86 protein-coding genes and 3 pseudogenes are annotated in these 88,434 nt (G+C 38.6%); 44 read left to right on the top strand and 45 right to left on the bottom strand.

Features of this window, described 5'->3' with window-relative positions:
* The 3 genes and pseudogenes from IMO47_RS00445 to rimI form a co-directional block, all read left to right on the top strand.
* Positions 1-93, top strand: a pseudogene (locus IMO47_RS00445) (elongation factor Tu); the annotation flags it as partial.
* 218 nt (positions 94-311) lie between these two features.
* Complete coding sequence (locus tag IMO47_RS00440) at positions 312-1,193, top strand: metal-dependent hydrolase (protein ID WP_196075003.1); 882 nt, start codon at positions 312-314, stop codon at positions 1,191-1,193.
* A 109-nt stretch (positions 1,194-1,302) separates the two neighbouring features.
* The gene (rimI, locus tag IMO47_RS00435; RefSeq protein WP_196075002.1) at positions 1,303-1,761 is read left to right on the top strand and encodes a ribosomal protein S18-alanine N-acetyltransferase; all 459 of its coding nucleotides are present in this window, start codon (positions 1,303-1,305) and stop codon (positions 1,759-1,761) included.
* A 29-nt stretch (positions 1,762-1,790) separates the two neighbouring features.
* Here rimI and IMO47_RS00430 read toward each other — a convergent pair whose 3' ends face one another.
* From IMO47_RS00430 to trxB, 4 genes are all read right to left on the bottom strand, one after another.
* Positions 1,791-2,606, bottom strand: coding sequence for an arginyltransferase (locus IMO47_RS00430; RefSeq protein WP_196075001.1), 816 nt, complete (start codon positions 2,604-2,606; stop codon positions 1,791-1,793).
* Between the two features lie 22 nt (positions 2,607-2,628).
* Positions 2,629-3,360 (bottom strand): leucyl/phenylalanyl-tRNA--protein transferase, encoded by a 732-nt coding sequence (gene aat / locus IMO47_RS00425; protein WP_196075000.1) that lies wholly within the window; start codon positions 3,358-3,360, stop codon positions 2,629-2,631.
* 68 nt (positions 3,361-3,428) lie between these two features.
* Complete coding sequence (locus tag IMO47_RS00420; RefSeq protein ID WP_196074999.1) at positions 3,429-4,979, bottom strand: class I SAM-dependent methyltransferase; 1,551 nt, start codon at positions 4,977-4,979, stop codon at positions 3,429-3,431.
* A gap of 109 nt (positions 4,980-5,088) precedes the next feature.
* A complete protein-coding gene (trxB, locus tag IMO47_RS00415) occupies positions 5,089-6,042 on the bottom strand; it encodes a thioredoxin-disulfide reductase (RefSeq protein WP_196074998.1) in 954 nt (317 codons plus the stop codon).
* A gap of 311 nt (positions 6,043-6,353) precedes the next feature.
* On the opposite strand from trxB, the gene IMO47_RS00410 reads away from it, so the two are divergent.
* Both IMO47_RS00410 and rhtC read left to right on the top strand, forming a co-directional pair.
* On the top strand, positions 6,354-9,482 hold the full coding sequence (locus IMO47_RS00410; protein ID WP_196074997.1) for a DNA translocase FtsK: 3,129 nt from the start codon (positions 6,354-6,356) through the stop codon (positions 9,480-9,482).
* 152 nt (positions 9,483-9,634) lie between these two features.
* Positions 9,635-10,255 (top strand): threonine export protein RhtC, encoded by a 621-nt coding sequence (gene rhtC / locus IMO47_RS00405; protein ID WP_196074996.1) that lies wholly within the window; start codon positions 9,635-9,637, stop codon positions 10,253-10,255.
* 92 nt (positions 10,256-10,347) lie between these two features.
* On the opposite strand, the gene IMO47_RS00400 is transcribed toward rhtC, so the two are convergent.
* Positions 10,348-10,839: a copper resistance protein NlpE gene (locus IMO47_RS00400; RefSeq protein ID WP_196074995.1), complete on the bottom strand. Its 492-nt coding sequence runs from the start codon at positions 10,837-10,839 to the stop codon at positions 10,348-10,350.
* 141 nt (positions 10,840-10,980) lie between these two features.
* Between IMO47_RS00400 and IMO47_RS00395 the strand changes: the two genes are divergently transcribed.
* Together IMO47_RS00395 and IMO47_RS00390 are read left to right on the top strand one after the other, a co-directional pair.
* Entirely contained in the window at positions 10,981-11,409 is a 429-nt protein-coding gene (locus IMO47_RS00395; RefSeq protein ID WP_227552309.1) for a hypothetical protein, read from the top strand.
* A 174-nt stretch (positions 11,410-11,583) separates the two neighbouring features.
* Positions 11,584-12,177, top strand: a complete 594-nt coding sequence (locus IMO47_RS00390) for a 1-acyl-sn-glycerol-3-phosphate acyltransferase (RefSeq protein WP_242052575.1) — start codon at positions 11,584-11,586, stop codon at positions 12,175-12,177.
* Between the two features lie 94 nt (positions 12,178-12,271).
* Here the strand turns inward: IMO47_RS00390 and IMO47_RS00385 are convergent, their stop codons facing one another.
* Positions 12,272-12,601 (bottom strand): hypothetical protein, encoded by a 330-nt coding sequence (locus IMO47_RS00385; protein WP_196074993.1) that lies wholly within the window; start codon positions 12,599-12,601, stop codon positions 12,272-12,274.
* A 260-nt stretch (positions 12,602-12,861) separates the two neighbouring features.
* Complete coding sequence (gene polA / locus IMO47_RS00380) at positions 12,862-15,624, bottom strand: DNA polymerase I (protein WP_196074992.1); 2,763 nt, start codon at positions 15,622-15,624, stop codon at positions 12,862-12,864.
* 162 nt (positions 15,625-15,786) lie between these two features.
* Here polA and IMO47_RS00375 point away from each other — a divergent pair, with 162 nt between their 5' ends.
* A complete protein-coding gene (locus IMO47_RS00375) occupies positions 15,787-18,492 on the top strand; it encodes a DUF2339 domain-containing protein (protein ID WP_196075004.1) in 2,706 nt (901 codons plus the stop codon).
* A 213-nt stretch (positions 18,493-18,705) separates the two neighbouring features.
* On the opposite strand, the gene IMO47_RS00370 is transcribed toward IMO47_RS00375, so the two are convergent.
* Complete coding sequence (locus IMO47_RS00370; RefSeq protein ID WP_196074991.1) at positions 18,706-19,881, bottom strand: thiolase family protein; 1,176 nt, start codon at positions 19,879-19,881, stop codon at positions 18,706-18,708.
* Positions 19,882-19,997: 116 nt separating this feature from the next.
* Positions 19,998-20,528 carry a GspH/FimT family pseudopilin gene (locus tag IMO47_RS00365; protein WP_196074990.1) on the bottom strand — a complete coding sequence of 177 codons (531 nt, stop codon included), beginning with the start codon at positions 20,526-20,528 and terminating at the stop codon, positions 19,998-20,000.
* Positions 20,529-20,904: 376 nt separating this feature from the next.
* Between IMO47_RS00365 and omp38 the strand changes: the two genes are divergently transcribed.
* From omp38 to IMO47_RS00350, 3 genes are all read left to right on the top strand, one after another.
* Positions 20,905-21,936, top strand: a complete 1,032-nt coding sequence (omp38, locus tag IMO47_RS00360; protein ID WP_196074989.1) for an outer membrane protein Omp38 — start codon at positions 20,905-20,907, stop codon at positions 21,934-21,936.
* A gap of 117 nt (positions 21,937-22,053) precedes the next feature.
* Positions 22,054-22,509 carry an OmpA family protein gene (locus IMO47_RS00355; protein ID WP_196074988.1) on the top strand — a complete coding sequence of 152 codons (456 nt, stop codon included), beginning with the start codon at positions 22,054-22,056 and terminating at the stop codon, positions 22,507-22,509.
* 75 nt (positions 22,510-22,584) lie between these two features.
* Positions 22,585-23,115 (top strand): peptidase C39, encoded by a 531-nt coding sequence (locus IMO47_RS00350; protein ID WP_196074987.1) that lies wholly within the window; start codon positions 22,585-22,587, stop codon positions 23,113-23,115.
* Between the two features lie 462 nt (positions 23,116-23,577).
* Here IMO47_RS00350 and IMO47_RS00345 read toward each other — a convergent pair whose 3' ends face one another.
* The 4 genes from IMO47_RS00345 to IMO47_RS00330 form a co-directional block, all read right to left on the bottom strand.
* Positions 23,578-24,783: an RtcB family protein gene (locus tag IMO47_RS00345; protein ID WP_196074986.1), complete on the bottom strand. Its 1,206-nt coding sequence runs from the start codon at positions 24,781-24,783 to the stop codon at positions 23,578-23,580.
* Positions 24,784-25,176: 393 nt separating this feature from the next.
* Positions 25,177-26,640, bottom strand: a complete 1,464-nt coding sequence (locus IMO47_RS00340; protein ID WP_196074985.1) for an amino acid permease — start codon at positions 26,638-26,640, stop codon at positions 25,177-25,179.
* A gap of 2 nt (positions 26,641-26,642) precedes the next feature.
* Positions 26,643-27,674 (bottom strand): class I SAM-dependent methyltransferase, encoded by a 1,032-nt coding sequence (locus IMO47_RS00335; RefSeq protein WP_196074984.1) that lies wholly within the window; start codon positions 27,672-27,674, stop codon positions 26,643-26,645.
* A gap of 70 nt (positions 27,675-27,744) precedes the next feature.
* Positions 27,745-29,118, bottom strand: a complete 1,374-nt coding sequence (locus IMO47_RS00330) for a uracil-xanthine permease family protein (protein ID WP_196074983.1) — start codon at positions 29,116-29,118, stop codon at positions 27,745-27,747.
* Positions 29,119-29,293: 175 nt separating this feature from the next.
* Here IMO47_RS00330 and typA point away from each other — a divergent pair, with 175 nt between their 5' ends.
* The 4 genes from typA (at position 29,294) to IMO47_RS00310 (ending at position 33,458) form a co-directional block, all read left to right on the top strand.
* Entirely contained in the window at positions 29,294-31,129 is a 1,836-nt protein-coding gene (gene typA / locus IMO47_RS00325) for a translational GTPase TypA (RefSeq protein ID WP_004829923.1), read from the top strand.
* Positions 31,130-31,321: 192 nt separating this feature from the next.
* A complete protein-coding gene (gene mscL, locus IMO47_RS00320; protein ID WP_196074982.1) occupies positions 31,322-31,753 on the top strand; it encodes a large conductance mechanosensitive channel protein MscL in 432 nt (143 codons plus the stop codon).
* Positions 31,754-31,887: 134 nt separating this feature from the next.
* The gene (locus IMO47_RS00315) at positions 31,888-32,511 is read left to right on the top strand and encodes a hypothetical protein (RefSeq protein ID WP_196074981.1); all 624 of its coding nucleotides are present in this window, start codon (positions 31,888-31,890) and stop codon (positions 32,509-32,511) included.
* Between the two features lie 32 nt (positions 32,512-32,543).
* Positions 32,544-33,458: a hypothetical protein gene (locus IMO47_RS00310; protein ID WP_196074980.1), complete on the top strand. Its 915-nt coding sequence runs from the start codon at positions 32,544-32,546 to the stop codon at positions 33,456-33,458.
* Here the strand turns inward: IMO47_RS00310 and IMO47_RS00305 are convergent.
* Both IMO47_RS00305 and mutM read right to left on the bottom strand, forming a co-directional pair.
* Positions 33,455-33,739 (bottom strand): annotated as a pseudogene (locus IMO47_RS00305) (peptidylprolyl isomerase). The gene IMO47_RS00310 and the pseudogene IMO47_RS00305 overlap by 4 nt on opposite strands.
* Positions 33,736-34,587 (bottom strand): bifunctional DNA-formamidopyrimidine glycosylase/DNA-(apurinic or apyrimidinic site) lyase, encoded by an 852-nt coding sequence (gene mutM / locus IMO47_RS00300; protein WP_196074979.1) that lies wholly within the window; start codon positions 34,585-34,587, stop codon positions 33,736-33,738. Before mutM ends, IMO47_RS00305 begins: the two are co-directional and overlap by 4 nt.
* A 388-nt stretch (positions 34,588-34,975) precedes the next feature.
* On the opposite strand from mutM, the gene IMO47_RS00295 reads away from it, so the two are divergent.
* From IMO47_RS00295 to IMO47_RS00280, 4 genes are all read left to right on the top strand, one after another.
* A complete protein-coding gene (locus IMO47_RS00295) occupies positions 34,976-36,274 on the top strand; it encodes a carbohydrate porin (RefSeq protein WP_196074978.1) in 1,299 nt (432 codons plus the stop codon).
* 33 nt (positions 36,275-36,307) lie between these two features.
* Positions 36,308-38,440: a TonB-dependent receptor gene (locus IMO47_RS00290; RefSeq protein WP_196074977.1), complete on the top strand. Its 2,133-nt coding sequence runs from the start codon at positions 36,308-36,310 to the stop codon at positions 38,438-38,440.
* Between the two features lie 19 nt (positions 38,441-38,459).
* On the top strand, positions 38,460-39,578 hold the full coding sequence (locus IMO47_RS00285; protein ID WP_196074976.1) for an NADH:flavin oxidoreductase/NADH oxidase: 1,119 nt from the start codon (positions 38,460-38,462) through the stop codon (positions 39,576-39,578).
* A 110-nt stretch (positions 39,579-39,688) separates the two neighbouring features.
* Positions 39,689-40,612: an AEC family transporter gene (locus IMO47_RS00280; protein ID WP_196077297.1), complete on the top strand. Its 924-nt coding sequence runs from the start codon at positions 39,689-39,691 to the stop codon at positions 40,610-40,612.
* 38 nt (positions 40,613-40,650) lie between these two features.
* Here the strand turns inward: IMO47_RS00280 and IMO47_RS00275 are convergent, their stop codons facing one another.
* From IMO47_RS00275 to IMO47_RS00260, 4 genes are all read right to left on the bottom strand, one after another.
* Positions 40,651-41,463 carry a tetratricopeptide repeat protein gene (locus IMO47_RS00275; RefSeq protein WP_196077296.1) on the bottom strand — a complete coding sequence of 271 codons (813 nt, stop codon included), beginning with the start codon at positions 41,461-41,463 and terminating at the stop codon, positions 40,651-40,653.
* A gap of 226 nt (positions 41,464-41,689) precedes the next feature.
* Positions 41,690-42,397, bottom strand: coding sequence for a DsbC family protein (locus IMO47_RS00270; protein WP_196077295.1), 708 nt, complete (start codon positions 42,395-42,397; stop codon positions 41,690-41,692).
* A 447-nt stretch (positions 42,398-42,844) separates the two neighbouring features.
* Positions 42,845-43,165 carry a protein tyrosine phosphatase gene (locus IMO47_RS00265; protein ID WP_196077294.1) on the bottom strand — a complete coding sequence of 107 codons (321 nt, stop codon included), beginning with the start codon at positions 43,163-43,165 and terminating at the stop codon, positions 42,845-42,847.
* Entirely contained in the window at positions 43,162-43,419 is a 258-nt protein-coding gene (locus IMO47_RS00260) for a hypothetical protein (RefSeq protein ID WP_196077293.1), read from the bottom strand. Before IMO47_RS00260 ends, IMO47_RS00265 begins: the two co-directional genes overlap by 4 nt.
* Before the next feature lie 175 nt (positions 43,420-43,594).
* Between IMO47_RS00260 and IMO47_RS00255 the strand changes: the two genes are divergently transcribed.
* A complete protein-coding gene (locus tag IMO47_RS00255) occupies positions 43,595-43,840 on the top strand; it encodes a hypothetical protein (RefSeq protein ID WP_196077292.1) in 246 nt (81 codons plus the stop codon).
* Between the two features lie 29 nt (positions 43,841-43,869).
* On the opposite strand, the gene IMO47_RS00250 is transcribed toward IMO47_RS00255, so the two are convergent.
* Positions 43,870-45,153, bottom strand: coding sequence for a TPM domain-containing protein (locus tag IMO47_RS00250; protein ID WP_196077291.1), 1,284 nt, complete (start codon positions 45,151-45,153; stop codon positions 43,870-43,872).
* A 188-nt stretch (positions 45,154-45,341) separates the two neighbouring features.
* Here IMO47_RS00250 and IMO47_RS00245 point away from each other — a divergent pair, with 188 nt between their 5' ends.
* Positions 45,342-46,517, top strand: a complete 1,176-nt coding sequence (locus tag IMO47_RS00245; protein ID WP_196077290.1) for a PQQ-dependent sugar dehydrogenase — start codon at positions 45,342-45,344, stop codon at positions 46,515-46,517.
* A 33-nt stretch (positions 46,518-46,550) separates the two neighbouring features.
* Here the strand turns inward: IMO47_RS00245 and IMO47_RS00240 are convergent, their stop codons facing one another.
* The 3 genes from IMO47_RS00240 to IMO47_RS00230 all read right to left on the bottom strand — a co-directional run bounded on the left by IMO47_RS00240 (position 46,551) and on the right by IMO47_RS00230 (position 49,256).
* Positions 46,551-47,774, bottom strand: a complete 1,224-nt coding sequence (locus tag IMO47_RS00240) for a TPM domain-containing protein (protein ID WP_196077289.1) — start codon at positions 47,772-47,774, stop codon at positions 46,551-46,553.
* Between the two features lie 134 nt (positions 47,775-47,908).
* Positions 47,909-48,400, bottom strand: a complete 492-nt coding sequence (locus IMO47_RS00235; RefSeq protein ID WP_196077288.1) for a hypothetical protein — start codon at positions 48,398-48,400, stop codon at positions 47,909-47,911.
* Between the two features lie 133 nt (positions 48,401-48,533).
* The gene (locus tag IMO47_RS00230; RefSeq protein WP_196075214.1) at positions 48,534-49,256 is read right to left on the bottom strand and encodes a folate-binding Fe/S cluster repair protein; all 723 of its coding nucleotides are present in this window, start codon (positions 49,254-49,256) and stop codon (positions 48,534-48,536) included.
* Between the two features lie 238 nt (positions 49,257-49,494).
* On the opposite strand from IMO47_RS00230, the gene acnD reads away from it, so the two are divergent.
* The 10 genes from acnD to IMO47_RS00180 all read left to right on the top strand — a co-directional run bounded on the left by acnD (position 49,495) and on the right by IMO47_RS00180 (position 58,960).
* Complete coding sequence (gene acnD, locus IMO47_RS00225) at positions 49,495-52,113, top strand: Fe/S-dependent 2-methylisocitrate dehydratase AcnD (RefSeq protein WP_196075215.1); 2,619 nt, start codon at positions 49,495-49,497, stop codon at positions 52,111-52,113.
* Between the two features lie 522 nt (positions 52,114-52,635).
* Positions 52,636-52,866 (top strand): type II toxin-antitoxin system VapB family antitoxin, encoded by a 231-nt coding sequence (gene vapB / locus IMO47_RS00220; protein ID WP_004829886.1) that lies wholly within the window; start codon positions 52,636-52,638, stop codon positions 52,864-52,866.
* A complete protein-coding gene (locus IMO47_RS00215) occupies positions 52,866-53,285 on the top strand; it encodes a type II toxin-antitoxin system VapC family toxin (protein ID WP_196075216.1) in 420 nt (139 codons plus the stop codon). Before vapB ends, IMO47_RS00215 begins: the two co-directional genes overlap by 1 nt.
* 130 nt (positions 53,286-53,415) lie before the next feature.
* On the top strand, positions 53,416-53,559 hold the full coding sequence (locus tag IMO47_RS00210; protein ID WP_004829882.1) for a zinc ribbon-containing protein: 144 nt from the start codon (positions 53,416-53,418) through the stop codon (positions 53,557-53,559).
* Positions 53,560-53,680: 121 nt separating this feature from the next.
* Positions 53,681-54,259: a DUF4126 domain-containing protein gene (locus IMO47_RS00205; RefSeq protein ID WP_196075217.1), complete on the top strand. Its 579-nt coding sequence runs from the start codon at positions 53,681-53,683 to the stop codon at positions 54,257-54,259.
* A 198-nt stretch (positions 54,260-54,457) separates the two neighbouring features.
* Positions 54,458-54,670 (top strand): hypothetical protein, encoded by a 213-nt coding sequence (locus IMO47_RS00200; RefSeq protein ID WP_196077048.1) that lies wholly within the window; start codon positions 54,458-54,460, stop codon positions 54,668-54,670.
* 368 nt (positions 54,671-55,038) lie between these two features.
* Entirely contained in the window at positions 55,039-55,488 is a 450-nt protein-coding gene (locus IMO47_RS00195; RefSeq protein ID WP_196077047.1) for a hypothetical protein, read from the top strand.
* A 211-nt stretch (positions 55,489-55,699) separates the two neighbouring features.
* Positions 55,700-56,188 carry a hypothetical protein gene (locus IMO47_RS00190; protein WP_227552307.1) on the top strand — a complete coding sequence of 163 codons (489 nt, stop codon included), beginning with the start codon at positions 55,700-55,702 and terminating at the stop codon, positions 56,186-56,188.
* Between the two features lie 617 nt (positions 56,189-56,805).
* A complete protein-coding gene (locus tag IMO47_RS00185) occupies positions 56,806-57,507 on the top strand; it encodes a DUF1003 domain-containing protein (RefSeq protein WP_196075959.1) in 702 nt (233 codons plus the stop codon).
* A 607-nt stretch (positions 57,508-58,114) separates the two neighbouring features.
* Positions 58,115-58,960, top strand: coding sequence for a GGDEF domain-containing protein (locus IMO47_RS00180; RefSeq protein WP_196075958.1), 846 nt, complete (start codon positions 58,115-58,117; stop codon positions 58,958-58,960).
* 39 nt (positions 58,961-58,999) lie between these two features.
* Here the strand turns inward: IMO47_RS00180 and IMO47_RS00175 are convergent, their stop codons facing one another.
* From IMO47_RS00175 to IMO47_RS00150, 6 genes are all read right to left on the bottom strand, one after another.
* Complete coding sequence (locus IMO47_RS00175) at positions 59,000-59,413, bottom strand: roadblock/LC7 domain-containing protein (RefSeq protein WP_196075957.1); 414 nt, start codon at positions 59,411-59,413, stop codon at positions 59,000-59,002.
* Between the two features lie 17 nt (positions 59,414-59,430).
* The gene (locus IMO47_RS00170) at positions 59,431-59,964 is read right to left on the bottom strand and encodes a GTP-binding protein (RefSeq protein WP_196075956.1); all 534 of its coding nucleotides are present in this window, start codon (positions 59,962-59,964) and stop codon (positions 59,431-59,433) included.
* Positions 59,965-59,978: 14 nt separating this feature from the next.
* Positions 59,979-60,947 carry a hypothetical protein gene (locus IMO47_RS00165; RefSeq protein ID WP_196075955.1) on the bottom strand — a complete coding sequence of 323 codons (969 nt, stop codon included), beginning with the start codon at positions 60,945-60,947 and terminating at the stop codon, positions 59,979-59,981.
* 457 nt (positions 60,948-61,404) lie between these two features.
* Positions 61,405-62,064 carry a hypothetical protein gene (locus IMO47_RS00160; protein ID WP_196075954.1) on the bottom strand — a complete coding sequence of 220 codons (660 nt, stop codon included), beginning with the start codon at positions 62,062-62,064 and terminating at the stop codon, positions 61,405-61,407.
* Positions 62,065-62,079: 15 nt separating this feature from the next.
* Positions 62,080-62,520 (bottom strand): ClpXP protease specificity-enhancing factor, encoded by a 441-nt coding sequence (locus tag IMO47_RS00155; protein WP_196075953.1) that lies wholly within the window; start codon positions 62,518-62,520, stop codon positions 62,080-62,082.
* 26 nt (positions 62,521-62,546) lie between these two features.
* Entirely contained in the window at positions 62,547-63,200 is a 654-nt protein-coding gene (locus IMO47_RS00150) for a glutathione S-transferase N-terminal domain-containing protein (RefSeq protein WP_196075952.1), read from the bottom strand.
* Positions 63,201-63,369: 169 nt separating this feature from the next.
* Between IMO47_RS00150 and IMO47_RS00145 the strand changes: the two are divergent.
* Positions 63,370-63,687, top strand: a pseudogene (locus IMO47_RS00145) (hypothetical protein); the annotation flags it as partial.
* 187 nt (positions 63,688-63,874) lie between these two features.
* On the opposite strand, the gene rpsI reads toward IMO47_RS00145, so the two are convergent.
* A complete protein-coding gene (gene rpsI, locus IMO47_RS00140) occupies positions 63,875-64,261 on the bottom strand; it encodes a 30S ribosomal protein S9 (RefSeq protein ID WP_004829853.1) in 387 nt (128 codons plus the stop codon).
* A 12-nt stretch (positions 64,262-64,273) separates the two neighbouring features.
* A complete protein-coding gene (gene rplM, locus IMO47_RS00135; protein ID WP_004829852.1) occupies positions 64,274-64,702 on the bottom strand; it encodes a 50S ribosomal protein L13 in 429 nt (142 codons plus the stop codon).
* Between the two features lie 353 nt (positions 64,703-65,055).
* Between rplM and IMO47_RS19510 the strand changes: the two genes are divergently transcribed.
* From IMO47_RS19510 to IMO47_RS00110, 5 genes are all read left to right on the top strand, one after another.
* Complete coding sequence (locus tag IMO47_RS19510; RefSeq protein ID WP_227552366.1) at positions 65,056-65,844, top strand: hypothetical protein; 789 nt, start codon at positions 65,056-65,058, stop codon at positions 65,842-65,844.
* A 547-nt stretch (positions 65,845-66,391) separates the two neighbouring features.
* Positions 66,392-67,363 (top strand): 4-hydroxythreonine-4-phosphate dehydrogenase PdxA, encoded by a 972-nt coding sequence (pdxA, locus tag IMO47_RS00125; protein ID WP_196075950.1) that lies wholly within the window; start codon positions 66,392-66,394, stop codon positions 67,361-67,363.
* A 49-nt stretch (positions 67,364-67,412) separates the two neighbouring features.
* Entirely contained in the window at positions 67,413-68,261 is an 849-nt protein-coding gene (locus IMO47_RS00120) for a pilus assembly protein PilJ (protein ID WP_196075949.1), read from the top strand.
* Positions 68,262-68,288: 27 nt separating this feature from the next.
* The gene (gene rsmA / locus IMO47_RS00115; protein WP_196075948.1) at positions 68,289-69,101 is read left to right on the top strand and encodes a 16S rRNA (adenine(1518)-N(6)/adenine(1519)-N(6))-dimethyltransferase RsmA; all 813 of its coding nucleotides are present in this window, start codon (positions 68,289-68,291) and stop codon (positions 69,099-69,101) included.
* Between the two features lie 2 nt (positions 69,102-69,103).
* Entirely contained in the window at positions 69,104-69,952 is an 849-nt protein-coding gene (locus IMO47_RS00110) for a symmetrical bis(5'-nucleosyl)-tetraphosphatase (RefSeq protein ID WP_196075947.1), read from the top strand.
* A 166-nt stretch (positions 69,953-70,118) separates the two neighbouring features.
* On the opposite strand, the gene IMO47_RS00105 is transcribed toward IMO47_RS00110, so the two are convergent.
* From IMO47_RS00105 to hflX, 6 genes are all read right to left on the bottom strand, one after another.
* Positions 70,119-70,997, bottom strand: a complete 879-nt coding sequence (locus IMO47_RS00105) for an ATP-grasp fold amidoligase family protein (protein ID WP_196075946.1) — start codon at positions 70,995-70,997, stop codon at positions 70,119-70,121.
* Positions 70,998-71,317: 320 nt separating this feature from the next.
* Positions 71,318-71,764, bottom strand: coding sequence for a DUF2147 domain-containing protein (locus IMO47_RS00100; protein WP_196075945.1), 447 nt, complete (start codon positions 71,762-71,764; stop codon positions 71,318-71,320).
* Positions 71,765-71,818: 54 nt separating this feature from the next.
* Entirely contained in the window at positions 71,819-72,262 is a 444-nt protein-coding gene (locus IMO47_RS00095; protein WP_196075944.1) for a DUF2147 domain-containing protein, read from the bottom strand.
* A 92-nt stretch (positions 72,263-72,354) separates the two neighbouring features.
* A complete protein-coding gene (locus tag IMO47_RS00090) occupies positions 72,355-73,023 on the bottom strand; it encodes an LrgB family protein (RefSeq protein ID WP_196075943.1) in 669 nt (222 codons plus the stop codon).
* A gap of 9 nt (positions 73,024-73,032) precedes the next feature.
* Positions 73,033-73,404: a hypothetical protein gene (locus tag IMO47_RS00085; protein WP_196075942.1), complete on the bottom strand. Its 372-nt coding sequence runs from the start codon at positions 73,402-73,404 to the stop codon at positions 73,033-73,035.
* Positions 73,405-73,447: 43 nt separating this feature from the next.
* On the bottom strand, positions 73,448-74,779 hold the full coding sequence (gene hflX / locus IMO47_RS00080) for a ribosome rescue GTPase HflX (RefSeq protein WP_196075941.1): 1,332 nt from the start codon (positions 74,777-74,779) through the stop codon (positions 73,448-73,450).
* A 330-nt stretch (positions 74,780-75,109) separates the two neighbouring features.
* Here hflX and IMO47_RS00075 point away from each other — a divergent pair, with 330 nt between their 5' ends.
* Positions 75,110-75,922, top strand: a complete 813-nt coding sequence (locus IMO47_RS00075; RefSeq protein ID WP_196075940.1) for a lysophospholipid acyltransferase family protein — start codon at positions 75,110-75,112, stop codon at positions 75,920-75,922.
* Positions 75,923-76,051: 129 nt separating this feature from the next.
* On the opposite strand, the gene IMO47_RS00070 is transcribed toward IMO47_RS00075, so the two are convergent.
* Positions 76,052-77,680, bottom strand: a complete 1,629-nt coding sequence (locus tag IMO47_RS00070) for a phospholipase D family protein (protein WP_196075939.1) — start codon at positions 77,678-77,680, stop codon at positions 76,052-76,054.
* A 96-nt stretch (positions 77,681-77,776) separates the two neighbouring features.
* On the opposite strand from IMO47_RS00070, the gene IMO47_RS00065 reads away from it, so the two are divergent.
* On the top strand, positions 77,777-78,787 hold the full coding sequence (locus IMO47_RS00065) for a metallophosphoesterase (RefSeq protein ID WP_196075961.1): 1,011 nt from the start codon (positions 77,777-77,779) through the stop codon (positions 78,785-78,787).
* Between the two features lie 12 nt (positions 78,788-78,799).
* Here the strand turns inward: IMO47_RS00065 and IMO47_RS00060 are convergent, their stop codons facing one another.
* Together IMO47_RS00060 and IMO47_RS00055 are read right to left on the bottom strand one after the other, a co-directional pair.
* Complete coding sequence (locus tag IMO47_RS00060) at positions 78,800-79,393, bottom strand: hypothetical protein (RefSeq protein WP_196075938.1); 594 nt, start codon at positions 79,391-79,393, stop codon at positions 78,800-78,802.
* A 93-nt stretch (positions 79,394-79,486) separates the two neighbouring features.
* Positions 79,487-80,230, bottom strand: coding sequence for a hypothetical protein (locus IMO47_RS00055; RefSeq protein ID WP_196075937.1), 744 nt, complete (start codon positions 80,228-80,230; stop codon positions 79,487-79,489).
* A gap of 215 nt (positions 80,231-80,445) precedes the next feature.
* Here IMO47_RS00055 and IMO47_RS00050 point away from each other — a divergent pair, with 215 nt between their 5' ends.
* From IMO47_RS00050 to IMO47_RS00030, 5 genes are all read left to right on the top strand, one after another.
* Entirely contained in the window at positions 80,446-80,826 is a 381-nt protein-coding gene (locus IMO47_RS00050) for a ribonuclease E inhibitor RraB (protein ID WP_196075936.1), read from the top strand.
* 141 nt (positions 80,827-80,967) lie between these two features.
* On the top strand, positions 80,968-81,414 hold the full coding sequence (locus IMO47_RS00045) for an SRPBCC family protein (RefSeq protein ID WP_196075935.1): 447 nt from the start codon (positions 80,968-80,970) through the stop codon (positions 81,412-81,414).
* Positions 81,415-81,440: 26 nt separating this feature from the next.
* On the top strand, positions 81,441-81,791 hold the full coding sequence (locus IMO47_RS00040) for a DUF488 family protein (protein WP_196075934.1): 351 nt from the start codon (positions 81,441-81,443) through the stop codon (positions 81,789-81,791).
* Between the two features lie 103 nt (positions 81,792-81,894).
* Complete coding sequence (locus IMO47_RS00035) at positions 81,895-82,239, top strand: zinc ribbon domain-containing protein YjdM (RefSeq protein WP_196075933.1); 345 nt, start codon at positions 81,895-81,897, stop codon at positions 82,237-82,239.
* A 56-nt stretch (positions 82,240-82,295) separates the two neighbouring features.
* Positions 82,296-82,751, top strand: coding sequence for a nucleoside deaminase (locus tag IMO47_RS00030; protein ID WP_196075932.1), 456 nt, complete (start codon positions 82,296-82,298; stop codon positions 82,749-82,751).
* Positions 82,752-82,855: 104 nt separating this feature from the next.
* Here IMO47_RS00030 and IMO47_RS00025 read toward each other — a convergent pair whose 3' ends face one another.
* The 5 genes from IMO47_RS00025 to IMO47_RS00005 all read right to left on the bottom strand — a co-directional run bounded on the left by IMO47_RS00025 (position 82,856) and on the right by IMO47_RS00005 (position 88,149).
* A complete protein-coding gene (locus IMO47_RS00025; RefSeq protein WP_196075931.1) occupies positions 82,856-83,269 on the bottom strand; it encodes a biopolymer transporter ExbD in 414 nt (137 codons plus the stop codon).
* Positions 83,270-83,289: 20 nt separating this feature from the next.
* The gene (locus tag IMO47_RS00020; RefSeq protein WP_196075930.1) at positions 83,290-83,715 is read right to left on the bottom strand and encodes a biopolymer transporter ExbD; all 426 of its coding nucleotides are present in this window, start codon (positions 83,713-83,715) and stop codon (positions 83,290-83,292) included.
* Between the two features lie 27 nt (positions 83,716-83,742).
* Complete coding sequence (locus tag IMO47_RS00015) at positions 83,743-84,603, bottom strand: MotA/TolQ/ExbB proton channel family protein (protein ID WP_196075929.1); 861 nt, start codon at positions 84,601-84,603, stop codon at positions 83,743-83,745.
* 21 nt (positions 84,604-84,624) lie between these two features.
* Positions 84,625-85,329: an energy transducer TonB gene (locus IMO47_RS00010; protein WP_196075928.1), complete on the bottom strand. Its 705-nt coding sequence runs from the start codon at positions 85,327-85,329 to the stop codon at positions 84,625-84,627.
* Between the two features lie 144 nt (positions 85,330-85,473).
* Positions 85,474-88,149 carry a TonB-dependent receptor gene (locus tag IMO47_RS00005; RefSeq protein WP_198426914.1) on the bottom strand — a complete coding sequence of 892 codons (2,676 nt, stop codon included), beginning with the start codon at positions 88,147-88,149 and terminating at the stop codon, positions 85,474-85,476.
* Between the last annotated feature and the right edge of the window lie 285 nt (positions 88,150-88,434).

The raw sequence follows: 88,434 nt of genomic DNA, 5'->3' as shown, positions 1-88,434 counted from the left end.
CACCCAATCGCAATGGACCCAGGTCTACGTTTTGCGATCCGTGAAGGTGGTCGTACAGTTGGTGCTGGTGTAGTTGCTAAAGTAACTGCATAATCGCTGATTGTGTAAAAAAGCGCTCCTATGGGGCGCTTTTTTTATGGCACAAATAAAATTTATAAATTGTCAGACAATTACAGCCTAAAGCTGTCCTTAACTGATATTTGTGTGACCTAATCTGCAATTATCCAAAAATTATAAAAAAGTAAGATAAAGAAAGAGAAAAACAAACATAAAGAATTTAAGTGATAGCTCACTTAATAGGAGTAACTGCAATGAATGCAAAAGTGAATATTTCAAATCGTGCTGGTGCAACGTTCCCTGTACGTCGTATGGATTTTAATTTTGACAACGTACCTGAATATTGGGCGGATAATTCGGCAGGTATTACCCATTTCATGACGGCATTATCAGCTTTGTTCCCCGATGGTGAAAAGCTATTTATCGATTCTGTACGTGCGGTGCGTTATCACCCAGCAATTAAAGACAATGAAGCATTGCAAAAAGAAATCAGTGCTTTTATTGGTCAAGAAGCCATGCACACCAAAGAGCATGAAAACTTTAATGCATCTGCAAAACGATTTGGACACGATGTTGAGAAGTATGAGCGCGAAACAGGCGTGCTGATTCAAGCTGCCCGTAAATGGTTTGCGCGAGCTGTTAAACCATTTGGTATGACTCAAGAAATGGTGGATTTGACTGCGACAACAGCATTGGAACACTTTACTGCAACGATCGCATCTCAATTATTGGTCAATGAGCATATTCAAAAATTGATGACAGATCCAACCATGTCATATATGTGGTATTGGCATGCGGTAGAGGAAAATGAACATAAAGCGGTGGCTTATGATGTTTATGAAGCCGTTTTCGGTAAAGGTATTAAAGCTTACGGATTACGTACAACAGCGCTGGTTGTTGCAATGCTGTTGATCTTTATGGCGCAATCCTCATTTGTCGTACGACTGCTGAAAGATGATGGAAAGCTTAACCTAAAAGAACTTGGCATCATTTATAAATATGCCTATAGCCCATCAAAAGGTATTATTACGGGAATGACCAAAGAAATGTTGGCATATTTTAAACCTGGATTTCATCCAAATGATTTGGATACAGTCAGTTTGCTTGAAACATGGAAAGCAAAATTAGGTTTGTGATTGGATCACTAACGGTATTCAACAAAGAGCAACATTTGTTGCTCTTTTTTATTCGACTTATGCCATGAATTTCATATAATTCTTTTTTATTTTGAGTTAATGAACGAAGATGATTCGTTTAATGCAAGCTTCAGATTTAGAAGCAGTGGTTGAAATTGAAAACCAGGTACAAAGCCATCCTTGGAAAAAAAATCAGTTTGAAGAATCACTGACCGGTTATGTGAGTACAGTGATTGTACGGAACCAGCAAGTGGTTGGGTTTTGTATTTTACAGCCTGTGCTAGATGAAGCAAATTTATTGCTCATGGCCATTCATCCAAGTCAGCAGGGGAAGGGATTAGGTTATCAACTTTTAGAAGAATCTATTGCTTTGTTAAAAAATAACCCAGTACAAATTTTTCTTGAAGTCCGTGAGTCAAATAAAGCTGCCATTGCTTTGTATGAAAAATCAGACTTTCATCAGATTGATTTACGGAAGAATTATTATCCTCATAAAGATGGCAGTCGTGAACATGCCATTATTATGGTCAAAACCTGTAGTGATGATTTTTCGAAGTTATTTAAATAAAATGATTTAAATAGAACAGCTCAAGCCGATTATTTAACAATCGGCTCATTCCATTCAGAAGGCAGTGTGGTCATCAGCATATCGCCTAATTCTTGGATTTCCTTGGCATCCAAATGTCGATTAATGCGGCGCCACTGTCCATCTAATAATAATTCAAAAGGGGCATATTGGGATTTGTAATTCATTTTATTGGCATGTGGAACCCAATAGCCCAGATAGACATAATCCAAGCTCAACGATTTTACATATTCAATTTGTTTTAGGATCGCAAAGACCCCGAGTGAGCGCTTACTTTCACTAGGATCAAAGAAGGTATATACCGCCGATATGCCATCATCCAGTTGATCGCAAGTCGATACACTAACTAGGCGGTCATCTTTCCATAGTTCAAGGAAGAAACTATTGGTGCAGCTGTGGATTAAAAATTTTTCAAATTGGTCATAACTGGGCGGAAACATATCACCATCAGCATGACGTTCAATAATATAACGTTCATAAAGCTGATAATGTGTTTGGTTCGCCTCTTGGGTGGAAATAATTCTGACCGTGAGATCTTGATTGCGTTTCCATGCTTTTTTTTGTGCACTGGTCATTTCAAATTCAGAAACTGGAACACGACAAGATAAACATTGGCGACATAGATGGCATTCAGGGCGATAAACAAAGTCTCCACTGCGTCTAAAACCCACACGGGATAGTTCTGAAAGCGTGACCACATCAATGCGATGTACAGGATCAAGAAAAACCATACGTGCAGATTTATTTTCCAGATAGCTGCAATCATGTGGTGGGGTAATATAGTACTGTAAGTCATTCAATAGGGACTTAGGATGATAAGAATTCATAAATCAGCCCCTCCTTTTATTTTCATTCCATTAAGCGCGAAAAATTCGCTATTGTTTTACTTGAAAATACACGCTCTTGATAACTTTTCCAATCTATAGGGGGCTGTTTTATTACATCTTGTAACGATTTAAGATATTCATGGCGAGAAAGTGTGCAAGCACCTAAGCTGATTAAGTGATCATTGACCAACTGACAGTCAATCCAGGGCAAACTGTTTTCGCGACCTAAGAGCATGAGGGCATAAAATGCCATTTTGGAAACATCGGTTTGTGTGCTGAACATGGATTCACCAAAACAACCATGCCCAATACTGACACCATACAGTCCACCCACAATGTTGTCTTGCTGCCACACTTCAACACTATAAGCATAACCTGCCTGAAAAAGCTGACAATAGCCTTGAATAATTTCTTCAGAAATCCAGGTTTCATCGGCATATTGACGGGGCAGGGAACACGAGCGAATGACTTGTTCAAAAGCATGATTAATGGTGATTTGATAATCAAACTTTTTCATATTGCGCAGCAGTGATTTGCTGGGCTTGTACTCATGAGGGCGAATAATACATCGTGGTTCGGGGCTCCACCAACAAATCGGCTCACCTTCAGAAAACCACGGAAACAAACCATGCGTATAGGCTTCGTAAAGTGTTGATGGATCTAAATCTGCACCTATGCAAATTAATCCTTGCTCGTCTGGATCAGCTTCTATTGGATCTGGGAAAATAAATTGTGAAGGTGGTAATGAGTTCACGGAATATCATCAATAAAAAAGATCAGCTTTATCTTAGCTGATCTTGAGCAGGGATGTCTAAATAGATGCTATGCAAAAAGTTTCAATTGTTTCGCAATTTTGAGTTTATCGCTGTCTAAAAAAAACTGAGCTTTTTCTTCAATAATTTTGAGGCTGGTTTCTGTATCAGAAACAGGCTGACCTTGTTGATCCAGAACTAACCATCTTAATTGTGTGAGGACATCCCAAACATATTGAGCAAATTCTGCTGCAGAATTTAAGCCTTCTACAAAATGGGCTCGATAGAAAAGTTGGGTAAACTGATCACTTGGAATGCCTATTCCCGTCAGTGGACATGCCAATACTTGATAATTGGTATGATAGCTGGCTTGTTCGAGGAAGTAGTGATTTAATTTCTGGGCCTGACGGGTTCTTTGCTCAGATAATTCTTGCTGACAGGGTTGAGCTAAACCCAAGTGGCATAAAATGACCAAGGCATTTAACAGTTTGGCATAAGTAATGTCTGGCATGACTTGTTCGAGTTGAGCAAGGGTCTGTGGTTGATAGTCAGACTTTTTAAAATATGCGCCTAGCGGTTGGTAAACCTCTTGGAGTAAATCGAACTCACCTAAATAGCCAGCAATGGTGGTTGGTAGCTTTTCAGGTGCAATCAAGAGTACAAAAGCCGTATTTCTCAAGCGATGTTGGATTTCCAACGGGGTAAGGGTATTTTTACCACGAATGAAGAGATCTTTTCTAAATTGAGTATTGGCAAAATAATCTCTACATTGTTCTTTAAAGATCGGATGTTCAATGGTCGTTAAAAACTGCTGGTGCTGATCACTAAAATTAATATTATCTAAATGGGTATTTAAGTCCGTTGAACCTGCATAGGTCAGTTTAATTTCTTCTAGGATTCGAACCACTTGCTGAAATGAAAAACATTGCCAATCTTGATTGAGATATTCATGAACCAGATAATTTGGATTTTGTTTTTTTAAGTCTTGGACTTTATTCAGTGCATTGGGATTGCGTTGTGCAAACAATGGATTTTGAGCGAGTAAGGCTTCACTGAACTCAAGTGAGTCATTTACTTTTTGCAGTGGATTGGTGCTGGTGCTGTTAAATTTAAAATGACTATGAAATAACTCTCGAATCGGCATGTTGGCTGCCCAACCAGTTAAGCAATTATAACTGATATAGACAATCCCGTTCGGGCTTAGAAATTTCCGAATGAACTGTAGAATAATGTGTTGGTTCTCATGACTGATCCAGCTCCAAATACCGTGTAGGCTGATGGAATCAAACATGGGGAGGTCTTTATTCAGTAATTCTTCAAAACTGGCATCGTAAAAATGGTGCGGAACTTGCGTCTGCTCAGCCAAGACATTGGCGTGTGCCGCGTGTGCAGGATTAAAGTCAGTACCAAAAAATAACCCAAAACTGGAGGTGGCGTGGATATTCAGACTGACCCCTTGACCAAAACCTAATTCACAATGTTTATGATCATCTTTGGCAGGTGGGCAATCTACCCCATTGAGCAATAAACAAAATTTCTGATAATTGGGACTAAGGTCCTTGTAATAGCCATAGGTGTAATTTACTTCAGTCTGGTAGCCATCGGTCCACGTTGTTGTCATCTTTTTTCCTATAATTGATGTTTATTTAAAATCATTGATCTTGTTTATTTATAAATCAAAAATAAAGAAACCGCCATGTAGGCGGTTTCTTTTTACAAAAATAAGGCAATTATTCTAAACCATCTAAGTAACGATCTGCGTCCAGTGCAGCCATACAGCCTGAACCTGCTGACGTAATCGCTTGACGATACACATCATCAGCCACATCACCTGCAGCAAATACACCTGCAACAGATGTTGCTGTTGCATTACCTGCTGTACCACTGCGGACTTGAATATAGCCATTGCGCAGCTCAAGTTGATCTTCAAACATTGCAGTATTCGGTTTATGACCAATCGCCACAAACATACCAGAAACCTCAACATCTTGTGTTGAGTTATCCTGAGTTGATTTAAGACGTACAGAAGTAACACCTGCGTTGCTGTCACCGAGAACCTCTTCGACTTGATGGTTCCAGATAATCGAAATTTTTCCTTCTTTGACTTTTTCATTGAGATGGTCTTGAAGAATTTTTTCCGAACGTAATTTGTCACGACGGTGAACAAGCGTCACATGTGAAGCAATGTTGGAAAGATACAAGGCTTCTTCGACCGCAGTGTTACCTCCGCCCACAACCATGACTTTTTGGTTCTTATAGAAGAAACCATCACAGGTTGCACAAGCACTTACACCTTGACCCATATAGGCTTGTTCTGACTCCAAACCTAAGTATTGTGCTGTTGCACCAGTCGCAATAATTAAAGCATCACAAGTGTATTCATCCATGTCGCCTTTGAGTACGAATGGACGCACTTTCAAATCAACTTCATTGATGTGATCGTAGAGTATCTCAGTACCAAAACGCTCAGCATGTGCTTGCATACGCTCCATCAATGCAGGACCTGTTAAACCTTCAGCATCACCCGGCCAGTTTTCAACATCAGTCGTTGTGGTTAATTGACCACCCAACTGCATACCTGCAATCAATGTTGGTTTTAAGTTGGCACGTGCCGCATATACTGCTGCACTGTAACCTGCAGGACCAGAACCGAGAATAATCAACCGAGAGTGACGAGCGCTCATAAGTCATCCTTTTTATAAAAAATATAGCAATTGCCCGAATTATACGTGAAACTTAGTCAAAGTGGTGTGGCTTGAATGTCGATAATATTGATCATCTAAATCGAATTGAGCTATATAGAAAGACGAAATAAGTTTGTTGAGCATTTTCATGCAAATAAAACTTTAAATTTCTAACAATGCTTTACAACACAAGTAAATAATAGTGCATCTTTTTTTTAAGAACAGGTGCATAATATAAAAATTTCTTCTCTCAAGAAAAGCTTAAAAGCTTCAGAAAAGAGTAATTTGAATAATTGGTTACAGGATCGTATATGACTGCGGTGTCAAATGTTTATGCACAGCGCTTTTTAACAACAATCTTCTTGATTTCATTTGGGATCTATCTGTTTCTTGCAACAGTGACCTATACCCCATTTGATCCAGGTTGGATGCATATTTCCAGTGATACGCAACAGGTTTCAAATGCCAGTGGTGTTGCAGGTGCCTGGATTGCTGATTTATTGTTTGGTTTCTTAGGTTGGGCAAGTCTACTTATCCCTGTCTTTATGTTTATTGAAGCCATACAGGTATGGTGGCCACGCAGCTTTGTGAGTCGTCCATTTCGTTATGCTGCTCAATTTTTCATTTTGCTGGCGACATCGAGTTTATTGTATTTGTTGTGGAATGTGCCTGCGGATACATTGGCAAATGCCTCAGGTGGGATTATTGGTTATGAGTTAGGTCAAAGTCTATCTCAACTGATGACCATCTATGGTGCAGTCGTTTTTATCCTGATTTTACTCATTGTATTATTTACTTTGGCTTTTGGAATCCAGTGGAATAAAACATGGGCAATGTTGAAAGCCACACCTGCATATCTGCAAGATTTATTTTATAAAAATGTACCTGAAAGTGAGTCAGCCTATGATTTGACCTCACCACAAAAGAGTAAAGCGCATTCGCATAAAGCAGAGCCGATTACCCCTCAGGCAGAGTTTACTGAGGCTGATCAAGACCAACAGCCGAAAGAACATTTAATTGTTAAAAATACTAAACATAATCAAACGGCCGAGCGTTTGTTTGACGACATGATTGAACAAGAGCATAAAGCTCACCCGGATATTCCGTTTGATCAAGATATTATCGATGATGAAGCCTTGGAACGCACGTTGGAAAAGGCGCATCGTTTAGAGCAGGACAGTCAACGTACGGTTTCCTCAGGTGAGGTTTGGAAAGCATTGAGTCAAGATCAGGATCACAATCGTGATATCGATGCACTGCTCAGAGCTTCAGAAGATCAAAATGAAAATAAATATTCAGATCATTTGCCCCATTCACATGCTGCTGAGGTGATAAGCAAGCCGCAGATGCAGCAAAAATCTTCACTAGACTGGGATGATGATCAAGTGTTTGATGAATTGTTATCGGTGGTTCCAAATGGGCAGACCGCAACAGATATTCATACACCATTTAATGTGGATACAGCACATACGCAAGTTGAATCAACAGATACCGTTCAGCCTGCGAGCAGTTTTTCCCATGTTGCCGGTGCAGTTGCACCAACTGTTGTGGCGACATCAAGTTTAGCCCACGAACTGGATGAGCTTGCTTCACTTGCCGATGATCAACTTGCTGAAACGCATGAAATAACGCACCCTGAACCGGCATCCATTCAACACACAACAACAGCTGAGGCAAGGACCACCAATAGTTATGCCCAATCTTCGCCGTTTACCCGTGCCAATATTCAAACCCATTTAGCCGCATCAACCTTGGTGAGTGAAGAAGAAAAATCTTTGATTTCATCCAATAAAGATGCCTTTAGAGAGGCATGGCAAGAAACAGCGGGTAAACCTCTAGATGAACTGGATAGTGAATTTGCGGAATTAGAAGACGATTTCGATTTGGATGCACCATTGACAGATGCGTTCGGTCGACCTATGTCACGTGCAATGCAAGTTGCACAAAAGCGTCGTGATCTGCCTACTTTGCCTGGCTTTGAGTTGCTGGATAAAGTTGATCCAAATAAAAAGGTCAACTTTACAGCTGAGCAACTTTCTCGCTTATCTGAATTGCTAGAAATTAAACTACAAGAATTCAATGTCAAAGCAAAAGTGATTGAAGCGCAGCCTGGACCTGTAGTTACACGTTTTGAGCTGGATCTTGCGCCGGGAGTCAAAGCATCTAAAGTAACCAATATTTCACGAGATTTAGCACGTTCAATGTCTATGGCTTCAGTGCGTGTTGTTGAAGTTATCCCGGGCAAACCTTATATCGGAATTGAAGTGCCAAATAGCAGCCGTGAAATGGTACGTTTGATTGAATTACTCGAGACACCTGCATTCAAAGATCCAAATGGATTACTTTCAATGGCCATGGGTAAAGATATTTCAGGTAATCCGGTGATTACTGATTTAGGTAAAGCCCCACACATGCTGGTTGCAGGGACAACCGGTTCAGGTAAGTCGGTCGCAGTGAACTCGATGATATTATCGATGCTGCTAAAATATACGCCTGACCAATTACGTTTGATTTTAATTGACCCTAAGCAATTGGAATTGGCAAATTATAATGATATTCCTCATTTATTGACGCCTGTTGTTACTGACATGAAAGATGCTGTAAGTGCATTGAACTGGTGTGTAAATGAGATGGAACGACGTTATAAACTGATGTCATTCTTGAAGATTCGCAAGCTGGCAGACTACAACCGTAAAGTTGAAGAAGCCATTGCCAATGGTGAAGATATCATTGATCCGACGTGGAAAGCCAGTGATTCTGCTACACAGGAACGCGCGCCACGTTTGCAACCCCTACCTTCTATTGTCATCGTAGCGGATGAGTTTGCAGACATGATCATGCAGGTGGGTAAAAAGGCGGAAGAGATGATCACTCGTCTGGCGCAAAAGTCACGTGCTGCAGGTATTCATTTACTACTAGCGACACAACGTCCATCTGTAGATGTGATCACCGGCTTAATTAAAGCCAACATTCCAACCCGAGTGGCATTACGCGTAAACAGTAAAATTGACTCACGTACGATTCTTGATGGTGGCGGTGCAGAAGACTTGCTTGGACATGGTGACATGCTCTTCCTTGGACCAGGTAAAATTGACCCTGAACGTGTACATGGGGCATTTATTTCCGATGATGAAGTCAATCGGATCTGTGACGCATGGCGTGAACGTGGTGAACCAAACTATATTGATGAAATTCTTACCCCATTCGACGAGGAACCTGCCTCACGTGGTTTTGAAGATGGCGATGGTGATCCAAACCGTGATGCGCTCTATGACCAATGTGTTTCCTTTGTATTGGAAACACGCAAGGTGTCAGTATCATCGTTACAACGTAAGTTTAGCCTAGGTTATAACCGTGCTGCACGTATTGTCGATCAAATGCAAGAGCAGGGGATTGTCAGCGAACAGGGACCTAACGGTAAACGAGATATTCTGGTCTGATGCGATCAAGTTGCAATTGGTTTCGACCGATTGCAACTTATTTTATAAAAAATCCCAATCAGAGTTCATATAAAAAAGCTGAAATACATCTGTGGTAAAACATGAATTTTCACACTAATATAAAATAGCCATCTTTAAATGGAATTTAGCAAATGTTGATTGCATTAAGCACTTTAATCTTTATTCATTTTTGTGCACTCATCACACCTGGCCCAGATTTTTTCCTTGTTTCTCAAACAGCAATCAGCCGTTCAAGGAAACAATCCATTTTTGTCGTGCTTGGAATTACAGCAGGCGTGATGTTCTGGGCATTCTTCGCACTCATGGGACTCAATATTATTTTTGAAAAAATGGCTTGGCTACGACATGTCATTTTGGTGGTGGGCGGGATTTACTTGTGTTGGCTCGGCTATCAAATGTTGAAGTCTGCATTGAGTAAAAAAGTGCTGACTCCGCAACACCATTTTGAACTTCCACAAAGTAACTTTCGCTTTTTCCTCAAAGGCTTTTTGACCAATTTATCCAATCCTAAAGCAGTGATTTATTTTGGTAGTGTTTTTTCTATTTTTTTAGCAAATCCAAATTTAGATGGATTGCATTCATTATTATTTGTGATTGTTTCCATTGAAACTTTAATTTGGTTCAGTTTTGTGGCTTTTGTCTTTTCATTGCCAAGCTTTAAAGCTGCTTATCAAAATGCCTCAAAATGGATTGATGGTGTGTCTGGTGGAATATTTACATTGTTTGGGATTTATTTGATAGGCAACCATTGATCTTTACGCCAATTGATAAAAAACCTGCTTTAGCAGGTTTTTTATCATGTGACGATTTAAATAGAGGAGCAATAGCGCTTGAGATTCATTCGTTATTCTGCCGTTTTGGTAAGTTGATAAAGCTCAGCATGTGGACCTTCAATTTTCTCACCTGTGTCAAAACTACGTGCTTCCAGAATATTTTCGCCCACAAAATATTTACGTCCATCGGCATTTTTATCTAAACTGATCAGTGATCCTGATTTATCAAAGTTAAAACTGCCTTGACTCTTAAATTGTTTGCCTTCACCTTTAACTCCTTCATATTCTTCGATCAGTTCATAAGTATGGTTTGATTTGAGAATCAGTTTGGTTTTGATTCCTGAGCAGTCAGCACATGGTAATAAACCTGTATATTCGCCTGCCCAATCCAAACTATTTTGTGCATTGTGCTCGGAATCAATTGTTGGCGTTGCTGCTTCATGGGATGCAGCCGCTTGAGTCTGTGCAGTGGCTTGAATATCTTCAGATGCTTGATGAGTCGGTTTAGAACAAGCACTTAAAGTTAGCCCTAACAGTGAAATAACCAAGAGTGTTTTTTTCATCGTATCACCTAAATAGATCAGTTTTTATATCATGCTGTATTTATGTCGTATTAACCCATAATGCAATGCAGGGTTGAAATGTCAACAGATGCTAAGAATATAAGCTATCTCACTGATAAAAAATGTGAATTATGTAAGGAAATGCAGTCTAATGTAGTCTGCTTACTCAAGTGGGGCTACGATGTTCATTCTGTAGGATGCTATCAATTTAAAGTTATGACGCATTTGGCTGAATACGTTGCGTGTATTTATGATATGCAAAGTCATCAAGAAAAAGGTAATAACCGACTCAAAATAGAGCATGTGGTTGAACGGTCTGAGCAAACATATTTGGATGATATAATATTTAATCAGACCACCAAAATTTGCACTTTTCTTGATGGGACTCAACTTAAACACAGCATAGAACAGGACAATCATCTTTTTGAAGTGAAAGCATGTTTAGAAAGCTGGATCGAATATCAAGTCATTCACCAATCAAATAAAAATATTCATCCGCAAAACATTCATTTTGATAATCACTGTCGTGAATTGCATTGGATTCAGTATTTTAAATCAGCTAAAAATTGATATATGCAAATTCTTTGCAAAATTGATTTAATTTGGATGATTTACTGACAAGTTTAGTTTTTAATTATTTTTATACATTTATATATTAATCGTTTGTTTTATCAGCAATTTGCATTTTTATCTAGGATGATGATTGCTACAATCCTGCGCAAATTTTATCTGTTGGGGCGTAGGGTGTTCGAAAAATTAGCTGAGCGAAGTTTGGGATGGATGGGCTGGCAAATTGATAACCATTGGGATTTAAACATTGATCAATGTGTGATGATCGCTGCACCACATACCAGCAACTGGGATGCACTCTATGCACGATTAGCACTCAAAGCATTGGGAGTTCATGTTCGTATAACCATCAAAGACAGCTACATGAAATTACCTTTGGGACCTTTTGTTCGCGCAATGGGCGGAATTGGCATTGATCGTAGCCCCAAGAAAACTGGCGAAGCTCGACCAAGCATGGTTCAGTTGATGAGTGATTTATTTAAATCGCATTCTAAATTGGTGATGCTGGTCACGCCAGAAGGAACACGTTCCAAACAAGAACAGTGGAAAACAGGTTTCTACCATGTGGCAATGAATGCGGGTGTACCAATTGCATTGGCATATATGGATTATGCCAAGAAGAAAACCGGTATCGGTAAAATTGTATATCCGACAGGAGATTATCAGCAGGATATGGCTGAAATCATGGCGTTTTATGCGCAGATTAATCCCAAACATCCTGATTTATTTAGTGTCGATACCAGATTTATGCCAGAAGCCGAGTTTTAATCCACAACTTGCGTGATCTGATAAATACAATTGATTGAGCTTTTTACATGGGAATAATGACTTTGCTTATTCCTATTTTTTTGTTTGTCTTAAATTATTGGTGTTTTTCCGTTTGTACGCCACCGAGTGATTCACATGCGGTCTTATAAATATCATATTGCTGCTGAACCACTTCATCTAAAGGAATTTTAAATAATTCCTCTCCTGACTTATAACGTTCTATATATTCTGTGGCTTTTTCTTTAGTCACCGCAAGTGAATGTTCATGATAAAGATTAATTGCACTATGATTGAGTTCAGCGCTTTCTATATTGTTACATTGGAATTGATTGAGAATTTTTTCCGCGGTTTTTATTTCACGAGATGTACCCAGTGTACATCCGGCGAAGAGAACAATAACACTGAATAATAAGAAGGCTTTCATTGCAGCTATGTAGCAAGAGTAGATGCGAAATTTTAAGATGAATCCCCGATTAAGAATAGATTGAAATTGAACAATCATCGGAATTAGATGAATAATTGATGAATAAAACGACAGTCAGATTGGTACGATAGTTTAAATTTTTTATTATTTCAAATGTTAAAACCAATCCGAAGATTGGTTTTTTATTTCGATATTTTATTATAAGAGGAGGCAGTTTTAATCTACGCTCTCTTATAAAGAGAATAGATTAAAGACTGGGTTTAATGTGCTTCACCCCAATTCTTGCCTTGACCCACCTCAACCACTAAAGGTACAGATAAAGTCACAACTTTTTGCATCACATCTTTAATTTGTTCAGCCATTTGATCAGCAACAGCTTCATCGACCTCAAATACCAATTCATCGTGAACCTGTAAAAGAAGTTTTGCCTGATCTTTGGGTAGGATTTTATCCACTTCAATCATTGCCATTTTAATGATTTCTGCTGCAGAGCCTTGCAATGGTGCATTAATTGCTGCACGTTCAGCGCCTTTGCGCACCATCATATTCCGTGCATCAATATCTGGTGTATATAAACGACGGCCTGTAATGGTCTCAACAAAACCTTGCTCTAAAGCGACTTGGCGAGTACGTTGCATATACTCATAAATACCTGGATAACGGTGGAAATATTGTTTGATATAGTTTTGTGATTCTTCACGGGTAAAGCCCAGTTGACGAATCAGACCAAACTCAGACATACCATACAATAAGCCGAAATTCACAGCTTTGGCTTGACGACGTTGATCTGAAGTGACTGCTTCTAGTTCGACACCTAAAACTTCTGACGCCGTACGTCGGTGGACATCCTGCCCATTTTTAAATGCATCGACTAAAGCCTCGTCTTGCGAGAAGTGCGCCATTAAACGTAATTCGATTTGAGAATAGTCAGCCGCCAATAGCACGCGACCTTTTGGCGCAATAAAGGCTTTACGAATTTGTCGTCCAATTTCCTCACGCACTGGAATATTCTGTAAGTTCGGGTCTGTTGAGGATAAACGGCCCGTTGCAGTTAGCGCTTGATGATAGCTGGTATGTACTCGGTGGGTATCATTATTGGCTTGTTTGACTAAAGCTTCAGTATAAGTACTACGCAGTTTGGTTAAACCACGATATTCAATAATCAGCTGTGTAATTGGATGATCAATTTTTTCCAAGACAGCTTCAGAAGTACTGTATTGTCCTGTTGCTGTTTTTTTGCCGCCTTTTAAACCCAATTTTTCAAATAAGACTTCACCCACTTGCTTTGGCGAACCAACATTAAAAGGTTCACCCGCGATCTCAATAATTTGATTCTCAAGATTTTGAATTGTATCGGCGAAGTCAACACTGAGTTGATCCAAAAATTTTAAATCAAGCTCAATGCCATTCTCTTCCATACGGGTTAGAACACTAGCAACAGGCATTTCAATATTGTGTAAAATTCCGCTGAGTTCAGGGATTTCTTTGAGTTTTCGCGCTAACACTTCATAAAGGCGATAAGTAACATGCGCATCTTCTGCTGCATAATGTCCAGCAGTTTCGATATCAATTTGATTGAAGGTTTTTTGCTTCGCCCCTTTACCCGCAACCTGTTCAAAGGTGGTGGTTAAATGACTCAGATAAACACGGGCAACATCATCCATACCATGACGGGTGGCCACTGAGTTCAACACGTAAGATGCCAACATGGTGTCAAAAAACCAACCTTGTAGGTGGATGCCATGGTTTTCAAAAATATGTGCATCATATTTTAAGTGATGTCCAATCTTTTCAACATTTGGATCTTCTAAAATAGGTTTAATTTGTTGAATGATTGCTTCGCGATTGAGTTGCTCTGGCGCACCTTCATAGTCATGTGCTAAAGGAATGTAATAGGCATCATCAGCATCAAATGCGAGTGAGAAACCGACCATTTCAGCAACACGATAATCCAAGCTTGTCGTTTCCGTATCAATCGCAAAGCGTTTTGCCGTACTTAAACGTTGGAAAACTTTGTCCCAAACATCTTGACTCAATACGGTATGATAGGTTGCTTCACCTAAACGGTCATCGACACTTGAACTTGTGGCTTGATCGGTGATTTCACTTTCAACAGCTTGTTCTGTTTTGATGGCACTTTGTGCAGTTTGTTTATAGGTTGAACTATTGGGATTGTTGGGATGGTCTAAAGACTGTAATTGGTTACGAAACTCAAGCTCTGTATATAAGTTGCGTAATGCTTCTACATCCGGATCGCAGAGTTTTAAGTCGTCATAGGTGATGTTTAAATCAAGGTCAATGATGATGCTGGCAAGTTGATGATCAAGTGTAATTCCATCAACATTGTCCTTTAGACTTTGCCCAACTTTTCCTTTAATGTTATCCACATTTTTTAAAATGCCATCAATTGAACCATATTCATTTAAAAGCTTGGCGGCAGTTTTCGCACCCACTCCAGGAACCCCACGAATACCATCAGATGCGTCTCCCATTAAGGTTAAATAATCAATAATCTGGTCAGGGCGTACCCCAAATTTTTCAATGACACCCTCAACATCCATGGGTTTGTCTTTGAAACTGTCTTCCAACGTCACTTTATCTGTGACCAACTGCGCCATGTCTTTATCGCCAGTTGAAATCAAAACCTGATAGCCTTCTTTTTCAGCGCGTTTGGCTAAGGTACCGATAATGTCATCAGCTTCAGCACCTGGAAGTGTATGCAATGGAATCCCTAAGGCACGAATCAACGCATGCAGATAAGGAATTTGTTGGGACAATTCTTCTGGCATACTTGGGCGATCACCTTTATAAATCGGTGAAAGCTGATGACGAAAAGTCGGTTCAGGTGTGTCGAAAATCACAGCCATATGGGTTGGTTGCACACGACGCATGAGCTTTTGGATTGCCGAGATTGCTCCACGAATCGCATTGGTCTGTAATCCCGTTGATGTTGTTAGAGGTGGGAGTGCATGAAAGGCACGAAATAAAAAGTATGACCCATCGACCAATACAAATGGTGGCATTGATATTTTCCTAATTCAAATTACCGCTTTATTGTACGTGATTTTTGTCTGTTGCGTAGTGGCAACCATCGTGCTTGTGTTACTGAATATCTGATGAATTAACAGAATCATGCTGGAATGCTGTTGTATGATCAGCATATTGAGGATAAAGAAAGTAAAAATATGCTGAAAGGGCAGAGTGAAATTCGCATTATCTGGTTAATGATGTTGATCATTGTTGCAGTAAGTGCATGGTTTTTGGATGTACGGATATTGACCTACAGCTGTGGTTTAGCCTTTGTCATGAGTGTGATGCATTATGTCGATGCTATTCAAAATCCGATGCAAGATATTGCACGGCAGATGTCTTTTCCTTTGCAAAATACATCCAAAGTCCCTCTGTATATTTCTTCTGTTGTTTCTGTGGTTGGGCTGACCCTGCATTTAGGTTGGATGGTGGGACTTGGTTTAACTGCGTGGATTTTCTTTTTTCTCAGATGGTTAAGACGCTTAGAGCGTTATCTAACTCAAGTTCAAGCTCAGATACAGACTTTGAAACTTTCTCAAGAGACATTCACGCTGCCTTTAGTAAAATCTCCAGTTCAGCAGATAGAGATTCCATCTGATTCACCCACGAGTCTGATTGCTCAAATTCAAGATTGGATTTTTAAGGGCAATCCGGTATTGAAAGTTGCCATATTGGTATTGGTCATCGGCATAATCCTGTTACTACGTTTTGCAACAGAGCATTGGCAATTAAGCCTGATGCTTAAACTCGCATTGGTTGCTTTATCGAGTATCGCAATGACTATATTGGGGCTGATGCTGCAAGGTAAAAATCGTAGTTTTGCATTGGCGCTTGAGGGGTTGGGGCTTGCTGGATTATCACTCACCTTATTCTTTGCCTATTACACCCATGTAATTCCTGATATTTATATGGCAAGTCTTTACTTTGTGGTGATTATGCTGACTACCCTCAGTCTAAGCTTAAAGCAGCAAAGTGTTGAATTGGCACTTATGGCAATGTCAATTGCCTACATTGCACCATTTACCTTACCTGTACGAGATGCAACTGTTGTCGAGCTTCTCAGCTATTATTTGCTGATTAATATTGCAATTGCGGTAATGAGTACTTTAAGACCTTGGAAATATCTGAATCAAATTGGTTTTTTAGTCACGGCTATCGTTGTAAGTGTCTATGCAGTTGGTCATGGTGAGATACAAGACAAACAGTCACTTGTGATTCTAATCTTTGCTCATACCGCTGTTTTTATCTGGTTGGGTTTCCGCTTTAGTCAACTGATTGCCAAACAAGATGTGGAACAATTTAAACTTAAACCGAGTTTAGACCTTGCCTTGATTTTTGGTGCACCGATTGTCAGTTATCTTTTTTTATATTTACTCTATTTTCATCAAAGCATGGTATTGGCTGGTTTTAGTTTAGGTTTTGCAGTGCTTTTTGCGGGAATGTATCAATTCTCAAAACGTAATCAATCCATTTATTTGATTTCACAGAGTTATTTTAGTCTTGTCCTGATCTTCATGGCTTTGATTCCCCCTATTCTTTTGCATGGGCAGTGGAGTGTCGTGGGATGGGGGCTCGAAGGGTTATGTATATGGGGATATGCATTATATCGAGACTCAGCAATTAGTCGTTATCTGGCAATGGGACTGATGGTCGTTGCAGGAATAACAAGCCTATATTATTTATTTGAACTGCCAAACTTCCCGAGCAAAATGTATTGGTGTTTATGTATCAGTTATATTTTTGCAGTGCTATTGGGAAATAGTCGTGAGACGTTCCGACAGCAACTGAATCCGCTGACTACACTGTTTTTGAGCTTATTGATGATTGCAGCAACCGCAATGTTGCTTATTCTACTGCTTGACTATTTTAATGGTGCTTACCGCTATATTTATACGATGCTGGTACTCAGTATTTCTTATCTACTGATGAATGAGTTGATGCTGAAGTGCAAAGCACGATCAACATGGTTGATTCCCAAGTGGATTGGTACTTTTCCCATTTATGTTTTTGCACTGATTTTCTTATTGGATATTAGTCAAAAGGGGGTATTGGTGTGGCAAAGTGATATGGATCGATGGGGAATGACGGTAGCAGGATTGATATTGACCATCCTATGGTTAAGACCTTTTCATGGTCTAGGCTTTATGAAAGCGTGGGGAAGTTTTGGCGTTTTAATCAGTTTAAGTTTAGCTAGCTTAACGTTAATTCCGCATACACCTTATATCAGTGTCGTAATATTTCCTTTATTGTTTTGTGGATGGTGCTTTATTCAGAAAAGTCCTCATTGGAAAATTTTTTGGCAAACAAGAACCAGTTTGGCGCTGATGCTGATTTGGATTATCTGTTCGCAATTGTTGTCTCAACAAGCTTTCCAAGGTTATTTATTGCCAATCTTGAATCCATTTGATCTGGTCAGTATTGCAATGTTAATGGGCTTTTTGTGGATGCTGAATTTACAGCAAAAGCAAGCTCTACTACAGGGTACGGACCAAGGCATTCTGGCGGTATTGTCGGTTTTAAGCCTGCTTTGGTTAAGTAGTTATATCGTTCTGCGTGCCTTACATGTGTATTTTGCTACACCCTATAATCATTTGGATTTATGGCAGGATGCAACAGCCCAGTTAAGCCTAACTTTACTGTGGGTAAGTCTAGCATTGATTAGTATGAGTTTTGCCAGTCGTAAACATTTACGTCCTTTATGGATTTTAGGTGGCAGTATTCTGGTCATTGTGACCTTGAAGCTGGTTTTACTAGATTTATCTCATATTGGGACATTGACCCGTGTCATATCGTTCTTGGGAGCTGGTTTCGTGATGTTGCTGATTGCCTATATTGCTCCGATTCCCGAACCCAAACGTTGAGTGTCTTAATCAAGTCTGAACAGTGGGGAGATGGAAAAAAGCAAAGACCATTCTATTTGTATGAAGGGAATCATAGAGATGGGTATCATTCTGGCTTAAGTCAACAGAGACCGGATTTGGAACTCTTATCGGATTGCAGTTGAAATAAAAAGGCATCGACCATGATGGTGATGCCTTTTTATTTCAATAAGTTCTGATTTAGATTAGAAAAACTTAAAGAATTTCAATCGCGACCGCAGTTGCCTCACCACCACCAATACACAGTGCTGCAATGCCTTTTTTGCCGCCTGTACGTTTTAATGCATGGATCAGCGTCAAGATAATACGTGAGCCTGTAGAGCCTACCGGATGCCCTAATGCACAAGCACCACCATGGATGTTGACTTTTTCAGCATCTAATTTGAACTCATCGATTGGGCACATGGTGACCATTGCAAAAGCTTCATTGATTTCCCATAAATCGACATTTTGAACATCCCATCCTGTCTTATTTAAAACTTTTTGGATCGCACCGACAGGGGCAATGGTAAATTCAGATGGATGCTGAGAGTTTGAAGCATAAGCCACAATTTTGGCTAAAGGTTGCAGACCTTTCGCTGTTGCAACCTCTGTAGATGTCAACACTAAAGCAGATGCACCGTCCGAAATGGAACTGGCATTTGCTGCTGTGATGGTTCCATCTTTAGCAAATGCGGGACGTAAGGTAGGAATTTTTTCAATATTGGCATTAAAGGGTTGTTCATCCTGATCAATGACCACATCACCTTTACGGCCTGAAACAGTCACAGGTACAATTTCGTCTTTAAACCAGCCTTCAGTTATGGCTTTTTGAGCACGTTGTAAAGAACGAATGGCGAAGTCATCCATTTGTTGACGACTATACCCTTTGCTGTTTGCCATATCTTGGGCAAAAGATCCCATTAAGCGACCAGTTTCAGCATCTTCAAGTCCATCAAAGAACATATGATCTTTGACTTCACCATGTCCCATACGATATCCACCACGGGCTTTCGGCAGTAGATAGGGTGCGTTGGTCATCGACTCCATGCCACCCGCAACAATAATCTCGGCAGAACCTGCCTTAATCGCATCAGCGGCTTGCATAACAGCTTTCATGCCTGAACCACAAAGTTTATTGATGGTGACGGCAGCTGTTGAATCAGGTAAGCCAGCTTGACGCATCGCTTGACGGGCAGGACCTTGTTTCAAACCGGCAGGGAGTACACAACCCATAATGACTTCTTCTACATCATTGGGTTGTAAACCAGCGCGCGCAATAGCTTCTTTAATGGTTACAGCACCTAATTCAGGAGCAGTGGCATTGGCCAGACTACCTTGAAACCCACCCATTGCAGTACGTGCACCATTGACGATTACGATGTCAGTCATTGTTCTGATCTCCACATGATTCTTGTTTAATATATCCAAAACTTAAGCAGTATATAAAAAACAGCACAAGAATAAATGTCGAATGTGCAATTTATGTAGACGCTAGAGAACAGTTTTTAGCATTTTTCAGTGGGTTCCTTATTTAAGGTCGCCATTCGTCCGATTTTATAGCGGGTATTATTGTCAATATTATGGTGTCCGCAATAGTAAAAACTGCCCGGTGAACCACGGGGTAGCCCTGTATCGCCTTGAAGTGTTATCACATCGCGGCTGCTGGCGCTCCCAATCCAAGTTAAACTTCCATAGTTAATTTTTTTTTCAGTTTTAAGGAGTATGAGCTCGCCGTCATCAATCTGCTTATTTTTATTGCGGTCTGTAAAAATAATCATGCCTTTATGCCATTTGTTTTTTTCACATTGGACAAAACTTTCCGACGAACATATAACAACTGTTGTTCGGTGTGCCAATGCTTGACTTCTTGCATAAGAAATATGCTGTTGGATCATGGGATGAATCGATCGAAATTCTTGCTTTTGCATCCAATCATGATAGAAAGGCAGACTGATTAAGCAAATTATTGCAACAATAACAATTATGCTAATAAGCTCAAACAAAGAAAAACCTTGTGCTTTACAATAAAAATACATGTTTTAATCTTCTGTTAAGTATTGTTTTTTATTTGAAAAATAATGACTTTTCTATTAAATTTTATTGAAACGCTTTTGTAGTAAAATATTTATTACTATCACTTTCTTTTACTGCTAAAATACAGGTAGTAAAAAGATAAGCGATCCACGAAAAAAAATTGAGTAGAAAGTTACCGAATTACAACGGAAATTGTAAGTAATTTTGTCAATAATTTACTTGATTAAAGTTATCAAGCACTTGGAAAAAGCCTCAAGTGTTTGTATGATTCAACGTGAGTAGCTTAAAAATAATACTGGGGTATTAAAATTTATCTCAGGGTAGCCAATAAATTTTAGGCTAGGCTTGAACAACAATTGTTATCTCTGGAGGATATCCATGAAATTGAGTCGTATCGCACTTGCTATGCTTGTTGCTGCTCCACTCGCTGCTGCTAATGCTGGTGTAACTGTTACACCATTAATGCTTGGTTACACTTTCCAAGACACTCAACACAACAACAATGGTGATAAAGGTGAGCTAACTGCTGGTCCTGAGTTACAAGACGATTTATTCGTTGGTGCTGCGCTTGGTGTTGAACTTACTCCATGGTTAGGTTTCGAAGCTGAATATAACCAAGTTAAAGGTGATCTTGACGGTACTGGCGTTGCTGGTTCTGAGTACAAGCAAACTCAAATCAACGGTAACTTCTATGCTACTTCTGATTTGATCACTAAAAACTATGACAGCAAAATCAAACCATACGTATTGTTAGGTGCTGGTCATTACAAGTACAAACTTGATGACATGTCTTACCACAACAACGAAGAAGGTACTTTAGGTAACGCTGGTGTTGGTGCTTTCTGGCGCTTAAACGATGCTTTATCTCTTCGTACTGAAGCTCGTGGTACTTATAACTTTGACGAAAAATTCTGGAACTATACTGCTCTTGCAGGTCTTAACGTAGTTCTTGGTGGTCACTTGAAACCTGCTGCTCCTGTAGTAGAAGTTGCTCCAGTGGTTCCAGTTGCTCCAACTCCAGTAGAACCAGCTCCACAAGTTCTTACTGAAGACTTGAACATGGAACTTCGTGTGTTCTTTGATACAAACAAATCAAACATCAAAGATCAGTATAAACCAGAAGTTGCTAAAGTAGCTGATGCGTTGAATACATTCCCGAATGCGACTGCTCGTATTGAAGGTCACACAGATAACACTGGTCCACGTAAGTTAAACGAACGTTTATCTTTAGCTCGTGCTAACTCTGTTAAATCAGCGCTTGTAAGCGAGTACAACATCGATGCATCTCGTTTGTCTACTCAAGGTTTCGCTTGGGATCAACCGATTGCTGACAACAAAACTAAAGAAGGTCGTGCTATGAACCGTCGTGTATTCGCGACAATCACTGGTAGCCGTACTGTAACTAAATAATTGATTATTTAGTTAAAAAAAGGCGACTCAATTGAGTCGCTTTTTTTATTGGAAATACATATAATTGGTCATTATTTAAATAAAACTGAAGCAAAAATTAATAATTATAGGATAATCATGAAATACGTGATTCTAGGATTGATGCTGCTGAGTTTAACTGCTTGTACATCTACGCCCATAAACAGCAATAGTGTCTCCATTCAAAAACAATATCCAAACGAAGTGAAGTCTTTGAAACATGGACTTTCGATATATTTTCAACCGAAATCAACTGAAGTCGATCCACAATATCGCTCGACTTTATCTGTTGCAGCGCAGTTATTGCAGACCAATAAAAATTTTGTTCTCAACATTGAAGGGCATACAGACAGCTCGGGATCATTGGCTGCAAATAATAAAGTCTCTTTGACACGAGCAAATATCGTCAAAGATTATTTGGTGAATGAATATAAAGTTAATCCAGAGCAATTGATTACTGCGGGTTTGGGTCCAACAAAACCAATCGCAGATAATAAGACTACGGAAGGTAAAGCAAAAAATAGACGAGTTACTGTTATTTTAAAAATTAAGTAAATTGACTATCGAGCTCAAATTTTTCCCATACAGGTTATAATGGTTCACTCAGATTTTTAACTGTTTGGATCATGGATGAGCGTACAACTTCCTGATGAATTACTGGATTTAGAGGCCAATGGCGGTATTTTTGCGGTTTGGATGCTGTTGCAGAATTATTCTATTCATGTTGATATTGAAACACTTGTTCAGTGCTGCAAATATGATCCTGAAGATGGAACATTTACCATCGGTTTGGCTGTTGGACTCAAAAAATTAGGTTTTGATGTTGTGTTTCATACAGCCGAAGACCCCGATATTCATATAAAAGAAATTGAGCATTATACAGCGGCAAGTCGTTTGGGGATGACTATTGAGCCGCCCTTAACGTATCAAGACATTCAGACAAGCTTCGAAAGTGGCTATTCCATACTGGTCTACTATGACACCTTAGAGGGAGTGGGCAATCACTCCTTGGTCTATTCAATCGATGATCGGGAAATATGTTTTTATGACAGCTTTGATCCGATGGAGAAACATATTTTTGAGCAACAATGTCAGGCGGAAGGGATTTGCCAACAGGCAATCGTCATTCGTAAATATTGTCCTGTGATTCGATACAGTTAACTTCTCTAGTCAATCCTTTGAAAAAACAGACATAAGAATATTATTTCCATGCCTCCAGATTTTTAATCAAATCCGTGGTACGCAAAAATAAAGGGGTTGGTGATAAAAATGCTTGTATTGCCACCCCTTGGAGTCAAAGTTTAACTTTCTTTGTATGGGGGATGTCTTACTTTTCAGGGATGAAAAGATGAAAGAATGCATCTATTGAGAGAGGGATAGATCCTGTAGCCCCATTCAACATGGTGACAACCATGTTGCCTCACGCTGGCAAAAACATCGATGAATCAAAAATACACAAAAACTTGATGTTGCAGAGTTTTAAAAGTTCAAACAAAAAGCTTAAATTCTATTAAGGATGAATCATCTGTATCGGTATTCAAGTGGTTTGGCTATAAATCGATGATCTATTCTCTCTGCAAATCGAGATTCACAGAGAGGAAGCGATAAAAATACAATTAATATCTAGCCTTTGATACACAATACTTGTTTGAGGGTATGCACGACTTCAATCAAATCGCTTTGATTGGCCATAACTTGATGAATATCCTTATAAGCACCAGGGATTTCATCTACTACACCTTTATCTTTACGGCACTCAACACCAGCGGTTTGTGCAATTAAATCTTGTTGGCTAAACAAGTGTTTGGCTCTGGTTCGACTCATTTTTCGTCCTGCGCCGTGTGAACATGAGCAGAACGAATCGGGATTGCCTTTGCCTTTAACAATAAAGGATTGTGCACCCATTGAACCCGGGATAATCCCATATTCATCAAGTCCTGCACGGATTGCACCTTTACGGGTAACAAAGACTTCTTCACCAAAGTGAAGTTCTTTTTGCACATAATTGTGATGGCAATTAATCGCTTCTTTGGTCATCTGAAAGCTGGGGAGTAATGCGCGAATGGCTTCCAGAATTAAACGCATCATTTCACGTCGATTTTCAAAAGCATATTCTTGTGCCCATTCAACGGCTTCAACATAATCATCAAAGTTACTTGAACCTTCTGCGAAGTAGCTCAAGTCTTTATCAGGCACATGACCAAAACGGCTTTGCGCTTCTTTTTTAGCACGTTCAATAAAATACGTACCAATTACATTGCCCAAACCACGACTGCCTGAATGTAACATGACCCAAACATCATCATTTTCGTCAAGACAGAGCTCAATAAAGTGATTTCCACCACCTAAAGTTCCCAGTTGTTTTTGCCATGTGACATCAAAACTACGCAACATACGTTTCAATGCCGGATGTTTGTCAGTAATTAACTTAAGTTTTTTGTCTAAAGGAGAAAGTGTTGATGCTTTGGCTTTAATCTGCTTGTGTATTTCAAAGCCAACTGGAACTTTTCTTTCAATTGCATTACGCAGACTACTCAAGTTGTCAGGAAGTTGAGCGGCTTTTAGACTTAATCTTAAAGCATTCATTCCACAGCCAATATCCACACCTACTGCCGCAGGGATGATGGCATTTTTGGTCGGAATCACACTGCCTACCGTAGCGCCTTTACCTAAATGTACATCCGGCATGACGGCAATATGTGAGTGAATAAATTGCAGCTGTGACATTTTCCTCAGTTGTGTCAAGCTTTCTTCATCCACATCCGTGGTATAAATTTTTACAGGAACGCCATATTCAGCTTTGGCGTTTAAAATCATTTGTATGCCCATTTTTTCATTCTCTAAGCAAATTATTTTTATTGTCCGAAAGTTTTAAATTGAGATTACCCATCCATGATTTGGATTCTATAGGCAATAAAAAACCTAGCGAATGCTAGGTTTGAAACTGACATTCGGACACTTCGATTAAATCAGTGTCCGTGAGTAGACGACTGCTTAATCTTAATTCAATGTTTTCTCAAGTTGTTGCATGTCATACTCCTGTTTATTTTTGATTCGCAAATCAAAGACCAAAATTCTGTTTGGATATCATCCAATGGGGGCTATTCTATAAATAAAAAAAACTTTGTCAATCCATCCCGCCAATTTTTTATATTAAACAGGATTATTCAAGTTAAAAAATAATAAAGCAGCTTGAAAGCTGCTTTATCTGGATAGCATAATTTATTCTTTTTCCACTGAAATTGGGCTCACATCCATTTTGTCATAAGGTACAAATTTAGTGTTGTGTTTCCACTTATAACCTAGCCAAATCACGAGAAACAGGGGAATGCTGATATAAGTAGACAGCACGCTCATCCATTTGCCTGCAAGAATAGCTTCAGAATTTTGTCCAAGAATAATAATCGCACAGAGAATAAACGCAAACCAAGGACCAAATGGGAAGAACTTTGCTCGATATGCTAAATCCTCCAGTTTATGACCTTGTGCCAAATAGCCTTTACGGAAGCGATAATGAGAAACTGCAATACCCAACCATACAATAAAACCACACATCCCTGACATATTTAACAACCAGGTAAATACCACACTTTCACCAATAAATGTGGTCAAGAAACACAGTGCGGCGATTGCTGTGGTGGCATACAGTGCATTCATTGGCACGCCACGGAGATCGAGTTTAGCAAAAATCCGCGGTGCTTTTCCTTCACGTGCCATGTCAAATAGCATACGTGTTGATGAATACATGCCAGAATTACCTGCTGACATAATGGCAGTCAAAATCACCGCATTCATTAAACCTGCTGCAAAAGCTAAACCTGCTTTTTCATACAGTAAGGTAAAGGGAGAAAGGGTAATATTACCATCACCTTCAGCAGCAAGCGCAAGGTTTGGATCTGTATATGCCACCAAGGTACCGATGATAAAAATACACAGGATATAGAATAACAGAATACGCCAAAAGATCTGTTTGATTGCGATCGGAATGGTTTTCTTTGGATCTTTTGATTCGCCCGCAGCAACGCCTACCATTTCAGTGCCCTGAAATGAGAATCCTGCAATCATGGCAACACCCACCAAGGCTTGGAATCCGCCCACAAAAGGCGCATCACCAATGGTCCAGTTTTTTGTAATCGAATCTGTTGGATCTAACATGATTTTACCAATCATGAATAAACCAATCACAATAAAAAACAGGATGGCAATGACTTTGACTAAAGAGAATAAGAATTCACTTTCACCAAAGCCTTTGACTGTTAATGCATTGATAAAGAAAATAATGGCGAGAAAGATTGCACTCCACCAGAAACCGGGGATATCTGGAAACCAAAACTTCATAATGAACTGAACGGCAACCAATTCAAAAGCAACAGTAATTGCCCAGTTATACCAATAGTTCCAACCGAGGGCGAATCCAAAACCTTCTTCTACATATTTATTACCATAAGTAAAAAATGCACCTGAAGTTGGATTGTGGGTTGCCAGCTCACCTAAACTGGTCATTAAGAAATAAATCATAAGACCAATCAGTACATAGGCAAGTAGTGCACCACCTGGACCCGCTGTGGCAATGGTTTGACCAGAAGCAAGAAATAATCCTGTACCGATAGAACCGCCAATCGCGATCATGTTTAAATGTCGTGCTCCAAGCTTACGCTGGAGTTGAGGATGATCTGTTTCGCTCATCGTTATTCCTTACTGCTTTTTTGAGTATTGGCAAACAGCACTTTAAAGCCCTGTTGATCGGCTTTCGTGATGCATTGACCAAAGCTCTGCTCAATGAGTAATGGGTAATTTAGGAAGCGGTTCGCCACAATCCATAATTCACCGCCTGATTTTAAATGTCGTCTTGCAGTTCTGCATAGTGTTTCACTGGCATTGTAGTCGGTTTGGATACCTTGGTGAAACGGTGGATTGCTGACGATGGCATGTAAAAACAATGGCGCATCTTCAATTCCAGTGACTGCTTTTATTTCAAGTTGCTCTAAAGGTAAATCATTCTTTTCAAACGTCATTTGTGTGGAAGCCAAAGCAAAGGCATCAACATCCAAAGCAAAAATACGATTTTTAGGGTTGAGCTTAGACAGAAATGCGCTGATAACACCCGCACCGCATCCAAAGTCCGCAATTTTTCCTGAAGTGACCTGTTTCAAATAAGGCAATAGTACAGCAGTTCCGATATCTAAGCGATTTTGACTGAATACACCCGGTAAGGCACAAATGCGGAGATCACCCGAAGGTGTACTGACATTGTATTCTTGTGCCCATTGTGCAAGCGGTTTTGGGGTCACGGTTTTATCGGTAGTTAACTGCCACATTTGGCAATGACGTGCACTGTCTAATTTAATGGCTTGTCCATAAGGCAATAATTGTTTTGCAGCACGCTCAATACCGCCTTTCTTTTCTCCAACCAGAAAGATTGAAGCACCAATTGCTAAACGAGCAACCAGCTGATGCAACACATAATTGAGTAATTCTTTGGATTTTGGGACAAAAACGATGGCTTGATCAAATTCAGCCTCTGCCAAGTCTGTTCCAAAGTGCACATTGGCCTGTTGGTTTTGGAAGTATTGGAACTCATTATAATTCCAAGTCCAAACACTTGCCTCGATGTCATGAGCTAAATTTGAAAGTAGATCATCCGTTGGTGCATTGACCAATAAAACACGTCCAGAGAGATAGTCATGCTGTCGAATGACAACTTCACTTCTTGGCTCCATATTCACCATCCATCATTAAAATTGAACAATAATGCCCAGTCTAGGCTGGGCATTATAAAGAATTGATCCATTATTTTTTAGTTTCAGGCAAAACTAAATTTAAAATTAAAGCAGCAAGTCCGCCTGTCGCTACACCAGAACTAAAGATATTGCGTGGTAATTCTGGTAAATGTTCCAGAATTTGAGGAACTTGGGCAACACCTAAACCAAGTGCTAAAGAAATTGCAATAATTAACAGGGCACGACGATCAAGTTGAATTCCCGATAAAATATTGATTCCCGATGCTGCTACCGCGCCAAACATGACCATTACAGCGCCACCCAGAACGGCTTGAGGGACGGCTTGAATGATTCCGGCAACTGCAGGAAAAAGTCCGAGAATGACGAGCATGATGGCAATCCAAATACCGACAAAACGGCTCGCCACACCTGTCAACTGAATCACACCATTATTTTGGGCAAAAACAGAACTCGGAAAGGTATTAAACAGCCCTGCAAGAAATGAGTTTGCACCATTGACCAATACACCACCTTTGATACGTTCCATCCAAACAGGACCATCAACAGGTTGGTTGGAGATTTTTGATGTTGCAGTGACATCACCAATCGCTTCTAAAGAGGTCACGAGGTAGATGAATGCCATTGGAATAAACAAGCTCCAAGAGAAACTGATTCCAAAATGCATTGGTGTTGGGATTTGAATTAATGGGGCATCTTTCAAGCCTGAAAAGTTTAAATGGCCCATAAAGCCTGCGAGAATATATCCAATCACCAAGGCGATCAGGATGGCAGAACTCTTGACCCAAACTACTTTAAATCGGTTGAGCAAAATAATAATCGCCAATACTGTACATGACATGATCAGATTGTCTTTACTTGCAAAAGTGTGGCTGTCCATTGCTTGATAGCCACCGCCCATGCTGATGAGACCTTCTTTAATTAAGGTCAGTCCAATCAACAATACTACGATTCCTGTCACCAATGGGGTAATAAGTTTCTTCACCCAAGGTAAAATACGTGATACGCCCATTTCAATAAATGAACCGGCAATCACCACACCAAAAATAGACGCCATGACTGCTTCAACAGGCGTACCCGCTGCGACCATTGCTGAGCCAATCCCAATCATCGGTCCAATAAAGTTAAAACTTGTACCCTGAACGATCAATAAACCGGCACCAAAAGGTCCAATTTTTTTACACTGCAAAAAGGTGGCTACCCCTGAAATCACCAAAGACATCGATAAAATCATATTGGTATCTTGTGGTGAAACCCCCAAGGCCAAACAAATGAGTAATCCCGGTGTCACAATAGGAACGATAATTGCCAATAGGTGTTGTAAAGCCGCAAAAAAAGCGATCAGTGGTTTTGGTCGATCGTTTAAACCATAAATCAGATCAATTTGACCCTGTTTTTGATCGGGAGAGGTATGAGAATCAGACATGGTGACAGTATGTGGAAGCTGCGAGATGGCGCTATTCTAATCGCTTTACACACTATTACAAAATAAAAAGCCCGCAGTTGTGAAAAAAACTTGTAACTGTCAATAAACTGTCACTACTAAAAGTTATCTTTTTTCTGTATAATTTGCCCTCAAATTTAAAGCGTATCGAATTTACATGTCTGATATTAAAACTCTCCGTAATATTGCCATCATCGCGCACGTCGACCATGGTAAAACGACTCTAGTAGATAAACTTTTACAACAATCAGGTGCACTCGGTGACCGCGCGGGTGAGATTGAGCGTGTTATGGATTCGAATGCGCTTGAGTCTGAACGTGGTATTACCATTCTTGCAAAAAATACTGCAATCAAATGGTTAGACAAACGTACAAACACTGAATACCGCATCAACATCGTCGACACCCCGGGACATGCTGACTTCGGTGGTGAAGTTGAACGTGTAATGTCTATGGTTGACTGTGTACTTCTTCTTGTTGATTCACAAGAAGGTCCAATGCCACAGACTCGCTTTGTAACTCAAAAAGCCTTTGCGCGTGGTTTGAAGCCAATCGTGATCATCAATAAAGTAGACAAGCCAAGCGCTCGTCCAGACTGGGTGATTGACCAAGTATTCGATTTGTTTGATAACTTGGGCGGTAGCGATGAACAGTTAGATTTCCCAGTGGTTTATGCTTCTGGTCTTCGTGGTGTTGCTGGTCCATCTCCAGAAGAACTTGCTGAAGATATGACACCGTTGTTCGAAACAATCGTAGATATTGTTGAACCACCTTCAGTGGATGTTGATGGTCCATTCCAAATGCAGATTTCTTCACTTGACTATAATAGTTTCGTGGGTGTAATCGGTGTAGGTCGTATTCAACGTGGTTCAGTAAAAACCAATACGCCTGTGACTGTGATCGATAAAGATGGTAAGACACGTAATGGTCGTATCTTAAAGATTATGGGTTACCATGGTCTTGAGCGTGTAGATGTAGATTCAGCTCAAGCGGGTGATATTGTATGTATCACTGGTTTGGATGCATTAAACATTTCTGACACGATCTGTGATCCTAAAAATGTTGAAGCATTACCTGCATTGTCTGTAGATGAACCTACAGTTTCGATGACTTTCCAAGTAAACAACTCACCGTTTGCGGGTAAAGAAGGTAAATTCGTAACTTCACGTAATATCCGTGAACGTTTAGATCGCGAGTTGATTCATAACGTTGCATTACGTGTTGAAGATACTGACAGTCCAGACCGCTTTAAAGTATCTGGTCGTGGTGAACTTCATCTTTCAGTATTGATTGAAACAATGCGTCGTGAAGGCTTCGAGATGGGAGTTTCTCGTCCGCAAGTGATCATGAAAGAAGTTGATGGCGAAATGCAAGAGCCATACGAGAACGTAACATTTGATGTTGAAGAACAGCATCAAGGTTCTGTTATGGAGCAAATGGGTAACCGTAAAGGTGAGTTGACCAATATGGAAGTTGACGGCAAAGGTCGTATCCGTATTGAAGCAACAGTTCCATCTCGTGGTTTGATTGGTTTCCGTTCTGAATTCTTAACCATTACTTCCGGTACTGGTATCATGACTTCAAGCTTCTCGCATTATGGTCCTGCGAAACAAGGTGCAGTTGCGAAACGTCAAAATGGTGTGTTGATCTCTATGGTTAACGGTACTTGCTTAGCGTTTGCATTGTTCACTTTACAAGACCGTGGTCGTCTGTTTGCTGAACCACAGTTAGAAGTATATGAAGGTATGATCGTGGGTATGAACTCTCGTTCAGACGACATGACTGTGAACCCAACCAAAGCGAAACAGTTAACTAACATGCGTGCATCTGGTACAGATGAAGCATTAACGTTAACACCTGCAATTAAATTCACGCTTGAACAAGCTTTAGAATTTATTGAGGATGATGAGTTGGTTGAAGTTACACCTAAATCTGTTCGTATTCGTAAAAAATTCTTAACTGAAAATGAACGTAAACGTGCTTCTCGTGGCTAAGTGTTTTAACTAGGAATAATTTAATTTCTAGGAAAAAACCGCAATTTTTTAATAAATTGCGGTTTTTTTATATAAATGTAAAAGGCTTTTGGTTTTTAACAAAAAACGAGTAAATTAAGCGGAAATGTACATGGAAACATAATGTATACTTCGTCACATAAAAAATACCTAAAATTGGCTTGGAGTTAAAATATGAGTATTCTTTCAGAATTCAGAGAGTTCGCCATTAAAGGCAACATGATGGATATGGCGATCGGTGTCATCATCGGTGGGGCATTTGGCAAAATCATTGACTCATTGGTCAAAGATGTGATCATGCCATTGATCTCTGTGATCACAGGTGGTGGTGTAGATTTCACACAAAAATTTATTGTATTGGGGGATAACCCGAATAATTTAACTTCATTGGATGCTTTACAAAAAGCAGGTGTGAATGTTTTAACTTATGGTAACTTCATCACGATCTTCTTAAACTTCCTGATTTTGGCTTGGGTTGTATTTTTATTGGTTAAATTCCTTAATAAAATCCGTAAACCTGCTGAAGCTGCACCGGCTGCAACACCTGAAGATGTTGAATTACTTCGTGAAATTCGTGATGAGTTGAAGAAGCGCCCACAAGCCTAATAAATCTGATTGAATATGCAGAATTAGATATTTTTAAATTATTTTTAGAAATATAAAATAGTTGTAAAAATGCGAATTGAAACGGTACGATTAAGTACCGTTTTTTATGCAAGAACATAAAAAGGATGACTGCCATGGTTAAAAAAAGCATAGGGATAGTGATCATATTCATGGCTTTATCCGCGTGTTCTGAACATCCGAAAGAGCAGCATGCAGTAGCAAATGCTCAGGCTGAACGTGCAGATCAAGCGCAGGCTGCAAGTGGTTTGACATTCAGTGACATGCCAAATGAACAGACCACTTACGCGACCATTGAAACAGATTCAACAGATGAAAATGAAGCACTCTTAGTTGCTTTGGAAACACGTTTATTAAAAGAAAACTTTGAGTTTATCGAAAAAGACAGTGGATCATCATGGTCTGAAAATGACTGTACATTAAATAAAATCATTCAAGTTAAAGGCGAAGGAATTCGCTCATATAAAGCGATCAGCAAAGAAAAATTAGGGGATGAGCAGCAATATCGCCCGGATTTCATTTTATTGGTATTTAGTTTCAAGGATGAACCCACCGCAGCGCAAAGCTTTAAAATGCTTGAATCAGCAGTCAATTCGGCAGGTGGTTATTGCAATGGTAAATCACCTGAAAATATTGTCAGAAATGGCAATGAAATTTTTTACTTTACCACCAGGGCAGAGATGTTTAGAACTTATATTGATGATTATGCAAAATTTATCCATGAATTTAAACCTGAATAAAGTGATTCAAATATATAAAAGAGTTTAAATTCATGAGAACAGCTCAGATTTTTATTTTTTTGGTGAGTTTTCTCATCCATGGATGCCAAGCTCAAGTTAAAGTTGATGAAAATTTTATTCAGTTGTTCAGCCCAGAAATACGCCCTCAAGTGATCTCGATGTGTGAACAATATGATTCCAATGATCAGGTTCAGGGGATTTATTTTAGTCGCTATGCATTTGGTTTATATACCTTTATTGGAATAAAAAACAACAGATTTGAAATACTGAGCTTTGACGATGCCAAGTATTCTTCTATGGATAAAGTTTCAGATATTGAATTGCAAACGGGTCAATATATAAAACGAAATGACCAAATCATTTTAAAAACGGAAAAAATGACTCAGACAGATCCCTTGGTAAACCAAAGTGCAGATTTTGAAAACTTGATTTATTTGCAAAACTCTCAAAGTGCATTTCTAATTAAAGATATTGAGAATGTAGCCAGTTCAATGTCTTGGTCACAAACGATGGGAAGTACGCGTTCGCAATTGAAGAAGATTCACTGTCATATTCAGGATTATCATCACTATAAAGGTGATGAAGAACCATCACCATCTTATCAAGCATTACCGGAACGCTTTAAACCGCTTGTGATTGATCAACCTATGCATTTGACAATAAAGTCGGCGGAAGACATTTTAAAGTCATTAGAGCGAAATGACGATTCGGAAACAGTTATAGAGCAAAAAGTTCAACTGATAAGTGGCAATACCCGGAAGTTATTTATAAACCAGCCAATCTGTATTATTCAGGGGCAAGGTAAAGGATTGTATGGATATATCAATCAGCCGAATCAGCCCCTAACGACAGCATGGATGAGTTTTGAGCAAGGTGCGAGTACGGGAATTGCCAAGCAAGGCGATATCATTTCGACTTCATACCAAGAATGTAAATCTTTAAATTAAAAATCCATACGGAATTTAATTTCAAGCAAATGAAAACCAAATTGGCTTTTTACAGGTCCGTGCAGAACATGTTCAGCCGCAGTAAATACCAATTTATCAATCACAGGAACGAGTTGTCCTTTTTAAACTTCTCCAAGCTCTCCCCCGCGTTTAGCCGAGTTGCAAGTTGAGTGCTGTTTCGCAATTTTTGCAAAATCAGCACCATCGTGAATCTTCTTTTTGAGCTGTTCCGCAAAATCTTTATCTTTGACGAGAATATGTCGAACGATTGCAGTTTTCATTTCATTTTTCCTCGTGTATTTCTAGGAGAGGCTTTAACCGGTTTAAGCGGTTGGCATTGCGGGCAAAAAACACTGGCTCTTTGTCCGAGTTTTAGATTTTCTAAAGTTGTTTCACAGTTGATGCACATTTCACCTGCACGACCATAAGCCAACAAGGTTTGTTGAAAATAGCCATTTTCACCCATTGCATTGGTATAGTCCCGTAAGGTTGAACCTCCCAAGTCAATCGCCTGCTTTAAAATTCTTTTGATTTCAATCACCAAGTCTTGAACTTGTTGCTTTGACAGACTCGAAGCAGGCTGGGCAGGGTGGATGCCCAAATTAAATAAACTTTCAGTTGCATAGATATTTCCAACACCAACGACAATGTGGTTATCCATGATTGCAACTTTTGTGCCGATATTTTTATTTTTCAATTTTTCAAACAAATATTCAGCATTAAATTTATCACTCAATGGCTCAGGACCCAATGTATCAATCAGTTTACTTTGGCTCTGCTCATTGAGCCAAATAATGCAACCAAATCGGCGTGGATCATGATAGCGCAATTGCATATCTTCAAATTGAATGATGAGGTGATCATGCTTTCTCAGTTCTTCACTCTCATCACAGATTCTAAAACTACCTGACATACCCAAATGCCAAAGCATCGTATGCTGTTCGAACTCAGCCAAAATGTATTTGGAACGACGTGTTAAGTGAATGAGCTTTTGCCCTTGAAGTTGCTGAATATCTTCAGGAATTGGCCAACGTAAGCGAGATTCACGGACTTGAACATGAGTAACTTTTTGACCGATCAAAGGAATTAAACTGGTTTTTGTTGTTTCAACTTCGGGTAATTCAGGCATGCACTTGTCGTATCACAGGAGAAGATCATTATTGTATGCAAGAATGAGGCAGCTTTAAAGAGTGGTTCTGTTGAGGTTGCGACTTTAGGTTAAGATCAGCATTAGCATCGCTGGCTGAAACTGTATTTTTATTCATAAGTATCTGTTATTTATAATAAAGTTTATTGATAAAATAAAGTTTTCCAATTGATAAAAAATATCTGATAGTTATATGTAAAAAAATGTGTAAATTTCTAGTGAATAATCTCCAAAATAATTTGGATTACCCACAGTATTTTAGGCGTGATTGTAATTTTAAAGCTTGGTTTTTCTAATGGTTTTATGGAGATCAAGCATTTGAGATTCACAAGTTTATCCTTATGCACTTAGCTTTAAATTAGGCTTCACCATGAAAAAAATTGCTTATCCTTTAGTGGCAATCTCTACATTTACCATGATCTCCCTTGCATCGGCAGAAGATGCTTTTGATGTGCATGCATCCACCCTGACAGGGGACTGGAATGGCACACGTACTGAACTGGCTGAAAAGGGGATGAAGTTCGATGGTACGATTGCCATGGATGGTTCATATCTTGCTGATGGAGGTTATGACGCGCATCAAGCACCAACTTTTGCTACCCAGTTTGGTCTTGGAACTACTTTGGATATGGGGAAATTGGCAGGTTGGAATGATGTCACGATTCGTGCTTTAGTTACGGCACGCCAAGGTGAAAGCACGTCATTGAGAGGGATTCAGGCACCCGATGCACCACAGTGGGCAAACTCTCAAGCCAATTGGGGGCGAGGTAATTCAGGTAGCCGTTTGAGTGAGCTCTATATTGAAAAGAACTTTAAAGAACAAGGCTTGAGTATTCGTGTAGGACGAATGGGTTTGGGTACTGAATTCAATACCATGGCTTGTGATTTTCAAGGCAATGCATTTTGTGCTGCACAAATGGGTAAATGGCAAGGTAAGCTTTGGTATAACACACCTGTGTCGCAATGGGGCGGACGCTTGAAGTATCAAATCAATCCAGAGTTATTCGCACAAGTCGGTGTTTTTGAATATAACCCAGAGAATGCTTTGGAGCGTCAAGGCTGGAATCTGGATACAAAGCATGCTGATGGTGTAAATATTCTTTCAGAAGTGGTGTGGTCTCCAAAGAAAGGCTTCAATGATTTACCAGGCAGTTACCGTTTTGGTACTTTATACAATACTGCTGATGAAGCTAAAAATCAGTACGATGTGGCTTATAAAGCAGGGACCAAAGCTGAAGACCGTACATATGGGGGATGGATTGCCTTTGAACAGCAATTGACTTCAATAGGCGAGGGTAAACGAGGTCTGCATAGTTTTGGTAATTTCACAGTACATGATCGAACGACAACGGCCGTCAGTGATTCACAACAACTGGGTTTAAAGTATTATGGGTTATTTGAAAGTCAGCCCAATGATATTCTAGGTTTAGCTGTGAATAGAGTACATTTGAATGATCGCTATACGGATTATGTGAATAATAGTCGCTTAGGCACAAATTTAAGACAGCTGAATGAAGATGCAGAGTATAATATTGAGTTAAATTACTCCTATTACCCAGCCAAATGGTTCATGCTTCGTCCTTTAGTACAGTATGTGGTGCATCCTGGTGCAACCAATCAGGTTGACAATGCATTGGTCATTGGCTTGGGGTCTAAAATTATTTTCTAAAACTATTTTCTACAGTCATCCGAGGAAACCTAGATGCAAAGAGTGAAACATTTAAAAATTAATACCACACTACTTTGTTTAACAGTCTGTATTTCCCAGAACATTTATGCTGAATCGGAATCTCAGGATTCCACTCAGCAACTACCTACCATTAAAGTTGAAGCAACACGCTCAGATACCAGCGTACTCAATACCCCTGCTTCTGTTTATCGTATAGACCAACAACAAAATCAAAATAATATGGGTGTAAACCTCACTGAAACCCTTAAAGGTATTCCAGGTTTACAACTGAATAACCGTGAAAATTATGCACAAGATTTACAACTGTCGATGCGAGGCTTTGGCGCGCGCTCTACCTTTGGCGTGCGTGGTATCCGTTTGTATGTAGATGGTATTCCCGCAACCATGCCCGATGGGCAAGGTCAAACCTCGAATATTGACTTAAGCAGTTTGGATCATATTGAAGTGTTGGGTGGACCTTTTTCATCCCTCTATGGAAATTCATCAGGGGGGACAATTCTCACCACGACCAAAGAGGGAACAGGACGTGATTCGGTTGAGTTGGGATACTCAGGCGGAAGTAACAATAAAGGGCGTGCTGATATTGTTTTACAAGGGGGTGCGGATCAAGCCAATGAGCCAAGTTATGTGATTAGTTCTTCGTATTTTGATACCGATGGCTATCGTGATCATAGCGCGGCACGAAAAACATTGAGTAATGCCAAACTCACTTGGGATTTGGATGATGGCTCAAAAATTAACTGGATCACCAATTATGTCGATATTCATGCGGATGACCCACAAGGTCTCAATCGGAGTCAGTGGAAGCAGAATCCAAAACAGGTCAATGACAGTAAAAACGAATATAATGTCCGTAAAGATATTAATCAGACACAAACAGGGATCAATTGGACCAAACCCATCAACGACCAGAATGAAATCTATTCGATGGTTTATTTAGGTCACCGGGAGGTCACACAATATCAATCTATTCCAAGTTCTGCTCAAAAGAACCCTCGCCATGCAGGTGGTGTTATTGATTTTTCCAGAGATTTTTATGGTGCAGATTTACGTTGGACAGGTAAAGAGCTTTTGCCGAACACGCGTATCAGTTTAGGGCTTGCTTATGATGCCATGAATGAAGATCGCCAAGGCTATGAAAACTTTACTTTAGATAATAATAAGCCGCATTATGGTGTAAAAGGTAATTTACGTCGTGATGAACGAAATACTTTATGGAATTTAGACCCTTATCTTCAGGCGTCTTGGCAATTTTTACCGACATTACGTGTAGACACAGGATTGCGTTACAGCAATGTCCATTACCAATCTAAAGATCATTACATTACTGGCTCTAATGGCGATGACAGTGGTCAAACAGATTATAACAAGTTGCTTCCATCTGCTGCATTGACATGGGAAATTACCCCGGAGATCAGCAGTTATATCAGCTATGCCAAAGGTTTTGAGACACCGACTTTTACCGAAATGGCTTATCCGATCAGTGGAACTTCGGGCATTAATTTTGCACTGAAACCTTCGACCAGTGATAACTATGAACTGGGTTTAAAGGCACAAAATCAATGGGGTAATTTTACGGCTGCAGTTTTCCAAAGCAATACACGAGATGATATTGTTTCTGCTGGATCAGTGGATGGTCGAGCAACCTATCAAAATGCGGACAAGACATTGCGTCAGGGCGTTGAACTGTCTTGGAATAAAAAGTTGTGGAAAGATGTCACAGCACAGGCCAGTTATAGTTTCCTCGATGCAACATTTGATGCAGACATTCCAAACTCAGACCCTAAAAAAGTTATCCATAGTGGAAATTACATTCCTGGTATTGCTAAAAACCAAGCCTTTGTTGGATTTGGTTGGCTTCCTGAAAGTGGTTTGAATGCCGGGGTTGATGTTCGTTATATGGATAAAATCTATGTTGACGATCTCAATACAGATACTGCACCAAGTTATACAGTCACCAGCCTAAATGTCGGTTATATCTGGAAAAACAAAGATTGGAAAGTTCGTAGTTTTGCTCGGGTAGATAATTTATTCGACAAAAACTATGTGGGTTCTGTCATTGTGAATGATGGCAATGGGCGATTCTTTGAACCTGCAGATGGTATTAACTGGAGTGCCGGTTTAAGCATCACCAAACAATTTTAATTCGCTGGGAAAATAATTTATGTCTGCTCCACCGAAGTTATTTGAATCCATTCAATTTGGCTCACTTTCACTGAGCAATAAAATAATTATTGCCCCCATGTGTCAATATTCTGCAACAGATCAAGGTGAGGTCACTTATTGGCATGAGCAGCAATGGGCAAATTATGCTTTGTCTGGTGCAAGTTTGTGTATTGTCGAAGCGACTGCTGTTCAAGCACAGGGCCGAATCAGCTATGCTGATCTTGGCTTATGGAATGATACACAGCGAGATCAAATTAAGGCGTTGTTGAATAAAGTAAAAACGATTGCGCCCACACCTTTTGCGGTACAGCTTGCACATGCAGGACGTAAAGCTTCAACGGATAAACCATGGTTGGGTAAAGGTCAAATTGCAGCAGATCATCAGCATGGTTGGCAGACAGTTTCTGCCAGTGACATTGCGTTCAATGTTGAAGATGTTGCACCACATGCCTTAACACTTGAAGAAATACAAACCATCATTGATGATTTTGCTCAGGCTGCAATCCGTGCTGTTGAGGCAGGATTTTCATTGATTGAAATCCATGCAGCCCATGGCTATTTACTGCATCAATTTATGTCACCACTGTCGAACTTTCGTACAGATCAATATGGAGGCAGTTTTGAAAATCGTATTCGCTTAACTTTAGAGGTTTTTCAAGCGATTCGAAATTCAGTGCCTGCCAATTATCCTATTGGTGTACGCCTTTCTGCGACTGATTGGATGGATGCGGAAAATGGTTGGAATATTGAGTCGAGTATTGGTTTATCTAAAGCCTTGGCCCAATTGGGAGCAGTTTATATCCATGTTTCCTCAGGTGGTTTACATGCCCAACAAGACATTAAGATTGGTGCAAACTATCAGGTGCCTTTCGCCAATGCAATTAAAAAACAAGTGAATATTCCAGTGATTGCGGTAGGGTTAATTACGGAAGCGGAACAGGCTGAACAGATTCTTCAGCAGGGTGAGGCAGATGCGGTTGCATTGGCAAGAGCAATCTTATATGACCCACGCTGGCCTTGGCATGCAGCCGCAAAACTGGGGGCTAAAATCTCAATAGCACCTCAATATTTACGTTGTCAACCTCATGGAATAAAGGATTTGTTTTCAGCATACTGATGAAATCACAGTTTTACTGAATCTATTATTCTTTTAAAGTATTTAAATTTATCAAAGATATATTCTAGGATATATCTTTATTTACGAGTTCTGGAAAAGGAACGGTTTAAATGATTTTTTCGGTAATTTTTCCAGTATTTTTTCTATTATTTCTGGGTTTTATCTCTGTCAAAATTCAATTGATAAGCAAAGCGCAAATCACAGCCTTGAGTGCTTTTGTAATCAAAATTGCTTTACCTGCTTTACTCCTGCATGGATTAGCTTCAAAAGATCTGCATGAAATTTGGTATCCAGCATATTTCTTCGTCTATGCCAGTGTCACGTTTGCTTTATTTATTCTGGCTTTCTTGGTTGGGCAGAAAATTTTTAAAAATCATTTTACCCATGCCTCGGTATTTTCCCTGGGTGCATCCATGTCTAATACAGGATTGTTGGGTGCTGCAATTTTAACGTTGCTGATGGGTAATGAAGCCATGATTTACATCTCTTTGGTGGTGATCATCGAAAGTGTTTTTCTGGTGCCGCTAATGCTGACTCTGGCAGAAATTGGACGTCAACGGCAAGCTAACTTAGCGGCTATTCTAAAAATAACTTTTATCACTTTACTTAAAAATCCGTTATTCCTATCGGTAATGATCGGTATGAGTTGCGCAGTTTTCAATATCCAGATTCCACATCTATTGGATGCTGTTTTTGCCATGCTTGGACAAACAGCTTCGCCACTGGCACTCTTTATCATTGGTGGTGGAATGGTCGGACTGACCATTCAATCCTTTAATCTGCAAACCATTTATCTGGTGATCTCAAAAAATATCTGTATGCCGCTCTTGGTTTATTTGGGGCTTGCCAATTTTACAGATTTGGATCAAAAAATGATTTATGCGGGTACTTTGATTGCAGCGTTACCCATGCCATCTTTATTTGGGATCTTTGGACAAGTCTATGGTTTGAATGAAAAAGCGCTGACGCCTCTGATGATAAGTACTTTTTTGAGTTTTATTGTTGTCAGTGTATTGATTGGTGTATGGTGGTAAAAGCACACGCTTTATCGTGTGCTTTTGGATTTGAATCATTATTTTTTCGCAGGTGCCGTTTTTGCTGGTGCTTTAGCCTTTTCAGCAATCAATTTATTGACCACTTCTAGAGATTCTTTTGCTTTAGGCACATTATTTTTTGCTAGCTCAGCGAAAATCTTTTGCGCTTCAGGCAAGTTTTGATCAATGATATTGCCATTGGTCAGCATATTTCCAACAGCCATTAATGCAGGAATATAGCCTTTCTTGGCTAAGTTTTGAATTGCATTCAGTCCCTGGTTCACTGTGGTCGCATTTTTCTTTTTCAAACCATCCGTGATGTCATACAGGGCTTTGGCATGAATCGCAGGGGCAAAATCTTTTTTCACTAAAGGATCAAGTTTCTGTAAACCCAACTTGTCTGATGCTGGCGTACCTTCGGCAAATAATAAAACGGCTAATTCCACTGTCGCATCATCAAAACCTTGAGATGATGATTTCTCGAGATATTCACGCACTTTCTTTTCATCTTTGCTTAAGCCTAACTGTCCTACAGCGTAGCTTTGAGCCAAAACATAACTTGCGACTGGATAGCCTTTTGCTGAAGCATCCTGATAATATTTCAATGCTTTTTTATCATCTTTGGCAGTACCTTGCCCAGTTTGAGTTAAATAGCCTAAGTTATATAAAGCTTGCGCATTGCCTGTTTTAGCGAGACGTTCGAGTTCTTGATAGGCTGCAGGATAGTTTTTTGCTTGAATGAGTTCTTGTGCTTTTGCAAAAGCAGGATCAACATTAGTTTTAGGTGCATCCGCAGCAAATGCTGAAATACAAGATAAACTTAGAAGAGTGGCAATAAGTGTTTTTTTCATTTTGAAACTGTACCTGATTTTAATTTCAACATAATTCCATTTATAGTGGTAGAACGGGTGGATGGCTTTTTTAATCATAATTTGAAAATTATGAATGTAAACATTCCAATTGTATAGCTTGGTGCATTTATGTTTTAGATTTTTTATAGATAAGCATAAATTAAGCAGATTTTAAAGTTATTGTTGCGTAGGAGATCAAGAAATATCTTACTACGCGTTTTATAAATCATTTAACCGCTTTTAACAATAACTCAATTTCACCTGCATCACGTGCACCTGAAATACGTGAGCCATCTTGTAAGAAGAATGTTGGAGTACCATCTACACCCAGCGTTTTAGCCAAGGCGATATTCTTTTCAACAGGGGTACTACAAGACTTGGTTGGAGTTGGCTGTTTTTTATCAATGGTATAATCTTGCCATGCTTGGTATGGGTTTTTAGAGCACCAGATTTGTTGCGATACTTGTTCAGCGTTTGGATGTAAACGTGTGATTGGGTACAAGAATAAATAAATCGTCACGTTGTCGATATTCTTTAATTCTTTTTCAAGATGTTGGCAATAAGGACAATCGGGATCACTAAACACATAAATAGTGCGTTCGCCTTTACCTTTGACATGTTTGATGGCTTGTTTTAAAGGCAGCGCTTTAACATCAATACTTTTTAAAACTTGTTCACGTTCGGCAGTCAGATTTTTTTGTTCTTTTAAATCAATTAAATTGCCGACAAAGAAATATTTTGCTTCCTCATTGGTGTAGACGATACGACCACCCATATAGACTTCATAAACATCTTTGATCGGTGAGTTCTGTACAGATTTCACTTCAATTTCAGGATACTGAGTTTTTAAATTTTGTTCTAATGTTTTGATGTCAGCATGTGCAGAAGTAAAGCTAAAAATGCTTAAACTCAAAAGAGATAACCAGATTTTCATGATAAAGCTCAAAATAATAATGCCGATATTGTGCACTGAATCAGGGCTAAAAATATATTGAGATCATGTAATTGAAATATCTAATTTAAATGTGCCGTTTATTTTTTAAAAAGCTGTAGATCCCGTGTTGTGCCAGTTGCTGTTGTAATTGCCCAATATATTGATTTAACTCTGTTTCAGATTCCACTTTTAAACTCAATTACTGCTGAATTTGAATTTCATGGAACATTTTCCAGTATGCTGCACAATTTGGAAATGTCTCATAGAACCTTTTCTACCTGTTGTATTAACGATACTGAACTCAATCCGTTGAATGGATGCGATAGGGGAAGATGTCAGCTTCAAACTGCTGATGATCAATTGATGATTGCAAATATAAAATGCAGCAAAAGATAAATTAAACTTTTTAAGCAGCCAAATGACAGCACTTTTCTAATTTATTTTTATTTAAGGCAAATAAGGCAGCATTGTGTCTTTTAATATCTCAATCAATTCTTCATCCATATAGGGAAAATCATCTGGAATATCCAAAACTACCACTTTTTTGTGTTGGAGTTGCTGAGCAAATTTTTCTTTGATGTTTTGTTTATGCTTCTGCTCCATGACAAAAATCATATCTGCCCAGACAATGTCTTTGAGTGAAACGGTATGCTTGGCATGTTTACTGGTTCCAGCAGAACGAGTGGAAAGTCCATAGCCCACTGCAAAGACACGCTCGGCAGTGGGGCTACGCCATTGATTACGACTACATATAAAAAGGCTATTCAATCTGTGATCATCCAAAAATCATAGTGTGCTTGTTTTCGTCTTTTTGAAGAGGAAATACGAGGATACTCAATCCCAAGCTGTTTGGAGCGAGAGCGTTTTAATGATCTATTCCAAAGCATTTTCCAGTCTTTTTCAGGTTTCCACAGGGTAGAGCCATGCCTGCAATCTCGACCACGATGTAAAAATTTGACTTTACGTCTCCAAGCGCGGTTTCTGTTTAAATCGTTTGCAAATAATTGTGATGGAATATCCATAGGGTAAAACTCATGAGTTAATCGGGTTCAGCAGCCGCGATAACACATGGTTGGCTTATTTTATGAGTAATGATTCATTCAGACAAGTTGCATGGATGTGCTCATCAGCAATTTGAACAGACTTAAATGAATGGTAACGTTATAATTGTCATTAAATTGAAGTAACGAGAACACCATGTTTATTAAAGCGATTAAGCGGAATTATGACAAAATTAGTCAGGACGAAAGTATTGCTGAAGAAGACAAGATTGATGCTTTGCTAATAAAGTTGGGCGGTGAGTTTTTAGTGAGCAAAGATGATCGTGTTTATCTATTTGAAAAAGATGGGTTAACTGCAAAGTTTGATGCAAAACATGCGCGTGCTTTTCACTTTAAAGAATATGTATGTAAAGACATGAATAAGTTATTTCATGGCTTTTAGGTAAAACAGGCTCTCAGGCTCAATATGGATTACCATGAGCCTGATGCGCCACCACCACCTGAGCTACCGCCTGAACTTCTCCCGCTACTCGATGATGAGCCTGAGCCAGAAGAAGATGAGCGACTGCTCGATGAACTTGACGAAGAGCTTGAATAGGATGATGAACGTGCAAAGGTTGAAGGTGTTTCTTTAAACCATTCTTGATATTCAGCTGGATAATAGCGTTGATAAGGTTTGGCTATCGAATAAATCAGTGCCCAGATCAAAAGCAGGATAAATGGGCAGAAAATAAAAAACATCAATACGGGAATCCAAATGTTTGGCAAAATAAATGCCAATATGATTGGAATGCCAATGAATAAAATAGCGAATTTTTTAGGAATCTTTTTAGGTAAAGCCGATAATTTCAGCCATTTATAAATATTTTGATAATGATTAAATTTGACCACCATCCAAAGGACTAAGGCATATAAGCCAAAAAGCAAAAAGAAATTTAATCCTGTAACAATCCAACAGAATAGATGGTGAATAGGTAAAAACACGATCATAAATAAAGGAATTCCTTTGATTCTGATTTGCTGTTTTTTAAGCGTTTGATAAATTGGCGCAAAATAGATGACTAAAATACAACTCACCATAATATTCCAAATAAAAACAATGAAATAATTGATGAAATTCTTTGAAGGCTGGTCTAGATGTATGACATGTGGATTTTCTGGTTGTGTTGGATATTGATAAGTGTTTTGAGTTGAAGTAATGGCTGGCGGCTGCTCTTCAGCTTTTTGTTGATGATTGGCAACCTCGATTGCTAAGTTGGGCGATTGACCAATTTCATTCTGTGCGAGTGCAATGCCTGTATAGTATTCATCATTTTTAAAATGCGGTGCGAGAATATTTCGAATAATGCGACCAGATTTTATATCTGTTAGATCGCCCTCTAAACCATAACCCACTTCAATTCGCATTTTTCGATCATTTTTGGCAATCAATAACAACACACCATTATCTTGTTGAGCATTCCCAATTTTGATGGTGTTGAAAACATCACGTGCCGCGTTTTCGATTGGCTCGCCACTTAAAGAGGAAATCATTAAAATTTTAAGGTCGATTTTTTTTTGTTTAAAAATAACTTCATTGTTCTGCTTGAGCTTTTCAATCTCAGCGGTAGTCAATGTCTGCGTGGTATCTAAAATATGGTCTTTCTTTAATTCTTCTAGAATTTGTGGTGATAGGGCATGACTGCTAATACTTAACAATAAACTCAATGCTAAAAGAATGAACTGTTGATAAATGGCTTTATTGGATAGATGCATATTTTATGTTTTTTAAGTTATTGAGTGAATTCTAAATGGAGAGAGGTATGGGTAAAAGAGTTTTTACAAATGAAAGAATTGTCCATGTCGATTTTCTCAGAAGCCTTTGACTATGTATTCATCATTTAAGTTGTATAATATCAAAAAAGAAGCTGTTTCTTCATAAGATGAACTGAGAAGTATCAAAAATGAACAAAATACTGTCAATCTTATTATTATGTTTAATTTGTCCAATGACAGTTTTAGCTCAACAGCCAAAGCTAGTATCACATCAAATCAACTTGAAAAATGGAAAGCGCTTTTCTTTAAATTTACCGGCAAATTTTGAAATTATTCCTGCTGCTGAAGGCTTAAAACGAGTCCGTTTTTTTACAAAAGCACCTGACGGCAGAATGTTTGTCACCGATATGCATGATTTGTCTGATAATAAAAAAGGCATCATCTATATTTTGGATCAATGGAATGCTGAAACAGGTCGATTTGGCAAAATAATTCCTTATATGACTGGTTTGAAAAATCCAAATTCGATTCAGTTTTATACAGATGATACAGGGCAAGATTGGTTATATTTAGCTGAAACTGACCAACTCACTCGACGTAAGTTTACCCAAGGTGAAACCAAACCCACGGCTAAAGCTGAAGTTTTAGCTACTTTTCCAGACTATGGCTTAAGCTACAAATATGGTGGTTGGCATCTAACACGGACAATTGCTGTAGGGGGCAATGGAAAAATTTATGTTTCAGTTGGCTCTAGTTGCAATGCATGTGTTGAAAAAGAGCAAGTTCGAGCAACAGTGATAGAAATGAACCCTGACGGCTCAGAACAAAAGATTTTCGCCCAAGGCTTACGTAATGCCGTGGGTTTGAAATGGATAGGTAAAGTGCTATTTGCCACCAATCAGGGGGCAGACCATTTAGGTAAAAATAAGCCTGATGAAACTTTTTATGCCCTCAAACGTGATGCTGATTATGGTTGGCCGTCCTGCTATTCGTCGAATGGTAAAATTTTTGCAGATCCAAAATTCAAACGTTCATCTGGCTGTAAAAATGTATTAACACCTTACGCCTATTTCCCTGCGCATTCATCTGCACTTGGCTTTGATTATTTTGATCATCCAGATACGGATGACAGTATTAAAAATTCTTTTTTGGTCGCTTTACATGGTGCTACAGATGCATCAATTGGTCATGGCTACAAAATTGCAATTATGCGTAAAGGACAAAAATTGGAGACCTTTATGGATGGTTTTTTAGTGGGAAAAAATGTCTATGCTCGACCTGCTGATATCTATCGAATTGATGAAAATTCATTTTATTTCTCCGATGATAAAGGCGGTGTAATTTATTATGTGAGGAGGAAATAATCTTCCTCCATCACATTTTAAGCACATTAATACTTACCATGAACCTGATGCACCACCACCACCTGAACTGCCGCCTGAATCTCGTTCATCATTGGTGGATGAACTGCTACTAGAAGATGAATCTAGATTACCATCAAAGGATGAATGATGATTTGATGAGTAATTATTGTCTGAATTGGAGTTTTTCCGTAACGCCTGAACTCTTTCAAAAGCCTCCTCACGTGCCTTTTGTCGCTCTTTTTCTCTGAGATATTGATTGTAGTAAGTTGTTAAATATTGATTTTCAGTACGATGTTTAAAGCGATACAAAAATTGGAGATAACGTAAAAAGATTAAAATTAAGCAGATAGCTAAACATTTCAATAGAAAAAATGCAGTTGCAGGGATGAAATCGACCAGATAGAAACTACCTAATCCAAAGATTGAAAAAATTTGAAGCGGAAGGCTATACAAAATGCATTTCAACACTTTATGGTTTTGATCTTTAGGTATGCAGACGGCAATTAAAAATGGTGCATATACTGGAATAAGCGCACTCAAAAAGAAGCCTAGATTAGCAAGATTTAAATAAGAAAAAATCAATAGATGAATAAATATCTCTAACATAAAAAAGGCGACAAAGGCTGCTAATCCGCCTCCAGTACCGAGTTTGACAACCAGTTTGGTATAGACCCAATACATTGGAATACAAAGCAAAATGGAAAGAAACAGGTAACCATAAAAGGTGAGATTGAAAACAATTTCTGGATTTTCTGCGTCTACATTTTTCAGTGAGATATTTTGGTTGAAAAGCATTTTCTGGGTTTGAGAAAAACCCTGATAATAATCATTGTTTTTAAAATTTGGTGCGAGAGTATTGCGAATCATTCGCCCCATTTGCACATCTGTCAAATCACTTTCCAGGCCATAGCCAACCTCAAAGCGCATTTTTCGGTCATCTTTAGACACGACGAGCAATAAACCATTATCAAGTTTAGCATTGCCTATTTTAATTTCATTAAAGACTTGTTCAGCATATTGTTCTATCGATGTGTCTCCAATCGTAGGGATCATTAATATTTTGAAATCAATATTTTTCTGCTGATAAAGCTGTCTATTTTGATTTTTTAATGCTTCGATTTGATTGTGGTCTAGGGTATGAGTCGTATCAACGATATGCTCTTGTTTGAGTTGCTGTAATAGTTCAGGCGACAGTGCATGACTACAGATACTCAAGATACTGACTAGAAGTAATATGATGATTCTTTGGGGTGTCATGGTTTGAAGGTATCTATTCATTTTGTTGTATTAAAATTGAGATTAATCTCGTTCAGTTTATTCAATAACCAATGTATTGTGATGATTGAAGTAGGGAAAATTGTTTAAGCTAAAATTTTCCTATGAATGCATATCTAATGTCTAAAAGGCGATAATGAAATATTTTGTGCCTTGGCTAAATTTAAAAAATGTAAGAATATAAAAAATTCAATTAAATTAATACCAATACGCCAAAATTGTTCGTTAAAAATTCTTAGAGTTGTATTGTAGAAGACGAATACATCAAATCCAGCTCCACTTGCACCGAAGCCAGTTTCGAAATAAATAAACAAACCTGAGGTAATTTTGGGAATATAGGCAATCAAAGGTGTATAAAATGCTGGAATTAAACTTAAAGAAATCCAAAACAAGATTTTTAAACCTGTCTGTCTTTTGTCCCAATATTGAAGTGCACCAAACAACATAAAAACCAGTTGAATGTAAATTAAGACATATAAGACGAAGACTAGAATATGAAAGGGATTGGTAAAGAGTTGATAGGTAATCAAGACCAATCCAACGATGGCAGAAATACCATAATATAAGGCGATAAATTTATGTTTGGAGTCTTGAAAACTCTGATTCATGGTTATAAAAAGTTAAATTAATATAATGATTTTGATCATTTTATAATAAATCAAAAGATTTTTTAAGTAGAGATATAATGAAAAAGCATAAAGATAACGTGATTAACGTCATCTTTATCTAAAAATTAAATGATTACTGTGGTCTAGCAACATCACCACTCAAATGCTCAGGTAAATCTAAAACAGTCACGTCCAACTCTGCTAAAGCATCAGGGCGGGCAACCACAAGTGCGATATAGCCATTTTCAAAGGCTGCACTGTTTACGACTTGAACACCTTTGTTCAATTGTTCAGCAGCAGCAGGGACATCACCAGTACCTTGAATGACATGTAGCCAAGCTTTCGGTTTTGCTTTAAACCATAGACGTGCAATCACTTCCTGACCCAGGTAACAACCTTTGTCATAATTGATCCCTTGTCGTTGGTGCAGACGTAATTCCTGAGGTTGAAATAAGCCTTGAATGTCTTTATTGATATAGGCTTGACCATTTTGAATTGCTGAGATTTCCCAAGCGTTAATATCTGTTTCTGTGGCAGAAAAGTCTGTCGTTGAACCGTTAAGTGTGGGAAAAACCTGCCCAACTAATTCCAGTTTCATTTTCGAAAAAGCGCCATATTTTTTAATATGCTGAGCAAACTCTTCGGCTTGATCTTGTGTGGTTACAATTTCTAGATGTTCAGGATTAATCTTTTTTAACCACAAGCCAAAATGAATTCGACCTTTCAAATCACAGATTGCCGTATATTGGCTCACGTTTTCAGCTAAATTTTCTACATTTACAGTCACTTGACCTTGTAAAAACTTGACTGCATCAACACCGGTCAAGGTAAAAGAGGAGAAAGCTAGATCGCTCATGAATTGCTCGCTTGTCTTAAATCTAATACTAAAGAATTAAGCTTATTTTCCGCTATTTTTCAAAAAAAAGCAGTTTTAGTGCAAATATTTTAATGAAGTTGTTACTAAATATTTCTAAAACCCCTGTTTTTATATCTAAGCTTATGAAATATAAACGATTTGGGAAATGGGTTTTCGACAGTGTACTATGCCAAGCATTAGACACGCAGTACAAAACGATGCAAGAGGCACAAACGCAATGAATAAAAATTATCGTAAACCCCTGCAAGGTACCCAGCTCGAATACTTCGATGTGCGTCAAGCCGTAGAAGACATCCAGCAAGGCGCATATGCAAAACTTCCATACACGTCAAAAGTATTGGCTGAACAATTGGTACGCCGTTGTGATCCAGCCATTCTTGAACAGTCACTCAAAGAATTAATCCATCGCAAGCAAGATCACGATTTTCCATGGTATCCAGCTCGTGTCGTGTGCCATGACATTCTTGGACAAACCGCTTTGGTTGACCTTGCGGGTTTACGTGATGCAATTGCAGACCAAGGAGGGGATCCATCAAAGGTGAATCCTGTTGTTCCCACACAGTTGATTGTTGACCACTCATTGGCCGTGGAATACGGTGGTTTTGATCCCGATGCTTTTGAGAAAAACCGTGCTGTGGAAGACCGCCGCAACGAAGACCGTTTTCACTTTATTGAGTGGACTAAAACTGCGTTTGAAAATGTCGATGTTATCCCCGCAGGGAACGGCATCATGCATCAAATCAACTTGGAGAAAATGTCTCCAGTGATCCAAAATCGTGACGGTGTTGCTTTCCCTGATACCTGTGTTGGTACAGACTCACATACACCACATACCGATGCCCTGGGGGTAATTTCTGTCGGTGTCGGTGGTTTGGAAGCTGAAAATGTCATGCTTGGCCGTGCATCATGGATGCGTCTGCCTGACATTATTGGTGTAGAGTTGGTTGGGCAACGTAAAGCCGGTATCACTGCAACAGATATCGTTTTAGCATTGACAGAATTTTTACGTAAAGAACGTGTGGTCGGGGCATATTTAGAATTCTTTGGTGAGGGGGCAGACAGTATGTCTGTTGGAGATCGTGCAACGATTTCGAACATGACACCTGAATATGGCGCAACAGCGGCAATGTTCTACATCGACCAAAATACCATTGATTATTTAACCTTGACAGGTCGTGAAGCGGATCAAATCAAATTGGTTGAAACCTATGCCAAAGAAATCGGTCTTTGGGCATCGGGTATGAAACAAGCGGATTATCCTCGTGTACTGCGTTTTGATCTTTCTACTGTGACACGCAACATTGCAGGTCCATCAAATCCACATGCACGTGTATCTACAGCAGAGCTTAAAGAAAAAGGGATTGCTGGTAATCTGGAGGCTGCACGAGCTCAGGAAGCCCAAGGTTTAATGCCGGATGGTGCTGTGATTATTGCGGCGATTACCTCTTGTACCAATACCTCTAATCCACGTAACACGGTTGCCGCAGGTTTACTGGCACGTAAAGCAAATGAATTGGGTTTAACACGTAAACCCTGGGTGAAATCATCATTTGCTCCAGGTTCTAAAGCTGCAGCTTTATACCTTGAAGAAGCGGGTGTATTAAATGATTTAGAAAAGCTGGGCTTTGGGATTGTGGCGTATGCATGTACGACCTGTAATGGCATGTCAGGTGCTTTAGATCCAAAGATTCAACAAGAAATTATTGACCGCGATTTGTATGCAACGGCGGTACTTTCGGGGAACCGTAACTTTGACGGTCGTATTCACCCATATGCTAAACAGGCATTCTTGGCTTCACCACCACTGGTTGTGGCTTATGCAATTGCAGGGACAATTCGTTTTGATATCGAAACGGATGCATTGGGGAATGATAAAGACGGTAATCCGGTTTATTTAAAAGACATTTGGCCATCGGATGCTGAAATTGATGCTTTAGTGAAAGAATCAGTTAAACCAGAACAGTTCCGCAAAGTCTATATTCCAATGTTTGATTTAGGCGTGGCTGAAAAGTCTGAAAGCCCGTTATATGATTGGCGTCCGCAAAGTACTTATATTCGTCGCCCGCCGTATTGGGAAGGTGCGCTCGCTGCGCCAAGAACACTATCGAATATGCGTCCACTGGCAATTTTACCTGACAACATTACCACGGATCATTTGTCGCCATCGAATGCCATCATGATGGATTCTGCAGCAGGCGAGTATCTTCATAAAATGGGTGTACCTGAAGAAGACTTTAACTCTTATGCAACGCATCGTGGTGATCATTTGACTGCGCAACGTGCAACATTTGCCAATCCAAAATTGTTTAATGAAATGGTGGTTCGTTCTGACGGTACGATTAAACAGGGTTCTAAAGCACGTGTTGAGCCTGAAGGCGAAGTGATGCGTATGTGGGAAGCGATTGAGACTTATATGAATCGTAAGCAGCCATTGATCATCATTGCAGGTAAAGATTATGGTCAAGGCTCAAGCCGTGACTGGGCTGCCAAAGGTGTTCGTCTTGCAGGGGTTGAAGCGATTGTTGCTGAAGGTTTTGAGCGTATTCACCGTACCAATCTTGTCGGTATGGGCGTTTTACCGCTTGAATTTAAAACGGGTACAGATCGTAAAACTCTAAAACTTGATGGTACTGAACTTTATAGTGTGATCGGAAATATTGCGCCACGCACAGATTTAACTTTGGTGATTGAGCGTGCAACGGCTGACGGTAAGAGTGAAGTCATTGAAGTTCCTGTGACTTGTCGTCTGGATACTGAAGAAGAAGTGCATGTCTATGAAGCGGGTGGTGTTTTACAACGCTTTGCACAGGATTTCTTGGAAGGCAGCGTGGCTTGATTGAGTTGCATTTTTTAATCCTCTTTTGAAGAAGGAAGACATTCTTTTCTTTTAAAGATGAGAAGTATGACTTCGCAAAAGTGAGCGATTAAAGAAAAAAGTAATTGATAGTGTTTTAAAAAGACCCTGCTGTTAAGCGGGGTTTTTATTTGAAGAGTGATATGATTATAAATTTTGTGGATGAATATAAAGTTGACATTTCAAAGTTCGGAATGTCTGGTACGTTCGATCCTATTCTTGGAATTGACACAAGACTCTTTATCAATTCGCGTTGAATAAAAGATACTGAAATACCAGAGTTTTAATATGTGTATCCTAAGATACAGACTTTTTTGAGAAGATTATTAGATTGTTGAAGCAAGTTAAGACGCCATCAAAATCGGATGTAGTTTGGAAAAAGCACTAAATTGATAAAATCATCATTTAGGTAAAATTATATAAGCAAGAATTTAAATTTCGATTGAATCACACTCAATAAATACCTATCCTAGGGTATATATCAAAAAACTATGGAGTAGAACTATGTCTACAGCAAAAGTTTTTATGACAGGGCGTAGTCAAGCGATTCGGTTACCTAAAGAATTTCGTTTTGAAGGTAAAGAAGTTGAAATTTTTCGTCGTGGCGATGAAGTGATACTGCGTGAAAAACCAATCACAGCGGATCGATTATTTAAGGTATTGGCACAAATGCCTGATGACTTTTATGCAGAAGAAAGAGTCGATGAACCACCTCAAGAACGAGAAGAGTTTTAATGCAGACACAATATCTACTGGATACAAATATTTGTATTTATATCACAAAACATCAACCTGCAATTGTTCGTCAGCATTTTGAAAAGCATTTACCCAACCGTAATATCTTAATTTCCGTGGTTACTTTAGGCGAATTACGTTTTGGGGCTGAAAAAAGTCAAAATAAAGAAAAAGCATTACAAGTGATTGATGAGCTTACATCAATGATTCAAGTTATTGAGCTAGATGAAAAAGTAGCTGATCATTACGCACATATTCGTCAAGATCTATCTGCTAAAGGTCAAATCATTGGTAATAATGATTTGTGGCTTGCAGCACATGCTAGAGCAAATAATTGGGTGATGGTTACCAATAACGAAAAAGAATTTTTACGAGTTGCTGAACTTAAAATTGAAAATTGGGTCACAAAAAACCTATAAAACTTATAAAGCCTTTCTTGAAATCATTTCTTGCAAAAATGACACCATCATTTTTTAAAATAGACAGTAGACATACAGCAAAATTTGGCTATACTTTATTCACCATTTCTAAAACCTATGGAGAACAAAAATGGTTACTGCTGGTCAAAAACCTGGAACAGGCTTCTATTTTTGTGTCCAATGTGGACATCGTGTTTACTTAGAAATTGGTACAGATCGTTTACCTCCGTGTACCAAATGCCTTGGCAATCAATTCAACAACAAGAATGCCTAAGCAGCATCAACAAAACAGCTACTCGCAGTTTTAAGAAAAAGCCCTATCATCCAATAGGGCTTTTTTGTTAATTTAAGAATAAGTTGAAAAATATAATGAAAATACAGGTAGAGACATCATGGTGGAAACACTTCTGAGCTTATGTATCGGGATTGGTTTAAGTGCAGCCTGCGGTTTTCGTGTGTTTGTTCCACTCTTGGTGATGAGTATTGCATCATTGATGGGATGGTTTGAACCAATGAAAGGTTTTGAGTGGTTGGCAATTCCATCTGTATGTATGGGTTTGGCTGTTGCAACTGTCTGTGAGATTGGTGCGTATTATATTCCTTGGGTGGACAATGCCTTGGATACCATTGCAACACCTGCTGCGATGGTTGCAGGAACGCTGACTACTATGGCGGTGAGTAGTAGTGAAATGTCACAGTTTGCCAGTTGGGCAGCTGCAATTATTGTAGGGGGTGGAACGGCAACAGCGGTACAAATGGGGACAGTTGCGGTTCGGGGATTATCCACCGCAACTACAGGCGGTATTGCGAATCCTGTCGTATCGACAGGCGAATGGATCGGAGCAATTGTGGTTTCAGTATTATCGCTCATTGTTCCTGTTTTGGTGGTGATTGCTGGAATCATTGCGGTGATTTTTGTATTCCGTTGGATGAAGAGAACGAGACAAGAAAATAAATTTAATTCAATGGTTTAAATATGAACATGATAATTAAAAAAACTATAAATAATTTTTAAAACCAATTATTTAAATGTGTTGAAGACATCCAAAAACAAAAAAAATAAAAAGATTGATTTCTATACAATAAAGGCATATTTTTATTATGGGATTAATAAGGCATAACTTAATTATGGATTTATTCGTTTATTTGACGAATAGATAGGGGGAAACTGTATGATGGACAAATTTATTATCAATCAAAATGCACAAGCCAATGGGGTATATGAAGTACATAATGCTACCCAAGGCTGTAACTATTTACCCCATATCACTCAGCAAAATCTCTTGGGATTTTTTGCGACCAGTGATTTGGCGTTAAAGCGGGCTAAAATGAATTGGCCAAGAGAAAAAATAAAAGCGTGTATACACTGCTGTCCAGAAGCTTAGAATTTGAAATCCATTCTGCATCCATGTTGCAGCATTACACCCATGCAGCATGGGTGATTTTATCTTATTCTAAAAATATGACGTAGATTTATCATTTCAGTAGAGATGCAAGAAAAAGAAAACCTCAAAAAACGCATTTGCTTGAGATTTATTATCATAAAAGTCAGTGGGACATCTAAATGTTAGATCTATAATTTTTAGATCAAGCAGCATTTTATGGACTACTTCAGATTTTAGATGGATTGTTGTGATCCATGTTGTATTGAAAATGATCAGTTTAAAAAATAATGATAATAGTTGTTTTAAAACAATGATATAAATGCTATTAATTAATCATAATATCAACATCACATGGATAGGTGAGAACAATGAGAAAGTTCGATGTCGAAATCAGTTTGCCGGCACAAGCAGTCGATTCATTTGAAGCTGAAGATATAGAGCAGATTCGGGCAAAATTTTATGCGATTAACTGGCGTCGTTTATTTCTGACTCAACTTCAAGCTGCTGATTCAGAAATCTTTTTCGCAGTACAAGATACGGAAACAGAATTATATTTACATATCCAACTCAATACGCAATCCAGTAAAGCTGAACCCGTCTTTCAAATTGATAGTAATATTCAATTGACTGTAGAAAGTAAAGAGTTTTTAGGATTTTTAACACGTAAAAAGAAATATGATGTGTTCTATAAGAATTTGAATCAAACACAGGTTTCAGAACAACTCAGTCTTTTTTTAAATGGGCAAATTGATGCAATGACAGAACAGTACAGACAATTGATGCACAAAAAAATGTTGCAAGAACATCGTTTAGCCTGATTTCAGATCGAAAAAATTGACAAAAATCAGGAAGTCGAAGCTTCCTGATTTTTTTGCAATCAATATGAATGCAAACACTAAAATTAATTGACCGATGAGTAAAATATACCTGATACATATAAAGAATAAAAAAAGTGAGGTTTTTCACAATTTACATTTAAAAATAAATAACTTAGTTTTAAAAATATGATCTGGTTCTCTATGTTTTTTGATGAGTATTGTTACACTACAAGAAGATTTTAAGTGTATGCGTTATAGAGTAATGAGCAATTTTGAAATTCACATTCAGTATCCAAATCATACCAGTGAGCATGACATGGAACGTATCAGTAATCTTGAGATAGCAGAAGTACTGACGAAATTTGAAAGCATCAGTTGGCGACGCCAACGTGTTGTACAATTGCAACTGGATGGTCTTAGTACGATGTTTAAGGTGATTCATCCTACATCAAATGAATATTTGACCATAACACTGAATGCTTATGCTAAAACTGAAGATTTTGAGTTTAAGTTAGAAAGCAATATTACCTTGGTTATTCCACAGCGTGAATTATTTGGATTAATGATACGAAAGAATAAAGCGCTATTTGCCATCAAGCACAGTACACTTGAGCAGATTAAGACGAGTTTAACAGCGTTCTTAAATCAAGATAGAGCAGCTTTAGAAGACATTTTCAATCAAGTAAAACAAACCCATTAAAAATTCTAATCAGCTGAAAGGCAGACTTACACGTCACTATAAAATAATGATGACCTGCTGGATTAAAAATGCAAATTCAGAAATTAAATTTGCATTTTTGCTCTGATTTCTGCAATAAAAATTCATTTAATTAACAGATTTGGGAAATTTTTTTTAAATAGATTGTTTTAAAGAAAAAAATTTCTGAAAAATGCAAAAATCAATCTATCTTAGGAAAATAATCCCGGACTGATTTGATTAATATTGTTTTCAAGGATGTAAGGGATCGAAAAGAGCAGATTGCTACCAGTTGCGTACAACGTGCGTGTAGTACTTACCCACAAGGTCTCGATTCGGCTTAGGACGCTATAGACCAAAAGTTTATAGGCAATAGGGTTAAAACTTACAAAGTTTTAATAGTTGAAGTAAACCACAGTTGTTTTCCCGCTCATCCAAAAAATTCAATAAAAATATATTTACCTAACAAGTATATAATCAGATAAATCTATTCAATTTTGTTTCTTATATCAGAAAAAACAACTAATTCTGGTACGCTCTGCACCCAAAGACATTTAAATATATTCTATGCTTGGTCTTAATCATCAAAGGTTTTAAAAGAACAAGATAAGAGTAATGTTATGAAAGAAAAGCCTGAGAATCATATTTGCTTTGTCTGTAAAAAAAGTTTTTCTGATCATGATGTGGTACCCATGGGTACCATTCGCAAAGTGATTACTGAAGAAATTGCGCAAGATTTTCCAGAATGGTCTACACAGGATTATATTTGTAGAGCAGATCTAACCAAATACCGGATGCAATATGTACAATCTTTATTGCAATCGGAACAAGGTGAAGTATCAAGTTTAGCCTATGAAGTGCTGAACAGCATGCAACAGCACGAACTCATCACAAAAAATACTGAAAGCCAACTCCACGAAAACTGGACTTTGGGAGAGCGTTTAGCAGATAAGATAGCCACTTTTGGAGGAAGTTGGGCTTTTTTAATTTGTTTTAGTCTGTTCTTGGCGATCTGGATTATTGTGAATACAGTGGTAATGGTGAAACAGCCTGCCGACCCTTATCCTTTTATTTTACTGAATCTCATTTTATCTTGTCTGGCGGCTGTACAAGCTCCCATTATTATGATGAGTCAAAATCGTCAAGAAGCCAAAGATCGTCTGCGTTCGCAAAATGATTATCAGGTCAATTTAAAAGCTGAACTCGAAATTCGACACTTACATGAAAAAATAGACCATTTGTTGATGCACCAATGGGATAAATTGGCAAAAATTCAGGAAATCCAATTGGATTTATTATCGGAGATGAATAAGAAAAAATAGTTTTGAGTCATTGACCTCTACTAAAACTGAAAAAGAAAGGATTTCTATTTTTGAGCGCTTATACTTGGAAAAAACAGGAATTAGATATAGCCGGATATAAAAATTCTTCAATTGGCTACTTTGTCGGGAAATTTTTTTAAATTCAGCTCAAAAGACATCATCTTAGGAAAATAATCCTGAACAGCTTTGGTTAATATGGTTTGCAAGGGTGAACAGGGATCGAAAAGAGTAGATTGCTACCAGTAACGTACAACGTGCGTGTAGTACTTACCCACAAGGTCTCGATTCGGCTTAGGACGCTATAGACCAAAAGTTTATAGGCAATAGGGTTAAAACTTACAAAGTTTTAATCGTTGAAGTAAACCACAGTTGTTTTCCCTAACACCCAAAGAATTCTATTTTATAACAGTATTTATCCCTTTATATTACTTTACTTTCATGGTTATTTTAATTATAACTCAGTAAATACTATCCAGTTTTAATTCAAAAACACGACTAAATTTATTTAAAACATGGAATTATTGATATGCAGTTGAATTTTTAATTATTGGTTTTTTTAAATTAATCTATACGATATTGTAATGATAACACAAAGGATTGTGATCCTATGATTAAACAGTTGGAAACGTATTTATTTATGAGTTCGATTGTTCGGCGTGCTACTTTACTTTTGATGATTATTGTTTTGGGAATCATTGATCTCTCTACAGGCTATGAATATTCTTTTGCAGTTTTTTATTTAATTCCAGTTTCGGTTGCAGCATGGTATGACCATAAGTATGTTGTCATCATTACTGTAATTTTATCTGGTCTTACATGGTTATATGCGGATTATAGTGCAGGACATGAGTACACCAATTCGATTATTCCCTTTTGGAATGCATGCGTACGACTGGGCTTTTTTAGTATTGTGGCGATTTTACTGCGTAGAATAAAAATAAACTTAAATGAAATGACGCTTATGGCGATGAAAGATCCTTTAACCTCATTGAATAATACGCGGGCATTTAATTTAGCCTATCAGGCATTAAAAAAGAGATACGGTAAAACAGAACAAACCTTTGCTGTTGGTCTTATTGATTTGGATGGTTTCAAAGCCGTCAATGATACCTATGGACACAGCAAAGGGGATGATGTATTGGTTGAGTTTGCACAGGTGTTAAAATCGACCACTCGGCATTCAGATGTCATTGCACGTATGGGCGGGGATGAGTTTATTGTGATCTTACAAGACATTGATCTACAGGCGATTGAAGATTATGAAAGACGTCTAAGAAAAAGCTTTTTGCTAAGTGGATTGAAACAGCAGTTCGGTATTGATTTTAGTATGGGAATTCGTACTTATGATGAATTACCTGAAAATATTGACGATGCTACTCATCAAGCAGATCTATTGATGTATCAATCCAAAGTACATGGCAAATCGCAAACCACAATTTATGCAACGCCTTAACAAGACTGTCGAACAGTTTAAGCAAGAGGGGACATTTTTCTAGGGTTGATCTTGTTGGATAATGGCTTGGCTGGCTTCTTTTAAGTGATAGAGCAATTGTCCCAATAAGACCTCTTTAGTGCTTAATGTGACGATGAGCATAGGATGTTTGGTACATGGTATAGCTGTTAATACGGCTTTACCATTTTCGGCATCTAAACTGATACTTTGACAGCCAGTCAAATTGATTTCTGATAAAAAAGCGCTGACCATCGCTAAAATTGAACTGCTCACCGCTGCCAGTTTACTGGATTGAAATTGATAGCGTTTACTTACTGAAGCTAACTCAAAACCATCACTTGAACAAATCATAATGAACTCAATATGATTGACATGGTTGATCACTTCTTGTATCTGCTGTTTGGCAAATGCAACCAATGCTTCTGGTGCTGCCCGTTGCTCAGCTAAATTCATAGGCACCTCATGATGGGTTATAAATATTTAATTTCTAATGCGGTAATCAATGTCTCCAAGAGTAAGAGTACGTCTGCTTTCTTTCGTGCATCGATGAAGAAAACAGGGAAGTTGAGTTGCCGTTCTAATAGCCATTGTCGATATTGGTGAGTCGGTTTAGCCAAATCATCATCAATATGGGTAATACCAATCACAATGTTGTCGCCGTATTGTTTAAAGGTGTTGATGTAATAGTCCAACTCTTCCAAAGGTGTTTGTAAACTATGGTCAATCAAGAGGATTGTGCCAATAGCCCCTTTACAGATCACACCCCACATAAAGTCGAAACGTCCTTGCCCTGGTGTTCCATAAAGACCGACTTTATTGCCATCATCAAGCGTGACTTCTCCATAGTCGATCCCAACTGTAGTGTTGAGCTTTTTATGACTATGTTCATCCGTATTAAAGGCTTCTGTCGCCAGTACAGGAATCTCAGAGAGCGATTTAATCGCTTCGGTTTTTCCTGCCCCCATTGAACCTGCAAAAACAATTTTGTATTGTTGAATAATCATTATGTACCTATCCCTTAAAACTTAAACTTACTTTTTAACTTGTTAAAAAAGCTTTTTAAGATTCCTTTATTTTCAGTGTGTTGTTCGTCGCTCTGAGATTTATCGAACTGGCTGTCTTTTGCAGAAATGACTTCCGCATTATGAATGGCTAGATTGGCAGCTACAAAATGCTGAACAGTTGTAACAGGAATATTGAGCTTATCTGCAACATGTTGAATTTCAGCACCATAGATAAAGCAAGCCGAAAGTTGTAATAACAGTTTCTTGTCGAGTTGATTCGGTTGAACCCAAAACTTCAAGCGATAATATTTGTCGGTGGCAGGTACAGTGATGATTTGAGGATTTTTCCAGATTACATTAAATAACCAGTCTTCCAGGTTAAACTGACGTTTACGAGAAACCTTAATAAAATCGGAAGTGAGTGCTGCGGTATAATGTATTGAACGGTCAGTCTGATACTCATCACGCGTCGCTTCAAGCCAAGCCAAATGCGCATGGTGGTCTATAATGGCAATGGTTCCTAGATGATCACTGAGAAGGACTTTACGACTGTCTTGAGCATAGAGGTCAGCAAAGAAATCAATTTCTTTAATTTCAAATTGAGTTTCGGTTTCATCCAGAGATAAATCAAAACTGGCTACAGGTGAATCTGTTTGTCGAAGTAATTTGATATTGACCCAATCTTTCAGTGTGCATTCATCATAAATGGGGATGCAAAGTAAGTTATCTTGAGCACTTTCTGTGTGTTCACTGTGTTTTGATATTTTTAAGTAAGGAATATTTTTATTTTGAATAATGTTTTGAATATTATCATTTTCAAAAAACTGCTCATTGATCAGAATACAGTTGATATTTTGATCTGAGACACTTGTCCAATTTATACCAATATGTGTTGGTAAAATTTTCCGCAGCCTGATTTTAAGATCATCCGAGGTGGTTAAACCTAAGCCTGAAATTGCGATATTGATACATTGATTGTTCATAATATCACTTATCTGAGATTGAAAGATTAAAGTGTGTAGTACATTTTAACGGTCGTCATGTGTTTAAATTAATACTAGATTTATTGTTTTTCCAGTTAAAACATTTTTTTAATGTTCAAATGTATAGCATTTAGTCATTTTATTTATTGCTATTATATCCTCCTTTATAAATTGTTAATTTTATTTAAAGTTTAGAGAATTTCATTGCTTTAACTTAACACTAGTTATTATTGGAAATCTATCTTGAATATGAAAAAAAATCTCAATGAATTTTATAAAAAGAAGATTAACTTAAAAGTTTTTAGATATTTTTTTATTATTTTGCATATTTAATCATTTATAATTTTATTATTGTGATATTTATCACTTGTAATAATTAAATAAACTTAAGTATTTTTTACATGAAAAAAAGCGATCATATAGATCGCTTTTAATAAATTTTGATTATCAGTAAAATTTAAGCAAAAACTTTGCTGACAGCTTCAAAAAGAATATATAGCACTACAAGTGCGACTACAGGTTCAGCAACTTTTGCCCAAGTGGGTTGAGTTGTTTCAGAAACAGTGACTTCTGGGTGGTCTACATGTGTATCTGTATTTTGAACATTGACCATTTGATTAAACTCCTTCATCGTTTCATCTAATGATATCTCTTCTTGAACTGTAGGTTGAGAGCCAATCAGTTCAGTTAGCTCGTTTGTTGACCAAACCCAATCTTTCGCTTGACCGGATAAGTGTTCAATTTGCCCAATCACCAGTTCTCTTAAACCTCTTTTGCCTAAACTTCCAGCAGTATCTAACTGTTTTAATTCAGCAAATTGTAGTTCAAGGATTTCAGTTGTTGCAGATTCCAGCACAGCTCGTTCTAAATCAGATTTGTTCTGTGGCGATGTCGTGAGATGTCGTGCAATTTCTTGGCTATATAAATGATCCTGCGAAAGAATCTCCTGATAAAGTGCATCATCATCCTTACGCCACAGACTAATGATTTTGCCTAGAGTGAGGGCATTGATTTCTTCAATATGTGCAGTTCGTTCAACAGCTTCGAGTTGTGATAATAGCTGAGGCTTTTGAATCTTTATCTGCTCAGCAAAGTATTGTACGAGATCAAAAGCCATTCAGTTCTCCTTGTTCTATTCTAAAATGCGTAAGCTCGATTTTTTCTTTGGTGCATCAGAAGTGGTTTCTGGTTGTTCACTTTTATTTGATTTTAAAGCATCTTCTTCGATTTGCACATTGGCATATTCCTCAGGATCAAAGAATAAACCTTGTCCATTCTCACGTGCATACAGTCCTAGTACAGCATTCATGGGGATATAAAGATCTTTAGATGCGCCACTGAAACGTGCAGAGAAAGTAATTGCATCGTTACTCATATTTAACATATGAACTGAATGTGGTGCCAGATTAAGAACAATTTGCCCATCTTGTACAAACTGTTGTGGGACATCGGTATAAGGTTGCGTCGCATCAACAAGTAGATAAGGGGTTAAATTGTTATCGCAAATCCATTCATATATTGCACGTGCAAGGTATGGTCGAGTCGGGGTTAAGTTCAATTCTGGTTCAGACATTGGAAAATACTCTATTGTTCTGCGATCTAGGGTTTTGCCAAAAATTCACTATAACGGCTTTTTTCTTGAAAAGTCATTGACTTCAAAAAAGCCGGACGGCTAAAAATCCGTTGACAATATAGTAAAATTGGACGGCATTGCTGTTTAGGCAACTCAATTCCCATATGTTTTAACCGTACGAAAATTGGGGCTAACATACAATCTAAAATTGTAAAGTTATCAGACATAAAATACGGATAGTGCTGAAAAAGCGGCGTTAAAGATACCAAAGTATCTTTAAGCTGCTGCTGAGCCTTTTTCTTTTCCGTTGCGTTAAGCGTATCTGGATGACGTAGCATGATATCTGCAAGCTTAAACCAATCTTGCTCAAAGCGCCAAATATACTGTCTTTGTTCTGCACGGGGTGCGGGTGCATCGGCATACAGTTTATTTTGCCGATAACGGTCATCTAGGTATTCAGAAATGATCTGGGTTTTAAACAATTTTAAATCGTTTTCAATCAGCATCGGCAGTTGATTGTAGGGATTAAGGCTTGCCAAATCCTCGTCATCTTCTTCAACGATAATTAAAGTGTGTTTAATCTGCTTTTCTGCCAGCAGAAATCTGATCCAATGTGAACGAAAGTCATCCTCGTGGCTATACAACGTAATCCCTTGTTGAGGCGCATTTTCGACTGACATATTCCAAAAACTAGAAAAAATGAATAAACTAGGATACTAAAAATAGGCAATAAAATCACCTTAACTTTAATAAGCTTACGGTATGCGCCGAATTTAAATCAATATAAGGTATCCATAATTCATGAATTTAATCAATAACAGCCGTAAGTTGCTTGTTGCCGTTTTTCTTATGATGAATCTTTCAAATACATATGCAAAGAAACAAAATGGAGATGCTCAAGTGCAGGAAGCGGCTGCTGAAGCTATGGAAGCTGCCGGAGCTGAAGCTACTGTGGCTAGTGACGCAGAAGCCGCGTGTAGTGCTGATGATGCTTGTGATGTTGCATCTGCTGTTTCAGAGGATGAAAGGTACGGTGGAATCGAACAGGAGTATGTTGTTAAGGGTTGTAAGGTCACGATTTATAATGATGGACCTGTAAAAATGGCCAATGTAAAGACCAATAAACCATGTGATGCACCGATTCCGAAAGATCATAAGTTTTCTAAGGAAACTCGAACTTATCAGGAAAATGGCTGTACGATCACAGAATCAAAATATGCCGACGGGATTGCCGATGCTGTCATGGACTGTTCTAAACGAGATAAAACAAAATAACTTTGAAACTTTGAATAGTTTTAATCCATAAAAAAACCTCGGCAAATGCCGAGGTTTTTTGTCCGATTCGGTAAACGAATTAACGTTTAGAGAATTGAGGACGTTTACGTGCTTTACGTAAACCAAGTTTCTTACGTTCAACTTCACGAGCATCACGAGTAACGAAACCAGCTTGACGAAGAGCAGGTTTTAAAGTTTCGTCAGAAGCGATCAACGCACGAGTAATACCGTGACGGATAGCGCCAGCTTGACCACCGATACCACCACCAGCAACAGTGATGTAAAGGTCATACTTTTCAGTTACGTCTAAAAGCTCAAGCGGTTGACGAACAACCATACGAGCAGTTTCACGACCGAAGTACTGTTCAAGAGTACGGTTGTTGATTACGAGTTTACCAGTACCAGCTGATAGGAAAACACGTGCAGTTGCGGTCTTACGGCGACCTGTACCATAGTTAGTAGCCATGTGCTGTATCCCTTAGATGTCCAAAACTTGTGGCTGTTGAGCAGTATGAGGATGCTCAGTACCAGCGTACACTTTCATTTTCTTGATCATTGCATAACCAAGAGGACCTTTTGGCAACATGCCTTTTACAGCACGTTCGAAGATTTCTTCTGGTTTGTGAGCAACTAATTTTTCGAAATTAGTTTCACGGATACCACCAGGGAAACCAGTGTGGCGATAGTATTTCTTATCAAGTGATTTGTTACCAGTCACTTGAACTTGCTCTGCATTGATCACAACGATGTAGTCACCAGTGTCAACGTGAGGCGTATAAGAAGTTTTGTGTTTACCGCGTAAACGACGAGCGATTTCAGTCGCAAGGCGACCTAAAGTTTTGCCAGAAGCATCAACAACGTACCAGTCGTGTTGAACTTCAGCAGGCTTAGCGCTGAGAGTTTTCATTAAACCACTACCTATTATAGTTGGTTTGGACTATGGAATCTGTCCAAACAAAAAGGAGTGCGAATTCTAGCTGAAAATAGATAGATTCACAATCGAAATATTCAATTTCAAGCGCATGATTATATTGAGTGCTGCTAAAAAAAGCAAAGCCTAGTTTTATCTAAATGCTACAAAAGATCATGATCATGGTTGGAATTGTGACGAGTTTCATGAATAATTAAATTCATATAAAGAAAATAAGTCAGGCAAAAATGAAAATAAGAAGTTCGATAAAATGTCTTCTCATTCTATTCAGCGTTGTAAATTTAAATTTGAGTTTTGCCCAAGCAGACTTCGAAGATCAGGCTCGATCATTGAATAAACTTCATGCAGCTATGCCTGTGGTTTATCATAATCAAGCTGAACCAGGAGATCGATTGATTTCTATTCAATGGATGACAGAAGATTTTTCATCTGAATTAAAAGGTGGTGTTGCTGTCACTTGCCAACCTTTGGGGATTCACATCACGACAAAAGATATTGCTGCAGGTTCAACGATTCCACTGACTTTATACGATCCAGAAGATGAAAATGGCAAACAGTATAAACTCAGGGGAACGGTTGCTATGGATGGTATTGTTAGAGTTGTTTTTAATATGTGTGAACCAGAAATGTTCCACGATTTCAAGCCAACAGCAAATCAATTAAAGATTGCAGAAAAAAAGCCGACTCAATTCGTTTCGAAACAATCATTGGAAAATAAAAAAATAAAGCAATCTGAGAAAAAGGCAATCAATCAACACAAACAGGGTGAATCAGATACCGTGCTTGATGTGAAGTGGATGACTGCTGATTTTACTCGGGAAATTGATGATGTTTTTCCCTGTGAGCCTGTCGGACTATTGGTAAAAACTCAAAATATTGAGATCGGACAGGAAATAGAGGTGGTGATTGAGTCAAAAAATCATGTGGATGATCAAGCCATTGATTATACAGTGTATGGAAGAGTCGAACCTGATCATCGTGTCAGGATTATTTTTAATCAACATATTGATCTCAACTATTGTCAAGCTAGTGAATTAGGACTTCAGCCAGCGTCAGCTGTCATTGATCATAAACAGGCACAGCCCAAAATTATGCCCGCAAAGAAATTGGATTTTTAAGAAACTGGGGGGAGTGAACGTCTGGTCTACCGATTTTTTATTTGGATTCAACTCCATGTGTAATTACTGTAAACGTAATATTTTATTTAAATAAATGCCAATGAAAGAAAATTGGAAAATTAAATGATTTTATGGGTGCAATTGAATTACTGGTGCAAAATAAGAAGCATATACATTAAATCTCCATCAGTTTTTAGCATGCATATGGTGGTTTATTCATAATGGTTAAGGGCCATCAACATGATATTTTTCCTATCGGATACAACTTTTCTCCGTTACAATTGAGGTACGTGCAGTGTGATTTTTAGTTTTTGATTTATGGCATGATTTAAATTGTTTTTGAATTACTTTTTATTTTAAATTTCAATTATTCAAGATGCGGTAATGTTCGCCAATAGTGATGAATTTTGTACGGTGCATGTGCATAGCTTTGAGTTTCATTTTATACATTTTCAGTCAAATTGACGCAAAATTTAACTTGAATAGGAAATGATGATTTAGAACCAATGTATACTATCAATGCAACGTCTGTTTAAAAGAGTTCTCGATGCTTCCTTTATATATAACCAGCGGTGAGCCTGCTGGCATTGGTCCAGATATTTGTTTGGATTTGGCTGATCGTGTTGATGATCGTCCAGTAGTGGTATTGGCTGATATCAATATGTTGAGAGATCGTGCCAAAATTTTAAATAAGACGATTCAGTTGATTGAGTATCAAGGACAAAAACAGGGGGCGACTGAAGGTCAACTCTATGTCGAACATGTTCCTTTAAATCAGGATGTTGTTTTAGGCGAACTTAATCCACAAAACTCGGCCTATGTAATTGAACAATTGCGTCGTACAGCTTATTACGCGATGCAAGGTTTGAGTGTCGGTGTGGCAACAGGACCTGTACAAAAATCAGTTATTAATGATGCGGGCATATATTTCAGTGGGCATACTGAATATTATCAAGAGTATGCCGGTGTAGATCGTGTGGTCATGATGCTTGCCACCAAAACCTTGAGAGTGGCATTGGTCACCACGCATCTTCCATTACGAGACGTTGCAGACGCCATCACCAAAGAACGTCTTCATCAAATTATCGATATTTTGCTTCATGATTTAAAAACGAAGTTCAAAATTACTCAGCCACGCATTCTTGTCTGTGGACTGAATCCTCATGCCGGAGAGGGGGGATATTTAGGGCATGAAGAAATCGAGACGATTAATCCGGTACTTGAAAGCTATCGTGCTCAAGGCGTCCAGCTCAGTTTAAGTATGCCGGCAGATACTTTGTTTACGTCGGATAATTTGAAAAATGCGGATGCAGTTTTAGCCATGTATCACGATCAAGGGCTACCCGTGTTAAAATCACAAGGATTTGGTGAAGCCATCAATATTACTTTAGGTTTACCTTTTATTCGTACATCTGTCGATCATGGAACGGCGCTACAACTTGCCGGTACGGGACTTGCAAAAAGTTCAAGTCTGCATGTTGCTGTTGATCTGGCACTTGACCTTGCCCGATCGAAGTAATTTTAATTCATCATCATTATTTTAATTTTAAACTGATGGAAGCTTAGCAATGGCTATAATTACTCATAATAAAAACATAACAGAATTACGACTGATTAAAGCGTGGGTGGGAAGCCTAATGACCATGTTCATGGTAGCTACGCTATCTGCTTGTTCAACCACGCATCCAGAGCACAGTATCTGTGATTTGAAGGTGCTATCACTACAAATTCCAAGACAGTCACAAGAGGTTGTTCAATATGCGGGTCCATCAGCTTTAGATAATTTAAAGAACAGCCAAGAAAAATTTAATCAAGCATTGGCAATTGTGCATAAAAAATATGCGAATCATAACGATGTCGATAAAATGCTTAAAGAAGGTGAGGCGATCAATGCTAATATTGATGTTATCATAAAGCATCAAGATCGTTTGGTTGCTATACAAGACTTCAATATTTTGATTCAAGAGATTACACCTGAAATTCAAGCTGAATATAATTTGGTGACAGATCGAATGGCTCGCTTAAATTATCCTTCAAATCAAGTTGTTATTGCAAAAAATCAAGTTTTTTTAGCCGGACGTTTTTTGAATTCATTGGAAAAGATATCCGGTGGTGAAGAACACTTGCTTGATAATATTGACGATTTTTTAGCAGATGTTGAAACATTTAATGCTTATCTTAAAGCTCAACTTCAAGGGAATACCGAATTAGGTGTCGTTCGAGTCAAAGATGCTGAAGTACGTGAAAGCTTGGAATCGATTCAAGAGAAAACTGAAACAATATTACAATCTAATATGTTTAGTTTTCTTAAAAAACCTAAACCTCTAGCTGTAGCATATCAAGCAGCAAGAGGAAACGTGACCAAATCTGATGAATTTTTTAATAGCCTAATTAAGTTAGAGTTGAATACGCAATAGTGGTAATCAATCAATGTGGAGAATTTTATGTATCAAATTAATGCCCTGAACCCAAAAGATGAAGGGCATCATACGCGCAAGCGTTTTGGTCAAAACTTCTTGCATGATCAACGAGTAATTGCAAAAATTGTACGTTCTGTTGCACCTCGCACAGGTGACAATATTGTTGAAATCGGTCCAGGTCTTGCAGCACTGACTTCACCTTTGATTGGTGAGTGTGATGCTTTAACTGTGGTTGAGCTAGACCGTGACTTGGCTGCGGGTTTACCTGGTCGTGTGCCTCATCCAGAGCGTTTAACGATCATTGAAACAGATGCATTAAAATATGATTTTTCTGAACTGTTCCAAAAAGACCGCCCATTACGTGTGGTGGGGAATTTACCCTACAACATTTCGACGCCTTTGCTTTTCCATTTGTTAGAGTTTGGGGACAAAGTCAAAGATATGCATTTTATGTTGCAAAAAGAAGTGGTTGATCGTATTACTGCTGAACCAAACACCAAAGAATATGGTCGGTTGTCTGTGATGATCCAATATTATTGCAAACCCACCTTTTTATTTGAAGTACCACCTGGTTCATTTAATCCACCACCCAAAGTGACATCTGCAGTCTTTCGTTTAGAACCTTATGCAACAAAGCCCATTATTGCCAAAAATGAAAAAGCATTGGCACGCTTGGTTTCCCATGTATTTACTCAACGTCGAAAAACTTTACGCAACAGTTTAAAGGGCATGCTGGTTGAAGATGGTTTTGAGCGAGCAGGTGTTGATCCAATGGCTCGCCCAGAAACACTGAGTTTGGCTCAGTTTGTCGCATTGTCAGATCAAATGGTGGCTTAAAAATGACACGAGAAAATGTCAGATTTAATTATGTGATTGGTGATGTGCAAGGTTGTTTTGAGGCACTGAAAGCGTTATTAAAAGCAATACAGTTTGATGCCGATCAAGATTTTATATGGTTTGCAGGGGATTTGGTTGCGCGTGGTGAAAACTCGGTAGGCGCATTGCGCTTTATTAAAAAACTATGCGAGCGAGGCAGCGCTGCAACAGTTTTGGGTAACCATGATTTAAATTTACTGGCAGTTGCTCGTGGAATCAAAAAACTTAAAGACAAAGATCGTATTGACGATGTCATTCATGCTTTGGAAAGTGATGAGCTGATTGACTGGCTACGTAAACAGCCTTTGTGTCTTTTTCCAAACCCTCAGACCATTTTGACGCATGCAGGTATTCCTCATATTTGGAATATAGAACAAACTGCTGCGCTAGCAAAAGAAGTAGAAACGGTATTGGCGCATGATGATTTTGACGTACTCGATTCATTCCTGAAAGAGATGTATGGTGCTGAACCTACATTGTGGGAAGATAACTTACAGGGTAATTCACGGCTGCGTTGTATTACCAATTATCTTACCCGCATGCGTTTGACCGATGCTCAAGGTCGTTTGGAGTTTAGTTTTAAAGATGCTTTGGATGAAACCATGCCTGAAGGATTTCAACCTTGGTTTGAGTATGAATCAAAGGCTGCACAAACACATCAGATTATTTTTGGACATTGGGCGGCTTTGCAAGGCAGAAGCATCAGTTCACAAATTCAAAATGTGGATGGCGGTTGTGTATGGGGACATCAGTTGATTGCATATCGTCTCGAAGATAAAGAAATTTTTAAAGTTGATAATCCCGTGATGTAATCTGCATAAAGCCACTTCGAGTGGCTTTATTTTTTGACTCAGTGTGAATTTTCCAGAGCCTTTCGATTGAAGCAATTGTTTATCAGACAATAGTCAAGATTCAGTTTACACAACATTTCTAGCAGTGGTCTAAAGGCTTTCATCTCCTGAAAATAACACATGGGTTTTAGAATGATTGCCAATATTCACCGAGCTTCGAATCCCATTCATTCGGTTTGATGATCATTCTTCCTGCATTTGGCGTTAAGGTGATTTCACTGAAATAGATATTTTCATCAGTAATTAAAAAATCTACTCGACTATAACCATGCTTTAGGCAGAGGGTTTGAGAAAGTTCAAGCAGAATGCCCAATCTGACAGGTTTTTTTAAGCACACTGGACTATTATTTTTTAAATCAACTGTGAATGGTTGTAAAGTCCAGCTCAAGTCATAGATATTTGAATATTCATTTTTAAATTGATCTTGTATATCTACTTCAATAAATTTGGGTTGATCTTCAAAACAATGCACTCGACAAGTGGTTATCGTCAATTGGGTTTCTTGATCGGATAACAATTCAACATATTGTTCAACCAGAATAACAGGTTGGATATTTTTATAGTGCCATTCTCTTTTTAAATAATACATATTCTGTTTGAGATGACGCGTTAGCTTTCGCTCGGCTTTTTTTAAATCAAATTGACTTTTATCTTTGCAAATCATCGCGCTGCCACTGTCATGATTGCATTTCAAAACAAATTTTTCAGGCAATTGATCAAAGTTGATTTCATTGAAATAATGATATACGCCAAGGAGGGGTACCATATGTGAAGGACAAATTTTACCGTCAATGACGTCTCTAATCGCAAGTTTGTCAGCCAGAGTGGTATGAAGAGGATCCCGCTCATAAATCATCCTCGAAGTTACTTTTTCATTGAAACTTTGCGGGTGACTCAAATTTGGACGATACCCTAATTTTTGTGCAAATCTTTTGCTCAGGTAGGTTTTATCTGAAACAAAATAAGTTCTGATAATTTTTGCGAGATAGGTGAGATGGTTATACATATTGATGCAACCATGTTGGACATGATGTATATATAAATAACCAAAACTTAATATTTCTTTAAAAAAACTCACTTTGAGTAGAATTATATAAAAGCGGTTGTGTAGAAAATAAAATTGTAAATGATGAGTAAAAGAGCCCATCTTTCCTTTAGATATGATGGCGGATTTATGTGTGATATGTTTTTTTAGAGATTAGATTGTCTGATAAACACCAAGCAGGACTTTACTCCTGCTGATATGAAATAACTGGTGGTTTGGAATTTAAATCAAAAAATTGTCAATTCGTCTATCGATGCTTCAAATCCTATTTTCAGGAGCAACTATTCCATTCTAATCCATGTTTGACTGCGCCCAATCATTGATATTCCAATATAACCACGCAACGTAAGTCGGTTACCACTGGCATTTAAGCGAGCTTTACCATGATAAATTTTACCTCCACGAGGATCCAGTACCTCACCGCCGATATAGTTATTGGGATCTTTGGGATCAACTTTCATTTTCTGTAAAATTGTCAATCCAATAATAGGCTTGTTGGTAAATGGAGCAGGACAGTTATGGCATTGTGTTAAGGCAACTTCACCAGGTGCAGGAAAATCTTTAATGATTTTTCCAGCATAAGTATCATCTTTTTGCTTTTCAATTTGTATGTGTGCTCGCACAAAACCTGTTTTGTCATCAACAGTGCGCCAAGTTCCCGTAATATCAGCGGCATGTGCCCAGCTGATGAGTCCAAAGAGCATACAACAGAAAAATCCTTTTTTCATAAGCATACCTATATCATATTGTTTTAACTAGAAAAAATCAGCCGTGAATAAAAATTATTCACGGATCCAGGTTTGACTGCGACCCAGTGCAGAAACGCCAACATAACCTCTTAGTAATAAACGGTTACCGTTCGGACTGAGTTTGGCTTTCATTGAATAGATTTTACCTGTCAGTGGGTCAATGATTTTGCCCCCAACGTAATCTTCATCACTGCTTTGCTTTAAATTTTTCAGTACGTCCATACCTAAAATCGGTTTATTGGTATAAGGCTCAGGACAATCTACACAGGTTTCTTTTGGTGTATAACCTGGTCGTGGCGTCACCTTAATGATCTTACCCGTATAGGTTCCATTAGACTCTTTACGTATTTCAAGAACGGCTTTTGATGAACCCGTTTTATCATCAATATTTTTCCAAATACCGGTGATATCTTTTGCCATGCTGCTGCAGCTTAAAATGGAAAATAATGTCCCTAAAATAAACTTATTAAACCTCATTTCTTGATTCCTTATCAAAATGGGGAAGTATAGTTCATCTTAAGCTGAATAATTACCCTATGCAATCACGTGAAAAGTTAAATAAATCACATTTATTTTAGAAAAAGTATAAAAGTTGGCAACCAGATTGCGGTAAAGACCGCATTGACAGCCATACCAAATGCCGCATAACGACCTGCAACCGCACCACGTTGCCATGCTTGTGCAGTTCCAATTGCATGCGCAGCTAGTCCCAAAGCTAGACCTGACGCGCGCTCATCATTTATGTTGCGTAAAATGATGGATGAAAATGCTGCACCAATCACTCCTGATAAAATGACAATCAAAATCACTAAAGTGACTGGTGAGTGCAATAAAGTTGCAATATTAATGGCAATCGGCGTCGTTACGGCCCGTGTTGCAAAAGCCATAATCGTCGGTTCGGACATATGTAGTAAATAAGCCAGACTCATAGGTAGAGCGACAGCACTGATACTGGCAAAAACTAAAATCCCTACAATAGACTTTAAGGGTAAATCATCATAACGCATTGCAGCCAAAGGGATGGCTAACGCAACAGTGACATAGCCCAAGAGATGGCTAAATAGTCCATTCATATCTGTATTGTATTTTTCATAGGGAATTTTAAAAATCATTAAAATCCCTATGACAAAAAACATACCGATCACCAGTAATGGAACTTGAGGAAAACGTTTATTGATGGGTTTTGCAGCAAGATAAGCAATTAAAGTGATTAAAAATCCAGTCAGTACACTTAACATCTGTTTCTCCTATAACCACTTTTTTGCCATTTTTGCGTAAACCCACAAAGGAATTAATGTACTAACAAACATGATCACTAGAAATAATGGAATTTCTTTGCCCATACTGACCAACATGATCAATGAGCCTGCACAGATAGGCAGAAAAGCAAAGCCACTTTCTTTCATTAATTTATTATTGGTATCGACCAGTCGCGCAGGAATTCTTTTGAATTTACGCCATACAACCAGAACAACCAATAAGCTTAATAAGCCTGTTAAATTGCCCAGTTCGGGGTGATTAAACTGCGACATGAGGAATACGGAAGCTTCACGAAAAAAGATGATGAGTCCTAATGTGAAGATCCAAGCTTGCCAATCGATACCTTTTAACTGATCCATGTGTGTTTATTTATAAAATTTGATCTTTCACGTTTTAACCGATTTAGCGCTTTATTTCAAACTCTTCTAATGGTCTTTTAAACTGTTGGGCTTTGTCTCCAAGAATTTCATCAATCGGTAAATGTGCCTGTTTAATCAGCTGCTCAAGTTTATGTGGTGCGATGGCAACACTCAAATGGAGTTGACCGTCGTCATCATAATGTTCTGATTCAATCACATTCAGTTCATAAAGCTGGTTTTTAAGTTTCCCATAAGCAGGTTTTAAACGCAGTTCAAATTTTTGAATTTGTCCCATCAAACATTCATGTACTGCTCTACGAAGTAGGTCTAGACCTTGTTTGGTATGGGCTGAAACATAAACGCGCTCGGGTTGATGCGGTTTTGCATAGATGATTTTTGCCTCATCATGGCTTTGGTCGATTTTGTTGTACACCCTAAGCGTTGGAATATCAGCGCCAATCTCTTTTAATACGGTTTCAACCGCATCGATTTGCTCCATCATGTCTGGGCTGCTGGCATCAATCACATGTAGCAATAAAGTTGCCTCTAAGGTTTCCTCCAAAGTGGCTTTAAAAGATTCGACTAAAGAATGAGCGAGATTGCGCACAAAACCAACAGTATCAGCGAGAACCAAGGTACCAATTCCATCCCAATCCAAACGACGTAATGTCGGATCTAATGTTGCAAAGAGTTGATCTGCTGCATAAACATCACTATTTGCCAAAATATTAAACAGCGTTGATTTCCCTGCATTGGTATAACCGACCAAGGAAACGGTGGGAATATTGGCTTTTTGGCGCGCTGCACGCCCTTGAATTCGTGTTTTACGAACTTTTTCTAAACGATCTTTGAGCTGCTCCATACGAATACGCAATAAGCGGCGGTCTGTTTCCAGCAATGTTTCGCCAGGACCACGTAAACCAATTCCGCCTTTTTGGCTATCTAAATTACTTCGACTTCGAACCAAACGAGAAGACAGATGGTCAAGCTGAGCCAATTCCACCTGTAGTTTTCCTTCATGTGTACGTGCACGTTGTGCAAAAATATCCAAAATCAAACCAGTGCGGTCGATAACACGGCATTTTAAAATGCGTTCTAAATTTCGTTCCTGAGCAGGTGATAGGGCCTGGTCAAAAATCACCAAGTCAACTTCATCATTCTCAACTTGTTCCGCAATTTCTTCCGCCTTTCCTGTACCAATAAAGAATTTTGGATCAGGTTTAATCCGCTGTACGGTTAAATGGTCTAGAATCACTGCCCCAGCAGATTTGGCCAACAAGCGAAATTCTTCTGAATCTAAATCTTCTAAAATTTGAACATTTACTGTGACTAGAATGGTTTTTTCACCACCTTGACTTTGATCAACATATTCCACAGATAATACAACTCAGCCATGACTTGGATAAAAATTCATTCTAAAGGATATTGCAGTTTAAATCCTGACTCAGTGTCAGTGTATTGAAATAAAATTGCAAACAACAAGCTGGATGTCCGTTTTAACAGATCAGGAAATGGATGAACTGGAGTTATCCATAGATCATATTCTTGAGAAAATCTGATTTCATTAAAGGGCTATGCTACTGATTCTGATGATCAGCAGTCAGGTAAATTTTACTAAAGCGATTTAAGATCAATGCAAGTTGAATATGATTTGTATACAATAGCTCTGGTTTAATATGAAATATATTCTGTTTAGTGAATGTCTATGACTCAACAACAAGCAATCAAAAAGTCAAAATCATCGAATTTAAGTGCTTTATCTAAAGTGTTTTTATATGGTAAAAAATTAGTATCCAGTACATCTGCTGTTGCAGAAGGCTTTTATCTGGTTTATCGCCATCAATTATATAAAGATCCGAATAATCCAAAAAATACGCGTTATGTTCAATATTTTTGTCGCCGTTTGAGTGAAGTCTTTAATGTGGATGTGCGCGTTCATGGTGATATTCCACGTGAACCAGCATTGTGGGTTAGTAATCATATTTCTTGGTTGGATATCGCGGTTCTTGGCTCAGGCGCCCGGGTATTTTTCTTGGCGAAGGCTGAAATTGAAAGTTGGCCAGTGTTTGGTAATCTGGCAAAAGGCGGTGGCACACTGTTTATTAAACGTGGCTCTGGGGATTCTGTGCGTATCCGTGAACAAATTGCTGAGTTTTTGCGCAAAGATATTCCAGTATTGTTCTTCCCTGAAGCCACCACAACAGATGGATCAAAAGTCAAGAAAGTCCATGGACGTATACTGGGCGCGGCGATTGAGGCTAAAAAACCTGTTCAGGTGTGCGTGATTTGCTATGTCAATCAAGAAGGGAAATTAGATACGGTTGTTCCTTTTATTGGAGAAACAGGTTTTGTTGAACATGTACAAGCTGTGTTGGAGATGCCAAAAGTTGTGGCACACTTAAAAACTTTTCCTGCAATTTCTACAGAAGGGCATACGGTAGAAAGTTTGACTAAACAAGTGCAAGAGATGATGCAACAAGGTTTGGAAGACTTACAGAAAGAAGTTTTAACAGATTAAGACAAGCAACTGATTTTTTTCAATGCGCTAAAAATCTATCTCTATTCAATTGGAGAATTTGGTTTGAATAGAGATATTTCCTTATGCTGTTAATTTCTTTGATCTCGAACATAGAAAAATAAAGAAAGATTACATAAATCCTTCGATCGGAAGCCATGAAATCACCTTTATACCTGCTTTTTGCCACCATTTCATTTTAGGTTCTTTTCTAAGGGTAACAATGCCTTGAGGCGTTTCCTTGAGCCAGTTGATTTTGTTTTGTGAGTCTAGAACCAATTTATAAGCATATTTTTTTAAATGCTCATCCATGGTTTTATGTACTGCATTGGCCAATGGGGGACTATTGATAATGACACCGATCTCCGTGTTTAAATTGGCTGAACGTGGGTCAAAATTAAAAGAACCAATAAACACCTGCTTATTGTCAATCGCCATCAGTTTGGCATGTAAACTTGAACGGCTTAATCCTTTTAAACTCACTTTGGCTTTTTTTGAAATTTCTTGTGAATTGGCATATAAGTTTTCTTCAGAGACAGCAGGAAGAAACTCATAGAGTTCCACACCATTTTTAAGTAAATCATCACGATATTTAGCATAAAAGGCGTGGACTAGCGGCACATCATTGGCTTTAAATGAATTGGTCAAAACACGAACTTTGACACCTTCTTGTGCCAATTCAATCAGCTTTGCTTCTCCTTTTTTCTGCGGTACAAAATAGGCAGAAATAAGATCTACACTTTGCGTGGGGATATCCAAACGTTTGACCATCTGAAAGTTAAGATGTTGTTCTTTTTTTGCTTTTGCCTGAATTTTATCAGGTGCATCTTTCACCACTTCGGCTTTAACCCAATCGAGTTGGATATTGTGATGTAGCCATTCATCAAAAGCATGTGTTCTATTACTTAAATTTAAATAATTTTGCACAGTTATTTCTTGATAATGGTGGGTGAGTTGCTGTTTTAAGTTGTCATAACGCAGGGTGTAAGTATTATGATTGACAATATTTCTGACAGGATAGGCATAGCTGTGATTCCAATATTCGTCAAAGGAATGGGTAATATCATCTACTGCCTGTCCAACCAACATAACATCAACATCTGAAAATTGATAATTATCACTAACGTTGTAATATTGGTTACTCATATTACGTCCGCCAATCAAAGAGATCTGATTGTCGGCAGTAAAGGTTTTATTGTGCATACGGCGATTGATACGTTTTAAATCCAGCACCATGTCGATAGGGCGCAGGCTTCTAAAACGATACGGGTTAAATAGCTTAACTTCAATATTCGGATGCTGATCCAGTGCTAGATAGACGCCTTCCATCTGCTTGGCATTGTTATCATCAATTAATAAACGAACTTTGACCCCACGATCCGCCGCTTCAATAATTTTATATAATGCCAATGAACCAATTTTGTCATTGTCCCAGATGTAATATTGTAGATCCAGGGTTTTTTGTGCTTTTTCGATCAGATTAATACGCGCTGCAATGGCTTCAAGCGGATCATACAGAACGTGATAACCTGTTAATTCTGGATTTTGACTCTTTAACGGGTTAATGATTTTTGCCAAAGAAGTGTCTTTGGTGTCTATGTCGTAGGCATATTCTGGCTTAATATTTTGCTGTTTCGGCAAAGTAGAGCAGGCGGAAAGACTTAGAAACAAGCACGAGCTTAGAATCATCAGCCAGTTTTTAGTCTGCTGATTGTCATCTTTTTGCTGTAATTGAGTATTACGATTGATCGTTCGTTGCATAATATTTTCTAAGATTTCTCAGAGCTAGAGTATAATTGCCTTCATCGAAAAGATAAATAATGAGATGACAAGTACATGGTACTTGAGAGATTGAATATGCTTCCAACCTTAACGATGACCTCAATTTTTTATCTCTGTTTCATTGTGCTTGCCATATGGGGCGTTAGTCAGGCATGGTTAAGTCAATCTAGAACTGAAACGATCCATCCTTTTAAATCCTTTGTCCATCTTTTGGCATTTTACCTGTCTTATTTATTAATTCCGTTGTTGTTTTTTAGCATTTATGCAGGTTGGTATGGGATATTTTCCTTACATGAGAGTGTTTTTGTTTTCTTATTGAGTGCCTTGTTGATATATGCGCGATTTATAGAACCTCATACAGTTCATGTCAAACGGTTATCTTATTCGCTAGGTCAATCACAGCCTTTTGCACGACCTGTAAAAGTTGCATTGTTGGCAGATTTGCATATCGGGCTTTTTTCAGGGCATGAACGTCAGCTTAAAACGATTGTGAAAAAAGTCAATTTAGCACAACCTGATTTTGTTGTGGTTGCGGGTGACTGGACCTATGAGCCTGAAAACAAACTGGTCGAGGAACTCGCCATTTTAAAAGAGATTCAAGCACCAATTTACTCAGTGAATGGTAACCATGATGAACAGTATCCAGGACCACCTATTCAAGCGCTATTGGCTCAAGCTCTGCAAGCCAATAATGTCATAGACATTGAAGGAAAAATTGTTGAGTTTGATGACTTTCGTTTAATCGGAATCGGAGACTTATGGGCTGGTAAAGCCGATATGCGCTACATGCCTGAATTACCTCAAGATAAACCATGGCTAATTTTGTCGCACAATCCTGATACTGTCGATATGGTTCCACAATTACCCACACGCCCTTTAATGTTGTCTGGTCATACACATGGCGGGCAAGTTGAGTTGCCATGGTTAACCAGCTATGTCATGAAAAAGGTGTCGATCTTAGGGCATAAACGTGGCTTATATCAGCATGAAAATGCAGATGTTTTTGTCAGTGTGGGGACTGGCATGGTGGGTGTGCCATTTCGCTTTAGAGTTCCTCCAACCATTGATATTATTGAATTACACTAATTCCAAATGCGTTCAGGTCCAAACATAATAGGAGACGACCGCGCCGATCAATAAGATAAATCCCAACAGCAGCCAGATTGCGCTGGATTTATTTTGATGGCTGAGGTCTTCAACTCCTGTTGTGCCGGATGAATGATGAGAGGCGCTGACATCTTGATTTGAAAAGGTTTCCTGCGTGGCTGTATTGTGCGTTTGTCCGTGTATAAAACTTTCTGCAAATTTAGATAAAGCTTCGGGTTGAGTTAAATCAATATTGAATTGTTTTTTGATTTCCTGCCAATCTGGATGTTGATCATCAATTTCAAACGTTTTTCCGTCCTTGTCGGTCATTTTGATTTTACTGGAAGAGAAATTAAAGTTGAAAGAAGTATTTGTCCCTGATTTTAGTTCTTCATTGAATTCTGCTGAATCAGCAAACACAATTTTCGGATTTCTCTGAAAACTTTTCATTGCTTCATCCGATTTACTCAATGCTTTAACCAGTTTTTTTGATGTGGTTGCGGATAAATGGAGTTGCTCAATCAAAAGTCGCTCAGCTTGATCATATCGTTGCTGTTTTAGTCGCGTTAAAAATTCTTCTAATTGCTGTGGATTGAGTTGATCCATAGTGTCCTCAAAATATCGATAAACCTTGATGTGAAAAGATGGATGAATAATTTTTTAAATTCCATCAAAAAAGCGATAGCAGGCAGGTTCTTCTTAACGGGTGCTCAATAAATAGAGTATCAGAGCAATAATAATCACCACAGCAAAGATAAACAGAGGTGAACGTTTTTTCTTGGATTGATCTTCAATTCCTATCAGCGGGCTTGCTGAGGCACTGGGACGAGTGTGTGCATGACGTGTGGAATCAGTGGTGTTCTGCTGCATTCGTGTTTGCATGGCAGTAAGATAATCCTTTGCTGAATCATAGGATTTTCCACCAAATTGATCCATAATATCATCCCAGTCAGGGTGGTGTTCATCAATGCGTTCTTTACGACCATCCTGGTATAAAATAAAAATTTCACCTGTACTGTAATTGGTTTGAATAGATTTATAATGGGGATGTGCAGACTGATAAAAATCCTGATCAGATTGAAAATGTTGAACATCTAAATGAGGATTTCTTTCTAGTTCTTCTACCAAATCTTTGGCATCTTTTAAACCTAGTTGGCTTTGATCCATCACCATTTTTATTGCCTCAATTTTACGACCTTGTTGGATGAGAGATTGGAGTTCTTGCTGATGAGTCTGTAATGGTGTATCTGAATCACCAGAAGATTGAGAAACATACTGATTTGCAAAAAATTGTGCCTGATTTTGAAATTGATCGACATAATCCTTAGCTTCTTTTAAACCTAAATCAGAGTGATCTTTAACATATTTAACAGCTTCAACTTTACGGTTTTGTTGAAGAAGTAAGCGAATTTCCTGTAATTGTTGTTCATTGAAATGTATCATTTTTCACCTTTGATTATTGGTTTGGGCATGACTTAGTCACAGATGCTAAGCCATAGAACTTTTTATTAATCATAGAATTCAATAATTTTTTATTACAAAACAATGCCAAATAAAAGTAGTAATTTGTGTGCGAATACGCAATATTTTAAAACTGCCATAAAGTTTTGTTATTTTTAAAGTCATCCTATTTTAAAACCCTATAAGAGGACGCTGCCATGACTCGTGATTTTGAAAAATTTCCAGAAGATGATAATGGTAATCTACTTTGGCAAATGCACGAAGATGGTGATGATTTAGATGAAATACATGAGCTTGAATTCTCGATGTATTTTAAGACACAGGAACTCGCTGAAAAATGTGCGATTTCTCTGCTGCTTGAAGAACAAAAAATATCACTGTATTTAGATGAGGAAGTACAACCCAGTGAATGGGTGATTACGATTTATGTCAATCTATATCCGGAATATGAGGATATTGTGGACTTGGAACAGTGGTTTACCAAGATTGCCGAGCAGTTCGATGGTGAATATGATGGTTGGGGATGTACAACCTATGTGTTTGATATAGAAGACAGCGAAGATCAACAATTAAATTGATTCGAAGTATTTTTTAGAGCATATCCAAAGAGATATGCTCTTGTTTTTTTAAGTTTCAAACTACTAAAGCCATACAAATAGCAGTAATTTACAGCGCTAAACTAGTTCCTTAACAAGAATAAATAATCAAGGATGTAGAGGATGAGTAATACTGTAAAATTGCATCGTGTTTTTAGTGCACCAACTGAACGTGTTTATAAAGCATTTTTAGATCCAGATGCGCTTGTCAAATGGATGCCACCGCATGGTTTCACTGCCAAAGTACATCATATGGATGCCACAGAAGGGGGTTCATATCGAATGTCCTTTACCAATTTTTCAACTGGTTCAATTCATTCGTTTGGCGGGACTTATGCGGAACTTATTCCTAATCAACGTATACGCTATTTTGATCGATTTGATAACCCTGAACTGGCTGGTGAAATTGAAGTCATCATTGAAATAAAAAGTGTACTGGTCGGGACGGAAGTGAATATTACCCAGTCTGGTATTCCAGAGGTGATTCCTGTCGAAGCCTGCTATTTAGGGTGGCAAGAGTCGCTGCAGCTCCTGGGGCTTTTAGTCAATCCAACCATTCCTGATCAATAAAAATAGAACTGTAGCGTTGAATAATCGTGACGATTTATACAAAGCGTATCTATGCTGTTGTGTCTGAAAGGGACGGCAAACGTATTCTTGTAGATCGTCTATGGCCGCGCGGAATAAAAAAAGAGAATGCACATATTGATTTGTGGCTTAAAGAAATAGCACCTTCAAATGATTTAAGAAAATGGTATCACCAAGAGATTGAGCATCGTTGGGACGAATTTAGACTGAAATATAAGGCTGAATTAGAGCAACATCAGGCATATCTGGAGCAATTACGCCAATGGGCTCAACAGGGTCCAATGACTTTATTAACTGCTGCGAAGAATGAAGATCATAATCACCTGACCGTATTGATTGAGGTATTGAATCATCCGTAAAGGGCATGATATTTATTATTCCCTATATTTGCTAGGGTTTTTAAGTTGATGAAAAGTAGATAGATGTTATGATGCTTCTTTTTCAATTTTATAGGAGTGAATTATGTCATTGCCTAACTGTCCTAAATGTAGTTCTGAATATACCTATGAAGATGGTGATTTGTTGATTTGCCCTGAATGTAGCTATGAATGGAAAGAAGGTGAGTTAGCACAAGCTGAAGAGCAGGTGGTCATCAAAGATGCCGTAGGTAATATTTTGGCAGATGGAGATGCTGTTACTGTGATTAAAGATTTAAAAATCAAAGGTTCATCTTCAGTAGTAAAAGTGGGTACTAAAGTTAAAAGTATCCGTTTGCTCACAGACAGTAGTGATGGTCATGATATTGATTGCAAAATCGATGGGATTGGTCAAATGAAATTGAAATCTGAGTTTGTTAAAAAAGTTTGATGTCTTGTTGATGGTATATTGCCTGAGATTTAAGCGATATAAGGAAAGATGAAAGCATGCAGGATATTGAATTTTTAAAACACGCCGTGAATCTCGCTAAAGAAAATGTTGAAAAAGGTGGTCGTCCTTTCGGGGCTGTTATTGTTTATCAAGGTGAGGTCGTGAGTACAGGAGTCAATCAGATTTTAGCTCACTATGATCCGACTTCACATGCAGAACTTAATGCAGTACGCCAAGCCTGTCAAAATCTACAACGCTTGTCTTTAAAAGATTGTGTTGTGTATGCAAGCGGTCAACCCTGCCCAATGTGTTTGGCTGCAATGCGGATGGTTGGCGTGGAGAAAATTGTTTACGCCTATTCCAATTTAGATGCGGAACCTTATGGTTTATCGACAGAACAGGTGGCGGTGCAACTTAGACAGCCTCCACAACAGCAATCAGGATTACAATTTATCCAATTAAAGTTGGATATTCCTTTTCATTTATATCAGGTTTGGCAGCAGAAACAGTAGTTTAAGTGATTTAATTGCTAAATCTTCAAAATATTTCTTGTTCATGTTTTCCATGAAATTGATCAACACCCACAGCCTGACCTGTAGGTGTTGATCTTTTTAGTTTAGTGATTTGCTGTAATTGCTATCTTTTTTACATTTAAGCGTTGTGCTGCTGCCATAACCATCGCAACATCTTTATATTCCGTTGATTGATCAGCCTGTACTTTAATCTGATCTTGATCAGACTTCTGCGCGACACTCGCCAATAACGCTTCTAATGCTTGCCTATTTTCAACCGCCTGCTCGTTCCAAAAAATTTTACCCTGTGAATCGATTCTCAAAAGAATTGGCTCTGGTGGCTGATCTTTATTGGGGGGAGGTGTGCCATTCGGTAGATTTATATTAATCGCATTATTGGGAATCGGTATGGTAATAATGAACATGATGAGTAAGACCAACATCACATCAATAAGCGGGGTCATGTTGACATCCAGCATCACATCATCATCTTTATTGGAACCCATATTCATTGCCATAATTTATTCCTCTTTACGAGTTAGGGAGCTGCAACAGGAGTAGTGACAAAAGCGATTTTTCCAATACCGGCTTGTTTTGTTGCACTGATAACCTCATCAATCGCTTCAAATTTAGTAACTTGATCACCCCGAATATGCACCTCTGGTTGTGGGCTTTTTCGAGCTTCAGCCTGTAGGCGACTGACTAAAGTTTCTTTATTGGCAATGTATTTTTCGTTCCAGAAAATATCACCTGCTTTATTGACTGCAATTTGGATATTGATGGGCTTGGTCACATAAGGTGTATTTTTTTCCTCAGGCAATTTGACTGGAACAGTATGTATGGCAACCGGCACTGTAATCAAAAAGATAATCAGTAAGACCAACATAATGTCAACCAACGGTGTGGTGTTGATGGCTGAAATTACATCATCTTCGTCATTCCCTGAATTTACGGTCATTCCCATGGTGAATACCTCGTATTGTTTCTTATCTTATTTAAGGTCATTGGTATTTTTGATTTCACCACTCAGTAAAACTGTATGCAGATCAGAACCAAAGGTTCGGACATTGTCTAAAACGGCTTTGTTACGACGGGTGAGCCAGTTATAGCCGAGCACGGCAGGAACTGCGACAGCAAGACCAATCGCTGTCATGATCAAGGCTTCGCCCACAGGACCGGCAACTTTATCAATCGAAGCCTGTCCTGAAATTCCGATTGCGGTTAAGGCATGGTAAATTCCCCAGACTGTGCCAAATAACCCCACAAAAGGCGCCGTTGAACCTACCGTCGCCAGGAATGCCAAGCCACCACTTAAATGGCTCTGGATTTTATCAATGGCACGTTGAATCGAAATCGTGACCCAAGTATTGAAATCAATTCGTTCAAGTAAATTGCCGCCATGTTTTTTTGTTGAATGAATTCCTTTTTCTGCAATAAAACGGTATGCGCTTGTTTCATTTAATATTTCTGCTGCATGATCAATCGAATCGGCATCCCAAAATTTCGCTTCAGCTTCTTTGCCCTGACGTTTAATCTTGGCTTGTTGGATAAACTTGGTCACCATGATGTACCACGTACCAATCGACATCAGGACCAAGATAAATAAGGTCGATTTAGCCACGATATCTCCTTCACGCCATAACGCTTCTAGGCCATATGGATTATGTACCACTTGGGTGGTCACTGGTTGAGGCGGTGGAGTATGGGCACTATTGTTTACATTTTCAGTAGTTTGAACTGTTGTGGGTGTAACTGTTTCTTCTGCTGATACACTGGAAACAGGCAGGATGCCCGTACCTGCCAAAATACTTGTTAATGTAAACAGACGCACAGTTTTCATCATTTTATTCATTCACGATCTCCAATTTTTTAATTAATTCATTACAAACTCATAGGGAATGTCATACCAAGAATCTTGAGGCTCACCATTCTTCAAGGCAGGTTTAAAAGTACATAAACTAAAAGCTTTGGAAGCGGCTCTATCTAAAGCCTTACTGCCACTCGATTTTTTAACTTTGGCTTCTTTCACTTTGCCATCACCACCAACAAAGACTGAAATAAGTACTTCGCCTTGTTCCTCATTCTGTAAAGACTCCCTTGGATAATCAGGTTTTTTGCAGCCTGCTTCACCACGAGATACACCTCGAGTTTCACCTGCTGGCTGAGGCTTCGGTGTAGGATTCGTTTTTTGCTCTGACTCAGCTTTTTGCGTTGGTGTAGGCTCTGGGCTTTCAGAGGTCTTCTGTGTTGGCTTTTCAGTTGGTTTTTCCTGGGGTTTCGGATCTGGATTGGTCTTTTCCACAGGTTTTTCACGAGGCTTCGGATCAGGTGTTTTTAATACTTTCTCCACTAACTTTGGAAGCTCAGGTGGTTTTTCAATAGGTTTTGGTTTTTCTGGTTCAGGCTTTTTGTCCTGAATGATGAGCAATTCAACTGGCTCATCTGTCGGTTTTTCCACTTTTTTCGATAATCCTGTCACCAGTCCATAAAGGAGGATGAGATGTAGAAGAATTACAGCTCCAATCCCCATCAGGCGTTTGACAGAATTATTTTCTAATTCTGAAAAATTCTTGCCCATTGCGACTCCTCAAATGAGAGACAAACAATAAATAGCGCAAAACAGGCTATATAAAAATTGTGTTCAATTTTCTGTTTGGCGATGTGAACGATTTACTTTCACAAACAACAGATGAAACTGAGCTGATGTTTGTGAAATATCCAGTTAGAACTTATAGGTCGCTCTTAGGTAATATGCACGACCTGTTGGATCGGCATAACTTGAGTCATAGCCATATTGGAAGTTATCTGTGACATTTGAGGCAGGTGGGTCTTGATCAAAAATATTTTTGATTCCTGCAGTGAGTTCAAGATTCTTAAATCCACTGTATGTGCCTGCGATGTTGTAGAGGGTGTAGTCACTGACACGATGTCTGTCATACTGGGCTTCACCAGTTGAATTTGAATCTTTATAGCCACGGCTGAACTGTTGCTCAAAGATCATTTTCCAGTTGTCGTAGCTCCAATTTATATTGGCAACATGTTTCCAGCGTGTATAGACTTGTTGATTGTAATAGCTCCCCACACGACCGACCCATTCACCGCCTTTTTCTTCTTGTTTGTCATATTTGATGACATATGTCCCGTCAATACCAAAGCCAAATCGCCCAGTTTTGGTCACAGGGGTCAGATAGTTCAGACTTAAATCAACCCCTTGCGTTTTGATCCCTCCCATATTGATCAACGTGGTACTGACATATTTGATTCGACCATCTGCGTCACGTACAAAGAGACTGGAATATTTGTCTGGATCTGCGAAAACAATTGAATCTGTAATGGCATCGATCAGATTATCAACTTTGATATTGTAATAATCTGCGGTAAATACAAGATTTTTAATCGGCTCGAATACTACACCGGCAGTATATGACGTTGATTCTTCTGCTTTTAAATCAGGGTTTCCACCTTGCATACGTTTAAACTGAACATTACATTCTGTTTGATACTGTGGTGAGGTTGCATTGCCGCCGGGGCAAAGTACGGGATCATTGTATCTTGAACCTGTATAGGTTTGGCTTTGAGGTGCGTTGATGTCGTATAAACTTGGTGCACGGAAGCCTGTGCTATAGGATGTACGGAACATTAATTGTTTTAAGGGTTCCCACCGTAACGCAACCTTAGGATTGAAAGTATCACCAAAGTCACTGTAGTCATCGTAACGTGCTGCAAGTTGTGCCTCCAAATTGGCTAAAATCGGAATATGAAATTCAGTAAACAGGGCGGAAATATCACGATCACCTTTACTCACAGGCTTATTAGGATCTATTCCACTGCCAGGCACTTGTTTCACAATTTCGGCATTGATTTTTTGATCCCAGTTTTGTTTGGTAAAACTTCCACCTAGTGCAAAACCAACATCACCGGCAGCTAAGCTGTAGATTGGACGAGATACGGTCACATCAACTGATGTTGAATCTAAACTTGCTTTGTTGGTGTCTCCTTTCACTTCAAAAGATTTCCAAATATTCGCATCTGCTGAAGGTCCAAATGGATTGAGTGAACCATCATTTAACGCAGTCTGAACTTTACTTTGGTTGAGATAACCGGCATTAAAGCTATCGGTTGCTTCACTTTTTGCATAGGTTAAACCTGCGTTAATGTCCCATCCATAAGCTTCACCTTCAATTCCAGCAAATGCTCGATGTGAATCATTGGTCGTTTTGCCTGAACGATTGCCTCCTTGTGAACGCAGATAAAGTTGTAAATCTGCATCATTCAAGCCAGTCACTGCGGGTGTGATTCCTTTGCCAGGATAATATTGACTTGTACTTGGGAGTGTTAAGGAACGGCTGTATACATCAGGCGCAATCGAGGTTGTTACTTCATTGCGAGAAAAAATATACTCTCCAATCAAATTAAATTGATCAGTAAGTTTCAATGTGCCTCGACCCAGTGCTGAAATTGTTTCTACTTCTGGTGTGATACCAATCAGTGCCTGTGTGTTGAGATAACATAAGCCTTCATCGGCAATAACATTGGGGGTATTATTACAATTTGCATTGCCATATGGATTGGCAAGAATATTGGATGTAGGATCAAAAAAGTTTGCAGGAAAGGCATTTGCTGAACTGGCATCTAGTCCCAGTTCAGGGATGACGCCACCACGACGGCTGATTTTACGGTCTTTCGCCATGATATTATTGGTTCTGCGGTAATCTACTACACCATAAACATTAAAGCCCTGTTCATCTAAATTGCCATATCCTCCAAAAATAGAAATGTCTTGTTTATCTCCTCCACTGGCTTCAGGTTGAGTTGCACCCACACTAATATTGAGTCCCTCAAAAGATTTTTTAGTAATAAAATTAATGACTCCCCCAATTGCATCTGCACCATATACGGCAGAAGCACCATCTCGTAGAATCTCAATACGTTCCACCATTGCCATTGGAATAATATTGAGATTGGTCGTTGAGGTGCTGAAAGGGCTATACGCCAAACGACGACCATTGAGCAATACCAATGTTTTATCTGTCCCTAAACCACGAAGGTTGGCAGAAGAGCCCTCGGTATTACTTGCACCGACGTTCTGTGAAGTTGAAAATCCTGCTTGGTTTGAACTGACTTTGGTCAATGCTTCTTCAACTGTGGTAACCCCTTGTTTGGCTAAATCATCACCTTTAATAATGGTAATCGGTGATGCACTTTGAGCAGCAACTCCTTTGATTGAAGAGCCTGTCACGGTCACTTTTGCCACTTTGGTTGTTTGGGAGCTTTCTTCATTTTCTGCTGCTTTTGCTGTAGTGAGGTACATCAAACTTAAACTAAGTATGCTTAATTTAAGAATATTTTTCCCCATTGTTGGCGACTCCAAAGAACGAAACTCTTTGTTCATTTTCATATTTTCAGACATCCGTTTTTTTTTGTACTTAGCGATATTGCTGCAATGCTTTCTAGCAATACAAGTGCCAACTATCTAATTATATGTTGTAAAAATATACAAAAAATTGCTAATAATTTGCGTTACTAGTGTCGAATTATCTTATTCTTCCAAGGCTTGATTGAAAAAATCTACTTTTTTAAAAATATGAAAAAGTATTAAGAAAAGATGAAATCATTGTAAAAAAAAGTATTAATTTATAGTGATTTTGTTTTATCAATATCTTTAAAATCAAATGTTTAATTT

Origin of the sequence: Acinetobacter sp. Res13-Abat-PEC15-P4-01 (assembly GCF_015676285.1) — a bacterium.
Lineage (GTDB): Bacteria > Pseudomonadota > Gammaproteobacteria > Pseudomonadales > Moraxellaceae > Acinetobacter > Acinetobacter nematophilus.
Note: the sequence above shows the minus strand (reverse complement) of the source record. Positions and strands in the feature narration are given on the sequence as shown.

What these genes read in the sequence shown, in the direction of transcription:
- IMO47_RS00440 (WP_196075003.1), top strand. Translation starts at nt 312, where the DNA reads ATGAATGCAAAAGTGAATATTTCAAATCGTGCTGGTGCAACGTTCCCT.
- rimI (WP_196075002.1), top strand. Translation starts at nt 1,303, where the DNA reads ATGATTCGTTTAATGCAAGCTTCAGATTTAGAAGCAGTGGTTGAAATT.
- IMO47_RS00430 (WP_196075001.1), bottom strand. Translation starts at nt 2,606, where the DNA reads ATGAATTCTTATCATCCTAAGTCCCTATTGAATGACTTACAGTACTAT.
- IMO47_RS00420 (WP_196074999.1), bottom strand. Translation starts at nt 4,979, where the DNA reads ATGACAACAACGTGGACCGATGGCTACCAGACTGAAGTAAATTACACC.
- trxB (WP_196074998.1), bottom strand. Translation starts at nt 6,042, where the DNA reads ATGAGCGCTCGTCACTCTCGGTTGATTATTCTCGGTTCTGGTCCTGCA.
- IMO47_RS00410 (WP_196074997.1), top strand. Translation starts at nt 6,354, where the DNA reads ATGACTGCGGTGTCAAATGTTTATGCACAGCGCTTTTTAACAACAATC.
- rhtC (WP_196074996.1), top strand. Translation starts at nt 9,635, where the DNA reads ATGTTGATTGCATTAAGCACTTTAATCTTTATTCATTTTTGTGCACTC.
- IMO47_RS00400 (WP_196074995.1), bottom strand. Translation starts at nt 10,839, where the DNA reads ATGAAAAAAACACTCTTGGTTATTTCACTGTTAGGGCTAACTTTAAGT.
- IMO47_RS00395 (WP_227552309.1), top strand. Translation starts at nt 10,981, where the DNA reads ATGCAGTCTAATGTAGTCTGCTTACTCAAGTGGGGCTACGATGTTCAT.
- IMO47_RS00385 (WP_196074993.1), bottom strand. Translation starts at nt 12,601, where the DNA reads ATGAAAGCCTTCTTATTATTCAGTGTTATTGTTCTCTTCGCCGGATGT.
- polA (WP_196074992.1), bottom strand. Translation starts at nt 15,624, where the DNA reads ATGCCACCATTTGTATTGGTCGATGGGTCATACTTTTTATTTCGTGCC.
- IMO47_RS00375 (WP_196075004.1), top strand. Translation starts at nt 15,787, where the DNA reads ATGCTGAAAGGGCAGAGTGAAATTCGCATTATCTGGTTAATGATGTTG.
- IMO47_RS00370 (WP_196074991.1), bottom strand. Translation starts at nt 19,881, where the DNA reads ATGACTGACATCGTAATCGTCAATGGTGCACGTACTGCAATGGGTGGG.
- IMO47_RS00365 (WP_196074990.1), bottom strand. Translation starts at nt 20,528, where the DNA reads ATGTATTTTTATTGTAAAGCACAAGGTTTTTCTTTGTTTGAGCTTATT.
- omp38 (WP_196074989.1), top strand. Translation starts at nt 20,905, where the DNA reads ATGAAATTGAGTCGTATCGCACTTGCTATGCTTGTTGCTGCTCCACTC.
- IMO47_RS00355 (WP_196074988.1), top strand. Translation starts at nt 22,054, where the DNA reads ATGAAATACGTGATTCTAGGATTGATGCTGCTGAGTTTAACTGCTTGT.
- IMO47_RS00350 (WP_196074987.1), top strand. Translation starts at nt 22,585, where the DNA reads ATGAGCGTACAACTTCCTGATGAATTACTGGATTTAGAGGCCAATGGC.
- IMO47_RS00345 (WP_196074986.1), bottom strand. Translation starts at nt 24,783, where the DNA reads ATGGGCATACAAATGATTTTAAACGCCAAAGCTGAATATGGCGTTCCT.
- IMO47_RS00340 (WP_196074985.1), bottom strand. Translation starts at nt 26,640, where the DNA reads ATGAGCGAAACAGATCATCCTCAACTCCAGCGTAAGCTTGGAGCACGA.
- IMO47_RS00335 (WP_196074984.1), bottom strand. Translation starts at nt 27,674, where the DNA reads ATGGAGCCAAGAAGTGAAGTTGTCATTCGACAGCATGACTATCTCTCT.
- IMO47_RS00330 (WP_196074983.1), bottom strand. Translation starts at nt 29,118, where the DNA reads ATGTCTGATTCTCATACCTCTCCCGATCAAAAACAGGGTCAAATTGAT.
- typA (WP_004829923.1), top strand. Translation starts at nt 29,294, where the DNA reads ATGTCTGATATTAAAACTCTCCGTAATATTGCCATCATCGCGCACGTC.
- mscL (WP_196074982.1), top strand. Translation starts at nt 31,322, where the DNA reads ATGAGTATTCTTTCAGAATTCAGAGAGTTCGCCATTAAAGGCAACATG.
- IMO47_RS00315 (WP_196074981.1), top strand. Translation starts at nt 31,888, where the DNA reads ATGGTTAAAAAAAGCATAGGGATAGTGATCATATTCATGGCTTTATCC.
- IMO47_RS00310 (WP_196074980.1), top strand. Translation starts at nt 32,544, where the DNA reads ATGAGAACAGCTCAGATTTTTATTTTTTTGGTGAGTTTTCTCATCCAT.
- mutM (WP_196074979.1), bottom strand. Translation starts at nt 34,587, where the DNA reads ATGCCTGAATTACCCGAAGTTGAAACAACAAAAACCAGTTTAATTCCT.
- IMO47_RS00295 (WP_196074978.1), top strand. Translation starts at nt 34,976, where the DNA reads ATGAAAAAAATTGCTTATCCTTTAGTGGCAATCTCTACATTTACCATG.
- IMO47_RS00290 (WP_196074977.1), top strand. Translation starts at nt 36,308, where the DNA reads ATGCAAAGAGTGAAACATTTAAAAATTAATACCACACTACTTTGTTTA.
- IMO47_RS00285 (WP_196074976.1), top strand. Translation starts at nt 38,460, where the DNA reads ATGTCTGCTCCACCGAAGTTATTTGAATCCATTCAATTTGGCTCACTT.
- IMO47_RS00280 (WP_196077297.1), top strand. Translation starts at nt 39,689, where the DNA reads ATGATTTTTTCGGTAATTTTTCCAGTATTTTTTCTATTATTTCTGGGT.
- IMO47_RS00275 (WP_196077296.1), bottom strand. Translation starts at nt 41,463, where the DNA reads ATGAAAAAAACACTTATTGCCACTCTTCTAAGTTTATCTTGTATTTCA.
- IMO47_RS00270 (WP_196077295.1), bottom strand. Translation starts at nt 42,397, where the DNA reads ATGAAAATCTGGTTATCTCTTTTGAGTTTAAGCATTTTTAGCTTTACT.
- IMO47_RS00260 (WP_196077293.1), bottom strand. Translation starts at nt 43,419, where the DNA reads ATGGATATTCCATCACAATTATTTGCAAACGATTTAAACAGAAACCGC.
- IMO47_RS00255 (WP_196077292.1), top strand. Translation starts at nt 43,595, where the DNA reads ATGTTTATTAAAGCGATTAAGCGGAATTATGACAAAATTAGTCAGGAC.
- IMO47_RS00250 (WP_196077291.1), bottom strand. Translation starts at nt 45,153, where the DNA reads ATGCATCTATCCAATAAAGCCATTTATCAACAGTTCATTCTTTTAGCA.
- IMO47_RS00245 (WP_196077290.1), top strand. Translation starts at nt 45,342, where the DNA reads ATGAACAAAATACTGTCAATCTTATTATTATGTTTAATTTGTCCAATG.
- IMO47_RS00240 (WP_196077289.1), bottom strand. Translation starts at nt 47,774, where the DNA reads ATGACACCCCAAAGAATCATCATATTACTTCTAGTCAGTATCTTGAGT.
- IMO47_RS00235 (WP_196077288.1), bottom strand. Translation starts at nt 48,400, where the DNA reads ATGAATCAGAGTTTTCAAGACTCCAAACATAAATTTATCGCCTTATAT.
- IMO47_RS00230 (WP_196075214.1), bottom strand. Translation starts at nt 49,256, where the DNA reads ATGAGCGATCTAGCTTTCTCCTCTTTTACCTTGACCGGTGTTGATGCA.
- acnD (WP_196075215.1), top strand. Translation starts at nt 49,495, where the DNA reads ATGAATAAAAATTATCGTAAACCCCTGCAAGGTACCCAGCTCGAATAC.
- vapB (WP_004829886.1), top strand. Translation starts at nt 52,636, where the DNA reads ATGTCTACAGCAAAAGTTTTTATGACAGGGCGTAGTCAAGCGATTCGG.
- IMO47_RS00215 (WP_196075216.1), top strand. Translation starts at nt 52,866, where the DNA reads ATGCAGACACAATATCTACTGGATACAAATATTTGTATTTATATCACA.
- IMO47_RS00210 (WP_004829882.1), top strand. Translation starts at nt 53,416, where the DNA reads ATGGTTACTGCTGGTCAAAAACCTGGAACAGGCTTCTATTTTTGTGTC.
- IMO47_RS00200 (WP_196077048.1), top strand. Translation starts at nt 54,458, where the DNA reads ATGATGGACAAATTTATTATCAATCAAAATGCACAAGCCAATGGGGTA.
- IMO47_RS00195 (WP_196077047.1), top strand. Translation starts at nt 55,039, where the DNA reads ATGAGAAAGTTCGATGTCGAAATCAGTTTGCCGGCACAAGCAGTCGAT.
- IMO47_RS00190 (WP_227552307.1), top strand. Translation starts at nt 55,700, where the DNA reads ATGAGTATTGTTACACTACAAGAAGATTTTAAGTGTATGCGTTATAGA.
- IMO47_RS00185 (WP_196075959.1), top strand. Translation starts at nt 56,806, where the DNA reads ATGAAAGAAAAGCCTGAGAATCATATTTGCTTTGTCTGTAAAAAAAGT.
- IMO47_RS00180 (WP_196075958.1), top strand. Translation starts at nt 58,115, where the DNA reads ATGATTAAACAGTTGGAAACGTATTTATTTATGAGTTCGATTGTTCGG.
- IMO47_RS00175 (WP_196075957.1), bottom strand. Translation starts at nt 59,413, where the DNA reads ATGAATTTAGCTGAGCAACGGGCAGCACCAGAAGCATTGGTTGCATTT.
- IMO47_RS00170 (WP_196075956.1), bottom strand. Translation starts at nt 59,964, where the DNA reads ATGATTATTCAACAATACAAAATTGTTTTTGCAGGTTCAATGGGGGCA.
- IMO47_RS00165 (WP_196075955.1), bottom strand. Translation starts at nt 60,947, where the DNA reads ATGAACAATCAATGTATCAATATCGCAATTTCAGGCTTAGGTTTAACC.
- IMO47_RS00160 (WP_196075954.1), bottom strand. Translation starts at nt 62,064, where the DNA reads ATGGCTTTTGATCTCGTACAATACTTTGCTGAGCAGATAAAGATTCAA.
- IMO47_RS00155 (WP_196075953.1), bottom strand. Translation starts at nt 62,520, where the DNA reads ATGTCTGAACCAGAATTGAACTTAACCCCGACTCGACCATACCTTGCA.
- IMO47_RS00150 (WP_196075952.1), bottom strand. Translation starts at nt 63,200, where the DNA reads ATGTCAGTCGAAAATGCGCCTCAACAAGGGATTACGTTGTATAGCCAC.
- rpsI (WP_004829853.1), bottom strand. Translation starts at nt 64,261, where the DNA reads ATGGCTACTAACTATGGTACAGGTCGCCGTAAGACCGCAACTGCACGT.
- rplM (WP_004829852.1), bottom strand. Translation starts at nt 64,702, where the DNA reads ATGAAAACTCTCAGCGCTAAGCCTGCTGAAGTTCAACACGACTGGTAC.
- pdxA (WP_196075950.1), top strand. Translation starts at nt 66,392, where the DNA reads ATGCTTCCTTTATATATAACCAGCGGTGAGCCTGCTGGCATTGGTCCA.
- IMO47_RS00120 (WP_196075949.1), top strand. Translation starts at nt 67,413, where the DNA reads ATGGCTATAATTACTCATAATAAAAACATAACAGAATTACGACTGATT.
- rsmA (WP_196075948.1), top strand. Translation starts at nt 68,289, where the DNA reads ATGTATCAAATTAATGCCCTGAACCCAAAAGATGAAGGGCATCATACG.
- IMO47_RS00110 (WP_196075947.1), top strand. Translation starts at nt 69,104, where the DNA reads ATGACACGAGAAAATGTCAGATTTAATTATGTGATTGGTGATGTGCAA.
- IMO47_RS00105 (WP_196075946.1), bottom strand. Translation starts at nt 70,997, where the DNA reads ATGTATAACCATCTCACCTATCTCGCAAAAATTATCAGAACTTATTTT.
- IMO47_RS00100 (WP_196075945.1), bottom strand. Translation starts at nt 71,764, where the DNA reads ATGAAAAAAGGATTTTTCTGTTGTATGCTCTTTGGACTCATCAGCTGG.
- IMO47_RS00095 (WP_196075944.1), bottom strand. Translation starts at nt 72,262, where the DNA reads ATGAGGTTTAATAAGTTTATTTTAGGGACATTATTTTCCATTTTAAGC.
- IMO47_RS00090 (WP_196075943.1), bottom strand. Translation starts at nt 73,023, where the DNA reads ATGTTAAGTGTACTGACTGGATTTTTAATCACTTTAATTGCTTATCTT.
- IMO47_RS00085 (WP_196075942.1), bottom strand. Translation starts at nt 73,404, where the DNA reads ATGGATCAGTTAAAAGGTATCGATTGGCAAGCTTGGATCTTCACATTA.
- IMO47_RS00075 (WP_196075940.1), top strand. Translation starts at nt 75,110, where the DNA reads ATGACTCAACAACAAGCAATCAAAAAGTCAAAATCATCGAATTTAAGT.
- IMO47_RS00070 (WP_196075939.1), bottom strand. Translation starts at nt 77,680, where the DNA reads ATGCAACGAACGATCAATCGTAATACTCAATTACAGCAAAAAGATGAC.
- IMO47_RS00065 (WP_196075961.1), top strand. Translation starts at nt 77,777, where the DNA reads ATGCTTCCAACCTTAACGATGACCTCAATTTTTTATCTCTGTTTCATT.
- IMO47_RS00060 (WP_196075938.1), bottom strand. Translation starts at nt 79,393, where the DNA reads ATGGATCAACTCAATCCACAGCAATTAGAAGAATTTTTAACGCGACTA.
- IMO47_RS00055 (WP_196075937.1), bottom strand. Translation starts at nt 80,230, where the DNA reads ATGATACATTTCAATGAACAACAATTACAGGAAATTCGCTTACTTCTT.
- IMO47_RS00050 (WP_196075936.1), top strand. Translation starts at nt 80,446, where the DNA reads ATGACTCGTGATTTTGAAAAATTTCCAGAAGATGATAATGGTAATCTA.
- IMO47_RS00045 (WP_196075935.1), top strand. Translation starts at nt 80,968, where the DNA reads ATGAGTAATACTGTAAAATTGCATCGTGTTTTTAGTGCACCAACTGAA.
- IMO47_RS00035 (WP_196075933.1), top strand. Translation starts at nt 81,895, where the DNA reads ATGTCATTGCCTAACTGTCCTAAATGTAGTTCTGAATATACCTATGAA.
- IMO47_RS00030 (WP_196075932.1), top strand. Translation starts at nt 82,296, where the DNA reads ATGCAGGATATTGAATTTTTAAAACACGCCGTGAATCTCGCTAAAGAA.
- IMO47_RS00025 (WP_196075931.1), bottom strand. Translation starts at nt 83,269, where the DNA reads ATGGCAATGAATATGGGTTCCAATAAAGATGATGATGTGATGCTGGAT.
- IMO47_RS00020 (WP_196075930.1), bottom strand. Translation starts at nt 83,715, where the DNA reads ATGGGAATGACCGTAAATTCAGGGAATGACGAAGATGATGTAATTTCA.
- IMO47_RS00015 (WP_196075929.1), bottom strand. Translation starts at nt 84,603, where the DNA reads ATGAATAAAATGATGAAAACTGTGCGTCTGTTTACATTAACAAGTATT.
- IMO47_RS00010 (WP_196075928.1), bottom strand. Translation starts at nt 85,329, where the DNA reads ATGGGCAAGAATTTTTCAGAATTAGAAAATAATTCTGTCAAACGCCTG.
- IMO47_RS00005 (WP_198426914.1), bottom strand. Translation starts at nt 88,149, where the DNA reads ATGAAAATGAACAAAGAGTTTCGTTCTTTGGAGTCGCCAACAATGGGG.